Genomic DNA, 84360 nt, shown 5'->3' with positions numbered 1-84360 from the left:
ATCGAGAGCTGGTACAACTTGCACCGACTGCACAGCAGCCTCGGCTACCTCAGCCCTGCCGAATACGAGACCGCACTCGCAGCCTGACCACCACACCAATGGTGTCCGTCAAAGCGGAACAAGCTCAGTCATGCGAACAGATTAGCGAGGCAACTCGTCACGATGCCTTCCGCTCACCCGAGGCATCGACGTACTTGGCCGTGGCCTCGACGAGCGAGTTGAACTTGCCGCGGATCCATGGGCCTGTGGTGGTGCGGGGCTTGTAGTCCAGATGAAAGGACTGCTCGAACGTGGCGTAGGTGCCGCCGGTAACGTGCTCGGCTTTGCGGTCAAGTTCTGGTTGCAGTGCCAGTGCCATGACGAGCTGGATGAGCAGGGCGATGCGGGGGTAGGCCGCAGCTCTCCGGAATCGTTGGACGGGGCCGAATCTGTTCGGGAGGTCGTCCGGGTCCGGACGGTAGATTCGCTCGAAGGTGCTTTCGCTGTCCTTTCGGACGAGCGCCCGGTGGTCTATCTCGCGCCAGAAGCGTTCGCAGAGCTGGTTAACACAGGCCAAAGGGCCGGCCCTTGTATTTCAGCTCCAGTCGGTTGAGGACGATCTGGGCCCGGACGACTTCGGGAGCGTGCGCCAGACTGATCTGCCCTTCGGGGTTCACCTTGCCGCCGCCCAGCCAGCGCCGGTGTCGGATGCAGACGTTGTCGTGGAACCCGCGTATGTGCACGTAGATGGACTCGCCGTCGCTCCCGGACCGCCAACCGCAAAGGTCGCAGGCCCGACGAATGAGGAGCCCGGTGCGTCGCCGGTGCTCCGGCGCGATGTCGGGATCGTAGTGACGAAGTTCTGGGATGGCCCAAAGGAGTGCCCTGCGGGGCTGGCTGCTGAGGAGTTCCAGTTTTCCAACTCGTCGAGCTGGCAGAGCAGCCAGCGTGAAGGCGTGCGGACCGCGCGGAAGTCGGGCAACTGGTTCGCGGCAGCGAGGCGCTGCCGGTAGGAATCCAACGTCTCGTTGGGGAACGGCGTGACCGGGTGTGGCAGTGGCCGCAGCAAGACCGGCTTGAACGGAAGCGACTTGACGACCGCGGGCCCTCTTTGGCCGTTCATCCGGCTTCCCTGTCGCCGCCCCGGAATGCTCGCTCGCTGGCGAAGTCGACGTGGATGGAGTTCAGCTGCCGACGGGTGATGCGTTCGCTTCCGTCGAGGATCGCGGAGATGGCCGCAGCCCGGATCAGGTGCGAGAGGCTGCCGATCATTCCGCTCGTGCGCTGGTGAAGGTATTTGTGCAGGTCCGCCAGTGTCCCGGGAACGTGATGGTGCAGCCGCAGGGTGGACTCCATCGTCGTCACCAGGCCCTCCCACTCGTCGTTGAGCGGGAACGGGCCCGTGTGCAGGAGCGTGCAACGGCCAGCGAGCTGGTCACCGCGGATGCCGGTGAACAGACCCGAGTTCTCGACATCGATTCCCGCATAGGCGAAAGTGGCGGGCAGGTGCTCGGTGAAGTACTTGAGGTGGTCGGACAACTCCTCACCTGCGCTGGTGGCCAGGTTCATCAGGTGGATCTCGTCGACCAGCACGAGGTCGGTCCGGGCCTCGATCAGCACTTGGCAGACGGTGCTGGTGATGTCGACGCTGTTGTGGCGGGGAGAGATCACCGGCAAGCCGAGGAACCGGGCGAACTCGATGGCGAGTTTGCGTGGGGAGCCCCTGGGAGGGGCGGTGACATAGACCACCGGGATCCGTCTGCCCGAGGGATAGCGCTGGCGGGTCCGCAGTTCGTGCGTCCGGCCGAGCTGCCGAAGCGCAGTGGTCTTCCCCGTGGTCCTCTCACCCGAGAGGATCAGGCCCCGGCGGGCTCCGTGCTCGCGCCGGTTCAAGAGGGTCAGCAGCCGTCCCTGGTGGCAGACCTTTTCGACCGTGGAAGTCCGCACGACTTGCAGTTCGGAGTGGTAGTCGATGCGCCGCTCGTCGTCGGTGTCGCGTGCGCTGTCGCTCATCGCCTTCCGGCGTTCCGGGGACACGAGTTGATAGGTGGCGGAGTCCTTCTCGACGAAGCGGCGCCACCCCGCCAGGGTCGTGGGCGGTTCGACTCGCTCGTCGTCGACGACCTGTCCAGGATTGTTGCCGGGCTTCACCTCCACCGTTTCGCCTCCTCGCGTGCGTCGAAGATTCCCAGCGGCACCACCTTGGCCAACTCCACCTCTTCATCGGCTGGTTCGGGCTCGTATTCCGGCTCCGGTGGCTCGTTCGTCGCCGGTGCCGGACGCGGCCAGGACGGGGTGCTGGTGGCATGGGTGCGGGCGACGACCTTGCGGTCCCGACGCTTTGCTGGACCGCCTTTGCGTCGCCGGGGTGCAGGTGGCTCCTCCGGACCGTCGGCCGCCCGGTCCAGCAGTTCGGCCGCGGCTTGGGCGACCTCCTGCTCCTGGGGCTTGCGCTGTGTGCGTTCGCTCAGCACCTGATGGGCCCGGTCGAAGACCAACTCGCCCATCGGGACCGGGGACGTGCGCAGATGGCGCCAGGTCGCGGTGATCCATCCAGTTCCTCGGTGATCCCGTACCCAGACACGGGAGATGTCGTAAGGGTCGTAGTGGACCTCCCAGAGCCGGCCGTCCGGCCCGGCCCCAGAGGGCTGGCGCCGGTAGGGGCCGAAAGCGCGGGAGTCGTAGATGCGGCTGTTGATCCTCACACCGCTGGAACCGATGACCCGCCACTTCCGGGGCAGCAATTGGACGTACTCCTCGGCGCTGAGCGCGACCGGCACGTATCCGGCCGCCGACACCAGCGCGGCGTACTTCTCGTTCGGATTCAATGGCCGTCCGGGCATCAGCGGGTCCCGCAGCCCGTCATGTGGCCTGGTCTGCCAGACGGCGACGACCCATTCCTGAAGAAGCTCCTGGAGTTCGTGGATGGACCAGGCCGCCTGGGCTTCCGGGTCCTTGCCCCGCATCTCGGCGCTGCGGCCCTTGTAGCCGGCGACGTACTGGGCGAACAGGGTCGCCACCGATCCCAGGGTCCGCTCGATGTGCGGTTTGTCGGTCGGGGTGTCCGGGTGTGCGGGCTGGAACGAGATCCCCAAGTGGCGGCAGGCATTGCGGAAGTTGTCGGAGACGAATGCCTTCCCGTGGTCGCTGACCACCATCTCTGGAACGATCACCGGGATGGCCGCGGCCTTGGCCAGCCGCTCGTCCAGCGGCAGCAGTGAGGCGTAGGGCAGCACCGACCGCGACAGGCGCAAGGCATCCGGCCAGCCCGGCCGCATCATCTCCGGCGTCATCGCCCGGGCCAGCAGCAACGCGGCATCCACTGCCTTCGTCGAGGGCCGCAGCACCACCGCTGCCAGCGTCCTCGTGGCCAGGTCCACCAGCCCGGTCAACTCGCAGGTGTCCACCTCTCCGTCGTCGTGGACGACCAGGACGTCCAGCGGAGTCGAGTCGATCTCCATGACCTCGCCCGGCCGCCCCGTCGTCAGCTGCCCGAACATCCTCTTCGGCTGTTTGCCCAGTGAACGGCGGGTGCGGGCCGACCCGAACAGATGACGTCCCGTGGAAACCGCCTCCAGCAGGCGGTAGAACCCGGCCCGGGACGGCATCTTCACCACTCCGGCGCCATGCTCGGCGGCCAAGAGCCGTTCCACCTTCCGCCGCAACACCTGTGCGGAGACCGTCGCCTCCTCCACCCGGCTGTCCGTCACCTTTTCGATCGCGGCCACCACCCTGGGATCGGCCCGGCTGGTGCCGGTGGCGGGCTTGCGTATCCGCCCGTCCACCAGACCTGTCACCCCCTCGTTCTCGAAACGGGTGCGAAGCCTCTGCAGGGTGCTCAAGCCCACGTCCTCGCCGGCCTCCTGCAGCTCGGCCAGCTTGGTCAGCTCCCGCTGCCGCAGCGAGTGCACCGCCGGGTCGTACTCGGCCCGGACCTGAGCATGCGGATCACCGTCTGGGCGGCCCGTGAGCAGCTCGGTCAGGTGCCGCTGCCACCACCAGGCCCGCGTCACTGCCTCCTCGGGCAGGCCCTCCAGCACCCCTTCCTCCGGAAGCGGTGGACGGCCCGGGCCGACGCTGCTGACCACCGTGAAGCCCTCGGAGGCGAGCAGATGCCCCAGCAGGACGACGCTCGGGGCCTGGGCATCGTCGACCAGCCGCACCGAGGTGCCGTGCAGAGCGGCGACGGTGTGCTCACGCCCGTCGTAACGGACCCGGTCACCCAGCGACAGCAGCATCGGACGCGTCGGCATCATCACCCACCTCCCTCGCGAACACGGCCGCGGGCCGCACCAGCGTGGCCGCCGACAGCAGCTCGTCCTCCAGCGCGACGGCGAGTTCCCGGCGCCAGATCAGATGAAAGAGCACGGGCAGCACGGCAATGGGATCACCGACCGCGCGGGCCCCGGCCAGCAGCCCGCACGACTCGGTGAACACCATCGTGAGCGCGGCCACCACCGGCTCCCGCCTCACCCGCGGATGCCGGTAGCCCGACAGCCAGCGCAGATTCGCCGCCAACACCGAATCCAGCACTCCGACACGCTCGTAACCCCAGCCGACCTGAGCACAGGCCACAGCCGTGACCGCGAACTTCTCCGCGTCCTCCGGCGGGATCAGATCGTCCGGACGCACATCCAGCACCACGACGGTGCCGTCCCGATGCCGTACGAAGTAGTCCGGCGTGTGCCTCACCCGCCGGCCCCGCCCGCCATCCCGCCACGACAACCGGAACGGCTGCGAAGCCATCGCTGCCACCGACGGCTCGGAGTCCAGCCGCATCAAGTGGCTCAGCTCGACCCACGACTCGTAACCGACGTCCGTGGCACCGGTCGCCGCCCAGTACCAGCCGGAAAAGTTCCGCAGCCCCCGGCACGACGGGAAAGCCCGCACAGGCCCGGCCACCTCGAAACGGGCCGGCCACATCGCCTCAAGCGACCCCTTCCGCAACTCGCCCCGGGAATCGACGTACTCCAGCTGGAAATCCTCGGCATCCACCCGCCACCCCCACTCGGCGCTGTCCAGGTACGGCGACCGTAGGCGCCAGGGGTGTCCGGTACCTCAGATTGACTGAGACACAGCAGCAGATGCCCGAGATTGAGCGAGACGTACGACCCGATGCCTCACATAGACCGAGACTGCCTCGGCTTCAGCGAGACAGGACAGGCGCGACCAGATGACACCCATCTCGACCAATCACAGTGGCGTAGCGCACTTTTGCAAGCAGGCGCTTGCAATAGTTAGCAAGGGTGTTGCAAGGTAGATGCATGGCAACGCTCAACGTCGGCAATCTTGGTGAGTACCTGCGTGACCAGCGGCGCACCGCGCAGCTGTCCCTCAGGCAGCTCGCCGATGCCGCCGGGGTGTCCAATCCGTATCTGAGCCAGATCGAGCGCGGGCTGCGCAAGCCGAGCGCGGAGGTGTTGCAGCAGGTCGCCAAGGCGCTGCGGATCTCCGCCGAGACGCTGTACGTGCGGGCCGGCATCCTCGATGCCGAGCGGGACCGCGACGAGGTGGAGACGCGTGCCGCCATCCTCGCCGATCCCACCCTCGGTGAACGGCAGAAGCAGGTGCTGCTGCAGATCTACGAGTCCTTCCGCAAGGAGAACGGGTTCGAGATCGCCGGGATCGCAGATCCGGGCAGCGCTCCCGCCTCGACGGACGTCCCTGTGCCGGACGTTCCGGGAGCCGCTCACAGCGACACGGGCAGTGGCACCGACAGTGGCACGCGCAGTGATACAGGCAGAGATACAGACAGAGATACAGACATAGGCACCGGCAGCGACGCCGACCCGCAGCAGACGGCCAGTTGACGCACCAGCTGCTCCGGACGGTCTGGACGCACCGGTCGAGACCAGCCCCACGTTCGCGGAAACCCCAAACCCTCAGTTCGAAGCAACCCGGGAGGACCATCACCATGGCCATCACCGACGACCTCCGCAAGACCTTCAGCGACCCCACGCCGTTCTACTTCGCCGCCGGCACCGCCGACCTCGCCCTTCAGCAGGCCAAGAAGGTGCCCGGCCTGGTCGAGCAGCTGCGTGCCGAGGCGCCGGCCCGGATCGAGGCCGTGCGCGGTACCGACCCGAAGGTGGTTCAGGAGAAGGCCGCCGCTCGCGCCAAGGAGGCGCAGGAGAAGGCCGCCGGCCGTGCCAAGGAGGCACAGGAGACCATCCAGACCAAGGTCGGCGAGTTCATCAACACGCTGGACGGCGACTTCAAGAAGCTCGGCTCCACCATCGACGCCGATCTGAAGAAGCTCGGCGAGAGCGCCACGGACCTGGCCCTGCGCGGTGTCGGCGTTGCCGCCGAGTACGCCGTGAAGGCGCGCGAGACGTACGACAGGGTCGCCGAGCACGGCGAGCAGGCCGTGAAGACCTGGCGTGGCGAGGCCGCCGAGGAGATCGAGGAACTGGCCATCGCCGTCGAGCCGAAGGCCGAGCCGGTCGAGGTCAAGGTGGCGACCGAGGAGAAGGTGTCCGCTCCGGCCCCCACCTCCGCCCCTGTCCCGACTCCCGCCGAGGCCAAGATCGCGTCCGCCCCGGCCGGGAAGCCCGCCGCGAAGAAGGCCCCGGCTCGCAAGCCGGCCGCCAAGAAGACGACTCCGCCCACCAAGTAGGCAGAGCCGAACGGGTGAAACAGCGGGTACGAGGACGGGCCGGGCACTCCATGAGTGCCCGGCCCGTTTGGCGGGTAGCGGGTTTCCGGTTGCGGGTACGTTGACCGCACGTACGAACTGACCGAGCTTGGTGGTGGACGTAGTGCTGATGCAGGGCTTCGACGGGTTCATGTGGCTGTTGAGCACGGCCTTTACCCTTTTCAGCGGCTTCGCGCTCTTCGACGCCGCGGTGCGCCGCGAGGACGCCTATCGGGCGGCGGACAAGAAGACCAAGCCGTTCTGGCTGGTCGTCCTCGGGCTCGCCTTCGTGGTGAGCCTGTTCTTCGAGATCCTGTCGTTCCTGCCGATCATCGGCCTGGTCGCGACGATCGTGTACATGGTCGACGTACGACCGGCCCTGCGCGGTCTCCCGGGCGGCGGACGCAGCCGCAGAGGCGGCGGCTCCAGCAGCGACGGTCCGTACGGCCCCTACAACGGCGGTCGCTGACCCGCCCCGATACTCACGCCAGGCGGTCCAGCAGCAGGACCGCCAGGTCGTCCGTCAGCTCTCCGCCGTTCAGCTCGCGGACCTCGCTCACGGCCGCCCGCAGCAGGTTCTCGCCGCGCAGGCCCTGTGCCAGCTGGCGGCGGATCATCGCCACCATGCCGTCCTGGCCGAGCCGTTCCCGGCCCGCGCCGACATGGCCCTCGATCAGACCGTCCGTGTAGAGCATCAGCGTCCACTCGGCCCCCAGTCGCACCTGCGTACGAGGCCAGCGGGCCCCCGGCAGCAGTCCCAGCGCCGGGCCGTTGTTCTCGTGCGGCAGCAGTTCCGCGACGGCCGGAGAGTCGGAGAGCCCGCAGGACGCGGTCGCCGGGCGGACCAGCAGCGGAGCCGGGTGGCCGGCCAGGCACAGGCCCGCGCTGCGGCCGTCCGGCGAGATGTCGACCGTGCAGAGCGTCGCGAAGATCTCGTCGTTCTCGCGTTCGTGTTCGAGGACCTGCTGAAGCGTGCCCAGCAGGTCGTCGCCGCACAGGCCCGCCAGGGTCAGCGCACGCCACGCGATGCGCAGCTCCACGCCGAGTGCCGCCTCGTCGGGACCGTGTCCGCACACGTCGCCGATCATCGCGTGGACCGTGCCGTCGGGCGTACGGACCGTGTCGTAGAAGTCGCCGCCGAGCAGGGCGCGGGAGCGGCCGGGGCGGTAGCGGGCGGCAAAGCGCAGCGAGGAGCCGTCGAGGAGCGGGGTGGGGAGCAGGCCGCGTTCCAGGCGGGCGTTCTCCTGGGCCCGCAGCCGGGACTCGGTGAGCCGGCGTTCGGCTCGGTCGGAGCGTTTCCTCTCCACCGCGTAGCGGATCGCGCGGCTCAGCAGCCGGCCGTCCAGCTCGTCGCGGAAGAGGTAGTCCTGGGCGCCGACGCGCACCGCCTCCGTACCGCGCTCGACGTCGCCGGAGGCGGTGAGCGCGAGGACGGCGTGCCGGGGCGCGATCCGCAGTACGTGTTTCAGGACCGCCAGCTCGTCGTCGTTGTCGTCCTCGGTGTGGTGGGGCGCGGGCAGGGCGAGGTCCAGCAGGATGCAGTGGACGTCGTCGGTGAGCAGCCGCTCGGCCTCGGTGAGGTTGCGTGCCGTACGGACGCGGATCGGCTTGCCCGACGCGTCGAGCAGTTCGGGCACGACGGGCGAGCCGCCCGGGTCGTCCTGGATCAGCAGCAGGGTCAGATGCGTGCCGGGGGCCGTGACGGGTGCGCTGACAGGCGCGGTGACGGGGAGGGCGTCCGGGCAGGGGGTGCCCGTGGAGGTCGCTGCGGGCATGGCGGGGGCCGGCGCCTGACCGTTCTCCAGGGCCGGGACCGCTCTCTGCCGCGGTACGGGTACGGGCATCGTCGTGGGTTCCTTCCCTCCCCCCGAGGGCACGATGGGCGAGGGGTCTCGATCCACCGACCGGGACCATAGCGGTTGACAGGCCCGCAGCGGAATGGTCGGTGGTGCGTCCACGGGGCGGCGCCGGTGTCATATGCCTTGCCCCGTAACGCACTTGGGCACGAGGTTGCCCACCCGGGGATGACGAACATCACGTCCGCCAGAGGGTTGGGAGGTGCTGGTGGGTGTGTTGCGTCACGTGGAACGGGTCACGGGTCACGGGCGGTGCGTAACGTTCCGTACGGTACGAAAGATGCCTTATCCGGCTGGTTGTCCGAGGTGATCGCCGGGTTCACGCACCCGGCCGGACCACCCCGAGTATCTTCATCGATCCCGCCCCCGCGATTGTCACCGTCCGTCCGGGCCGCGGGGCGTGCACCATCTTGCCGCCGCCCACGTACATCGCGATGTGGCTCGCGTCGTCGAAGTAGACGATCAGGTCGCCGGGGCGCATGTCCTTGACGGCGACGTGCGGCAGCTGGTCCCACTGCTGCTGCGAGGTGCGCGGGATGGTGACCCCGGCCGCCGCCCAGGCCGCCGAGGTCAGGCCCGAGCAGTCGTACGTGCCGGGGCCCTCGGCGCCCCACTCGTACGGTTTGCCCGTCTGTGCCGTCGCGAACGCCACGGCCTTCTTGCCCTGTGCCGTCGCGCTGCCGTCGGTGGCGTCGATGTCGTCGAGGACGCCGGAGCCGAGCCAGGACGTCTGCGCCTTGGCCGCGGCCTCGCGCTCCAGCTCCGCGAGGCGTTCCTTCTCCTCCTTCTGGAGCTGGGACTCCAGGCCCTCGGCCGCCGCGATCTGCTGCTTGATCTGCTTCTGGGCGGCGGCCCTGACCTTCCGGCTCGCCTCCAGCTTCTTCCACTGGGCCGAGGCGTCCCGCGCGTACAGCTCCAGGTCCTGCTGGGTGCGCGTCATTTCGGCGAGCAGGCCGGTGGTCGCCTTCTCACCCTGCCGGATCCGGCTGACCCCCTCCAGCCACGCCTGCGGATCGTCGCTGAGCCACAGCCGCGCCGTCGGCGGCAGGCCCCCCGAGCGGTACTGGGCGCGCGCCGCGGCACCCGCCCGGTCCTTCAACTCGGCCAGCCGCTCCTGCCCCTTGACGATCTCCCGGGCCAGCTCGACCAATTCGGCGGACTGCCGCTCGGTCTGCTCCTCGGCCGCGTTGTAGGCGTCGGTGGCGACCGCCGCGTCGTGGTAGAGCTGCTCCAGCTTCTTGTGTACGGCTTCCAGGTCCTTGTTCGGCGGCAGCGTCACGCTCGGGGTCGGCGCCGGTGTGGCCGTCGGGGTCGGTGCCGGGGTCGCGAACGCGCTGCCCGCGCCGCCGAGGACGGTGACCGCGCAGACCAGTCCCACGGCTGTCGCGACCAGGCTCCGTTTGCCGGCTCCCATTCCCCGCACCCCCGTACTTTCCACCCACTTGATTAACCGTCAGTAACTTACGGACGCCCGGGGGATCGTGCCACGTGGCCGCGGAAAGCGACAGACATCCCGCAGGTGCCTGCCCTTCCCACGTCCCCCGCATGTGTGACGAACGGCGCACAGAGATCGTTGCCCTTGAACCGCGAGCAATTCGAGGCGCCCGGCAACTCGGTGCCGAGCACCGGCCGACTCAGCGCCGAGGCGCCAACGCCCCCCACGCCACGGTCACTTCACCCTGCCGCCACCGCGCGGGCCCGTCCGTCACCGGCCAGTCGGCCGTGAGGTCCCGCACCGCCCGGATCCAGCGCTGGCGGGCCCCGTACGAGGCGTAGGGCGCCGCGGCGGCCCAGGCGCGGTCGAAGTCGCGCAGGAAGGCGTGCACCGGTTCACCGGGGACGTTCCGGTGGATGAGGGCCTTCGGCAGGCGCTCGGCGAGGTCGGAGGGGCGGTCCAGGGAACCCAGCCGGGCCGCGAAGGTGACCGTGCGCGGCCCCTCCCGTCCCAGGGCGACCCACACGTGCCGACGTCCGATCTCGTCGCACGTCCCCTCGACGAGCAGCCCGCCCCCGAAACCGCCCCCAAGAGTGCCCCCGAAGCCACCCCCAGGAGTGCCCGCGAGAGTGCCCCCGAAGGTGCATCGGGAGTCGCCCGTGGCCGGTGCGAGCCGGGCGCACAGCCGCGCCCAGACATCGGCGACCTCGGCCTCGTCGTACTGCCGCAGCACGTTCGCCGCGCGGATCAGCGTCGGCCGTTCCGGCACCGGGACCTCGAAGCCGCCGTGCCGGAAGGTGAGCCCCTCGCGCTCGTACGGTTTCGCCGCCGCGACCCGGGCGGGCTCGATCTCGACGCCCACCACGCGCGTGCGTGGCGCCACGGTACGCAGCCGCGCGAGCAGCTCGACGGCGGTCCAGGGCGCGGCCCCGTACCCGAGGTCGACCGCGACGGGGGAGGGGGCGCGGCGCAGGGCGGCGCCGTGCGTGGCCGCGATCCAGCGGTCCATACGGCGCAGCCGATTGGGGTTGGTCGTCCCGCGCGTCACCGTTCCGAGGGGACGTGTCGATGAGCGGGGAGCAGCCATGCGTACGAGGGTAAGGGGCGCCGCCCTGTCGAACGGTTGAGCGGGAAACGGTAATGATTGGGCAAAGAGGAAATGGGTCGCCCCCTCCGGGCGTTGACCCTTCGGAGCTGCGCGAAAGCGACGCACGAAGAGCGAGCCGCGAACAGCGGCAAGGGTCCGGCCGAGAAGGAGGAACGCCACGTGAGCCAGTACATCGGCCTGCTGGGCCGCCGCCGCAGGCCCCGCCGGGTGGCCATGCTCTCCGTGCACACCTCCCCGCTCCACCAGCCCGGCACGGGCGACGCCGGCGGTATGAACGTCTACATCGTCGAGCTCGCGCAGCGCCTCGCCGCGATCAACATCGAGGTCGAGATCTTCACCCGGGCCACCACGGCCGCCCTCCCCCCGTCCGTCGAGCTGGCCCCCGGCGTCCTCGTGCGCCACATCGACGCGGGCCCCTACGAAGGCCTCCCCAAGGAGGACCTCCCGGCCCAGCTGTGCGCCTTCACGCACGGCGTCATGCAGGCCTGGGCCGGTCACCGCCCCGGTCACTACGACCTCGTGCACTCGCACTACTGGCTCTCCGGCCACGTCGGCTGGCTCGCCGCCCAGCGCTGGGGCACCCCCCTGGTGCACGCCATGCACACCATGGCCAAGGTCAAGAACGCCGCTCTGGCCACCGGCGACAACCCCGAGCCCGCCGCCCGCGTGATCGGCGAGATGCAGGTCGTGGCCGCCGCCGACCGCCTCATCGCCAACACCGCCGAAGAGGCCGACGAACTCGTACGGCACTACGACGCCGACCCCGGCCGGGTCGCCGTCGTCCACCCGGGCGTCAACCTCGACCGCTTCTCCCCGGCTGACGGCCGAGCCGCCGCCCGCGCCCGCCTCGGTCTCCCGCAGGACGCTCTGATCCCCCTCTTCGCCGGCCGCATACAGCCCCTGAAGGCCCCCGACGTGCTGCTCCGCGCGGTCGCCGTCCTCCTGGACGAGCGACCCGAGCTGCGCGCCAACATCGTCGTCCCGATAGTCGGCGGCCCCAGCGGCAGCGGCCTGGCCAAGCCGGAGGGCCTGCAGAAGCTCGCCGCCCGCCTGGGCATCGCCGACGTCGTACGCTTCCGCCCGCCCGTCAACCAGGAACAGCTGGCGGACTGGTTCCGGGCGGCCTCCGTCCTCGTCATGCCGTCCTACAGCGAGTCGTTCGGCCTGGTCGCCATCGAGGCCCAGGCGGCGGGCACGCCGGTGCTGGCGGCAGCGGTGGGCGGCCTCCCGGTGGCGGTCGACGACGGACGTACGGGATTCCTCGTACAAGGGCACGATCCCGCCGCCTACGCGCGCGTGCTGCGCGATTTCGCCGACGACGAGACCCTCACCGCCCGGATGGGCGCGTCGGCGGCCCGGCACGCCCAGCGCTTCGGCTGGGACGCCTCGGCCGCCGCCACGGGGGACGTCTACACGGCAGCGATGCAGGCCCACAGGCGTCGCGTACGCTCGCTGCATGGCTGATTCGGCGTCGATCATCGAGCAGGTCCTCACCGAGGCCGAACTGGACTGGGAGAGCCCGAAGCCCGGCAACTACGTGGTGAAACTCCCGGGCACCCGCAAACTCTCGACGACGGTCTCGCTCCTGGTGGGCAAGCACTCCCTGTCCCTGAACGCGTTCGTGATCCGCCACCCCGACGAGAACGAGCCGGGCGTCCACCGCTGGCTCCTGGAGCGCAACCTCAAGCTGTACGGCGTGAGTTACGCGGTGGACCGCCTGGGCGACGTCTACGTGACGTCCAAGCTCCCCCTGTCCGCGATCACCCCGGAGGAGATCGACCGCCTCCTCGGCTCGGTCCTGGAAGCGGCCGACGGCGGCTTCAACACCCTGCTGGAGCTGGGGTTCGCGTCCGCGATCCGCAAGGAGTACGCCTGGCGGGTGTCCCGGGGCGAGTCGACCCGCAACCTGGACGCGTTCGCCCACCTGACCCAGCGCCCTACGGACTGAATCCCCGGCCGAGCCGATAGCGCCCGGGCGGCACGCCCACCAACTTCCTGAAGTGGCGCGTGAGATGGGCCTGGTCGTAGAACCCGGCAGCCGTCGCGACCTCACCGGGAGCCAGCCCGTCGAGGAGCAGCCGCCGGGCCCGGTCGACGCGACGCGCGGTCAGATACTGGTGCGGCGGCATCCCGAAGGCCGCGCTGAACACCCGTACGAGATGGGCGGGATGGGCGTGCACGAGCCGCGCGGCCTCGTCGAGCGTGATCCCGTCGACGAGCCGCTCGTCGAGCAGTTCGCGCAACTGCCGGGCGAGCGGCGGATCGACACGCGGCGGACGGGGTACTTCCGACATCCGCACCCGTAGCCGCGTACGCAGCCTCTCCGCGACGAGCGCCAGCCGGCTCGCCGCCTCGAACTCCTCCCCGGCCCGCACGAGCGCACCGTGCAACTGCCCGACGCGCAGCCGCAGTTGTGGATCACGCAAATCGGGCCGGTCGACGGCGGCCCCGATCAACTCGTCGCCGAGATGGGTGGAGTCGAGATAGAGGACGCGCTTGCGGAACCCGTCCGGAGTCGCGGGCGACCCGTTGTGCGGCACATGCGGCGGCAACAGGGTCACGGTGTCGTGCGGGGTGCCCCGCTCGTGCCGGTCGAGGTCGTACCGTACGGCGCCGTCGTCGACGATGAGCAGCGTCCAGGAGTCGTGTACGTGCATCGGGTAGGCGTACTCGGTGAAGTGGGCGTGGAAGACCTCGACGACGCCGGTCACGGCCGGGCGCCAGGCGGAGACTTCCTGCCGGGTGGCCATGCAAAGAACGTACAAGACGGGGTCGTACGAGGCTCGGCAGTCTCGAAGCATGAGCACCGAGAGCCCGACGAACACCACCCCGATCCGCTTCGACACGAAGATCGCCGTTCTGCTGCGCGAGGACCTGGAACCCTGGCAGCGCCTGAACGTGACGGCGTTCCTGGTCAGCGGCCTGGGGACGACGGTCCCCGACGTGATCGGCGAGCCGTACGAGGACGCGGACGGCACCCCGTACCTCCCGATGTTCCGTCAGCCGGTCCTCGTTTTCGAGGCCACGAAGGAGACGCTGAAGGCGGCTCACGGACGGGCGGTGTCCCGGTCCCTGCCGTGCTCCGTCTTCACGTCCGACCTGTTCGGCACGGGCAACGACCGCGACAACCGGGCGGCTGTGCGGGCCGTGGGGGCAGGAGAGTTGGACGTGGTGGGGGTGGCGGTGTACGGGCCGAAGAACGCGGTGGACAAGGTGGTGAAGGGGGCGCGGATGCACCCGTGAGCCGCCGCCACGGCAGTAGCCAGCAGTCGGCGCCGGTGTCCACGAGCAGTGGCCGAACACGCCAGAGGCCAAAGGGTGGTCAGGCTCCGGTTCGCCCGATGTGTTCGATGTGGAGGGTGCGCGCGTCCTGGTCGAAACGGTAGAGGATACGCCAGGGCCCGTGATGAAGACGGCGGTGGTGAGTGCCCCAGGCCCGGGATCCTTCAGGCCTGGGATTCTCCGCGAGTTGGTCGGTCGCCTGGAGAAGCGCGTCCACCCCCTGCGGGTCGTCCTTGAGGTAACCAGTGGCCTCGTTGAGCGCTGCGGGTTCCCACTGGACCTGCCAGGTCACGCCTCGCTCCCCCTTCCCGCAGCGTCGAGAAGCGCACGCCGTGCCTCGGCATGCGGGATGGGAGTCTCTGTACGTCCGAGGGCACGGTCACGCTCAAGGCGCGCGAGCGCGAGCGCGTCCTCCAGGTCTTCGAGCTCCGCGGGGGAGATGAGGACCGCGGTCGGAACGCCGTGGTCGGTGAGGGTGATGTGCTCGTGCTGGGCGGCCCGGCGTGCGAGGTCCCCGAGCTTGCCTCTCGCTTCAGCGATCGGATATGTAGCTGACATGAATCTAGTGTACACACAGATGACACTTTCGGCCCGAGGATCACGTGTCGCAATGTGTTCCACCGCTGTGGCGCTCCGGCGGAGGTCGGTGACCTACCGGAGCGCCGCGGCCTTCGGGTGGTCGGTCAACTCCGCAGGATCTGGAGGGAGTTCATAGGCGGATTTCCTTCGCGGGAACCGGAGTCGGCCGATGGCAGGAGCACGTGCACACCAGGTACCGCACGCCGGGGACACCGCTGTCACGGGGCTCGAAGTCCCGGCAACGGGGATGCTGGCCGAGAGTGCACCGGGGTGACCGGTACGGGGGTTCCGGCGTCCAGGCCGGCTCGGGGGAGTGGGTCACTTGGCCGTCCCTCTGCCGGTGTTGGCCGTGCGGTGGAGCGGAATCACGTTCCATGTGCGGCCCCAAGGGGCGCGGTGGTCCCCGTCGTGCCCGTGAGGGAGCACGCACGCGCCCAGCTCGCTGAGGATGGGGGCGTGGTGCAGCAGGGAGGCGCGGGCCGTCCCGCACCGGTCCGTGTGCGTCGTCGGCGGTGTGCTCATCGGGACCCCTCGGCGTAGGCGTGGCGGTAGGCCGCCCACAGGTCCCGCCCGCTCTCGCAGCCGTCCTGCGCCTTGCGTACGTCCTTGCACTCGGCGCATTTACGCGTGTGCTCGAACCACAGGCGGTAGGCGCGCAACATGGGCAACTCGGCCTGCCGCACGGCCGCCCCGACCCTGGCACCGCTCGTGCCGGTCATCGGACGCCGCCCCCGACCGGGACGGCGTGGATGTTGCGCCGGTCGAGGTCGAGGCGGAAGTGAGCCGCCAGCACGAGGACGCGCCGCCGCCTCCAGCGCAGCGCGCGTTCTCGCGCTGTCCAGTAGGGCCGCACACGGGCTGTACGGGGTGACTTGGCCGCCTCGGGAACCCAACATCCCGCGAGGCCGGGCAGATACGGCCGCGACAGACGGGAGGCGGAACCGTCCAGCGCTCCCCGGTCGGTGCTGTACGGCGACTGGCGCTGGGCCGGGACGCGTGCTGCTGTCGGGTGCGCGCGATCTTTTGCGTTTGTGCTGGTGACGACGGTTCGAGTTGGCGCCGGTGTCTTCCGGCGGGTCCCGGTCGCGGGCAGCAGACGGGTGAGTCCCCAGAGAACCAGGGTCACCAGAAGCCAGTGCAGCGCGGTGGCGCTACGCTCGGCCATGTTCATCAACTCCTACTTGGACTTGGTTGGTGGGCCACGCCCCCGGCCGTGACAGCGGCGCGGGGGTCTTCCATCGATGTACCACGGTACGCCACGGTCGCCATTGGTGCACCATGGGCTAGCAAGGCAGATCCCGGTGCACCAGGCAAAGCTGAAGGTATGGCCGAGTACGAGTGGCAGCGGATTGCACGCACCGTTGAAGAAGAGATCAGGTCGGGACGCATCCCGCCGGGTGGAGCGTTGTCCAGCATTACGCGGATGGCGGAGACCTACGGCGTTGCCGACCGGACCATCCGGCGCGCGCTACGGGACCTTCGTGAGCGAGGCCTGATTGAGACGCTGCCCCACAAGGGCTCCTTCGTCGTTGACGTGTTGCCGCCTGTCGACCCGCCAGGGTCTGGAGTTGTTTGAACTGATGGAGCCAGGCGGCGAGGGTCCTCTCAACCCTCCAGTTGCCGCACGCGGCCCTGGCCGCCCTCTGTCGGGTCAGCCGGGGAGGTGTCATCGTCCTTCACCGCAACCCGGTCCATCAGCACCCAGTACCCCGCCCCCGCCACCGTCCCGACGACCGCGCACAGCCCCCACAGCCACTCCGCGCCGAAGCGGTCGATGACGAAGCCGGACATCAGCGGGGCGACCAGGCCGGCCACTGGTTCTGTCGGTAGTTGGTGACGTCAGTTGTTCGTGAAAGCTGACGGAACCAGGTGATGGCCCAGAAAGATGTTCGCGAATTCTGACGTCACCATCGGGGTTGCGGTGTCAAGCTGGATGTGCTCAGTAAAGGAGCACCCCCGATGCCGCCTGGCCAGTCGAAGGTCGAGTTGTACGCCGCGCTGCGGCGCGACTCCCGCGATGGCATGTCGAACCGGGCGTTGCAGTGCAAGTACGGCGTCACCTGGAGCACGGTCAACAAGGCCCTGACCTCGGCTTGGCCGCAGCCACGCACGACAACCGCTTCGGCGCGGCCGTCGAAGCTGGATCCGTTCACGCTGCTGATCGACGAGGTCCTGCTCATTGATCTGGACGCGACCAGGAAACAGCGCCACACCGTCACCTCGGATCTACCGCCTTCTGATCGACGAGCACTCCTCGTCCGAGGCGTTGCGTTGACCACTTGAACCCGCACCGATGAGAGGGCGCAAGCGTCCTGCGAGCAACCGCGCGGTCCGGCCGGGGACTGAGAGTCCGGTGACCCGAACCCGTACCCGGCGAGGAGGGGCGAGGCCACGAGAAGCCGACGGGCGTCCCGGTGCTCGATGAAACGGGTGACGGGGATCTGCAGCACGACCACCAGCACGCCGTTGACGGCGATGACCATCCCGAAGTCCGCCGGGGTGAACCCGGCCGCGCCCATCGCGATCGGCAGCCCGACCGCGCCCTGCGGGTCGCGCGAGGGGACCACTCGATTAGCAGATTCCGTCAACCGTCCGGTTACCGTCCGGTTGCCGGGCGGCCGAGCAGCGGATCGGGACGTTCTATTACGCTCGGGGGCATGGCCGACGCACCGTACAAGCTGATCCTCCTCCGCCACGGCGAGAGCGAATGGAACGCGAAGAACCTGTTCACCGGCTGGGTGGACGTCAACCTCACCGACAAGGGCGAGAAGGAGGCGGTCCGCGGCGGTGAGCTGCTCAAGGACGCCGGTCTGCTCCCCGACGTGCTCCACACGTCCCTCCAGAGGCGCGCGATCCGCACAGCCCAGCTGGCCCTGGAGTCCGCGGACCGCCACTGGATCCCCGTCCACCGCAGCTGGCGCCTGAACGAGCGCCACTACGGCGCCCTCCAGGGCAAGGACAAGGCCCAGACACTCGCCGAGTTCGGCGAGGAGCAGTTCATGCTCTGGCGCCGCTCCTACGACACCCCGCCCCCGCCCCTCGAGGACGGCACGGAGTTCTCCCAGTCGGACGACCCGCGCTACGCGACGATCCCCCCGGAGCTGCGCCCCCGCACGGAGTGCCTGAAGGACGTCGTCGACCGCATGCTCCCGTACTGGTACGACGGCATCGTCCCCGACCTCCTCACCGGCCGTACGGTCCTGGTCGCGGCCCACGGCAACAGCCTCCGCGGCCTGGTCAAGCACCTGGACGGCATCTCCGACGAGGCGATCTCCGGCCTGAACATCCCGACGGGCATCCCCCTCGCCTACGAACTGGACGCCGACTTCAAGCCGGTGAAGCCGGGCGGCACCTACCTCGACCCGGACGCGGCTGCGGCGGCGATCGAGGCGGTCAAGAACCAGGGCAAGAAGAAGTAGCCTTCACGGCAATCTTTGTGATCATGCCCCCGACCTGCGCTCATGGCGCGGGGCGGGGGCAATCTCATGGCCCGTGGCCCTCACCCGGGCCAGATCCGGCCGGGCCGGGGCCGGTCACGTCGAGGCGCTCACGCCGTCAGTGGCACCGCGTGGATCTCGTCCGCCGGGTGACCGGCGCGTTCGTGGATGCGTTGGACCGCGTCCGCCGAGGGGGCCTCCGAGAGGCAGTAGACCGTGCCGGACGCGGGATCCGCCCACGCCTTCTCGAAGTGGACTCCCTCGTCCTTCTCGATGTCCAGGTCGGCCTGGTGGGCCTGGTTCAGCTGGTCGGCGGTGATGCCTTCCATACCGCGGTGGACGTCCATGAACTGGGGCATGGAGTCACACCTCCTATCCCTGATCCGGTCGCACTTCCCGCTCGTACGTTCGCCTGCTCCCCATCCTCCGCCCGCACCACGGTCCCGGCGACCCGGCGGGCGGCCTCCGGCGGCTACGTGAGGCCGATCTCCGCGCACTTCGCCGCGTACTCCGGGGTGCAGATCTCCTTGATGGTGTAGACGCCGTCCTGGATCACGGTGTCCTTGATGTTCTCCCTGGTGAGGGCCACCACCGGGACCAGCTGCGACGGGATCTTCTTCGTCGTCGGGCTGTCGACGCTGTCGCGGGTCAGCGCGTCGAACTCGATCCCGCGGCCCTGGACCCTGGACACCGCGATGGACGCGGCGTTGCTCGCCTCCAGGATGAACGACTTGTAGACGCTCATGTACTGCTCGCCCGAGACGATCCGCTGCACCGCCGCCAGGTCCGCGTCCTGCCCGGTCACCGGCGGGAGCTTCGAGACGCCCGCCTCCTTCAGCGCGTCGATGACCGCGCCGGCCATGCCGTCGTTCGCCGAGTAGACGGCGTCGATGTTGTTCAGCCCGACGGACCTGATCGCCGTCTCCATGTTGGCCTTGGCGACCTCGGGCAGCCAGTCCTTGGTGTTGTACGAGGCCGCGACCTGGACCTTGCCCTGGAGCTCGGTCATCGCGCCGTCCTTGAACAACGCCGCGTTCGGGTCCGTGAGCGAGCCGTTGATCATCACGATCTTGCTGGTCGCGGCCTTGTCACCGAGCGCCTCGACGACCGAGCGGCCCTGCACCTCGCCGACGAGTTCGTTGTCGTGCGAGACGTACGCGTCGATCGGACCCTCCGCGAGCCGGTCGTACGCGATGACCGGTATGTCCGCGTCCTTGGCCTTCTCGATGGCCGGCGCGATGGTCTTGGCGTCGATCGCGTCCACCACGAGGACGTCTACCTTTTCGGCGATCATCTCCTCGAGCTGCCGGTTCTGCTTGGCCTTGTCCGCCTTGGCGTTGGCGTAGAGGACCTTGCCCTTGCCGTTGGTGAGGGCGATGATCTGCTTCTTGAAGAGCGGGTAGTCGAACTTCTCGAAGCGCTTCGTCTTCGTGTCGGGCAGCAGGAGCCCCACGGTGATGTCGTCGCCCTTCTTCGGCGCCGCGGAACCGCTGCTGCCACTGGCGCTGTCGATGACACCGCACGCGGCGAGCGAGAAGGCCGAGGCAGCGGCCGTCACCGCGATGGCGGTACGGCGCACGGCGGTCCGACGGGGGGTACGAGCGTTCACGGCAGGTGCCTTCCAGGCGGGGAACAGCAGGACGAACCCAGATACAGATACGGCAGCCAACGCGGGTGCAGCACGTGACGTCAAGAAGTGCTGGTTAACGAGATGGCAACAGGGTGCCTGTTGTGCATGGACAGCGTTCGGGCGTCAACTGCTGTGAAGAGTATGCCCGTTCAACGACCGTCGAGGTCGTCCTCCACCGCCCCGGACAGGGGTGGACTGCCCCGCAGTACACAAACCTCACACAAAAGGACCCCATCTCCCACAACGGGAGACAGGGTCCTCACGGCCTCAGTGGTGCAGCTGGTGATACGCCGTCAGCCGCACTGGCAGGGGTTGCCCGACTGGCACCCGCACCCGCAGCCGGAGCCGCAGCCGCACGCGCCGAACAGGGGCAGGGTCTTTATCTCGGCGGGCTGCTGCGTCTCGCGTGCCTGCGTCGGGTCGGGCGTGCTGGGGGTCTCGGCCATGGGGCCCTCCTGGAGCCTGGATCCTGGAGACGGGTGCCTTCGCCCCATTGCATGCCCGCCCCGCCGGGCGCATCAACGGCGCACGGAGGCTCGCGGACCCCTCGGCGGCACGAGAGCCGGCCCCGCGCGCCCCCGCCGCGGAGCCGGCCGGAGGCTAGGCCTTACTCAGGCTCCCTCGGCCCCGGTGGGCGGCTGCACGTCCTGCTGCAGCTCGTCCGCGTGCTCGCCCGTCACCAGGAACACCACACGCTTGGCGACCGACACCGCGTGGTCCGCGAAGCGCTCGTAGTAGCGGCCCAGCAGCGTGACGTCGACCGCCGTCTCGATGCCGTGCTTCCAGCGGTCCTCCATCAGGTGCCGGAAGAGCGTGCGGTGCAGCAGGTCCATCTCGTCGTCGTCCGTCTCCAGCTGCATCGCCAGATCGACGTCCTTGGTGATGATGACCTCGGCCGCCTTCGCCATCAGACGCTGCGCGAGCTGGCCCATCTCCAGGATCGTGGCGTGCAGGTCGCTCGGGACCGCACGCTCCGGGAAACGCAGCCGGGCCAGCTTGGCGACGTGCTGGGCGAGGTCGCCCGAGCGCTCCAGGTCGGCGCTCATCCGCAGCGACGTGACAACGATCCGCAGGTCGGTCGCCACCGGCTGCTGGCGGGCCAGCAGCGCTATGGCGCGGCCCTCCAGGTCGTGCTGGAGCTCGTCGACCCTGGCGTCGGCCTCGATGACACTTTCGGCCAGCTTCAGATCGGAGTCGAGTATCGCCGTCGTGGCACGCCCGATCGCCGACCCGACAAGTCGGGCCATCTCGACCAGACTATCGCCGATCGAGTCAAGTTCCTCGTGGTACGCGTCACGCATCAGGTGTCCCTCTCTTGACGTCCGTTCGGGGGCGAACAGCGGGCCCCGTGACCCCCACGCTCCCACGTTCGGCCCCGCACGCGTCCTTTTCCGCCCCGACAAATGAACCAATACTGGCTCCAAGGTGAACTCTGGGCGACGAGTGTTCGAGGTCGCACTCTGTTGGCTGTGGCCAGGACCTGTCCCATGCCTAACCTGGCTGCATGGACGTGAACGCGGCTGTCGCCGCAGCGGCAGCGATCGCCGGGGTGCTCACCGGCGTCATCGCCATGCTGGCGTTCCGCTGGAGCGAGCGCGACCAGAAACGCCCCACCCGCACCTCCCTGCACACCGACCCCGTACTGCCGCCCGGCGTCGACACGGTGCTGTCCGTGCTGCGCTCCTCGGCCGTCGTACTCGACGAGGCCGACGCCGTCGTCAAGGCCAGCTCGGCGGCGTACGCCCTCGGACTGGTCCGCGGCGGAAAGCTCTCGGTGGAGCCGATGCTCCACATGGCCCGCGACACCCGGCGTGACGGCGAGATACGCCAGGTCGAGCTGGACCTCCCCAGGCGCGGCACCGGACGCGGCGAGGCCCTCGCGGTCTCCGCACGCGTCGCCCCGCTCGGCTCCCGGCTCATCCTCCTCCTCGTCGAGGACCTCACCGAGGCCCGCCGCATCGAGGCGGTACGGCGCGACTTCGTCGCGAACGTCAGCCACGAGCTCAAGACCCCCACCGGCGCCCTCTCCCTCCTCTCCGAGGCCGTCATGGGCGCCTCGGACGACCCCGAGGCCGTCGAACGCTTCGCCGGCCGGATGCAGATCGAGGCCACCCGGCTGACCAGCCTCGTCCAGGAACTCATCGACCTCTCCCGGGTGCAGAACGACGACCCGCTGGAGGACGCCGAGCCGGTCCGCGTCGACGAACTCGTCGCCGAGGCCGTCGACCGCTGCCGCCACCAGGCCGGCGCCAAGCAGATCACCATGGCCGCCGGAGGAACCGCCGACCTGCGCGTCTGGGGCAACCGCGGCCAGCTCGCCGCCGCCCTCGGCAACCTCGTCGAGAACGCTGTCAACTACTCGCCCTCCACCACCCGCGTCGGCATAGCGGCCCGCCGGGTGAACTCGCCGGGCGGGGACCTGATCGAGGTCGCCGTGACCGACCAGGGCATAGGCATCTCCGACAAGGACAAGGAGCGCATCTTCGAGCGCTTCTACCGCGTCGACCCCGCCCGCTCCCGCGCCACCGGCGGTACGGGCCTCGGGCTGGCGATCGTCAAGCACGTGGCCGCCTCGCACGGCGGGGAGGTCACGGTGTGGAGCTCCGAGGGCCAGGGCTCCACGTTCACCCTGCGACTCCCCGAGGCGGCCACCGGCCGCCGAGCCCGTGCGAACCGGCCGCACCTGTACGACCATGACTCACACCCCGAGTCACTCCCAGACTCCGACCCCGAAGCCGGGGACGGACCGTCCGACCCCGGCGAAGTGGCCGACCGGACCACCGGTACATCCCCTTACGATCCGCTTCACGCCCCGGAGGTCCATCCGTGACCCGAGTGCTCGTCGTCGAGGATGAGGAATCCTTCTCCGACGCTCTTTCCTACATGCTCCGCAAGGAGGGCTTCGAGGTCGCCATCGCGGCCACCGGCCCCGACGGACTCGACGAGTTCGAGCGCAACGGCGCCGACCTCGTCCTGCTCGACCTGATGCTGCCGGGCCTGCCCGGTACGGAGGTCTGCCGTCAGCTGCGCGTCAAATCGAACGTCCCGGTGATCATGGTCACCGCCAAGGACAGCGAGATCGACAAGGTCGTCGGCCTGGAGATAGGGGCCGACGACTACGTCACCAAGCCCTTCTCCTCCCGCGAACTGGTCGCCCGCATCCGCGCCGTCCTGCGCCGCCGGGGCGAGCCCGAGGAGGTCAGCCCGGCCGCGCTGGAGGCAGGCCCGGTCCGGATGGACGTCGACCGCCACGTGGTCACCGTCTCCGGCGCCAAGATCGACCTCCCGCTCAAGGAGTTCGACCTGCTGGAGATGCTGCTGCGCAACGCCGGCCGCGTACTGACCCGTATGCAGCTCATCGACCGGGTCTGGGGCGCCGACTACGTGGGTGACACCAAGACCCTCGACGTCCACGTCAAGCGCCTGCGCGCCAAGATCGAGCCGGACCCGGGTGCGCCCAGGTACCTGGTGACGGTCCGCGGCCTCGGATACAAGTTCGAGCCGTAAACCGACCCGCACACGCACGCGTGTACGTCGAAGGGCGGGACCTCTTGGAGAGGTCCCGCCCTTCGACGTACACGCGGCTCTTACTGACCGGACGTCGCCGAGGTGCTCGGGGAGGCCCCGTCGGCAGGCGACTCGGCCTCTCCGGACGTGCTCGGGGAAGCGGACGTCGCCGGCTTGCCCGAGGCGGAGGCGGAAGGCGAGGCGGTGTCGGCCGGTGCCGCAGGGGCCTCGGTCGGGCCCCACGAGGCGTAGAAGCCCTCAGCCGGGACGACGAACGCGCGCAGGCTCACGTCACCGGTCTTGCTGAAGGCGAAGGTGATCTTCTGCGCATTGCCGTCCTGGACCGCCTCGCGGCTGCTCGGCAGCACGGCGGAGGCGTTGTTCTTGCCCCCGATGACGAGCGAGCCGCCGGCCGGGATGCTCAGGCTCTTGCCCTCGGCGGGCTTCAACTCGGCGGTCTTGCCGGTGCCGGGGACGGTGATCGACTCCAGCGTCTGAGCGGTGTCGCCGGTGTTGAACACCGTCGCGGAGACGGCGGCCGGGCCGGTCGACTCCAGCTCCGACGGGGTGATGACGACGACGTTCTGCAGCTTGATGTCGCCGACGGTCGTGGCCGCGTTGTCCGGCTTGACCTCCAGCGTCTGGGCGTTGTTTCCGGCTGCGCACCCGGCGAGCGTGGCGACCGAGAACGCGAGGGCGGATGCGGCGAGGGCGCCGCGTCGAAGGCTGCTGCTCACGGCGGCGGCAACTCCTAGGAACGCACGGGCAGCTCCTTATAAAGCCGCCCTAAGTGACTGTCAGCGGCCTTAGGTTACCGAGCCGTTCCCGCGCCGCTGCACCCGACCCGCCTCTAGGGCGGGCGGAGGTGCCGCCTCAGGAGAGGACGGGCGCCTCATGAACCACTTCGACATTCACATAAGTGCCGTCGCGAGGGCTTGCGGATTTCCGGTGAAGGAATGAGCGCGTCCGGAAATTGATCACCGGTGGATCACCTGTAGATCATCCGCTCGGCCGTCTACGGACATCGACCGGACATCGACCGGACATGGATCGAAGATCGACCGCCGTGATCAATTCCGGATTCACCCCGCGCCCGACTCCGCTCACCGAACGGAGTAGCGGAAGTCGCACACCTGGAAGCGGACATAAGTGGATGTTTGGTCGCTCGGCAGGGCCTCCGGGTGCGTGTAACGCCCGGGTTTCACTTCGTTCGGAGAGCTGCTCCGACCTGCGAATACCCCCGGCGCCGTCGCCTCCGAGGCCTTGTCGAAGCACGTTCCTGTTGCAGTTGTCAAGCCCCGAGATATGCCCTGACCTGCGAAAACGCCATTCAGAAGCCGTCGTTTCCGTGTTACCCTGGATAGCCACGGAAGGGGTACCTGTCACATGACGTTCAAGGTTGGCGACACCGTGGTCTATCCCCATCACGGGGCCGCGCTGATCGAGGCTATCGAAGTTCGCCAGATCAAAGGCGTGGACAAGACCTACTTGGTGCTGAAGGTCGCCCAGGGTGATCTGACGGTACGTGTGCCAGCGGACAATGCGGAGTTCGTCGGCGTACGTGATGTGGTTGGTCAGGAAGGGCTGGACCGGGTCTTCGAGGTCCTGCGCGCTCCGTTTGCCGAGGAGCCCACGAACTGGTCGCGACGTTACAAGGCAAATCTCGAGAAGCTCGCCTCCGGCGATGTCATCAAGGTCGCGGAAGTCGTCCGTGACCTGTGGCGTCGTGAGCGTGAGCGCGGACTGTCCGCCGGTGAGAAGCGCATGCTCGCCAAGGCTCGCCAGATCCTGGTGAGCGAGCTCGCGCTGGCGGAGAACACGAACGAGGACAAGGCCGAGGCACTGCTCGACGAGGTGCTCGCGTCCTGACTCTGACTGAACGCAGGCCCTGAGAAGCCGGCTCACTCAGCTCAGTAGCGCAATGAAATGCCGCGGTGCCCGATGACGTATCCAATGTCGCCGGGCGCTGCGGCATGTTCGTGCCCGGATGTCCTGACGCAAATCCGGGACACCACTGGCGCACTGACACCATCAGCGGATTTCCTACGGGCAGCGGATTCTCCGCGGTCGCTGTTTCCCCGCGGTCTGCCAGTAGCACTGAAGTACCGATACTTGGTGTGCCGGGCCCGGAGCAGGCTCGACCGGATGTCACGGAAGGGTCCGATCGGGGCTCGCGCCCGGCACTCCTCCAGGCCATACCCACGAGGGCTCGGCACACAAACCTGACAGGAACCGATGTCTGACGAATCGCGCCCCACACCCCCCGGGGCACGTACGGCCGCCGTGATTCCGGCCGCCGGCCGGGGCGTACGCCTCGGCCCGGGCGCTCCCAAAGCGCTTCGAGCGCTGAACGGCACGCCCATGCTCGTCCACGCGGTGCGCGCGATGGCCGCGTCCCGTGCCGTCTCGCTGGTCGTCGTCGTGGCCCCGCCGGACGGCGCCGCCGAGGTGAAGACCCTCCTCGACGCCCACCCGCTGCCCGAACGCACGGACTTTCTCGTCGTACCCGGCGGAGAGTCCAGGCAGGAGTCGGTGAAGCTCGGCCTGGACGCGCTGCCGCCCGGCATCGACATCGTCCTCGTGCACGACGCCGCCCGCCCGCTGGTACCGGTGGACACCGTCGACGCGGTGATCGAGGCGGTACGCGAGGGTGCGCGGGCCGTGGTCCCCGCGCTGCCGCTCGCGGACACCGTCAAGGAGGTCGAACCGGCCACGACGCCCGGGGAACCGGAACCGGTGGTGGCGACGCCGGAGCGGGCGAGACTGCGGGCGGTCCAGACACCGCAGGGTTTCGCGATCGACACCCTCGTACGAGCCCACGAGACGATCACCGACAACGTCACCGACGACGCGAGCATGGTCGAACAGCTGGGCCTGCGGGTCGTGGTCGTGCCCGGTCACGAGGAGGCCTTCAAGGTGACGAGGCCGCTCGATCTCGTGCTGGCGGAAGCGGTTCTGGCCCGCAGGAGGCTCAACGATGGCTTCTGAGTCTTCCGTGCCTGCCGTGTCTTCCGCGCTGGGGCCGGTGCTACTGCCCCAGGTCGGCATCGGTACCGACATTCACGCTTTCGAGGAGGGCCGGGAGCTGTGGTGCGCCGGCCTGAGGTGGGAGGGCGAGGGGACGGGCCTCGCGGGTCACTCCGACGCGGACGTCGTCGCCCACGCCGCGTGCAACGCGCTGTTCTCGGCGGCCGGCCTCGGCGACCTCGGACAGCACTTCGGCACCGGCCGCCCGGAGTGGTCCGGGGCGTCCGGGGTGACGCTGCTGGCGGAGGCGGCACGGATCGTACGCGCGGCGGGGTTCACCATCGGCAACGTCGCGGTGCAGGTGGTGGGGCCCCGGCCGAAGATCGGGAAGCGGCGCGAGGAAGCGCAGAAGGTGCTGTCGGAGGCGGTGGGCGCGCCCGTGTCGGTCTCCGGCGCGACGACGGACGGGCTCGGTTTTCCGGGGCGGGAGGAAGGGCTGATGGCGGTGGCCACGGCGCTGGTGGCCCGTACGGGCTGAGCCCGAGAAGTTCGCCCCCGCCGCCCCTACCCGTCCCGTCCTTCTGGGGCAGAGCCCCAGGCCCCGCCCGGGGCTCTGCCCCCTGGACCCCCGCTCCTCAAACGCCGGAGAGGCTGGATTGTGGACGGCAATGTCACGAATATGTGGCCCTTGTGGGTAAGGGTCGCAAGGCATCGGGTGCAGGCCACTACCCTGGTCCCGTGACCATTCGCCTGTACGACACCAGCGCCCGGCAGATTCGTGACTTCGCCCCGCTCACGCCGGGTTGTGTCTCGATCTACCTCTGTGGCGCCACCGTGCAGGCCGCCCCGCACATCGGGCATATCCGGTCCGGCCTCAACTTCGACATCCTGCGCCGCTGGTTCACCTACCGCGGGTACGACGTCACGTTCATCCGCAACGTCACCGACATCGACGACAAGATCATCAAGAAGGCCGCCGAGCAGGAGCGCCCCTGGTGGTCCATCGGTTTCGAGAACGAGCGCGCCTTCAACGACGGGTACGCCGCCCTCGGCTGCCTCCCCCCGACCTACGAACCGCGTGCCACCGGGCACGTGACCGAGATGGTCGAGATGATGCGCGGGCTCATCGAGCGCGGACACGCGTACGAGGCCGACGGGAACGTCTACTTCGACGTGCGCTCCTTCCCCGGCTATCTGCAGCTGTCCAACCAGGAACTCGACAACCTGCTCCAGCCCTCCGGCGACGGCGAGACCGGCAAGCGCGACTCCCGTGACTTCGCCATGTGGAAGACCGCCAAGCCCGGCGAGCCCACCTGGGAGACGCCCTGGGGACGGGGACGGCCCGGCTGGCACCTCGAGTGCTCCGCCATGGCCCACAAGTACCTGGGCACCGCCTTCGACATCCACGGCGGCGGCCTCGACCTGATCTTCCCCCACCACGAGAACGAGATCGCCCAGGCCAAGGCCTTCGGCGACGACTTCGCGTCGTACTGGCTGCACAACGCGTGGGTCACCATGAGCGGCGAGAAGATGTCGAAGTCCCTCGGCAACTCCGTCCTCGTCAGCGAGATGGTCAAGGCCTGGCGGCCCATCGTCCTGCGCTACTACCTCGGCACCCCGCACTACCGCTCGATGATCGAGTACAGCGACGACGCCCTGCGCGAGGCCGAGTCGGCGTTCGCCCGGATCGAGGGGTTCGTGCAGCGCGTCGTCGAGAAGGCCGGGGGCGTCGTCGAGCCCGCCGCCGAGGTGCCGCCCGCCTTCGCCGAGGCCATGGACGACGACCTGGGCGTGCCGCAGGCCCTCGCCGTCGTGCACACCACCGTCAGGCAGGGCAACTCCGCCCTCGCCGCCGACGACAAGGAAGCCGCCGTCGCCCGGCTCGCTGAGGTGCGCGCCATGCTCGGCGTCCTCGGCCTCGACCCGCTCGACCCGCACTGGGTCGGGGAGGCCGGTGACCGGGGTGAGGACCTGCACGGCGTCGTCGACAGCCTCGTACGACTCGTCCTCGATCAGCGTGAGGCCGCCCGCGGGCGCAAGGACTGGGGGACCGCGGACGCCATCCGCGATCAGCTCAACCAGTCCGGCCTCGTCATCGAGGACGGCCCGCAGGGGCCGCGCTGGACCCTCGGACCACGCTGAGTATTTCCCCTCATATCCCCATATTTCCTTGATCGATTGTGCCGCTCGGGTTTCCGGGCGGCACACTCATAGACGTACACACGCACGCCTTCACACAGACAGGTAGGTCATGGCCGCTAACAACCGCCGCATGTCCGGCAAGAAGGGCGCGCAGGTCGGCAGTGGCGGCCAGCGGCGCCGGGGGCTCGAGGGCAAGGGCCCGACGCCGCCCGCCGAGGCGCGCAAGAAGCACAAGAAGAACCGTATTGCCAATGCCAAGGCCAAGCAGATCCAGCGGCGGCCCGCATCCAAGGGGCGCGGCGGGAAGGCATCCTCCGAACTCGTCGTCGGGCGCAACTCGGTCGTCGAGGCGCTGCGCGAGGGCGTCCCGGCCACCACGCTCTACGTCCAGCAGTTCATCGACAACGACGAGCGCGTGCGCGAGGCGCTCCAGCTCGTCGCCGAGCGCGGCGGCATCCACCTGATGGAAGCCCCCCGGCCCGAGCTCGACCGCATGACCAACGGCCTCAACCACCAGGGGCTCGTGCTCCAGGTCCCGCCGTATGTGTACGCCCACCCCGAGGACCTCGCCAACGCCGCCTACGACAACGGCGTGGACCCCCTCATCGTCGTCCTCGACGGTGTCACCGACCCGCGCAACCTCGGCGCCGTCGTCCGCTCCGTCTCCGCCTTCGGCGGGCACGGAGTCGTCGTGCCCGAGCGTCGCGCCGCCGGCATGACCGCCGGCGCCTGGAAGACCTCCGCCGGCGCCGCCGCCCGCACGCCCGTCGCCCGCGCCACCAACCTGACGCGCACCCTGGAGGCGTACCAGAAGGCCGGGATCGTCGTCGTCGGGCTCGCCGCCGACGGCAACGCCGAACTCGGCGACCTGCCCGCCCTCGGCGGACCCGTCGTCATCGTCGTCGGCAGCGAGGGCAAGGGCCTGTCCCGGCTGGTCGGGGAGACCTGCGACCACCTCGTGCGGATCCCGATGCCCGGTGGCACCGAGTCCCTCAACGCCGGTGTCGCCGCCGGGATCGTGCTGTACGAAGCGGCCCGCCGACGCGCCTGAACACGCGTGCGCGACGTCACCCGTGCGGGGGAATCCGGGCGGGTGACGTGACCTTGACGCGGCCCGGACACATCCGCCAAGTCAAAGCAGTGTCCTAACCTCACGTCACTCGGTTAGATGAGTGTGGACACCAGAACACCCCGCACACCCACGGGGGACCGCTCGTCGGGATACGACGACGCTCCCGCGCTGAGCATGGTGAAGGTGCCGAGCGATCCGGCGCAGGTCATCGTCAACCATGCGAGTTTCCGCGTGCAGTTGGGGGCCTCGACACGGCGGGCGGCACCGTCCGCCCGCGTCGCCCGGCACCTCGGCGCCTCCGAGGAAACGACGCGCATCCCCGTCGCAGGCGCCGGCGGCGCCACGGCCGTCCGACGCCGGGCACCCGTCGTCTGGAGCGGCAAGTCGGCGCCCGACGACACCGGCGCCCACCGGCTGCTCCAAGCCGTACGAGGCTCCAGCGTGCGCCACGGCGAACAGCCGCCGACCGCCGACGCCGGAGCGACGCAGGTCATCCCCCGCATCGACGACGAGCTCGACTACGCCGGCAGCACCCTCGACCAGACCGTCGAGACGCCCATCGTCGGCAGCCAGCGCACCCACGGCTCCGACCGGCTGCTCCCCAACATGCGCACTACCGGCAGCGCGTACGAGGAGGCCGGATACGGCGACTCCGGGTACGGCCAATCCGGCTACGGCGACGGCGAGTTCGGCTACGAGGGCGACGAAGCCTACGAGCGGGACACCGACGGGCCACGCACCGGCGGCAGACGGCATTCCAACGACCCCGTACGGCACGCCTATTACCCCGGCCGCCGGATGAACCTCGGCGTCGTCCTGCTCCCGCTCCGCATCTTCCTCGGCTTCATCTCCATCTACGCCGGCATGGGCAAGCTCTGCGACCCCGTCTACTTCGACGGCGGCAAACGCGGCTCCATGATGAAGTGGCTCAACACCCTTCACCCCTGGGAAGTCGCCGAGCCACTAAGGCAGTTCGCCCTCCAGCACCCCGTGGGCTCCGGACTCGTCATCGCCTTCCTCCAGGTCATCGTCGGGGTCCTCACGGTCCTCGGCCTGTGGCAGCGGGTCGCCGCGGTCGGCGGCGCCATGCTCTCCGCCGCGCTGCTCGTCACCGTCAGCTGGAAGAGCGTCCCCGTCTACGACGCCCCCGACATCATCTATCTGGCCGCCTGGTCGCCGCTGATCATCGCCGGCGCCCCCGTCTACTCCATCGACGGCCGCCTCGCCGGCAGCGCCTGGCGCCGACTCGGCCCCCGTACGGACATCTGGGAGCTGCGGAGTTACGTCCTGCGCCGCGGCGCCCTCGTCACGGCCGTCGTCATCGGGCTCACGCTTCTCATCGGCTCGCTCCTCGGCGGAGCCGTCCGCGACGCCGACCGTGTGGTCGTCCCCGGCCCCGGTGAAGCCCCGCGCAACGAACTCCCCGGCTCCCCGCTCCCCGAGCAGCCCGGCGAACGCCGCGCCTCGAAGAGCCCCTCGGCGGCCACCAAGTCCCCGACCCAGAGCGCCACTTCGGCCAGCCCCACCACCGGCGACGCCGCGACCACCCCCCAGGAGGCCCGCGAGAGCGGCAGCGTCACCGGAAGCCGGCCCAGCCAGACCCAGGGCAGCGCCGGCCAGGCCCCGCCGCAGCAGACCACCCCGGCCCAGCAGGCGCCGAGCACCACCGCCGGACCGTCCTCGTCGGGCGGCACGGGCATCCCGGGCGGCACCAACGGCGGCTCCACGGGCGGCAGCACAGGCGGCAGCGACAGCAGCACCGGCGGCTCCTCCACGGGCCAGCCAGGGCTGGTGGGCGGCCTTCTGGGCTAGCAACAACCCGCCTGGGTAGGGCGGTTACGTCAGTGGGGTCCCGCACCTTCCCGGTGCGGGACCCCACTGACGTAACCGCCCTACGCGCAAAGACCTTTGGTGAGCCGTCTGCTCAACGGCCCAGCGCGGCCAGCTCCTTCGCGGCCTCCGTGAGGTCCTTCGCCGTGTCGATCGCGCGCCAGTAGGCGCCGTGCGGGATCGTGAAGCCGGCCAGGCGGAGTTCGCGGGCCAGGTGGGGGAACGTGGTGCGCTCGTGGTCACCGCGGTCCGGGAGCAGGGCGGCGAACTCGGCGGAGAAGACGTACACGCCCGCGTTGATCTCGAAGGTCGACGGAGGGGACTCGATGAAGTCCGTGATGCGGCCGAAGCCGTCCGTCTGCACGGCACCCCACGGCAGTCGCGGGCGGGCCAGCGCGAGAGTCGCGACGGCGTCCCGCTCTGCATGGAAGTCGGCCATGTCGCGCAACGAGAAACGCGTCCAGATGTCGCCGTTGGTGGCGTACCAGGGCTGTTCCGGGGCGGGGAGATGCGCGGCGGCGTACTTGAGGCCGCCGCCACGGCCGAGGGGTTCGGTCTCGACGACCGTCGTGACGTTCAGCGGCAGATCCGCGCTCTCCAGCCAATTCTGGAGGACCTCGGCGAGATGGCCACAGCTGACCACGACGTCCGTCACGCCCTCCTCGGCGAGCCAGACGAGCTGATGGCCGATGATCGGCGTCCCCGTGCCGGGGATCTCGACCATCGGCTTGGGCCGGTCGTCGGTGTACGGGCGGAGCCGGGAGCCCTGGCCGCCGGCGAGGACCACGGCCTGGGTGGGGCGCGAGGTGGCGTTCGGATCGGTCATGTCCGAACTGTACGGGGCGCTCCGCGGGTTTCGCGGGGGAGGTGGGGTGGCGCTGTGGGTGGAGCTGTGGTGGGGCTGTGGTGGGGATCTGCGGGTCGGTGGGGGCTGGTCGCGCAGTTCCCCGCGCCCCTGGGAGGCAGCCCCCTGCGGGGGCGCCTCCCAGGGGCGCCTGACGGTTCAGCTGTGGGCCGCGGCCACTCCTGTCGCGAAGGACGTGTCGCAGACCGGGCGGGCGAACGACTGGGCGCGTGACGGGCCGTACATGCGGACCGCTGCACGGCCCAGGGCGCGGGCGATCGAGGTGCAGTGCTTCGCCAGCGACGGGTGGCCGTTCACCGCCTGCTGCAGATGAGTGAGGGCGATGCCGGGGTCCTTCTCCTGGAGCTCCAGGAGAAGCTGGTCCCGCAGGACATCCTGCGGTGCGGGGGCAGCGGCGGCCCGGGCGGCCAAGTCCTCGGAGGAGGCGGTGAGCACCGAGTCCGAGGGATTCCCCGACCAGTTGACTCGGGTGACCGCGAGGGTCCCGGACAGCACCAGGACGACGGGCAGGACAAGGGCGAGGCTACGGCCGATCCGGCGGGCGGGGCCACGGCCACTTCGCGTCAGTTGGTTAGTGGAGTGCTTCACGCGAGTGAGGGTAGCGCTCAGTGCTGAATTGGCGACATTCAGTCACCCAATCGGGGGATGGATTGGTTGCATTTTGTGGGTAGGGCGTTGACGTACGCGATTCGAAACGACCGGTGTGCCGGGGTATCGGGCCTCCGGTGAGCGCACATGCGAAGGGGCCCCACGGCAAGCCGTGGGGCCCCTTCGACGATCAGCGATCAGGCCGAGCCTCAGTCGGTGAGGCGCTCGCCCGTGGAGGTCGAGAACACGTGGATCTCGCCCGGCTGCGGCACGACGTGCAGCGTGGCGCCCTTGTCCGGGACGGCACGGCCGCTGACGCGGACGACCAGGTCCCTGAGCTCGCCGTCGACCTTGGCGCTGCCGTAGACGTAACCGTCGGCGCCCAGCTCCTCGACCACGTTCACCGTGACGGCGAGACCGGCCGGAGCGTCCGCCGTGTCCTTGGTCAGGGCGTCGGCGGCGGCACCGTTGTGCTCGACGATGTCGAAGTGCTCCGGACGCACGCCGACCGTGACGGTGGTGTCACCCTTGTCGGAGGCGGCCTTGAGAGCCTCGCGGTTGACCGGGACGACGCTGTTGCCGAACTTCACGCCACCGTCGGCGATCGGGACCTCGATCAGGTTCATCGCCGGAGAGCCGATGAAGCCGGCCACGAAGAGGTTCTTGGGGCGGTCGTACATGTTGCGCGGCGAGTCGACCTGCTGGAGCAGACCGTCCTTCAGCACGGCCACCCGGTCGCCCATGGTCATGGCCTCGACCTGGTCGTGGGTGACGTAGACGGTGGTGATGCCCAGGCGGCGCTGCAGCGACGCGATCTGCGTACGCGTCGACACGCGGAGCTTGGCGTCGAGGTTCGACAGCGGCTCGTCCATCAGGAACACCTGGGGCTCACGCACGATGGCGCGACCCATGGCGACACGCTGACGCTGACCACCGGAGAGCGCCTTCGGCTTACGGGCCAGGTAGTCCGTGAGGTCGAGGATCTTCGCCGCGTCCTCGACCTTCTGGCGGATCTCGGCCTTGTTGACGCCGGCGATCTTGAGCGCGAAGCCCATGTTGTCGGCGACCGTCATGTGCGGGTACAGCGCGTAGTTCTGGAACACCATTGCGATGTCCCGGTCCTTCGGCGGCAGGTGCGTGACATCGCGGTCACCGATGTGGATCGAGCCGGCGTTGACGTCCTCGAGACCCGCGAGCATGCGCAGGGAGGTGGACTTTCCGCAGCCGGAGGGACCGACGAGGACGAGGAACTCGCCATCCGCGACGTCGAGCTCGAGCTGGTCGACGGCGGGCTTGTCGCCACCCGGGTAGATGCGGGTCGCCTTGTTGAACGAAACAGTGGCCATGGGTACTAGGCCCCCTTCACCGGCAGGAACGTGCCGGACGATCCGTAGTGGAAGGTGGTGTAGTCCACGTACGCGGACTGAATCTGGACGGTACCCGGGGTTTCGACGTCTGTCAGTAGCTGGGGGAGTGTGAACTTCGCGGAAATTTTCGACAGGGGCTCGGCCTCGACCTGGGTACACTGCACGGGCACGCACGCTGGCACAGGCTGTGCACGCGCGTGTGCAGGCCTCCTTAGCTCAGCTGGCCAGAGCAACGCACTTGTAATGCGTAGGTCGTCGGTTCGAATCCGACAGGGGGCTCCAGTACTGCCATACGGGGTCAGCGGTCGCAGGGATCAGCCCCGCAGTCGTCGCACGATCTCCAGGTCCGTTTCCTCCAGCGGATCCCCGTCCTTGATGTTCCACAGGGCGTTCTGCAGCACCCTGGCGAGGGTCCACGCGCGTGCCCGTTCACGGTCCAGGGACAGGGCCTCCGTCAGGGCGTCGAAGCGCCAGCGGATGTCGGCGGGGTCGAAGCGGTTGTTGAGGGCCGGCCAGAGGTCGAAGGCTGGGTCTCCTGCCAGGGGTTTCGGGTCGATCGCCAGCCAGGGGGCGCGGGTGGCGGCGAGGACGTTCTCGTCGTGGAGGTCCCAGTGGAGGAGGCGGTCGCCGGGGTCGGGGGCCACTTCGCGCAGGGCCGCCTCGCAGTCCTTGAGGAGGGTGCGGGCCTCGGGGTCCGGGATCCGGGGGAGGGCATGCGGTGCCCGGTCCAGCATTCGTGCCGCGATGTCGCCCAGGCGGCGGATGCCCGGTGGCGCTGGTAGGGCGGTGAGGTGGGTCAGGAGGTCGGCGATGATCAGGGTGGCTTCGTGGGCGTCGGGGTGGTGGGACAGCATCCGGGTGTGGTCGAGGCGTTCCAGGAGCATCGTGCCGGTGGTGGGTTCGTGGTCCAGGAGGTGTACCGCGTGGTCGCCGTTCCAGAGGCGCAGGGCGGTCGGTTCGCCCTCGCTCTCGGTGTCCATGAGCTGGAGTTTCAGGACGGCCGGGGTGTCGTCGGGGCGGCGGACCGGGAGGACCAGGGCTGTTACGCCGTGCATGGAGGGGCCGTCGACGCGTAGGTTCCAGCGGTCGAGGAAGTCGGCGGCGCGGGCGGGGAGCGCGGTGATGAAGGCGCGGCCCGCCTCGCCGTTGTACTTGAGCTGGGTGGCGGCCAGTTCGTCAGGGACGTGGATGTGGATGCGCGTCACTGGCCGACTTTATGTGCGTGCGTAAATTGAGGCATGCGAATTCCGGTGGGCCCGCGTGGGGTGTGGGCGTACGTCCGTAGTGCTCCGGGCACCTACTTGTGGCTGCTCGTCCTGTTCGTCACGACTGTGGCGGTGCATCACATGTCGGCGGAGTTCCAGGAGGAGTTCCTGCGGCAGCGGTCGACGAACATCAATGAGTTGCGGACCATCGGGTGCGGCTGCTGTTGGCTGATCTCCAGTGCGATTTGACATCCTCTCCCTCTTAAAAGAGGGGGATTCCAACCCGGTTGGGTTGAGGTTCACGGACACTCGACCGCGTTGTGGGCGGTGTCGTCCCTCCGGCACCGGCTGTTCGCCGGGGGCGGGGGATCCCGCCCTGTCCTGCCGCGACGTTGTTCGCTGCGTTGGTGTCCGCGTTGCAGGTGAAGCCGCAGGAGGAGCAACAGAATTCGGCTTGGCTCTTGCGCGAGTTCTTGTCGATCCATCCGCAGGCGCTGCATCGCAGGCTGGTGTGTGGGGCGGGGACGTCTTCGACCCGGCCGGGGGCCTTGTGTTCGGTGCGCCGGCGGAGCATGCCCCAGCCCTGGGCGAGGATGGCCCGGTTGAGTCCGGCCTTCTGACGCACGTTCTTGCCGGGCTGCTCGACGGTCCCCTTCGCCGAGCGGGTCATGTTCTTGATGTTGAGCTTCTCGAACCGCACCAGGTCGTAGGTGCGGGCGAGTGTCGTACTCGTCTTTTCGCACCAGTCCTTGCGCCGGTCCGCCTCTCGTGCCTTGAGCTTGGCAACCTTGGCGTACCCGGCGGTCATGGCCTCGCTGCCCTTGGGCGCTCTGGCGGCTCGCCGCTGGTGCTTGCGCACCTGTGCCCGCTCTTTGACCGTGAGCCGCGGGCAGTTCAGCTTCCGGCCGTCGGACAGCGCGGCCGTGATCGTCACGCCCCGGTCGATGCCGATGACCTCACCTGTACCGGGGGCGCCGATCGGCGCGGGGACGACCGCGAACGCCGCGTGCCACTGTCCGTTGCGCCAGGTGATCCGGAACGTCTTCGCGCTGGGCAGCCCGGTACGGGTAAGGCGGAAGCGGACCCAGCCGCAGCCGGGTACCTTCACCTGCGCCCACCGTCTGTTGAGTTTCTGCACCACCACTGAACGGCCCATGACCTGTTTGCCGGTCTTCGTGTTCACCTTCGGCGAGCCGTTCGTCTCGAACTCCGACACGCGGTCGGTGCCGATGACCCGGAAGCCCTCGTGCCGGTACTTCTTGCGCCAGGTCGGCTCGCCGAACCCGGACGTGAACCGCGCGTTCTTGGCCTGTGCGAAGTCCTTAAGCGCCTGCTGCTGAACGTCCGCGTTCCCGGCACCCAGCCATTCGTTGTCCCGTCGGGCTTCGGTGAGCTGGCGGCACTGTTCGGCGAAACCGGGTGTGGCCTTGCGGCCCTTGTACCAGTGCGAGTGCTGCTCGACGGCCAGGTTCCACACGTACCGGGCGTGCGCGCAGTGCTTACGCATGATCGCCTCCTGGGCGGTCGTCGGGTACATGCGAAACCTGGATATGGTCCCATCTTAGCATCGAGTTGGGTCCGGTGTCAGAATGGGACCATGACGAAGCATGTGAACCTCCGCCTCCCCGATGACGTGCACGAGATGGCCGTGGCCGCCGCGACTGCCGATGACCGCTCCCTCAACTCGTGGCTGATCGCAGTCGTGCGCCGCGCCGCCGAGTCGGGTGAGACGCCGAATCACGCTGGCGGCGATTCCGCGATCCCTGCCCCGCTACGCGGGAGCGACCCTTCACCCCGGCCCTGAAGGGCCGGGCACCCCGCCCGAAAGCAAGGTGGAATCCGAAGGTGCCGCGGGACTGGTGTGCCACGGTGACGCTGGACCGGTCGACGGGGCTGGGGTGGGCGGGCGGTTATGTCGGTTCCGGGGTTGCCACGGCCAATCTCGCGGCGCGGACGTTGCGGGATCTGGTGCAGCTCGACTCGGGGCAGGCGGGGCGTACCGAGCTGATCGATCTGCCGTGGGTGGGGCACCGGGTGCGGAAGTGGGAGCCGGAGCCGTTGCGGTGGCTGGGGGTGCGAGGGATGTACGCCACGTACCGGGCGGCGGATCGGCGGGAGTCGGCCGGGGGTGGTGAGCGGTCGTCGCGGCTGGCTCGGGTCGCGGACCGGGTGGTTGAGCGGTAGGTGGGGCGCTGGTGGTGCAGGGGGCGGCTGGTTACGGCTCCAGTCCCCGTTGCCGCTGCCGGGCGTGGCGCGGTTTCGGAGGACGCGGTGGGAGGCGGCAGGGGCGAGTGGCTGGTCATGGTTCCAGTACGACCTTGCCCGTCGTGGCACGGTTTTCGAGGGCTCGGTGGGCGGTGGCTGCCTCGGTGAGGGGGAAGCGGTGGACGGCCGGGGTCAGGCGGCCGGTGGCGGCTTCCGTGAGGGCGCGGAGTTCGAGGGTGCGGAGGGGGTCGGGGCCGCCTGTTCTCGCCAGCATGGCCGGGCCGAGGACCTGTTCGGAGACGCCCTCGACGAGGTGGGGGCCGCCGGTGTGGATGCCTTCGCCCGACCAGCCGAAGACGAGGTGTTGTCCGGTGGGGGAGAGGAGGGCTGTGGCCTCGCGGGCGATGTCGCCGCCCACGCCGTCGAAGACGACGGTGGCGGGCCGCCCGCCGAGATACGCGCGGACCTTCTCCGGCCATGCGGGATCCGTGTAGTCGACGGCGAGATCGGCGCCGTTCGCCGCGACGAGGGCCGTCTTCGCCGGGCCGCCCGCCAGGCCGATCACGGTGGCGCCGGCGTGCCGGGCGTACTGCACGAGAAGGGTGCCGATGCCGCCTGCGGCGGCCGGGACGACGGCCACGGAGTCGGGGCCGAGGTCGGTGAACTGCAGGATTCCCAGCGCCGTACGCCCTGTGCCGATCATCGCGACGGCCTGGGCGAAGTCGAGGCCGGCCGGGATCTCGTGCAGGCGTTCCATGTCGGTGACGGCGAGTTCGGCGTATCCGCCGGGTTGGAATCCGAGGTGGGCGGTGACGCGCTTGCCGAGCCACAGGTGCGGGGTGCCCTCGCCGAGGGCGTCGACGGTGCCGGCGACCTCGCGGCCGGGGACGGTCGGCAGCGGGGTGGGCGTGGGTGCCGGGCCCTGGATGCCCTCGCGGAGGGCTGTGTCCAGGAGGTGTACGCCGGCTGCGGCGACGGCGATACGGACCTGGCCCGGGCCGGGTGCCGGGTCTTCGACCTGTTCGTAGGTGAGGTTCTCGGCGGGGCCGAAGGTGTGCAGGCGGATGGCGTGCATGAGGTGTCCCCCAGGTGTGTGGCTTTGCGTGCGGGCTGCTGCCACTCTTCAACCTCAGGCTTGCTTGAGGTCAAGGGGGTTGTGGGCATTGTGGGGGTCGAGGGGGTCGAGGGGGTCGTGGGGGCCGCGGGGGTCGTGACGGCCACGGTTTCGTCGGGTGTCCAGTGCCAGTGACACGGCGGTCAGCGCGCTGTTGAACGAGACCTCCGCGAGGACGCCTGGGGCGGCCACCTGGTCGCCCGCGAGGTAGACACCGTCGCCGCGTTCGATCGCGGGCCGGTCGCGCCAGCTCGTACCCGGGAGGTCGACCGCGCCGGTGCGGCCGTTCGCGGTGGCCTCGCGGCGCCAGGTGACGCGGTCGCGCCAGCCGTCGAAGGCCAGGTCGAGCACTTGTTCTGCGCGGGCGATGCCCTCGGCGCGGGAGGCGTGCGGTGCGATCGGGAACTGGCCCTGGAGGAGCTGCTCTCCGGCCGGTGCGAGGGTGCGGTCCTGTGCGGTGAAGCGTTCCAGCCAGCCGGGTGCGTCCAGGTCGGAGACGACGAAGGGGTCGCCGCGCCGGGTGCGTACGGCAAGGTCCAGGAGGACCGTGCGGGCGCCGGGCCAGGTGAGGGTGTCGTCGCGCAGGAGGTGCCGGGCGGCGTCGAGGGAGGTGGCGACGATGACGGGTGTGTCCTCGGGGAGCGTGTCGACGCGGGACAGGGTCTCCACCCGTACGCCCAGGTTCCAGGCGCGGGCGGCCATCCGGTCGATGACGCTGGCCCAGCCGCCGCGCGGGTAGTGGGCCTCGGGCGGGAGGGCGGCGGCGCGGCGCAGCCGCTCCTGTACGAAGGCCGCGGACAGGGTGCCCGGGTCGTGGTGGAAGAGGGCGACGGCGGAGTAGTGCGCGGCGGCCCGCGCGCCCTTCTCGCCCGCCTGCTCGGTGGCCCAGGTCATGAAGTCGACGTCCACGGGAGCCTGTTGGGCGCTGTGGCGAAGCAGTTTGAGCATCGCGAGGGGCGGGGTGCGGCGCAGGGCGCCCTGGTGGCGGAAGTGGAAACGGGCGGCTTCGAGGGGCGGGAGTGGGGCGAGGGGGCCGATCAGGTCGCGTCGGGTGAGCCAGGTCCAGTGCGGGCCGCCGCTGTAGAGGGCGTGCGGGCCCTCGTTCGTACGGTAAGGCTCCTCGGCGGTGCGGCCACGGCCGCCGAGGGTGTGATGGGCCTCGTGCACGGTGACCTTGGCGCCCGCCTCGGCGGCGGCGATGGCGGCGGTGAGACCGGCGAAGCCGCCGCCGATGACGGTGAGGGTGGTGAGCGGGGTGCGGGTGCGGGTGTGAGTACGGACCGGGTGCATGTCTGGGGTCTCCCTGCGGTCGGCGCTTACTGCTTTCCGGCGGTGCTTTCTGCCGGTGTTTTCTGCCGGTACGACCGATCGAGGGGGTCGGAATGTGACATGGGTGTGGGGGAGACGGGTTTGTGCAGGTCAGGGGGATTGTCAGTGGCGGGGTGCAGGATGGGGGCATGGCGAGGCGAGTGGTGGATGGCGTGGGCGGAGCGGGTGGAGTGGGTGGTACGACGGGTTCCCGGGCCGGGGTGAAGGGGGCGCGGCGGCCCGAGGTGCGGTTGCCGGTGCTGGAGCCGTTCGGGGGCGGGCAGTTGGAGGCGGACGGGGACTACGACGGGCTGGAGTTCCGGGAGTCCGACTTCGCCGGGCAGGACGGCGGGGGTGCCCGTTTCATGGACTGCGCGCTGACGGGGTGCGCGCTGGACGAGACACGGCTGCACCACGCCCGGCTGCTCGACTCGGTCCTCACGGGGATACGGGGGGTCGGCACCAACCTCGCCGAGTCGACGCTGCGTGATGTGGAGCTGGTCGACGCCCGGCTGGGCGGGGTGCAGTTGCACGGGGCCGTGCTGGATTGGGTGCTGGTGCGGGGCGGGAAGATCGACTATCTGAACCTGCGCAAGGCGAAGCTGAAGGATGTCGTCTTCGAGGGGTGCGTGCTGGTGGAGCCGGACTTCGGGGGTGCGGTGCTGGAGCGGGTGGAGTTTGTGGACTGTGTGCTGAAGGGGGCGGACTTCAGTGCTGCGCGGCTGAGCGATGTGGATTTCCGGCGGGCTGCGGAGCTGGGGTTCGCGCGGGGGGTGGACCGGTTGGCGGGGGCGGTGATCAGTCCGGTGCAGTTGCTTGATCTGGCGGCGGTGTTCGCGACGGAGCTGGGGGTGCGGGTGGAGGGGGTTGGGTAGTTTGCCTGCCTGCCTGCCTGCCTGCCTGCCTGCCCGTCCGGCCACCAGCCCTGCACTGCTTCGTCAGCCCGGGTCGGCGCCCAGGTCAGGTCACGTGACCCTCGGGAAGCGGGCCTGGAGTGTCCAGATCGCCGGGTTCTCGCCGAGCGCGTCGTGCAGGTCGATCAGGTCGGCCAGTACGTCGTGCAGGAAGTCCCGTGACTCCTTGCGGAGTTCAGTGTGGGAGAAGTTGAGTGGGGGCTCCTCCGCCGGCATCCAGTCGGACTCGATGTCCACCCACCCGAAGCGGCGCTTGAACAGCATGCGGTCGGTGGACTCGGTGAAGTCCAGTTCCGCGTACTGGGGGCGGGAGGCGCGGGAGCCCGCGGGATCCTGGTCCAGCTGCTCCACGATGTCGCACAGCGCCCACGCGAAGTCGAGTACCGGCACCCATCCCCAGGCTGTGGACAGTTCCCGGTCCGCCTTGGTGTCGGCGAGGTAGACGTCTCCGCAGAACAGGTCGTGGCGGAGTGCGTGGACGTCCGCGCGGCGGTAGTCGGTCTGCGGGGGGTCCGGGAAGCGGTTGGAGAGGGCGTAACCGATATCGAGCACGGTGGTGATGGTGTCATGGCGGGATCGACGCCCGTGAACCTGTCTCCGCACGGGTGCGAAGCGCGGGTACGCACCCGCGGGTACTCAGGACTCCGTGGCCGGCCGGGGTCCGCCGAACCCGTGTTCCGAGAGGTCGAACGAGTTGCCCTCCGGATCCATCGCGCGGTACTCGGCGAAGGGGCGGTCGGTGAAGCGCTCCGCCGGCTTGTCCGCGCCCTTCTCGATCAGCGCCGCCGAGGTGGCCGCCGTATCGGCGATGTGGAAGCCGAAGTGGTTCATGCCGAGCGGGGTGTCGCCGTCGAGCCGGTGCTTGATGAGGGCGAGGGAGAGGTAGCCGTCGGAGAGGAAGCAACTGCCGTCGGGGTCGCGGTGGTACAGCTCCATCGAGAAGACGGAGCTGTAGAACTCGGCCAGCCCTTCCGGGTCCCGGGCCACGACGGCGAGGTGCCGCAGCTTCGGGCGGCCGGTCTCGGTGTCGGCCTTCTCGGGCTCGGGCGTGGCTGACACGGCGGGTGCGGTTGCCGGGATCATGTTGTGGAGGGCGACGATCTGCCAGAGGTCCGGGCCGTCGTGCGTGCCCGTCCGCTCGACGACGGCCAGGGCGTGGGCCGAGGCCAGGGTCGTACCGTCGGCGGCGCGGACCGTGGACTCCGCGTCGACCGTGGCGAGGCCCGGGCGCAGGTGTCGTACGGCTGTCACCCGGGCGTCGAGCCGGGTGTCGGCGTACTGGGTGCGGAAGAGGCGGTCGTGGTCGGCCTGGATGCCCGCGCGGCCCGGCGGCTTGTCGCCGCGTACGGTCGTGAAGTCGCAGTCCGTCGCGAAGCTCGCGGCGAACAGGGTGGCGTCGCCCGCCTCCCAGCCGCGGGCCATGGTCTCCCACAGGGCGCGGATCGCGTCGTCGGCGAGGTTGCTGCCGCTGTTTGAACTGCCGTTGGAACTGCCGTTGTGACTGGTGCCGTGACGGGTGTTGTGACGGGTGTTGTGCGTCGTCATCGTGGGTGTACCCCGACCTTGGTTCGTGTGCGGATGCGCAGGGGGAGTTCGGTGCACGCCTTGTCCGGGGCGGCAGTCGGGGGCGGGGACCAGGCGGCCATGGCGTGGTGGAAGACGTCGCGTTCGTGCGGTGGGCCTATCCGTGCCGGTCGGGGTGAAGAGCTGGTACTCGCCGACGGCGGCGGCGAGGAACTCGTCGAGGGCCTGGTTGTCCATCAGGACGGTGGGGGGAGCACTGCCGGGGCTGGTTCCTGGGGGGACAGTGCTCGTCCGACAAGGACGGCATGGGTGACGTGTCTCCGTCTCTCGTAAGCGCTCGCGTGGGCGTTTGCCGTTCGGGGGCTTGAGGGTTCGGAGCGTAGAGGGCCCGTTCTTGAAGTTTCCAGGAGTCTTTCGGAAGCCTGGGGATATCCCTATGCGCGGGAGTTGGGCGGGCAATGTGCCAGCGCCGTGCGGAGGTGTGCGGGCACGCGAAAGCCCCCGGTCCCAACGCCAACAACTCGCGCTCGGCCGGGGGCTTTTCAGCCGCCTTGTGCGGCTCGTTCGTCGAATCAGACGTTGACGCCGAAGTCCTTGGCGATGCCCGTAAGGCCGGAGGCGTAGCCCTGGCCGACGGCGCGGAACTTCCACTCGGCGCCGTTGCGGTACAGCTCGCCGAAGACCATGGCCGTCTCCGTCGCCGCGTCCTCCGAGAGGTCGTAGCGGGCGATCTCGGCGCCGCCGGTCTCGTTCAGGATGCGGATGTAGGCGTTGCGGACCTGGCCGAAGTTCTGCGAGCGGGTCTCCGCGTCGTAGATCGAGACCGGGAAGACGATCTTGTCGATGTCGGCCGGGAGGCCGGCGAGGTTGACCTTGATCGCCTCGTCGTCGCCCGCGCCCTCACCCGTGCGGTTGTCGCCGGTGTGGACGATCGTGCTGTCCGGGGTCTGCTTGTTGTTGAAGAAGATGAAGTGGGCCTCCGAGTAGACCTTGCCCTCTCCGTTGACCGCGATCGCCGAGGCGTCGAGGTCGAATTCCGTGCCGGTCGTGCTGCGGACGTCCCAGCCGAGGCCCACGGTGACGGCGGTCAGGCCCGGAGCCTCCTTGGTGAGCGAGACGTTGCCACCCTTGGACAGGCTTACAGCCATTGTTGGGAGTCCTTCCCTCGTTGACGTACGTGCGTGCGGAGCGGTGCGGTGTCCTGTACGGGACGAAGCTACCGTCACTCCCATGAACGCCGACGGGGGACCCGAAGGTTCCGTGTCTTTACTTTCTTTACCTTCCGTGACGGCTGTCGTAGCGAAAACGGGGTGACGTGGACCGGACAGCCGCGCGACCATGGTGGGCATGTCCGGTCCCTACCTCATCCGCGGCTCCGTCTCGCTCCCCGAGGCCGAGCTCATGTGGCGTTTCTCGCGGTCCGGCGGTCCGGGCGGGCAGCACGTCAACACCAGTGACTCGAAGGTGGAGCTGAGCCTCGACCTCGCGAACACCGAGGTGCTGCCCGAAGTCTGGAAGCAGCGCGCGCTGGAGCGTCTCGCCGGCCGGCTCGTCGACGGAGTCGTCACCGTCCGCTCCTCCGAGCACCGCTCGCAGTGGCGCAACCGCGAGACGGCGGCCGTACGCCTGGCCGCCCTCCTTGCCGAGGCCACCGCGCCTCCGCCCAAGCCCCGCACCCCCACCCGTATCCCGCGCGGAATCAACGAACGCCGGCTGCGGCAGAAGAAGGCACGCGCGGATGTGAAGCGGGGCCGTACGGGACGGGACTGGGGTTAGAGCTGGGGTTGGGGCTCGGGCGGGGTCAGGGCCTGTCCGGTGACCGGTCATTGCCCGGTCACCCAGTGCCCGGTCACCCAGTGCCCGGTCACCCAGTGCCCGGTCACCCAGTGCCCGGTCACCCAGTGCCCGGTCACCCAGTGCCCGGTCACCCAGTGCCCGGTCACCCAGTGCCCGGTCACCCAGTGACCGGTCATTGGCCGGGTGGCGGATGAACGATCGTGAATTTCCGGGCGGGCGGGAAAAAGAACCGCGGAACGGCTCCGGGAATGAATTTCTCGGCGAGCGGTTCGAATCCCACCGAAGTCATCCCCCGAAGTCATCCCCGCGCCGTCACCTACCGAATGCTCGGTTCGGCCCGGGGCCCGGCGCCCGGATCCCGGAGCGAGTCCCGGCATTCACGTTCGTACACGAAAAGGTCGCGTTGATCGACTAGGTGAGTTTCAGCACTCCGACCGTCTGGCCTCCGCTGGTCTCCCCGGTGGGGCTGAAGCCGAGGCCCAGGTAGAAGGGCTCGGGGCCGGTCGGGCCGGGGTGCCAGGTGACGTAGAGGTCGGTGCCCCCGCGGCGGCGGATCTCGGCGGCGACGGACTCGACGGCGAAGCGGCCGTAGCCCTTGCCCTGTTCGTCGGCCGCGATGTTCAGGCGCCACAGGCCCGAGCGCAGGTCGGCGCCCGTGCCGCCCCAGGCGATGTCGAAGAAGGCCATGAGGAAGCCGACGGGCCGCTCACCGTCGAGGATCAGCCGGGGCCAGGCGGTGCGCGGATGGATGTACGCCTCGGCCAGGGACTTCATGACCGGGTCGACCGCGTGTTCCTGGTCCGGGCGGACCCGTACGGCGACGGCCGCGTCGAAGTTGTCGGAGCTGATCCGCTCCAGTCGGAGCGCGTCGTTCGTCATACGGGCCAAGCTAGGCCGCCCGGTACCGGTGTGACCAGCGGGTTTCTCGTCGGCCCAGCCTGAGTCCGGCTTCAACCCGGCTTCATTCGCGCTTCAGTCCAGCTGTCGGTAGCGGCCCCGGAAGTACGCCAGCGGGCCGCCGCCGTCCGTGCTCGGTGCCGTCGCCGTCAGGACGCGGCCGATCACGAGGGTGTGGTCGCCGGCCGTCACCAGTTGCTCCGTACGGCACTCCAGGGTCGCCAGGGCGCCGCCCACCAGGAGGGCGCCGGATGCCTCGCCCCGGACGACGGGGAGGTCCGCGAAGAGGAGACGGTCGCTGATGCGGTTCTTCATCGCGAACCGGCCCGCGATGTGCCGCTGGTTCTCGGAGAGGACGGAGACCGCCCACAGGGGCTGTTCGGCGAGCAGGTCGTCCATCCGGGAGCCCTCGCGCACGCTGACCATGACCAGGGGCGGGTCCAGGGACACCGACAGGAAGGCGGTCGCCGTCATACCGACGTCCTCACCGCCGGGCGCGTGCGGGTCGTCCGGGTCGAGCGGCGGTTCCTGTGCGGTCACCAGGACCACGCCCGAGGCCAGGCGGGACATCGCGGCGCGGAAGTCGTCGTTGCTCACCCCACCAGGATGCCCGGCGGGAGCTGAGACGGTGGCGGCGCCTGGGGTGTGTGAGGTGTGTGGGGTGTGTGGGGCGAGAGTGGAGGGGGTGGCAGGTGTGGTGGACGCGGTGGGTGCTGCGGGGCGAGTGGTCGGCACATGGAAAAGCTATTAGCCGTGCGTGTGCCGCACATCGGACCTGCGCCCGAGCCCGGACCTAGGACTCCCGACCGACACCCAATGATCGGGAACGGCCACGCCGACTTCTCCTCGCCCGTATCCTCGCTCGTAGTGTCCGCACGGATACAAAGTTTGCGTTCAGTAAACGCACAGGGAGAACTCAGAAACTCTACTCAATTGCTCATCTTTCGTTGTGACTTGAGTCACAGGTGACCTTTTTTGTTGACCCTGTGTACCGAGTGGGCAGCGCGCTGTGATTCAGTGGCGGGGAAGGTGAGATAGGCGTAAGGAGGGCGAATGGAGACCGATCAGGAGCCGTACGTCCAACTTGCGACCTTGCGGCAACTGCACCGGGTCATGGCGGACATGAACACCGCGCGCAGTCTGGCGGACACCCTCCAGACCGTCGCCGACGGCGTCGTCAACGGCCTCGGGTACGAGTTGGCCTGCGTCAACCTCGTCCGCCCCGACGGCGATCTCGTCGTCGCCGCCTTCGCCGGGAACTCCGCCGCCGAGGCCCTCATCACCGGCCGGGTCGGCTCGCGCGACTCCTGGGAACGCCGCCTCGCCATGGGCGAGGCCTGGGGCGAACTGGTCTTCATTCCGCACACCGAGGGCTGGGTCCTCGACGACGACGACGTCCCGCAGTGGTACACCGACGGCCCCGCCCCGCGCTTCGAGGACGAGTGGCACCCCTCGGACCGGCTCTTCGCGCCGATGTTCACCCCGAGCGTGCCCGGCGGCACCTGCGGCGAACTGATCGGCGTGCTCTCCGTGGACCGGCCGCGCAACGGCCGCCGACCGGGCGCATGGGGCAAAGAAGCGCTCCAGATGTACGCGTTCCAGGCTGCCATCGCGATCAGCAACGCACGTCTACGCGCGAATATGCAGCGGGCACTGGTCAGACTCGAACGCGAGCAGCAGGCGCTGCGGGCCAGCGAGGAAAGCTTCCGGCAGGCCTTCGAGTACGCCCCCTCCGGCATGGCCATCGCCGAGATGGGCGGCGACCAGCACGGGCGAATACTCCGCACCAACGACGCCCTGTGCCGTCTGCTGGGCCGTCCCGCCTCCGCGATGCGCCGCTACTCCTTCTCCGACCTCGTGCACCCCGAGGACATAGGCACCCTGCTCCGCACCTCCGCCGAGGGCGGGCGCACCGAACTCCGGCTCGCGCGCCGGGACGGCTCGTACCTGTGGGTGTCGCTGCGCAACTCCGTCGTCGCGGACACCACCGATGGCCCGCGCTTCCTGCTCACCCACGTCGAGGACATAGAGGAGCGCAAGCGCCGCGAGCTTCAGCTCGCCCACCGCGCCTCCCACGACTCCCTCACCGGACTGCCCAACTCCGCCGAACTGCGCGCCCGGCTCAGCTCCCGCCTCTGCCAGCGCTCGCAGACGGTGGTGCCCGGCCTGGTCGAGTCGGTCGACGCGGCCTACGGCCACGGCCAGGTGGATCCCTACGGCACGCACGACCAGTACACGACCGCGCCGGTGCCCGTGACGGACGGCGGACTCCAGCCGTACGACGTGAGCGGCCACCAGTTCGACTTCCGCGCGGCTCCCGAGGCATACGGCGCGTACGACCACCACGTCCACACCGTCGCTCCCGAGAGTGAGCAGGACGACGGGACGAAGGGGCTCGCGGTGCTCTTCTGCGACCTCGACGGCTTCAAGTCGATCAACGACCGCTTCGGGCACAACGCCGGCGACGCGGTGCTGATCGAGGTGGCCCGACGGCTCGGCGGGGCCGTGCGCGACGGTGACACGGTGGCCCGGCTCGGCGGCGACGAGTTCGTGGTCCTCGCCGACGGCCTCGGCCGGGCCGACGCCCAGGACCTCGCCGTACGCCTGCGCAACGAGATCATCCAGCCGATCCGGGTCGACGGCCGCGCGATGCGGGTCGGCGCGAGCTTCGGCATCGGGTGGGCACACTGCGGGATGACGGCGGACGAAGTCCTGAAGTCGGCCGACGAGCGGATGTACATCGAGAAACGATCTCGTCCCAAACAGCATCGGCGTGCGGGATGATCACCAGATCAGTGGCCCTGTAGCGATCTTGTAGCCGCTCGTTGCCTCCGGACTCACCCGTTTGGGTCAGCGAGAGCGGGTAGGCTCGTTATTCGCATTGCATCCTTCGCATTGCATGCTTCCCAGGACCTCGCAACATCTCGTGGTCCCGCCCCCGCACCTGTCCCACCCCGCACCTGTTGAGGAGACCCCAAGGGATGACGCCCGGCAACAGCGGCGCGAGCACGCCCGAGGACGACGATCCGTTCGGCTACCTGTACGAGGACGGGCGGGCCAACGGAGCCCAGCCGCCGAGCAGCGGCTACGGCTACCCGAACTCGGTCGGCCGGGTGCGGCCGGTCGGCGAGCGCCAGTACAGCGCGCCGGCGGCCCCGGGGCAGGCCCCCGTCCAGGGCCAGCAGCCCGCGTACGGCCAGACCGCCCCGACCGCCCCGACCGCGCAGTACGGCCAGACGATCCCGCAGCAGCAGGGCGCGTACGGCAGCACCCCGAACACCCAGTACCAGGGGCCCGAGGCCTTCGGCGCCGGCCCCGCGACTCCGCGGCAGCCCACACACGGCGGTGGCGGCGGCAGAGGCGGGCGGGCCTCCGGCCCCAACACCAAGGGACTACTGATCGGCGCCATCGCGGTGGTCGCCGCGGTCGTCATCGGTATCGGCGTGGCCATGATGGGCGGCGACGACGAGAAGGACAAGGGCAACGAGGCCGGTGCGAGCCCGACGACCGGGCAGAGCGCCGAGAAGTCCCCGTCGCCCACCACCTCGGCGGCCTCGGAGGACGAACTCCCGACGATCGACGCGAAGGCCCTGCTGCTCGGCGGCGGCGCCGTCACCACGTCGGACGTCAAAGGCGCGAAGTCGGCCGACGGCGTCTATGTGGGCAACTTCAACAACGTGGGCGCGTCGGTCACCTGGAACGTCAGCGGCATCGCGAAGAAGGGCGAGTACCGGCTGTACGTCAACTACGGCGTACCCGGCAAGGCCGCCACCGCCACGCTGTCGGTCAACGGCACGGCTCAGTCCCGCCCGGTCAACCTGGACAACTTCGCGAAGGCCGCCGAGGGTGACTACGCGAAGGGCTGGACGAGCACCTGGGCGTCCGTCCAGCTGAACAAGGGCACCAACACGCTCAAGATCTCCTGCGAGCAGGGGAATCAGTGTGACGTCAACATCGACCAGCTGTATCTGACGGCTGCCAACGGATAGTGGAGTGACAGGGGTCTGAGCGAGAGCTGACCGGGCCGGAGACCGTCCGCTATGCCGCCGTCGCCTCGCTCGTCACGGTCACCCGGGCCACCAGTTCCTCGTATGCCGCGCGGTCGAACTCGCCTGCCACCGGGGCCAGTACGGTTGCCGTCGACAGGGCCACCGCGCGGATCAGGCGTTCGGGCCAGGGGAGTTGGTCGACCAGGCCCGACAGCAGGCCCGCGACCGCCGAGTCGCCCGCGCCCGTCGGGTTGCCCCGGACGCGGGCTGGTGGGGTTGCCCGCCAGCGGCCCTCCGGGGTCGCCGCGAGCAGGCCGTCCGGGCCCAGTGAGGCGACCACGGCTCGTGCGCCGCGCCTGCGGGCGTTCCGGGTGGCCTGCAACGGCTCGTGGGAGCGCGTGAGTTCGGCGAGTTCACCGGCGTTCGGCTTGACCACGTCGGGGCGGGCCGCGACCCCGCGCCTGAGCGGCTCCCCGCTCGCGTCGAGCAGCACGGGCACCCCCGCTGTCCGCGCTGAGCGGACGAGGTCGGCGTACGCCCCCACCGGCACCCCCGGCGGCAGGCTGCCGCAGAGGGCCACCACGGAGACGGACGGCAGCAGCCCCTCGTAGACGTCCTGGAAGGTGGCCCATTCGGCCGGGGTGATCTGCGGGCCGGGCTCGTTGAGCTGGGTCGTTTCCGGCGTCATGCTCGCGGGCGTGTCCTCGACCAGCGCTATCGTGCGGCGGGTCGGACCCGATACCGGGACCAGGGCGTCCAATATGCCTGTTGTGGCGGTGAGTTGGTGCTGTACGGTCCGTCCGGTCGGGCCGCCTGTGAAGCCGGTGACCGTCACCTCGTGGCCGAGGGCGGCCAGGACGCGGGCCACGTTCAGGCCCTTGCCGCCGGGGCGTTCGGTTACCGAGGTGACCCGGTGGGAGGCGTACGGGCGCAACTCCCTTACGCGGTACGTGATGTCGAGCGCGGTGTTCAGCGTCACCGTGAGGATCATCCCGCCAGCCTCCCTCCTCAGTCAGCTCAAGGTAGTTGGGGCTTGACTACCCAACTCCCCTTGCGCATCACTCCCTTGACCGTGAAGTCCGCGTCCAGCAGGACCAGGTCCGCGTCCTTGCCCGGTTCCAGGGAGCCCACCCGGTCGTGGATGCCCAGCAGCCGGGCCGGGTTGGCGGACAACGCGGCGACCGCGTCCGTGACCGGGAGCCGGTCGACGGTGACCGCCCGCCGGAACGCGCGGTCCAGGGTGAGGGTCGAGCCCGCGATCGAGCCCCCCTCGACCAGCCGCGCCACGCCCTTGCTGACCTCGACCTCCAGCGGGCCGAGCAGATAGAGGCCGTCGCCGAAGCCGGCCGCGTCCATCGCGTCGGTGATGAACGCCACGCGGTCCGCGCCCGCGTGGTGGAACGCGAGCTGGAGGGCCGCCGGGTGCAGGTGCGTGCCGTCGTTGATGAGTTCGACGGTGACGCGCTCGTCCTCCAGGAGGGCGGTGATCGGGCCGGGGGTGCGGTGACCGAGGGCGGGCATCGCGTTGAAGAGGTGCGTGGCGACGGTGGCGCCCGCGTCGATGGCCTCCACCGTCTGCTCGTACGTCGCGTCCGTGTGGCCGATCGCCGCGAGGACGCCGTGCTCGACGAGCAGCCGTACGGAGTCGAGGCCGCCGGGGAGTTCGGTGGCGAGGGTGACCATTTTGGCCCGGCCGCGCGCCGCGTCGATCAGCTTGCGGACCTCCGCCGGGTCCGGGTCGCGCAGCAGCGCCTCGGAGTGGGCGCCTTTGCGGCACGGCGAGATGAAGGGGCCCTCGAAGTGGACGCCGGCGATGTCGCCCTGCTCGGCGAGTTCGGAGAGGAGGCCGGCCTGGGCGGTGAGGGTGTCCATGTCGCCGGTGACGGTGCTGGCGACGAGGGTGGTGGTGCCGTGGGTGCGGTGGGTGTGGACGCCCTTGAGGATGTCTTCCGCGGTGCCCGAGGTGAAGGAGGCTCCGCCTCCGCCGTGGTTGTGGAGGTCGACGAAGCCTGGGATCAGCCAGTGGCCGCGTACGTCGATCTCCTGGGCGTTCTCGTGGGGGTGCTCGGCGATTCGCGTGCCCTCGACGGCTAGTTGGGCGCCGTCGGTGATTCCTGTGGGGAGTACGACTCGGGCACCTTTGAACACCAGGTTGTGTGTGCGCTGCGGGCCGGTGGGGGTTGTTCGCGCCCACGCGGCGGAGCCGCAAATGTCAGGGACCCGCGCCCCTAGGTCGGGTGCCATCAGGGCGTTACCTCCGTGAGGTCGGGGTCGGTGGTGGTGAGGAGATCCCAGGCGAGGAGGCCCGCGCCCAGGCAGCCTGCCGTGTCGCCGAGGGCTGCGGGGGCGATGATCGGGAGCTTCTGGAAGGTGATCCGTTGTTGTACCGCGGTGCGCAGCGGTGTGAACAACGTGTCGCCCGCTTCCGCCAGGCCGCCGCCGATGATCAGGGTGCGGGGGTCGAGGAGGGTGAGGGCGGTGACCAGGCCGTCGGCGAGGGCGTCGATCGCGTGCTGCCAGACCTGGCTGGCGCGCCGGTCGCCGGAGTCGACGGCTTCGGCGCAGTCCGCCGCGTCCGCGCCGGGGACGCCGGAGGCCTCGGCCCAGGCCTCGCTCACCGCCGACGCCGACGCGTACCGTTCCAGACAGCCGCGCTGGCCGCATGGGCACGGGGTCCCGCCGGGCCGTACGACGATGTGGCCGACCTCGCCCGCGAAGCCGTGCGCGCCCGCTTCCACCCGGCCGTCGACGCCGATCGCGCCCGCGATCCCGGTGCCGAGGGCGACGAAGAAGAAACGGTCGGCTCCCTGGCCGGCCCCGATCCGGCCCTCCGCGAGGCCGCCCGTACGGACGTCGTGGCCCAGGGCGACCGGCAGGCCGAGCCGTTCGGTGAGCAGGTCGCGCAGGGGTACGTCACGCCAGCCGAGGTTCGCCGCGTAGACGGCGAGGCCGCGTTCGGCGTCGACGATGCCGGGGACGGAGACTCCGGCGGCGGCGGCGCTCTCGCCGAGGTGGGCGATGCCGTGGGCGCGCAGGTCCGCGGCGAAGCCGAGGATCTCCTCGACCACGGCGTCGGGGCCGCGCTCCCGTCCGGTCGCCCGGCGCGCCTGGTGGAGCAGAGCGCCGTCCGGCCCGATGAGGGCGGCTTTCATCGCGGTGCCGCCCACGTCGAGGGCGATGACATGTCTCACGGGGACAGTGTGGCCCGTCGACCCGGAAGAGGTCTAGTCCACTTACGTGGTGTAGACCTGTACACCTTGTAATGCTAAGAAGTTGAACGTACCAATGAACATGTATGTGAACGCGAATGAATAGTTGGGATTCTGTGGTGCAGCGGCGTAGGACAGGCATGATCGCGGCGGTGTCGGCCCTCGGGATGACGGCGGTACTCGGTGGCTGCGGAGGAGCCGGCTCGGGTGAGGTCACCCTGAAGCTGGTCGCCGCCGACTACGGCGACTCCGGTGCCAACAGCTCCCAGAAGTACTGGGACAAGCTGGTCGAGGAGTACGAGGCCGCCCACCCGGATGTGAAGGTCGACGTCAGCGTCCACTCCTGGACCGAGGTCGACCGCGAGGTCAGTGAGATGGTCGCCGCCGGTGACGCGCCCGACCTGGCGCAGATCGGCGCGTACGCCGACTACGCGGCCAAGGGCGAGCTGTACCAGGCCGACGAACTCCTCTCCATCCCGACGCAGGCCGACTTCGTCGCCCAGCTGGCCGACGCCGGAAAGGTCAGCCGGACCCAGTACGGCATGCCCTTCGCCGCCTCCACCCGCCTCCTCTTCTACAACAAGAAGCTCTTCACCGAGGCCGGCCTCACCCCTCCCACCACCTGGAGCGAGCTGGCCGCCGACGCCGCCGCGCTGAAGGAGAAGGGCGTGAAGTACCCGTACGCCCTCCCGCTCGGGCCCGAGGAGGCGCAGGCCGAGGCCATGCAGTGGCTGCTCAGTGGCGGCGACGGCTACACCAGCGAGGTCGGCACCTACGGCATCGACTCCCCGCAGAACATCCAGACGTTCACCTGGCTCAAGGACGAACTCGTCGACAAGGGGCTCACCGGCCCCGTCGCCCCCGGCAAACTCAACCGGGCCGCCGCCTTCGCCGCCTTCGCGCGCGGGGAGGTCGGCATGCTCAACGGCCATCCCTCGCTGATGAAGATCGCGGCGGCCAGGGGCGTGGACTTCGGGATGGTGCCGATGCCGGGCGAGGAGGGCTCGACGCGCTCCGCGATGGGTGTCGCCGACTGGATGATGGCCTTCAAGAAGAACGGCCACCGGAGTGAGGTCGGCGAATTCCTCGACTTCGTCTACGACGAGAAGAACGTGCTCGCCTTCTCCCGCGAGTACGACCTCCTGCCGGTCACCTCCTCCGCCTCCAGGACGATGTCCACCGCCGCCCGGGACAAGGCCCTCGCCCCCTTCCTGGAGGAGCTCCCGACCGCCCAGCTCTACCCGGTCGGCAAGACGTCCTGGGCGGAGGTCAGCGCGCACATCAAGCAGCGGATCGGCGCGGCCCTCGCCACGGACGGCGACCCGGCGACGGTCCTCACCGGGCTGCAGAAGCAGGCCAACTCGGAGGAGAGCGCCGAGTAGGCCATCGGGGCACGGCCATCCGCGCACGACCATCCGCGTGGGCGTGAGGTGGGACCGGAAATGTTGCACGGCCGAAACGCCCGGGGCATTGGACCGGGCCTCCTGATGCGGGAGGCTCTACGCGCGTGCACAGAGCGTGGCGCGCGTGCCTCCCAGGGGAGCGGTCTGCCGTGCGAGAAGTGTGGGGCGGGTATCGGGGGCTGGTCTTCGCCACCGTGACGATGCTGAGTCTGGGTTCCGTCCTGGCGCTGGGCGGCTGCGGCTCGGGCGATGCCGGTGCGGGGTCAGACGGCGTCACCCTCACCGTGGTCGCCACGAACTACGGCGACGGTGTCGTCAAGAACTCGGAGTCGTACTGGAACGGGGTCAACACGGCCTTCGAGGCCGCCCACCCCGGCATCCGGCTCGACGTCAGCGTGTACGACCCCGGCGAGGCCGAGGCGCAGGTCGCCAAGATGGTCGCCGCCGGCAACCCGCCCGACATCGCCCAGATCAGCGGCTACGCCGACTACGCGGCCAAGGGTGAGCTGTACGCGGCCGACGACCTGCTCTCCATCCGCGTCCAGGGCAACTTCCTGCCCAACCTCGTCGACGCGGGCACCACGGGCCGCACCCAGTACGGCCTGCCGTTCCTCGCCTCGACCCGCCTCCTCTACGTCAACAAGACCCTCTTCGCCGAAGCCGGCCTCCAACCCCCCACCACCTGGGCCGAGTTGAGGAGCGCGGCGAAGGCCCTCGACGAGCGGGGCGTGAAGTACCCGTACGCGCTTCCGCTCGGCCCGGAGGAGGCGCAGGCCGAGACCCTCCAGTGGCTGCTCGGCGGAGGTGGCGGCTACACCGGGGACACCGGCGCGTACGACATCGCCTCCGCCGACAACGTCTCCACGCTCACCTGGCTGCGCGACCGTCTGGTCGGCGAGGGCCTGACCGGGCCGGTGTCCCCGGACCGCCTGAACCGCAAGGCCGCGCTCAAGGCCTTCGTGGACGGCGAGGCGGGCATGGTCAGCGCGCCGGGCGCGCTCGTGCGGGAGATCGCGCGGTCGGTCGAGCCGGTGGCGTACGAGGCCGTCCCGATGCCGGGCCGCACGGCGGGCGTGAAGACGGCGACGGTCGGTACCTCGGACTGGATCGCCGCGTTCAGGCACGGCGGGCATGCCGCGGAGATCGGTACGTATCTCAACTTCCTGTACGAGGACAAGAACACGGTGGATCTGGCGGGCACGTACCAGCTGCTGCCGGTGACGTCGTCGGCCGCCACGTCGATGCGCGCGAACAAGACGTACGAGGCCCTCTGGGACGGCCTGGACGCGCTCGGCACCGCTCAGCTGTTCCCGGTCGGCAAGCCGACGTGGACGGCCGTCAGCCGGAACATCCAGGAGACGGTCGGCGGGGCGGTGCTGAAGCGGGGGAGCCCGGAGGAGGTGCTGGGGGCGATACAGGGGAAGGCCACGGCGGCGGAGGCGGCCTCGGACTGACGCCCTGACGCCTCTACTCCCTCACTCCGGATGTCAGTGTCGGGGGCTACGGTTTCTTCCATGGACGGGGAGCAGCTGGGGCGACGGGAACAGGACATTCTCGCGCTGGAGCGCCGGGGGTTCGCGGGGCCGGGGGCGAAGGAGCGGGCGATCCGGGAGGAGCTGGGGTTGGCGCCGGTGAGGTATTACCAGCTGCTCAACGCGCTGCTGGACGACCGGCGCGCACTGGAGTGTGATCCGGTGACGGTGAACAGGCTGCGGAGGGTGCGGGAGGCTCGGCGGGGGGAGCGGTAGGCGAGGTCGGGTTGTTTCGCCCCCGCCGCCCCTACCCGTCCCATCCTGTACCTGGGGGCTGCGCCCCCAGACCCCCCAACGGCCCTGAACGGGCCTTGTCCTCAAACGCCGGACGGGCTGGAGGTGCCGGTCGGAGCTGAAGGGGTGCCGGATCGCCCGATAGGGTCGAACCCATGGACTCCCTGCCTACGCCCGTGACGTCGGCCGGCCGGGACGGGCTTGACGCCGTCCTCTCCCGGCCCGCCGGTGCCGTCGTCGTTCTCGACTTCGACGGGACCCTCGCTCCGATCGTGGCCGACCCCGAGCAGGCCCGCGCCCACCCCGATGTTGTGTCCGCGCTCTCCGCACTCGCCCCCTCCGTCGCCTCCGTCGCCGTCCTCACCGGACGCCCCGCCGGTGTCGCGGTCCGGTACGGCGGTTTCGCGGGTGTGCCCGGCCTGGAGCACCTCGTCGTCCTGGGCCACTACGGCACCGAACGCTGGGACGCCGTGACCGGCACGGTCAGCGCCCCCGCCCCACACCCCGGCGTCGCCGCCGTCCGTGCCGAACTACCTGGATTCCTCGAACGGTTCGGCGCCTGGCAGGGCACGTGGATCGAGGAGAAGGGCCAGGCCCTCGCCGTCCACACCCGGCGCGCGGCGGACCCGCAGGCCGCGTTCGAGGCCCTGCGCGAGCCCCTCGCCGACCTGGCGACCCGGCACGGACTGATCGTCGAACCGGGCCGTCTCGTGCTGGAGCTGCGCCCGCCAGGCATGGACAAGGGCGTCGCCCTGGAGGAGTACGTCCGCGAGACCGGCGCCACCTCGGTCCTCTACGCCGGTGACGACCTCGGCGACCTCCCGGCGTTCGCGGCGGTGGAGAAGCTCCGCCAGAACGGCGTCCCGGGTCTCCTGGTGTGCAGCGGCAACAGCACCGAGGCCGTGACGGAGCTCGCGGAGCGCGCCGACCTGGTCGTCGACGGCCCGGCAGGCGTCGTACACCTGCTCCACGCCCTCGGGCAGGCCGTCGTCAGCCGTTAGCCATCAGCTGTTCGTCATTGGTCGTTGAGCGCGTTCAGCTGGTCCAGGAACCACTGGGCCGGCGGGAGCGTGGTCGCCGCCGCGGCCAGTCGCTTCGTGCGCTCCGCGCGTTCGCCGGCCCCCATGTTCAGGGCCTCCTCCAGCGCCCGCGCCGTCTGCATCACGTCGTACGGGTTCACCACGATCGCGTCGTCGCCCAGTTCCTCGTACGCCCCCGCCTCCCGCGACAGCACCAGCGCGCACCCCTCGTCGGAGACCACCGGGATCTCCTTGGCGACGAGGTTCATGCCGTCGCGGATGGGGTTGACGAGGGCCACGTCGGCGAGGCGGTAGGCGGCCAGGGAGCGGGCGAAGTCGTCCTTGACGTGGAGGACGACGGGGGTCCAAGTCGCTGTTCCGTAAGCCTTGTTGATGTCGTCCGCCACCCGCTGTACCTCGGCCGTGTAGTCGCGGTAGACCGCCAGATCTTGGCGAGAGGGGTACGCGAACGCCACGTGCACGACCCGCTCCCGCCACTGCGGGCGGTCCTCCAGCAACTGCCGGTACGCCAGCAGGCCCCGCACGATGTTCTTCGACAGCTCGGTACGGTCCACCCGCACGATCGTCTTGCGGTCGGCCCCGCCGATCTCCGCCCGCAGCGCGGTCATCCGCTCCTCGACGTCCGGCTCGTGCGCGCGCCTGCGCAGGAAGTCCGCGTCCGCGCCCAGCCCGTGCACCCCGATCCGTGTTTCGCCGACGCCGCCGACCAGGTCCGTACAGCAGGCGGTGAACGCGTCGGCCCACCGCCGGGTGAGGAAGCCGAGGCGGTCCGCGCCGAGCATGCCGCGCAGGAGCTGCTCGGAGATGTCGTACGGCAGCATCCGGAAGTAGTCCGCCGGTGCCCACGGCGTGTGCGAGAAGTGGCCGATGCGCAGGTCGGGGCGCAGGGCCCGCAGCATGCCCGGGACCAGGCACAGGTGGTAGTCCTGGACCACCACCGACGCGCCCTCGGCCGCCTCCGCCGCCAGTGCCTCGGCGAACGCGCGGTTGTAGGCCTCGTACGACGCCCACTGGCGCCGGAACTCCGCGTCGAAGACCGGCTCCAGCGGGGTCTGGTACAGCATGTGGTTCACGAACCACAGCACCGAGTTGGCGATGCCGTTGTACGCGTCCTCGTGCACGTCCGCCGGGATCGCGAGCATCCGTACGCCCGCCTCGGCCTCCCCGCGCCGCACGGCCTCGCGGTCGCCGTCGCCGAGGGCCGAGCAGACCCACAGGGAGTCCGCGTCCGACCCGATCGCCGACAGACCGGAGACCAGCCCGCCACCGCCGCGCCGGGCGTGCAGCGAGCCGTCCTCTCGGACCTCGTACGTGACCGGGCCGCGGTTGGACGCGACCAGCACTCGATAAGAACCCTGCGTACCTTGCTCACCCTGCGTTGAAGCCATACGCCTCAACCTAGCCCCGCCCGGAAACAATCAAACGTACACATGTACGCCCCGGCCGTATACAAACCCGCACAGAGCCTGGTCAGAACGCGTTCAGAACCCGTACGGAACCTGTGCCGGACTACGCCGCCTTCCTCCTCGCGTACTCCGCGACGTCGGCCATCGGCGGCCGTTCCTCCGTGTCCACCGAGTACGTACGAGGCTCGAAACCGTCCTCTCCGCGCTCGAACTGGGTGATCGAGGGGCGGATCAGATGGCCCCGGGCCAGCCGGAGCTGGGCGGTGCGGTAGATCGCGGCGGACATCCGGCCCAGGGCCCGGCCGTCCTGGTGGCGGTGCTTGCGCACACCCACGTCGACCTGCGCCAACGCGTCCAGGCCCACCAGGTGCAGGGAGTCGATCAGCATGCCCAGCTCCACGCCGTAGCCGACGGGGAACGGGAGCTGTTCGAGGAGCGAGCGGCGGGCCGCGTACTCGCCGCCGAGCGGCTGGACGAATCCGGCCAGCTGCGGCCAGTGCATGTTGAGGAGGGGCCGGGCCATGAGTTCCGTCACTCTGCCGCCCTGGCCGGCCGCCTGGCCGAGCGGGCGGTCGTACATCGCCTTGACGAGGTCGACACCCGGGTCCGTGAGCAGTGGGCCCACGATCCCGGAGACGAAGTCCGACGAGAACTCCTTCAGGTCCGCGTCGATGAAACAGACGATGTCCCCGCTGGTGACCAGGAGCGAGCGCCACAGCACCTCGCCCTTGCCCGGCACAGCCGGGATGCGCGGCAGTATGTCGTCGCGGTGGACGACCCGGGCGCCCGCCGCGGCGGCCACCTCGGAGGTGCGGTCGGTCGATCCCGAGTCGATGACGACGATCTCGTCGACGAGCGGGACCTTCAGCATCAGGTCGCGGCGGATGACAGCCACGATCTCGCCGACCGTCTCCTCCTCGTTGAGCGCGGGCAGTACGACGCTCACCGTGGCGTTCGAGGAACGTTTCGCGGCGACGATCTTCTTCAACGGGCGGTCGTCAACGGACCAGGAGCGGGTGTTCAGCCAGCGCTCGACGTCTTCCAGCACGTTGCGGCTCTCCCTTGCGTTCCATGGGGGGAAGCGCGAGCGATCTTCTATCTCGCGGTTCGGACGGCTCCCACCACCATCCAAGCCTTCGGTTACAGTCTTGAACAACGCGGGTGACCATCGCATGTCAGAGGTCACCGGTGTTCACAACCTCACAACTTCATACCGCTCATCCAGAGGGGCAGAGGGATACGGCCCGATGAAGCCCCGGCAACCCTCCAGCCGATCCTGTCGCATGTCATGCGGCGAGGCTCCCGGCTCGGGAAGGTGCCAAATCCGTCTCATGGCGAAACGCGTCGTGAGGAAGATGAGGAAAGGGCTTCGCCTCCATGGCTGCGCAAACTGTCGAGAGCACCGAGAGCACCACTTCCGGCTCCGTCACCACTGACTCCGTCACCCCTGTTGATCTCGGTCCCGCCGTGGCGCTCTCCTGCCGCGAATGCGGCCACCGAGTCCCCCTCGGTCCGGTGTTCGCCTGCGAGGAGTGTTTCGGCCCGCTGGAGATCGCCTACGACTTCGGCATCCATTCGGCGGCCGACACCGAGGAACTCCGCAAGCGCATCGAAGCGGGACCCGCGAACATCTGGCGCTACGCGCCCCTTCTGCCCGTCCCCGCGAACGTCGCCGAGAAGCCGAACATCAACCCCGGCTGGACCAAGCTCGTCAAGGCCGACAACCTCGCCCGCGAGCTGGGTGTCGACGCCGGCAAGCTCTTCGTCAAGGACGACTCCGGCAACCCGACCCACTCCTTCAAGGACCGGGTCGTCGCGCAGGCCATCGAGGCCGCCCGCGCCTTCAACTTCACCACCCTCTCCTGCTCCTCCACGGGCAACCTGGCCGGTGCCGTCGGCGCCGCCGCCGCCCGGGCCGGTTTCCGCTCCTGCGTGTTCATCCCGCACGACCTGGAGCAGGGCAAGGTCGTCATGGCCGCGGTGTACGGCGGCGAGCTCATCGGCATCGAGGGCAACTACGACGACGTGAACCGCTTCTGCTCCGAGCTGATCGGCGACGCGGCCGGCGAGGGCTGGGGCTTCGTCAACGTCAACCTGCGCCCGTACTACGCGGAGGGAAGCAAGACCCTGGCGTACGAGATCTGCGAGCAGCTCGGCTGGCAGCTGCCCGACCAGCTCGTCGTGCCCATCGCCTCCGGGTCTCAGCTCACGAAGATCGACAAGGGTCTGCAGGAGCTGATCAAGCTCGGGCTGGTCCCCGACAAGCCGTACAAGATCTTCGGTGCCCAGGCGGAGGGCTGCTCGCCGGTGTCCGTGGCCTACAAGGCCGGGCACGACGTCGTGCGGCCGCAGAAGCCCAACACCATCGCCAAGTCGCTGGCGATCGGCAACCCGGCGGACGGGCCGTACGTGCTGGACATCGCGCGGCGGACCGGGGGAGCTGTCGAGGACGTGAACGACGAGCAGGTGGTCGAAGCGATTCGGCTGCTGGCGCGTACGGAGGGGATCTTCGCGGAGACCGCCGGTGGTGTGACCGTGGGTGTGGCGAAGAAGCTGATCGAGAACGGGCTGCTGGACCCGACGCTCACGACCGTCGTACTCAACACCGGTGATGGTCTCAAGACGCTGGACGCGGTGGCCGACATCGGGCTGACCGCGACGATCCGGCCCAGTCTTGAGTCGTTCCGGGAAGCCGGGCTTGGTTAAGAGGTCGTTTTTCGGCTGCGGGTCCGTGGGGGCTGGTCGCGCCCACGCGGCGGTAGCCGCACATGCAGCACAGCCCCGCGCCCCTAGGTATGTCACCCCGACCGGAGGTTCATCGTGAGCGTTTCCGTCCGCATCCCCACCATCCTGCGTACCTACACCGGCGGGCAGGCCGAGGTGGCCGCCGAGGGCGGGACCCTTGCCGAGGTCATCGCCGATCTGGAGAAGAAGCACACCGGGATCGCCGCCCGAGTGCTCGACGATCAGGGCAAGCTGCGGCGCTTCGTCAACGTGTACGTCAACGACGACGACGTCCGCTTCGAGCAGGGGCTGGAGACGGCCACGCCGGACGGTGCGGGTGTGTCGATCATCCCGGCCGTCGCCGGCGGCTGAGACCCGTCGGGACCCGTTGATACCCGCCAGTAGTAACCGTCGGTAACATCGATTACCGAGAGTTCACCTAATTGCCCCCTCCGCGAGAGAAGCGGAGGGGGCAATTCTGTATGGTTGAGCGCGGTACAGTTGGGGAAGCCGCACCACTTCGCTCGTCGCACGCGTATTAATTCCTGCCGCGCACCCAACGAGAAGTAGCCAAAGTGTGCAGGCCTTTTGCGTTTTTTGTTCTCTTTGTGGGGCCTGCCTTGCCCTGAATCTGCGTGAATTCTCCGCATATTTGCTGACCTGGTGTGCCCGGATTTCTCGTCCGATTGACCTGTTGCAGAGGGCAGTTGGACAGATACATTCGGCCGCGGTCGACGCGTTCCGGCGCACACCTCCACCGGTTGGGGGGGTGAGGTCTGACCCGGATCCGCGAAGTGCGGATCCGTGCAAGGGCCAGTAATAGGGGAGTTAGGCATGGCTCAGGGCACCGTCAAGTGGTTCAACGCGGAGAAGGGGTACGGCTTCATCGCGGTCGACGGTGGTGCGGATGTTTTCGTCCACTACAGCGCGATTCAGATGGACGGCTACCGCACCCTCGAGGAAGGTCAGCGGGTCGATTTCGAGATCTCGCAGGGCCAGAAGGGGCCGCAGGCGGACATGGTCCGCCTGGCGACCAGCTGAAGCAACGCGCCGGCGCATCGCAAGCGACGTTCTTCTTCCTTCATTGAAGGATTCGATGGGCTCGTACTCCGTGGGACCTCACGGAGTACGAGCCCATCGGCATGTCCGTGGACAACGTGGGCATGTCCGTCGAGGTGCCTACCGGCCCGTAGGCGCCCCCCTGTTCACCTGCGGATCTTCGAGAGCCGCTTGCACTCGGCAGGGGCGAGTGCTAATCATTGGCGTTAGCACTCTGAAGGTGAGAGTGCTACCGAAGGACCGGGTGGGTGAGGCCCGCAGGCCAGGTGGTGCAAGGAATCACCAAGGCAGGCAGGCCGTCCGTCGCGGGCGCCAGCGCGGTCCGGAGCAATCCACCCCAGTCCGGGAGGACCACTTCACATGGCCAAGATCATCGCGTTCGACGAGGAGGCACGGCGCGGTCTCGAGCGCGGGATGAACCAGCTCGCCGACGCCGTCAAGGTCACCCTCGGCCCCAAGGGCCGAAACGTCGTCCTCGAGAAGAAGTGGGGCGCCCCCACGATCACCAACGATGGTGTTTCCATCGCCAAGGAGATCGAGCTCGAGGACCCGTACGAAAAGATCGGCGCCGAGCTGGTCAAGGAAGTCGCGAAGAAGACGGACGACGTAGCCGGCGACGGCACGACGACCGCGACTGTCCTGGCCCAGGCGCTGGTCCGTGAAGGACTGCGCAACGTGGCCGCGGGTGCGAACCCGATGGCGCTGAAGCGCGGTATCGAGAAGGCCGTCGAGGCCGTCTCCGGTGCCCTGCTCGACCAGGCGAAGGAGGTCGAGACCAAGGAGCAGATCGCTTCGACCGCCTCCATCTCCGCCGCCGACACGCAGATCGGCGAGCTCATCGCCGAGGCGATGGACAAGGTCGGCAAGGAAGGCGTCATCACCGTCGAGGAGTCCCAGACCTTCGGTCTGGAGCTGGAACTCACCGAGGGCATGCGCTTCGACAAGGGCTACATCTCGGCGTACTTCGCGACCGACATGGAGCGCATGGAGTCGTCGCTCGAGGACCCCTACATCCTCATCGCCAACTCCAAGATCTCCTCGGTCAAGGACCTGCTCCCGCTCCTGGAGAAGGTCATGCAGTCGGGCAAGCCGCTGCTGATCATCGCCGAGGACGTGGAGGGCGAGGCGCTCTCGACCCTGGTCGTCAACAAGATCCGCGGGACCTTCAAGTCCGTCGCGGTCAAGGCTCCGGGCTTCGGTGACCGCCGCAAGGCGATGCTGAACGACATCGCGATCCTCACGGGTGGCGAGGTCATCTCCGAGGAGGTCGGTCTCAAGCTCGAGAACACCTCCCTGGACCTCCTGGGCCGTGCGCGCAAGGTCGTCATCACCAAGGACGAGACCACGATCGTCGACGGCGGCGGCTCCGCCGACCAGGTCGCCGGCCGGGTCAACCAGATCCGCGCCGAGATCGAGAACTCGGACAGCGACTACGACCGCGAGAAGCTGCAGGAGCGCCTGGCGAAGCTCGCCGGCGGTGTTGCGGTCATCAAGGCCGGTGCCGCGACCGAGGTCGAGCTCAAGGAGCGCAAGCACCGCATCGAGGACGCCGTTCGCAACGCGAAGGCGGCCGTCGAGGAGGGCATCGTCGCCGGTGGTGGCGTGGCCCTGCTCCAGGCCACCTCGGTCTTCGAGAAGCTCGAGCTGACGGGTGACGAGGCGACCGGCGCCAACATCGTGCGTCTCGCCCTGGAGGCCCCGCTCAAGCAGATCGCCGTCAACGGTGGTCTCGAGGGTGGCGTCATCGTCGAGAAGGTCCGCAACCTTCCCGTCGGCCACGGCCTCAACGCCGCGACCGGTGAGTACGTCGACATGATCGCCGAGGGCATCATCGACCCGGCGAAGGTGACGCGTTCCGCGCTGCAGAACGCCGCGTCGATCGCCGCGCTCTTCCTCACCACCGAGGCTGTCATCGCCGACAAGCCGGAGAAGGCCGGCGCCGGCGCCGGTGGCGGCGGCGGTATGCCGGGCGGTGACATGGACTTCTGATCGACCTCTGGTTGATCACCGTCCTTCGTACCGAGGGCGGCACCCTTCTCCTTACGGGGAGGGTGCCGCCCTCGGGCGTTTGCCGGACCGCCGAGGCCGCGGCGCGCACAGTGGCGGGGATCACAGGAGGCATCCCCGGCGGGCCGGAATGGAGGACCGGAGGAACGTAGTTGATGCACATGCAAGCAATTGCACCCGCACCTCCGCTCATCTCCCGCCCCTCCCAAGGAGCCCCCACGTGACAGCCCCCGCCCAGACCTCCCGCGCGGCCCAGGTCCTCTCCCGCCCCGTCACGCTGAACGGCCTGACCGTGCCGAACCGGATCGTGATGGCGCCGATGACGCGCAAGTTCTCGCCCGGTGGCGTCCCCGGCGAGAACGTTGCCTCGTACTACTCGCGCCGCGCGGGCGCCGGGGTCGGCCTGATCATCACCGAGGGCACCTACGTCGGACACGAATCCGCCGGTGACAGCGACGGCGTCCCCCGTTTCCACGGCGAGGAGCAGCTCGCGGGCTGGGCGAAGGTCGCCGACGCCGTGCACGCGGCCGGCGGGAAGATCGTGCCTCAGCTGTGGCACATCGGCATGGTCAGGGAGGCCGGGCAGCCCCCGTTCGCCGACGCCCCGCCGGTCGGCCCGTCCGGTCTGCGGCTGGACGGCACCGCCGGTGCGGGCAAGGAGATGACGCAGCAGGACCTGGACGACGTCATCAACGCGTTCGTCGAAGCCGCGGTGGCCGCCGAGCGCATCGGCTTCGACGGAGTCGAACTGCACGGCGCCCACGGCTACCTGCTCGACCAGTTCCTGTGGTCCGCCACCAACCGCCGCACGGACGCGTACGGGGGTGACCTGGTCGCCCGTACGAAGTTCGCGGCGGAGATCGTGGCCGCCGTACGCGGGGCGGTGTCCGCGTCGTTCCCGATCCTCTTCCGGTACTCGCAGTGGAAGTCGGGCGCCTTCGACGCGCGCCTCGCCGAGACCCCCGAGGAGCTGGAGTCGGTCCTCACCCCGCTCGCGGCGGCCGGCGTCGACGCCTTCCACGCCTCCACGCGCCGCTACTGGCTTCCGGAGTTCGACGGCTCGGACCTCAACCTGGCCGGCTGGACGAAGAAGCTCACCGGCAAGCCGACGATCACCGTGGGCTCGGTCGGCCTCGACGGCGACTTCATCAACGGCTTCGCGGGCGAGGGCTCCCCGGTCAGGAGCATCGACGACCTCCTGGACCGCCTGGAGAACGAGGAGTTCGACCTCGTCGCCATCGGCCGCGCGCTGCTCCAGGACCCGGAGTGGGCCGCGAAGGTCCTGGAGGACAGGACGGGCGAGCTGAAGGCTTACGAGGCGGCGGCGCTGGGGTCGTTGAGCTAGACGTCCGGCTGAACCGCGTCGCCAACCGGCACTCGGCAACCGGCACTCGCCACCTGGCACCCGCCACTCGGCACCTGGCACCGCAGACACACGCCGAAAGCCCAGACCGTTCCCCGGTCTGGGCTTTCGGCGTACCTGCTTCTGCCCGCAGGGCGGGGGAGCGGAGTCGAACAAGAAGAGTGGGTGGCAGCCGTACAGGGCGCCGTAAAGGGCGCCGAACCGGAGTGCCGTCAGCCCCCGCACCCGACCTGCTCCGGCGCCAACTGCCCACGGCCGCAACCGTGCTGAACGCGTCCGCATCCGTAGGGAGGACCGAATGGGTCACAGCGGACGCACATCACATTGTTCACACGATGTTCGAAAAGCGCTTTCCGGAAGCGCGCACGGCGTCACATAATATCCTGCTGCCGACGAGTGATCGCTGGGCCCGGAGCCCGGGGTTCGGAGTGCTGCGCGGGGGCGTGGGTGTGGGGTGTGCCGCGGCGCATGGGCTGTACACCAGTAAGCCAGCACACCAATAAACCAGTACGCCAGTAATCCAGTAATCCAGTACGCCGTGATGCGGAGGGCCGAGACGCTCGGCGGCAGACAACACATCACTTTTCTGGGGGGCTATTCCTTGAGTTCTCGCACGCGCCGCAATCTCGCGGCGCTCACGTCGGCCGCCTCGCTGGCAGCCGGTCTGCTCGGTGCGGTGGCACCAGGCGCGCAGGCCGCGTCCGTTCCTGTGCCCGGTCAGATCGGTCTGTACGGCGGTAGCACCGGCATCGCGACCATCAACGCGGACGGGACCGGGCTGCGGTCCGTCCCCAACATCCCGAACTACAACTACACCCCGAACTGGGCGCCGGACGGCAGCCGCCTGGTGGCCGGATGGAGCCAGCTGGTCACCGGCCGGGTCACCGGCAGCACCGCGCCCATCACCTTGCCGTGGGCGACCGGGATGCGCTCCAGCGCGTCCTACGAGGACCCGACGTTCTGGCTGGACGGCCGGTACGTGGTGTTCAGCACGGGCGGCCAGCTCGCCTACGGGCCCTCGGACGGCTCATGGGCGCCGGAACCGTTGCTGACGGACGCCCAGGAACCGTCGACGGTCTGCGACCTGCACCCGACGGCAAGCCCCGCGGGCACACTGGCTTTCGAGCGGCGCAACAACTACGGCTGCTACGACAGTCTGGGCATCTGGACGTTCAACCCCGCCACCAAAGCGCTGAAGAAGATCATCGCGTCGGGTTCCGCACCGGTGTTCTCGGCGGACGGCAGCAAGCTGGCCTTCACGCGCGTGGTGGACGACTGGACGCAGCTGTTCACGGCCGAAGCCGACGGCACCAACGTCCAGCAGGTGACCACCGGCGAGTCCGACCACCTGGCCCCGAGCTGGGACCCCGCAGGCGGGCGGATCGCCTACGAGGCGCACAGCTCGCACGCCGGCTGGTCCAGCGATGTACAGACGGTGCGCATCCTCGACCTGGGCAGCGGGACGTCCGTACAGCTCACCGGGGCGGGCAAGGGCAGCAAGCCCGCGTGGCAGCCGCTGCGGAAGAACACCCTGGCCCGGATCTACGGCACCGGCTCCGTCGGTATCGACGGGGCCGCGTCCCGCTGGACGTTCGACAAGTCTGGCGGAACGCATGAGGCCGGCCTGATCACCGCCCGGTCCGCGGTTCTGGTCAACAAGGGCAACGCCACGTACTCGGCCCCGGCGATCGCGCTGGCCGCCGAGAAGCAGGGTCCGGTCCTGATGACCTCCGGGAGCTCGCTCGACTCCGCCGCCGCCACCGAACTGAAGCGCTCGCTTCCCAGGGGCAGCTCCGTCTACCTCAACGGCGGCACCCGCATCCTCAACTCCAGGGTGGCCAGCCAGGTGCAGGCACTCGGCTACAAGCCGGTGCGCCTCGACGGCGGGGACCTCTCCGGGTTGTCGGTCAGGGTCGCCAAGCAGATCACGCCGGCCCCGAGCTGGATCTTCGTCGCCGACGGCAAGGAGTACCACGACCCGATCGCCGCCGCCTCCGCAGCCGGGTCGCTGGGCTACCGCGGCAAGGGCGTGGTCCTGCTGACGAACGGGCAGAGCGTTTCCGCCTCGGTCAGGAACTACCTGAACTCCCTGAACCCGAACGCCACGAACCTGGTGACGGTCGGCTACAACGCCGGCAAGGCGATCGAGAACCTGACCCTCAACAACATCTGGAACTTCTGGAAGATCGGCGGCAGGACCCACGAGGACGTCGCCGTCAGCCTGGCCCGCTTCTGGTGGACCTCGCCGACGTGGGCGACCGTCCAGGACACCTGGTCCTGGCAGAACGCCGTCGCCGGCGCGGGCGTCTCGGCCGCCTACGGCCCGATGCTCTGGTCCGCTCGGGGCACGCTCTCGGCGCCGACCGCGTACTACCTGAGCCAGCGGTCCGCGAGCATCTCCGTGGTGCAGACCTTCGGCGGCAGTACGTCGTACCCGCCGGCCAACCGCACCGGCATCGGTTCCGCGATCGCGGCCAGCAGCGCCTGGACGTCCACCGTGTGGGCGCCGGGCGGTGTGTCGCCGACGGCGGCTGCCACGGCGCGCTCCTCCAGGGCCTCGACCCTGCCCGCCGCCGACAGCGACCGCCCGACGGCCGCCCTCGCGGTGGTCCCCGGTCAGCACCTGCCGTCGCCGGACGCGCACAGCGCCCGCTAGTCAGGACGAAGACTGCCCCGACACGAACGCCCAGGAGCCCTACGGCTCCTGGGCGTTCGGCGGTTCGGGGGGCCTCGGTCCTGACTCCTGACTCATGACTCATGGGTCAGTCGGCATAGTCCTTGAGCTTCTCGGTGTCGAGGGTGACGTTCACTGGGGCGGGCAGCTCGACCACGGCTCCGTACGGGTACGAGGGGTTCTGCTGGTAGGTGCCGTTCTTCGGCTCGCTGTACACGACCAGGGTGTCGTTGTCCCGGTCGATCAGCAGGTAGACAGGGATGCCTGCCTCCGCGTAACCGCGCACCTTGTCGATGCGGTCGCGTCGGTCCGTGTCGCGGTCGTGGGAGGTGACTTCGACGACCATGAGGACACCTTCGGAATCGGCCCACTCGCCGTCCTGGGCGATGAAGTGATCCAACGGCGCCAGTGCGGCGTCCGCGTTGGCGTGTCCCTTGCGGTAGGTGCCGATCTTGAGGCCCTGCTCAGGGTAGAGGGCCAGCTCAGGGCGCAGTCGCACGAACAACCGAATGAGCCACATGACGACAGCCCCGTGACGCTGGTCCGGCAACGGCTTGACCTCTAGCTTTCCGTCGATGAGTTCGAGCTTGACGCCCTCGGGCGCCCTGCGGGCAAGCTCTTCGAAGTCCTTGACCTCGATCTGATCGCCCTTGACGTACAGCCGGCCGTCGACGAGTTCGAGCTGTACGTTTGCGGGGGCCTTACCGGCCAGCTCTTCGAAGTCCTCGCGGGACATCTGCGGGCGCCTGGTGCCAAAGGTCATGGTGGGCTCGCCTCCTTCCCACCATGGTGCCCCGGAGCGGTGTCTGCGCACTGTTGGAGCGTTCATACGCGTGGCCTTTCTCGGCGTCGGTCGATCAGAGCCGCCCGGGTCGCGGCGGCATAGGCGTGGACTGCCGAGGCGTCGACGGGTGCGGAGGGTGCCCGAGGCGGAACGGTCTCGCCCCGGCACTCCCCGCACACGCCCCCCGCCAACGCCTCCGCCCGCCCCGGCACCCCGCACTTCGCGCACTCCAGCATCCGCAACGGTGGCCGTACGGCAGGCGGCTCCGGCGGGAGCTTGCTGGTCAGGCGCCTGCGGATCAGACCGGCCGGGTGTTGGACCGGCGTCGGCAGGCCGGCGGTCAGGGCATTCCGTACGGACTCCTCGTTCACCCCGCGCTCGAACCACTCCGCGACCAGCGGAGCCAGCGCCGCGCAGTCCGCCTCGGAGAGGGACAGGACGGGGGTGCTACGGCCGAGAGCGGCGAGCAGGATGAACGCGCGGGAACGGGTCGGGCGGCTCCGCTGCTCCTCCGGGGACTCCGCCTCGGGCTCCGCCGGTGACTCCTGCGGTACGTCGCCCCGCGTGAACGTCGCCCACCAGTCGTCGCCTCGTGCCGTGCGCGTGAACCACGTTCGGGTGATCCAGAGTTGGCCGGCGGTGCCGGTCAGGTGTTCGCGGCCCCGGCGCAGGTGGCCCGCCCGGTGAAGGTTGTTGAGGGTCGTCCGGAGAGCCCACTGGCCGTACGGGAGGTGCTTGGCCAGCGTCTTTACGGAGATGTCGGCCCCGCCGGGCAACCGGTCGATGTACGCGGCGACCGCTGCCTCGCGCGGTGGCAGATGCGCGAAGTCGTGGTTCGTGCGAGGGCGTTGGTCCGGGGCGTCGCGCTTGCCGTAACCCGGATTGGCCATCGGGTGAGGCGGAGGCGGCGGGGAAGGGTGCGCGGGCAGGACGGCAGCACTAAAGTTGGCTTCAGCCACGGGATCGGTCTCCACGATCTCTGAGGTCAGACCCCCGCAGGTGTTCCAGCACCTGGCGGGGGTTGTTCGTTATCTGGGCACGCTAGCTCCTCGTGACTCTGCGTGGCAAGCCGAACGCGTCAAGTCAACACGCAGGGAGGGTGGGTGGGTTGAGACCCACCTCCCGTTCCTCAGAAAGAGGGCTCGGAGCTGGCCGCTTGAGCTTCGGGGCGCGCGGCGGGGGCAGTTGCCCTACGGCCGCTTGAGGTCATCGACGAACGCTCCCCACACCTCCGCCCGGAACGCGAGCTTCGGGCCGTGGGGGTTCTTGGAGTCGCGGACGGGGACGAGGGCGGGGTGGCCGTCGGCCACCTCCAGGCAGTCGCCGCCGTCGCCGCCGCTGTACGTCGACTTGCGCCAGCGGGCGACTTCCAGGCAGTCCCCGCCCTGGCCGCCGCTGTACGACGACTTGTGCCAGGTGGCCGTGCTCAGGGCGTGCTCAAGAGTGTTCTTCTCCATGTTCGTAATCGTGCGCCACCGACTCGATCAGGGCCAGTGAATCTTGAGGCGAAAGCGCCGTGGCCTGGAGGAGGTTGAACAACAGGGTGTGGCGGCTGACCGTGGCCGGGTCGTCCAGCAGTTTCCCCATGTCCGGTGCCTCGACGAAGGAGAGTGGCGGGGCGTCCTCGAACTCCATGATTTTCAGGGGGCCGTCCATCGCCGCGTGCGCCCCGGCGCCGAACGGCAGCACCTGCACGATGATCCGGTGCTGCCGGATCAGTGCTGCCACGTGCCGCAACGCCTCCGCCATCACTGCCGGGCCGCCGACCACCCGCCGGAGCACCGCCTCGTCCAGAACCGACCACAACAAAGGGGTTGTTGGGTCGTCGAGGAGGCGGGCTCGGTCAAGACGGTTCGCCACGTCCTTGTCGATCTCGGCGGCCTGCGCCAGGGGTTTGTAGGCGCGGAACACGGCCTCCGCGTACCCCTTGGTCTGCAACAGCCCCGGGATGAGGAGTTGGGCGTACTGCCTGATGGCCGTGGCCACCGCTTCCGCCTCCGCTGCCTCGGCGAAGTGGTCGGGGTACTTCGACTTGGCCAGCGCGGCGCAGTTGCGCTCGAAGAAGTCCTTCGTGCCCAGGATCTGGTCTATCTGCACGGCGTACTCGTGCATCATCCGCCGTGTACCGGCTTCCATCTGCCCGATGAACGAACCGCTGACGAAGAGCGGTCGGCCCAGTTCGTCCTGGCTCAGGCCCGCCGCCTCGCGGGCGTGGCGCAGTTCGGCGCCGAGGAAGGCCCGGGGTGAGGAGGAGGGGTCGAGGTCCTTCGAACCTGCCATGGCGGCAACTCCCTGTCCGACACATGAGGTTGTTGGGATGTCGTCTCTGGTCAGGTTAGACACCCGACCGCCACGCTGTGTGGAGAAAGCGAACACTCAGAGTGGAGAGGGATGGGCGCGATGGAGCTGATGTCGGACGGGCGGCTGCTGACGACCGAGGAGATCGTGGCGCGGTTGCGGGCGGCACTGAAGGGGGTCGGGGTGGCCCTGCCGTCGCTGGGAGTGGACCCCGTGAGCGGGGCGAGCAGTGAGCCGTTCGCGCTGGTGGCCCTCGGGCGCTGCAATGTCCGTACGGCGACGCGGCTGGCCGCCGTGCTGGAGGGCGTGGCCGCCGGTGGCGACGAGGGTGCGTGAGGTGGCGTACGCCCTCGATGTGCGCGACGGGCGGATCGGCGAGGTCATGGGGCGCGAGGGCGGATACGTGCAGTTGCGGCCCGTGGGCGGTGGGTGCGAGTGGGACTGTCCGCCGGAGGCGTTGGGGGAGGCGGCGCCGGAGGATGTGCTGCGGGCGCGGGTGCGGCGGGTGAACCTGGAGGGGCGGCTGCCTTGAGGCGGGCGGGTGATCCGGCCCCGATGGGGTCGGGCCGGATCAGGTGCGCTGAGGCCAGAGCAGATCAGGTCAGCAGAGGCGGCCGGTGTAGAAGGCGCCGTCGATCTTGCCGCTGCTGCCGAGCCAGGTCTGGCCGGGGGCCACACACCTCTCGTAGTTCGGGCCCCACACCTCGACCTCGATGATGATGCGCGAGCCGTCGCTCGTGCAGTGGTTGTAGAACGCGTCGCTGCCCGTCTCGTAGAACCCGCAGGGGTTCGCGGCGGCGGTGGCCGCCGGGGTGGCGACGGCGAGCACCAGGGCGCTGGTCAGGGGGCCGACGACGGCGAGGGCGGTGGTCAGGAAGCGGCGGACGTTCAAGGAGGGTCTCCCGGCGAAGTACTGATGCGGACACCGGCAGCATTGATGATCACCGGCCGTCGGTCCGGCCACTTTGCATCGGACGAGGGAACTGGTTCACCCGGTCGTGTGGATCAAGGTTTGCGGTGCCCCTGGTTGACTCGGTAGCGCAGGTGCAGCACCCGGTCGCCCTGGATCACCGTGTGCGGGTCGTCGAGCAGGTGGCGCGCGTCCGTCACCCCGAAGTACCGCTTGCCCGAGCCGAAGACGACGGGTACGACGTCCATCGCCACCTCGTCCACCAGGCCGAGGGCGAAGGCCTGCCCGCCTACATCGCCCGCCGCCACGGCGACCGTGCGGTCTCCGGCGAGTTCCCTGGCCTTCGCGATAGCCCGCGTCACGTCGTCGACGAAGTGGTACGACGCCTCGGGGTGCCACCCGTCGGGCCGGGGCCGGTGCGAGACGACGACCACGTGCTCGCCGGCCGGTGGCCTCCCGTCCCAGCCGTTGGTGGTGTCGAACAGGTGGCGGCCGATCACCGTCGCCCCGATGCCCGCCCACATCGGTTTGACGTACGCGGCCGAGGCCTGCGAGATCTTGAAGGTCGTGTTCTCCGCGTCGAGCGGGACGTCGCCGTTGCCATACCAGTCGAACAGGGGGCCGACCTGGTCTTCCGCGCCGGCGATGAAACCGTCCACGGAAACGGCGGCGTGCATGATCACGGTGCTCATCACAGCTCCTATGCGCTATGTCCTACGGGTGTCCGGGGGCTCGCGGACTCCTCGTACCCATAGACCGGGCACGCCCCGGAAACTCATCGCCTGGGCGGGCTACAGGTTCCCCATCGGCTCGATGTCCACCTTCATCGGTGTGCCCCAGATGCGCAGGACCTCGTAGTCGGTGTACTCGTGGATCAGGCGGTAGGCGATGCCGGGGCGGGGGGCGCGGCGCTCGGCCGAGAGGTAGCGCTCGGCCTCCTGGCGGTCGCGGCGCGGGGTGCCGCAGAGCTGCCAGTTCTGGCCGGTCCAGACCTCGGGGATCCAGCGCTGCTGGGACTCGGGGCGGTCCGCGCTTACGCCGTAGCGGGACATCGTGCGCTCGGGGGGCGCCGTGTCCGGGTCGGTGTGGCGGGCCTGCGGGTAGGTGCCGTTCTGCTGGGAGCGGCGGGCGCTGCGGCGGCGCGTCTCGCAGAGCAGGCAGAGGTCGTTGGCGCTCTCGTCGACCGGGCCGTTGGGGTGCTCGGCGCAGCGGGTCGTGGGCGCCGCCCCGGCCACCGTGTCGTCCAGGATCGCCAGGGCCCGTTTCAGGTCGGCCTTGATCTCGTGCAGTTTCGTGTCGGAGGTGTCTCCGCTGAGCGCGTCCCCGTGCTCGCCGAGGACGCGCAGGGCTCGCCCGAGGGCGGTCAGCTGGGCGTGGTTCACGGTGGTCGTCCCTTCGGCGTGCGGTGTGCTGAGCAGTCAGCGGTCTCAACCGTCGCACACGCCACTGACAACCACCGGTGCCCCGGACCATCCGGGAGACGGTTCAGGCCTCGAACTCCGTAAGGTCGATCGCGTGCACGAGCAGCTGGTGGCCGTACACGGGGTGGGTCGTGTCCCGCTCCTCCGTCAGGCCCAGCTTTCGGATGATGTTCTCGGAGGCGTCGTCGCCACCTCGGCTGATGCTGATCACGCGGTCGAGGCCGCGGTCCTGGAGGGCGAACTCCAGGGTGGCGTGGGCGGCCTCGGAGGCGTAACCCTGGCCCCAGAACTGGGAGCCGAGCAGCCAGCTGATCGCGACGTCGTGCGCCACCTCCGGCAGGAACTCGGGCACGGACAGGCCGACAGCGCCGATCACTTCACCCGAGGCGAGCAGTTCGACGGCGAAGAGGCCGAAGCCCTCCTCGTCCCACTCCTCCTCCCACCGCTCGATGGCCTCCGCCGTGTACTCCAGGTCGCGCACCGAACCGTCGTCGATCCAGCGCATGACCTGGGAGTCCGCGAGGATCTCCGACAGGGGCACGAGGTCGTCGTCGGTCCAGCGGCGGAGGAGGAGGCGGGGGGTGTGGATCTCGGTCATGGCGCCCATCCTGCCCGACCCGCGAACGGGTGAGTGAATCAGTGGGGAGTCAGTGGGGAGTCAGTGGGGTGCCGCCGCCAGTGCTGCCCGCAGGTGGCCGTCGTTCTCCGCTAGGAGGCGGGCGGCCGTCGGGCCGTCGACCGAGCCGAGGACGACGAGGATCGCGTCCTTCGTCTCCCCGTCCGTCGCCGCGAGCGCCGCCTCGATCTCCTCGTCGCCCGCGCCGGTCGCCAGGGCCACGATCCGGCGGGAGCGGGCCCGGAGCTTCTCGTTCGACGCCCGTACGTCGACCATCAGGTTCCCGTACGTCTTGCCGAGCCGGATCATCGTGATCGTCGACAGCATGTTGAGGACCAGCTTCTGGGCCGTGCCCGCCTTGAGGCGCGTCGACCCGGTCAGCAGCTCGGGCCCGACGACGACCTCGATGCCGTGCTCGGCCGCCGCCGCGAGCGCGCTGTGCGCGTTGCAGGACAGGCCGATCGTCAACGCGCCCAGCGCGCGGGCGTGTTCGACGGCGCCGATCGCGTACGGCGTACGGCCGGACGCCGAGACGCCGACCACCGTGTCCAGGGCGGTGATGCGGAGGGCGTCGAGGTCACCGGCCGCCAGCTCCCTGGAGTCCTCGGCGCCCTCCACGGAGGTGACCATGGCCTCGGGGCCGCCCGCGATGACGCCCGTGACCTGCGCGGGGTCGGTGTTGAAGGTGGGCGGGCACTCGGAGGCGTCCAGCACGCCGAGCCGGCCCGGCGTACCCGCGCCCGCGTAGACCAGTCGGCCCCCGCGTGCCATCCGGGCGGCCAGGGCGTCGATCGCGGCGGCGATCTCCGGGAGCCGTGCGGCGACGGCGGCCGGGACGGTCGTGTCCTCGGCGTTCATCAGCCTGGCGATGTCGAGGGTGGGAAGCTGGTCGATGTCGGCCAGCTCCGGGCGGAACGCCTCCGTCGTCAGCGACTCCAACTCCTCTTTCAGGGCGCGGTGGTTGGAGGAGGCGTCAGCGGTTGAGGTCATGGCGTGCGGCTCTTTCGGATCTCCCGGTAGGCCGCTGTGACGGTGCGGCTACCGGTGTTGTGGCTGTCGGTGTGCGGCCCGGACGGGGAAGCGCCCGGGTGCGGGCGGGCCTAGGGCCTATCGTCACATTCCCGCCTGCCGGGCGGCGCCATGCACGCACTCTCGCCGCACCGGACACAGACCCACGTACAACCAGTACGAGGGCCTGCGCCCGGCACGCCGAGAGCACGCACCTGACGCCGCCCGGCCCGCCCTCCGGGCGGACGACGGGAATGTGACGACAGGCCCTAGCGGCGTGATGTCGTGCCGCCGCTGCGCGGGGTGTGGCGGTGGGCGAGGGCCTCGTAGGAGGCGGAGAGCGCGGGGGCCGCCGTCTCGTACGTTCGCTGCGCCACGCCTATGAACAGGCAGTCCACGACCAGGAGTTGACTGGTGCGCGACGACATCGCCGCCGGGCGCAGTTCGCTCTCGCGGGCCGTGGAGGTGGTGAGGATGTGGTCGGCGTACTGGGTGACCGGCCCGTCGGGGCGTCCGGTGATCGCGACGGTCGTGGCCCCGCGCTCGAAGGCGACGCGCAGCGGCTCGATGACGTCCCCGGTCGATCCGGAGTGCGTGATCGCGACGGCGACGTCCTTCGCGCGCAGTTGCACGGCGTTGGTGACGGCGAGGTGCGGGTCGCTGTGGGCGTGCGCTATCAGCCCTATGCGCAGCAGCTTCTGGGTGAGGTCCTGGGCGACCAGACCGGAGGCGCCGACACCGTAGATGTCGATGCGACGGGCGGCGGCCAGCGCGGCGACGGCGGCGGACAGCTGGGCCATGTCCAGCCCGGCGGCCGTGTCGGCGAGGGTCTGCTGCTCGTCGTACGCCAGTTTCGCCACGACGTCCGCGATCGGGTCGTCGACCGCGATGTCGGCGGTCACGGCGGGGGAGCGCCCCGACTGCTGCTGGGCGGCCAGGCCCGCGAGGGCGAGACGCAGGTCGCGGTAGCCGGGGTAGCCGAGCAACCGGGCCGTACGGACGACCGTGGCCTCGCTGGTGCCGGTGAGTTCGGCGAGGCCGGTGACCGTGAGGGCCGCGCAGCCGGCCGGGTCCGCGGCGACCGCCTCGGCGACGCGCTGCATGGAGCGGGTCATCGTGGGCGCCAGCGTCCGCACCTTGGCGGCGAGGGCGGCGGGCGCGGGCGGGGTGACAGCCGGTCCACCAGCACCACCGGCTCCACGAGCTGCACCGGCTGTGCCCGCCGCTGCTCCGAAAATTTCCTTCACGTCTCGGGTCACATGTTGAAAGATATTTTCCATTCGGACGTACGGTCAAGAGTGCGCACAATGGGTGCATGACTCCCACCGGCGATCCGGACGCCCCCATCACCCGCCTGGAGCAGGCGTTGCACGCGGCACGCGCCCTCGTCCTCGCCGACCTGGCCGCGCGCGAGGTCGCCGAGGCGGATGTCGTCTCGATGGTCGAGGAGTCGGTCGTACAGCGCCGCTGGTGGGTCGAACAGTGGCCGGACGGCGCGGGGTACGTGGCCGGGCTGGTGGCCCAGGACGTACAGGACGCGCTGCTGGAGACGTACGGCCGCTGGCCCCTGTGCCCGGTCTGCGGTGGCGGCGATCCGCACGCCCTTGAGGTGGAACCGGAGTTGGGCCCCGATCCGCAGTGGGTGTGCCACAAGGCAGGGGTGCGCGTCGCGGCGATCGGGCGGCTGGACTCCGCCTCGGGCGGGACGGCGTCGTCGTGACGATCTACATAGATCCGCCGGTCTGGCCCGGCCACGGCCGCTTGTGGTCACACCTCGTGAGCGATGTCTCGTACGAGGAACTGCACGTGTTCGCAGGGGAGTTGGGGGTGCCTTCGCGGGCATTCGAGCGCGACCACTACGACATTCCGTCGCATCGGTACGGGGATGTGGTGGCCGCCGGGGCGGTCGAGGTCAGCAGCCGCGAGGTGGTGCGGCTGCTGCACGGGGCGGGACTGCGCAGGCGGAAGAAGGCAGCCCGCTAGGACCGGCCCGCTAGGACCGGCCGGTTCGGTCCGGCCGGTCTGGTTGGCCTGGTCGGATTGGTCGTCAGCCGCGCAACTCGTAGGCCTGGAGGCCTTCTTCGTCGACTTTCTCGCTCACCCTCACGAATCCGGCGCGGGCTATCACCGCCTGGGACGGGGCGTTGCTCGGCTTGATGGTCGCGAACAGGGACCGTACGTCGTCCCGGGCCAGCGCCCGTTCCGTCAGCGCGCGCAGCGCCTCCGTGGCGTAGCCGTTGCCACGGGCGGGTTCCGCGAGGTCGTAGCCGACCTCGGCCTTTCCCTCTTCGTCGGGGGCGCCGTGGAAGCCGACACCGCCGACCGCGCGGTCGTCCTCGCGGCGTACGAGGACGAACAGACCGAACTCCGGGCGGTGTACGCCCGCTTCGTAGGACTTGATCAGCATCCCGGCGGCCTCGCGAGTGCCGTAGAAGGGGCCGTCCTCGATCCAGTCGAAGCCGCCGGTGCCGCCCGCGCTCAGATCGGCGGCGGCGGCCGGGGTGACGCCCTCCAGGCGGAGGCGTTCGGTGTCGAGGACGAGGTTGTTGCTCCAGCGCCACTCGGTGAGTCGGGCGCGGCCGGGGAGGTCGGCGCGGCCGGTCGCCCAGAGCAGGGTCTGCCAGCGGTCGGGGCCCGGCCGGACCGCCGGGAAGATTCGGGTGAGGACGAACTCCGCCAGGTGCGGGGGCGGTTCGTACGGCAGTCCCAGGCCCTCGGCCATGTCGTGGGTGTGCAGCAGCACTTCGGCGATACCCATCGCGGCGAAGCCCTCACGGTTCGCGCTGCGGAAGGGGTACGGGTGGAAGCCGCGCGCGTCACGGGGGGCGGTGCGGATCGCGGCGGTGAGCAGGGCGCCGGTCGTCGTGATGACGTCGAGGATGCCCGCGTTGTCGGCGGCGTCCAGACCGTCCTCGCGACCGTCGATGGTGATGCTGAAGGGCGTGTAGGCGCTCTGCGCCCGCCCCGCCAACTGTCCCGCGTACGCGATGAGGTCGCTGGCGACGTGCTCGGCCGTCTGCCGGCAACTCCACTCCAGCGGCCCGGCGTTGATCTCCGCCCAGTCGCGGTCCAACGCCTGTCGCAGCAGCGCCACCGTGCTCGCTACAGCCTCGTCCACTTCGTTCCCGCCCGTGCTCAGCATGCGGCGAGGATAGGGGGTGGGGTGCGGTGACGGACACGCATTAAATCGGCCCCGAGTCGGCTCGGCCCAACTGCTTCAGCTCCGCCGTGATGTTGGCGCGCGCCGGCTCCTCCCAGTGCCGCGTGCCGTACGGCGTCCGGAACAGCTCTGGCAGGGCGAGGAGTTGACGCAGTACCGCTGCCCGGCCTTCCCGGAAGGCGTCCTCCGGGACGAAGGCGTACTCCTCGCGTACTGCGGCTGCGTAGGCGGCGTACGTGCTCTGAGGTGCGGCCAGGATCGCGAGGTCCGCGTCGCACAGGACCTCGCCGTTGCGGTCTCCGGGCGCGGGGGCGTGGGTGACGGTGAGGCGGACCAGACGGGCCACCTCGGCAGTACCTGCCGGGGAGACTCCGGCCTCGGGGAGGGCGCGCTCGGCGAGACGGGCGGAGCGCTCCTCGTTCTCGGAGCGGTCCGGGGCGTACACGGCGTCGTGGAACCAGGCGGCGAGGCGGACCAGGGCGAGGTCGTCCGCGTACCCGGCCTCGGCCTCTGCCAGTACGTCGATGTGGTCCAGGACCGCGGTGAGGTGGGTGAGGGTGTGGTAGCGGCGCTGGGGCTCCTGGTAGCGGGTGAGGAGATTGTCGGCGTAGGGGGTGGGGTCGGGAAGCTCCTTGGCGTCCCGGGGGCGGGCTGCCTCCAGGGTGTGGGTCCAGCGGGCGCGGAGGGCGTCGAGGGCGTCGAGGGCGTCGGGGGTGGCGGGGGTGGCGAGGGCGTCGAGGTCGGCTTGATCTGGCATGCGGGCATTCTGCCGTCCGGGTGGGTCGGGGCGGGTCCGGGCGAGGGTGGTGCGGTGGGGGACTGGGCCTGGGGCTGGGCTCGGGCGTACTCTTGGATTGGACTAGACCTGTAGTCGCTCCGATGTGAACCCAAGGGAATCCACGGAAACCAAGGAAAGGGGTCCGATGAGCCGGCGCGCAGTGCTGGAGGTGATCGCCCTCGGTGTCGAGGACGCCGTCGCCGCCCGGGACGGAGGTGCGGACCGGCTGGAGCTGGTCGCCGACATGGCCTCCGACGGGCTCACCCCGACGGTCGCGGCCTTCGCCGGGATCCGGGCCGCCGTCGACATTCCGCTGCGGGTGATGCTGCGGCTGACGGACGGGTTCGGTGCGGGGGATGTCGACCGGCTGGCCGGGGTCGCCGGGGAGTTGCGGGGGGCGGGTGCGGAGGAGTTCGTGCTCGGGTTCCTGGGGGCGGACGGTGGTGTCGATCTCGCTGCCGTCGAGCGGGTCGTGGGGGAGATCGAGGGGTGCCGGTGGACGTTCCACCGGGCGATCGACCATGCCGTCGACCGGGATGCGTTGCGCAAGCAGCTCGACGGGCTTCCCGGTCTGGACACCTACCTCACCGCGGGCTCGGCGGCGGGCGTCGATGCCGGGCTTCCTACGCTGCTCGCGGAGGCGGCGCGGGGTGGGGAGCCGGGGTATGAGCAGCGACTGCTTGTGGGGGGTGGGTTGCGGCTGGAGCATGTGGCGGGGCTGCGTGCGGCTGGGGTGGACGCGTTTCATATCGGGGGGGCGGCTCGGCCGGAGGGGTGGGGGGTGCCGGTGTCGGCGGGGGCGGTTGCGGAGTGGCGGGGGGTGCTGGACGGAGGGTGAGGGGGTTTTCTCGCCCCCGCCGCCCCTACCCGTCCCATCCTGTTCCTGGGGCTGCGCCCCCCCAGACCCCCCTTTCGCGCTGAACGCGCTCGTCCTCAAACTCCCCCAGAGGGGGGACCCCCAGACGGGCTGGAGATGCCTAGGTCAGTTCGTCCGGTAGTGGTGCCGCGTGCACCACGATCAGGCCCGATACCGCTCGGGTCAGGGACACGTACAGGCGTCGCAGGCCCGTGCGTTCGTCGGGTTCGCCGTCCACCACGGCCTGGGGTTCGTCCAGGACCACGTAGTCGTACTCCAGGCCCTTCGCGAGGGACGCCGGGACCAGGGTCAGCCGGGTCTCGTGCGTCGTCTCCTCGCCCGGGGAGAGGTGGCCGAGGCCCGCCGCCGTCAGGGCCTCCGCGAGGGCTGGGATGCGGGCGTCCGCCGCGATCAGGCCCGTCGAGCCCTCGTTGCGCAGCAACTCCTCGCAGGCGGCCACCACTTCACCCACGTCGTCGCTGATGGGCCGCACGTCGAAGAACCCCGGGTTCTCGCGCACCGACGCCACCGGCGTCAGCCCGGGCGCGATGTGCGGGAGCAGCCGGGAGGCGTACGTGATGACGTCCGTCGGGACGCGGAAACCGGCCGTCAGTTCCTCGATCACGGCATCCGGCTTGCCCAGGTGAGTGAGAGCCTCGTCCCAACTCCTCGTCGCCCAGGGCGTCGTGCCCTGCGCGAGGTCGCCGAGGACGGTCGCCGAGCCGGTCGTGCAGCGCCGGCCCACCGCCCGGTACTGCATCGGCGAGAGGTCCTGCGCCTCGTCCAGAACGACATGCCCGAGCGAGTGCGTGCGCTGGACCAGGTCGATCGTCTCGTCGATCAACACGGCATCCGCGGCAGACCACTTGGCCGACTTCACCGACCGTACGGGCTTCGCCCAAAGGATCTCCTTCTGCTCGTCCTCGTCGAGGATTCCGGCCGCGTGCGCGGCGAGGAAGTCGGCGTCGGTGAGCAGGCGCAGGACGAGTTTCGCGGGGTCGACGGGCGGCCAGACGGCCTTCACGGCCGCCTTCACCGCAGTGTTGCGGGCGACGGAGTCCTGCACACGGTCGTCCGGTGCCTCGCCCGACCGCTCCATCTGCACCAGCACCATGTGCGCGATGCGCTGAGGCAGTGCCTCGCGGGCGGCGCCGTAACGAATCCCACGGTCCAGCAACTCCCGGACGATCTGCTCCAGTTCGTACGCCGGGACGCGCCAGCGCCTGGACCCCCGTACGACCATTACGGGCTCGGTGGGCAGGGTCACGTGGGAGTAGACGGCATTGCGGAGGACGTCCGCCATCCTCGCGTCGCCCTTGACGATCGCCGCCGCCGCGTCGTCCGAGCCGCGCACCTCGACATGGGCGACCAGGTCGTCGACGGTGGCCTGCTTGACCTCCAACTCGCCCAGCGCGGGAAGTACTTGCTCGATGTAGTGGAGGAAGGAGCTGTTCGGCCCGATGACGAGGGTGCCGGTGCGGGCCAGTCGATCGCGGTGGGCGTAGAGGAGGTAGGCGACCCGGTGCAGACCGACCGCCGTCTTCCCGGTGCCGGGACCACCCTGCACGCACACCGAGCCGCCCAGCCCGCTGCGTACGATCTCGTCCTGCTCGGGCTGGATGGTGGCCACGATGTCGCGCATCGGGCCCACGCGCGGGCGCTCGATCTCCTGCTGGAGCAGCTTGCTGGTGGTGGCTGCCTTCGACGGATCAGTGGGGTCGGAGAGGTGCTCGTCCTCGTACGCCGTGAGGTCCCCGCCGGTGTACCCGAACCGGCGGCGCAGGGCGACGTCCATCGGGTCGGTCTTCGAGGCCCGGTAGAACGGCTGGGACACCGGCGCGCGCCAGTCGATGACCATGGGGTCGCCGTCGGCGTCGTGGACGTGCCGGCGCCCGATGTAGAACTGCTCGCCCTCCGCGCCCTCGGCCTGCTCGGCGCCGGGAGCGTGCAGATAGTCGAGGCGGCCGAAGAACAGCGGGGTGTGACTGAGGTCGGCGAGGGCCTTGATCCGCTCCTCGATCTGGCGGGAGAGGACCGCCGCGTTGACCCAGTTCGCGGTGACGTCCTTGATGTCGAGGGACTCGGCGTCCTCACGCATGGCACGTAGGGCTGCTCGGGAGTCGCTGAGATGGGAGCGTTCGCGGCCGAGGGGGCCGTCGGCAACGGGGTCGGAAACGAGGTCGGGATTGGGGCTGGACAAGGGGGTGCCTCCGGATACCTGCTGCGTACGGGTGCGTACCTGCTGCTGGGTGTGACGTCGAGAAGCCGACCGGTTTCCGTCCGGGCAGCGGCACTCCACGACGGGAGGCGGGCAAGAGCGGAGAGCCTAGGGGATGGAAGGAGGCTGAGGCCAATCAATATCCGGTGTACGGCGTCCGCCGTCCCCTAGGGGACGGACTCCACCTCCCTGTCGGGGAGACGTCCACCCGGAGGCGTACAGGGAGACGACGGAGGTTCGACCCGCAGGCCGATGGCACCGGCGCCCCCGGAAGCAACCATGGACACATGAGCGCAGCAACCTTCACCCCGGCCACTGTCCACCCCGGTGCCACCCCCGTGCGGGGCGGCCACCGGCACCCCCTCGGCGACGCCCTGCGCGCCGTCAGGGTGTTCGCGGGCGTCACCCTGAGCGTCGTACTCCTCGGTGAGTACGGGGAGGAGGCGGGAGTGCGCCGCAGGTGAGCGGCGTATCCCTCAGCTCGCAGCTCCCTCGGAGCCCTCGGCGCCTCCGGCGTCCCCCGCAAGCAGCTCGTCCGCGTCCATGATCCGGTACGCGTATCCCTGTTCCGCCAGGAACCGCTGGCGATGCGCGGCGAAGTCCTGGTCGAGGGTGTCCCGGGCGACCACCGAGTAGAAGTGGGCCTTGTGCCCGTCGGCCTTCGGCCGCAGTACGCGCCCCAGCCGCTGAGCCTCCTCCTGACGTGACCCGAAGGTCCCGGAGACCTGGATGGCCACAGTGGCCTCCGGCAGGTCGATCGAGAAGTTCGCGACCTTGGACACCACCAGCACGCTGATCTCACCCTGGCGGAACGCGTCGAAGAGCTTCTCGCGCTGCGAGTTCGGCGTCTCGCCCTTGATGACGGGCGCGTTCAGGTGCTCGCCGAGTTCGTCGAGCTGGTCGATGTACTGGCCGATGACGAGGATCTGCTGCCCGGCGAAGCGCCGCACGATCGCCTCCGTGACCTTGCGCTTGGTCACGGTGGTCGCGCAGAAGCGGTACTTCTCCTCGGTCTCGGCGGTGGCGTACGCGAGCCGCTCCGACTCCGTCAGGTTGACCCTGACCTCCACACAGTCGGCGGGCGCGATGTAGCCCTGCGCCTCGATCTCCTTCCAGGGCGCGTCGAACCGCTTCGGCCCGATGAGCGAGAAGACGTCCGACTCGCGCCCGTCCTCCCGCACGAGGGTCGCGGTCAGCCCGAGCCGCCGCCTGGCCTGCAGATCGGCGGTGAACTTGAAGACGGGCGCGGGCAGCAGATGCACCTCGTCGTAGATGATGAGACCCCAGTCGCGGGAGTCGAACAGCTCCAGGTGCGGATAGACGCCCTTACGCCGGGTCGTGAGCACCTGGTAGGTCGCGATGGTGACCGGCCGGATCTCCTTGCGCGTCCCGCTGTACTCGCCGATCTCCTCCTCGGTCAGCGACGTCCGCTTCACCAGCTCGTGCTTCCACTGGCGGGCCGAGACGGTGTTCGTGACGAGGATGAGCGTGGTGGCCTTCGCCTGGGCCATGGACCCGGCCCCGACCAGCGTCTTCCCCGCCCCGCAGGGGAGGACGACCACTCCGCTGCCGCCGTGCCAGAAGTTCTCCACGGCCTGCTGCTGGTAGGGGCGCAGCGCCCACCCGTCCTCGGCCAGCGCGATCTCGTGCGCCTCGCCGTCGACGTACCCGGCGAGGTCCTCGGCCGGCCAGCCCAGCTTCAGCAGCACCTGCTTGATCTGCCCGCGCTCGGAGGGGTGCACGGCCACGGTGTCGGGGTCGAGCCGGGCACCGACGAGGGGGATGATCCGCTTGGAGCGGAGAATCTCTTCGAGAATCGGACGGTCGGTGGTCGTGAGGACCAGCCCGTGCGCCGGGTGCTTGGAGAGGGTCAGCCTGCCGTAGCGGTCCATCGTCTCGGCGATGTCGACGAGCAGCGCGTGCGGCACGGGGTAGCGGCTGTACTGCACGAGCGCGTCGACGACCTGCTCGGCGTCGTGCCCGGCGGCCCGCGCGTTCCACAGGCCCAGCGGGGTCACCCGGTAGGTGTGGATGTGCTCCGGCGCCCGCTCCAGCTCGGCGAACGGCGCGATGGCCCGACGGCATTCGCCGGCCTGCTCGTGGTCGACCTCCAGGAGCAGGGTTTTGTCCGACTGGACGATGAGTGGACCATTCACGTACGTGCACATCCCTTCCGTACGGCCTACGGCCAAACGTCCAGTGTGCCCTACCGGCCGACGGTCACGGTGGGGTGCGAATCACAGTGGATCGGCAGCGGATCACGGTCGACGTGACCTTACGGGCAACCCCGGGGCCGGGACGGATGTCTGGTACGGCGGGAGCGGCGCGAGGGCGCGGCCCGGGAGGAGCTCGCGGTGCGGTCGGTGGGCAGATGGGCGACGGGACTGGGAGCCGTGACGGTGCTGATGGCGACGGGCGCGTGGGTGCTG

Annotated in this window: 90 protein-coding genes, 1 tRNA gene, 4 pseudogenes and 1 riboswitch (1 of these 96 cut by a window edge); of the genes and pseudogenes, 42 read left to right on the top strand and 53 right to left on the bottom strand. The window is 69.7% G+C overall.

Annotation, left to right across the window (positions count from 1 at the left end; genetic code table 11):
- Positions 1-157: 157 nt before the first annotated feature.
- From G3I56_RS32485 to G3I56_RS32470, 4 genes are all read right to left on the bottom strand, one after another.
- Entirely contained in the window at positions 158-358 is a 201-nt protein-coding gene (locus tag G3I56_RS32485; protein ID WP_164415252.1) for a hypothetical protein, read from the bottom strand.
- 740 nt (positions 359-1098) lie between these two features.
- Complete coding sequence (locus tag G3I56_RS32480; protein ID WP_164415250.1) at positions 1099-2136, bottom strand: ATP-binding protein; 1038 nt, start codon at positions 2134-2136, stop codon at positions 1099-1101.
- Entirely contained in the window at positions 2127-4235 is a 2109-nt protein-coding gene (locus G3I56_RS32475; RefSeq protein WP_343240110.1) for a Mu transposase C-terminal domain-containing protein, read from the bottom strand. The genes G3I56_RS32480 and G3I56_RS32475 overlap by 10 nt, the downstream gene beginning before the upstream one ends.
- The gene (locus tag G3I56_RS32470; protein WP_164415248.1) at positions 4198-4974 is read right to left on the bottom strand and encodes a TnsA-like heteromeric transposase endonuclease subunit; all 777 of its coding nucleotides are present in this window, start codon (positions 4972-4974) and stop codon (positions 4198-4200) included. The genes G3I56_RS32475 and G3I56_RS32470 overlap by 38 nt, the downstream gene beginning before the upstream one ends.
- Before the next feature lie 269 nt (positions 4975-5243).
- On the opposite strand from G3I56_RS32470, the gene G3I56_RS32465 reads away from it, so the two are divergent.
- The 3 genes from G3I56_RS32465 (at position 5244) to G3I56_RS32455 (ending at position 7082) form a co-directional block, all read left to right on the top strand.
- Positions 5244-5789: a helix-turn-helix transcriptional regulator gene (locus G3I56_RS32465; RefSeq protein WP_164415246.1), complete on the top strand. Its 546-nt coding sequence runs from the start codon at positions 5244-5246 to the stop codon at positions 5787-5789.
- Positions 5790-5893: 104 nt separating this feature from the next.
- Positions 5894-6595, top strand: a complete 702-nt coding sequence (locus G3I56_RS32460) for a hypothetical protein (RefSeq protein WP_164415244.1) — start codon at positions 5894-5896, stop codon at positions 6593-6595.
- Positions 6596-6743: 148 nt separating this feature from the next.
- Positions 6744-7082 carry a DUF2516 family protein gene (locus G3I56_RS32455; RefSeq protein WP_164415288.1) on the top strand — a complete coding sequence of 113 codons (339 nt, stop codon included), beginning with the start codon at positions 6744-6746 and terminating at the stop codon, positions 7080-7082.
- Between the two features lie 13 nt (positions 7083-7095).
- Here G3I56_RS32455 and G3I56_RS32450 read toward each other — a convergent pair whose 3' ends face one another.
- From G3I56_RS32450 to G3I56_RS32440, 3 genes are all read right to left on the bottom strand, one after another.
- Positions 7096-8457, bottom strand: a complete 1362-nt coding sequence (locus G3I56_RS32450; protein ID WP_164415242.1) for a response regulator — start codon at positions 8455-8457, stop codon at positions 7096-7098.
- 331 nt (positions 8458-8788) lie between these two features.
- Positions 8789-9883 (bottom strand): C40 family peptidase, encoded by a 1095-nt coding sequence (locus tag G3I56_RS32445; RefSeq protein WP_164415240.1) that lies wholly within the window; start codon positions 9881-9883, stop codon positions 8789-8791.
- A 220-nt stretch (positions 9884-10103) separates the two neighbouring features.
- Positions 10104-10991 (bottom strand): class I SAM-dependent methyltransferase, encoded by an 888-nt coding sequence (locus tag G3I56_RS32440; protein WP_164415238.1) that lies wholly within the window; start codon positions 10989-10991, stop codon positions 10104-10106.
- Between the two features lie 234 nt (positions 10992-11225).
- On the opposite strand from G3I56_RS32440, the gene mshA reads away from it, so the two are divergent.
- Together mshA and G3I56_RS32430 are read left to right on the top strand one after the other, a co-directional pair.
- Positions 11226-12476 carry a D-inositol-3-phosphate glycosyltransferase gene (gene mshA / locus G3I56_RS32435; RefSeq protein ID WP_203691171.1) on the top strand — a complete coding sequence of 417 codons (1251 nt, stop codon included), beginning with the start codon at positions 11226-11228 and terminating at the stop codon, positions 12474-12476.
- Entirely contained in the window at positions 12469-12960 is a 492-nt protein-coding gene (locus tag G3I56_RS32430) for a YbjN domain-containing protein (RefSeq protein ID WP_164415234.1), read from the top strand. The genes mshA and G3I56_RS32430 overlap by 8 nt, the downstream gene beginning before the upstream one ends.
- On the opposite strand, the gene G3I56_RS32425 is transcribed toward G3I56_RS32430, so the two are convergent.
- Complete coding sequence (locus G3I56_RS32425; protein ID WP_164415232.1) at positions 12950-13762, bottom strand: AraC family transcriptional regulator; 813 nt, start codon at positions 13760-13762, stop codon at positions 12950-12952. The two genes, G3I56_RS32430 and G3I56_RS32425, sit on opposite strands and share 11 nt — an antisense overlap.
- A 49-nt stretch (positions 13763-13811) precedes the next feature.
- On the opposite strand from G3I56_RS32425, the gene G3I56_RS32420 reads away from it, so the two are divergent.
- A complete protein-coding gene (locus tag G3I56_RS32420; protein WP_164415230.1) occupies positions 13812-14255 on the top strand; it encodes a DUF2000 domain-containing protein in 444 nt (147 codons plus the stop codon).
- Between the two features lie 79 nt (positions 14256-14334).
- Here G3I56_RS32420 and G3I56_RS32415 read toward each other — a convergent pair whose 3' ends face one another.
- From G3I56_RS32415 to G3I56_RS32395, 5 genes are all read right to left on the bottom strand, one after another.
- Positions 14335-14586, bottom strand: coding sequence for a type II toxin-antitoxin system RelE/ParE family toxin (locus G3I56_RS32415; protein WP_164415228.1), 252 nt, complete (start codon positions 14584-14586; stop codon positions 14335-14337).
- Entirely contained in the window at positions 14583-14852 is a 270-nt protein-coding gene (locus G3I56_RS32410; RefSeq protein WP_164415226.1) for a type II toxin-antitoxin system prevent-host-death family antitoxin, read from the bottom strand. Before G3I56_RS32410 ends, G3I56_RS32415 begins: the two co-directional genes overlap by 4 nt.
- Positions 14853-15191: 339 nt before the next feature.
- Complete coding sequence (locus tag G3I56_RS32405; protein ID WP_164415224.1) at positions 15192-15395, bottom strand: hypothetical protein; 204 nt, start codon at positions 15393-15395, stop codon at positions 15192-15194.
- Positions 15392-15592, bottom strand: coding sequence for a hypothetical protein (locus G3I56_RS32400; RefSeq protein ID WP_164415222.1), 201 nt, complete (start codon positions 15590-15592; stop codon positions 15392-15394). Before G3I56_RS32400 ends, G3I56_RS32405 begins: the two co-directional genes overlap by 4 nt.
- Entirely contained in the window at positions 15589-16038 is a 450-nt protein-coding gene (locus G3I56_RS32395) for a hypothetical protein (protein WP_239135233.1), read from the bottom strand. Before G3I56_RS32395 ends, G3I56_RS32400 begins: the two co-directional genes overlap by 4 nt.
- A 159-nt stretch (positions 16039-16197) precedes the next feature.
- Between G3I56_RS32395 and G3I56_RS32390 the strand changes: the two genes are divergently transcribed.
- Positions 16198-16449 (top strand): winged helix-turn-helix domain-containing protein, encoded by a 252-nt coding sequence (locus G3I56_RS32390; RefSeq protein WP_164415220.1) that lies wholly within the window; start codon positions 16198-16200, stop codon positions 16447-16449.
- Positions 16450-16478: 29 nt separating this feature from the next.
- On the opposite strand, the pseudogene G3I56_RS32385 reads toward G3I56_RS32390, so the two are convergent.
- Positions 16479-16688, bottom strand: a pseudogene (locus tag G3I56_RS32385) (MFS transporter); the annotation flags it as partial.
- Between the two features lie 144 nt (positions 16689-16832).
- On the opposite strand from G3I56_RS32385, the gene G3I56_RS32380 reads away from it, so the two are divergent.
- Entirely contained in the window at positions 16833-17156 is a 324-nt protein-coding gene (locus tag G3I56_RS32380) for a hypothetical protein (RefSeq protein ID WP_164415034.1), read from the top strand.
- Positions 17157-17230: 74 nt separating this feature from the next.
- Here the strand turns inward: G3I56_RS32380 and G3I56_RS44250 are convergent.
- Positions 17231-17419, bottom strand: a pseudogene (locus tag G3I56_RS44250) (MFS transporter); the annotation flags it as partial.
- A 111-nt stretch (positions 17420-17530) separates the two neighbouring features.
- Here G3I56_RS44250 and G3I56_RS32370 point away from each other — a divergent pair.
- Entirely contained in the window at positions 17531-18292 is a 762-nt protein-coding gene (locus G3I56_RS32370; RefSeq protein ID WP_164415218.1) for a phosphoglyceromutase, read from the top strand.
- Between the two features lie 128 nt (positions 18293-18420).
- Here G3I56_RS32370 and G3I56_RS32365 read toward each other — a convergent pair whose 3' ends face one another.
- From G3I56_RS32365 to phoU, 4 genes are all read right to left on the bottom strand, one after another.
- Positions 18421-18669: an SCO4226 family nickel-binding protein gene (locus G3I56_RS32365; RefSeq protein WP_164415216.1), complete on the bottom strand. Its 249-nt coding sequence runs from the start codon at positions 18667-18669 to the stop codon at positions 18421-18423.
- Positions 18670-18782: 113 nt separating this feature from the next.
- Positions 18783-19919 carry a substrate-binding domain-containing protein gene (locus G3I56_RS32360; protein WP_343240109.1) on the bottom strand — a complete coding sequence of 379 codons (1137 nt, stop codon included), beginning with the start codon at positions 19917-19919 and terminating at the stop codon, positions 18783-18785.
- A 314-nt stretch (positions 19920-20233) separates the two neighbouring features.
- Positions 20234-20386, bottom strand: coding sequence for a hypothetical protein (locus G3I56_RS43370; protein WP_203691130.1), 153 nt, complete (start codon positions 20384-20386; stop codon positions 20234-20236).
- Between the two features lie 165 nt (positions 20387-20551).
- A complete protein-coding gene (phoU, locus tag G3I56_RS32355; RefSeq protein ID WP_164317614.1) occupies positions 20552-21241 on the bottom strand; it encodes a phosphate signaling complex protein PhoU in 690 nt (229 codons plus the stop codon).
- 203 nt (positions 21242-21444) lie between these two features.
- Here phoU and G3I56_RS32350 point away from each other — a divergent pair, with 203 nt between their 5' ends.
- Together G3I56_RS32350 and G3I56_RS32345 are read left to right on the top strand one after the other, a co-directional pair.
- Complete coding sequence (locus tag G3I56_RS32350; RefSeq protein WP_164415214.1) at positions 21445-22770, top strand: ATP-binding protein; 1326 nt, start codon at positions 21445-21447, stop codon at positions 22768-22770.
- Positions 22767-23447: a response regulator transcription factor gene (locus G3I56_RS32345; protein ID WP_164317610.1), complete on the top strand. Its 681-nt coding sequence runs from the start codon at positions 22767-22769 to the stop codon at positions 23445-23447. The genes G3I56_RS32350 and G3I56_RS32345 overlap by 4 nt, the downstream gene beginning before the upstream one ends.
- An 80-nt stretch (positions 23448-23527) precedes the next feature.
- Here the strand turns inward: G3I56_RS32345 and G3I56_RS32340 are convergent, their stop codons facing one another.
- Entirely contained in the window at positions 23528-24184 is a 657-nt protein-coding gene (locus G3I56_RS32340; protein ID WP_164415212.1) for a DUF461 domain-containing protein, read from the bottom strand.
- Between the two features lie 649 nt (positions 24185-24833).
- On the opposite strand from G3I56_RS32340, the gene G3I56_RS32330 reads away from it, so the two are divergent.
- From G3I56_RS32330 to G3I56_RS32305, 6 genes are all read left to right on the top strand, one after another.
- Positions 24834-25316, top strand: a complete 483-nt coding sequence (locus G3I56_RS32330) for a CarD family transcriptional regulator (protein WP_164415210.1) — start codon at positions 24834-24836, stop codon at positions 25314-25316.
- A 366-nt stretch (positions 25317-25682) separates the two neighbouring features.
- Positions 25683-26435, top strand: a complete 753-nt coding sequence (gene ispD, locus G3I56_RS32325) for a 2-C-methyl-D-erythritol 4-phosphate cytidylyltransferase (protein WP_164415208.1) — start codon at positions 25683-25685, stop codon at positions 26433-26435.
- Positions 26425-26952, top strand: coding sequence for a 2-C-methyl-D-erythritol 2,4-cyclodiphosphate synthase (gene ispF / locus G3I56_RS32320; RefSeq protein ID WP_203691128.1), 528 nt, complete (start codon positions 26425-26427; stop codon positions 26950-26952). Before ispD ends, ispF begins: the two co-directional genes overlap by 11 nt.
- Positions 26953-27152: 200 nt before the next feature.
- Positions 27153-28556 (top strand): cysteine--tRNA ligase, encoded by a 1404-nt coding sequence (gene cysS, locus G3I56_RS32315; protein ID WP_164415206.1) that lies wholly within the window; start codon positions 27153-27155, stop codon positions 28554-28556.
- A 109-nt stretch (positions 28557-28665) separates the two neighbouring features.
- Positions 28666-29607 carry a 23S rRNA (guanosine(2251)-2'-O)-methyltransferase RlmB gene (gene rlmB, locus G3I56_RS32310; RefSeq protein WP_164415204.1) on the top strand — a complete coding sequence of 314 codons (942 nt, stop codon included), beginning with the start codon at positions 28666-28668 and terminating at the stop codon, positions 29605-29607.
- Between the two features lie 117 nt (positions 29608-29724).
- On the top strand, positions 29725-31440 hold the full coding sequence (locus G3I56_RS32305; RefSeq protein WP_203691126.1) for a DoxX family protein: 1716 nt from the start codon (positions 29725-29727) through the stop codon (positions 31438-31440).
- A gap of 112 nt (positions 31441-31552) precedes the next feature.
- Here the strand turns inward: G3I56_RS32305 and G3I56_RS32300 are convergent, their stop codons facing one another.
- The 4 genes from G3I56_RS32300 to G3I56_RS32285 all read right to left on the bottom strand — a co-directional run bounded on the left by G3I56_RS32300 (position 31553) and on the right by G3I56_RS32285 (position 34442).
- Entirely contained in the window at positions 31553-32284 is a 732-nt protein-coding gene (locus G3I56_RS32300) for a nucleotidyltransferase family protein (protein ID WP_164415202.1), read from the bottom strand.
- 177 nt (positions 32285-32461) lie between these two features.
- Positions 32462-32911, bottom strand: coding sequence for a hypothetical protein (locus tag G3I56_RS32295; RefSeq protein WP_164415200.1), 450 nt, complete (start codon positions 32909-32911; stop codon positions 32462-32464).
- Between the two features lie 209 nt (positions 32912-33120).
- Positions 33121-34257, bottom strand: a complete 1137-nt coding sequence (ugpC, locus tag G3I56_RS32290; RefSeq protein ID WP_164415198.1) for a sn-glycerol-3-phosphate ABC transporter ATP-binding protein UgpC — start codon at positions 34255-34257, stop codon at positions 33121-33123.
- 5 nt (positions 34258-34262) lie between these two features.
- Positions 34263-34442 carry a hypothetical protein gene (locus tag G3I56_RS32285; protein ID WP_164415196.1) on the bottom strand — a complete coding sequence of 60 codons (180 nt, stop codon included), beginning with the start codon at positions 34440-34442 and terminating at the stop codon, positions 34263-34265.
- A gap of 41 nt (positions 34443-34483) precedes the next feature.
- Between G3I56_RS32285 and G3I56_RS32280 the strand changes: the two genes are divergently transcribed.
- Positions 34484-34560 (top strand) — tRNA-Thr (locus G3I56_RS32280).
- Positions 34561-34592: 32 nt separating this feature from the next.
- Here the strand turns inward: G3I56_RS32280 and G3I56_RS32275 are convergent.
- On the bottom strand, positions 34593-35483 hold the full coding sequence (locus G3I56_RS32275) for an aminoglycoside phosphotransferase family protein (protein ID WP_164415193.1): 891 nt from the start codon (positions 35481-35483) through the stop codon (positions 34593-34595).
- A 33-nt stretch (positions 35484-35516) separates the two neighbouring features.
- Here G3I56_RS32275 and G3I56_RS32270 point away from each other — a divergent pair.
- Positions 35517-35684: pseudogene (locus G3I56_RS32270) on the top strand (rhomboid-like protein); the annotation flags it as partial.
- 61 nt (positions 35685-35745) lie between these two features.
- On the opposite strand, the gene G3I56_RS32265 reads toward G3I56_RS32270, so the two are convergent.
- Complete coding sequence (locus G3I56_RS32265; protein ID WP_164415191.1) at positions 35746-37020, bottom strand: RNA-guided endonuclease TnpB family protein; 1275 nt, start codon at positions 37018-37020, stop codon at positions 35746-35748.
- 60 nt (positions 37021-37080) lie between these two features.
- Here G3I56_RS32265 and G3I56_RS32260 point away from each other — a divergent pair, with 60 nt between their 5' ends.
- Both G3I56_RS32260 and G3I56_RS32255 read left to right on the top strand, forming a co-directional pair.
- Positions 37081-37287 carry a toxin-antitoxin system HicB family antitoxin gene (locus G3I56_RS32260; RefSeq protein ID WP_203691124.1) on the top strand — a complete coding sequence of 69 codons (207 nt, stop codon included), beginning with the start codon at positions 37081-37083 and terminating at the stop codon, positions 37285-37287.
- A gap of 41 nt (positions 37288-37328) precedes the next feature.
- Positions 37329-37667, top strand: a pseudogene (locus G3I56_RS32255) (FAD-dependent oxidoreductase); the annotation flags it as partial.
- A gap of 115 nt (positions 37668-37782) precedes the next feature.
- On the opposite strand, the gene G3I56_RS32250 reads toward G3I56_RS32255, so the two are convergent.
- On the bottom strand, positions 37783-38763 hold the full coding sequence (locus G3I56_RS32250; protein ID WP_164415189.1) for a zinc-binding dehydrogenase: 981 nt from the start codon (positions 38761-38763) through the stop codon (positions 37783-37785).
- Positions 38764-38817: 54 nt separating this feature from the next.
- Positions 38818-40092, bottom strand: a complete 1275-nt coding sequence (locus tag G3I56_RS32245) for an NAD(P)-binding protein (protein ID WP_239135232.1) — start codon at positions 40090-40092, stop codon at positions 38818-38820.
- 239 nt (positions 40093-40331) lie between these two features.
- Here G3I56_RS32245 and G3I56_RS32240 point away from each other — a divergent pair, with 239 nt between their 5' ends.
- The gene (locus G3I56_RS32240; RefSeq protein WP_164415277.1) at positions 40332-40985 is read left to right on the top strand and encodes a pentapeptide repeat-containing protein; all 654 of its coding nucleotides are present in this window, start codon (positions 40332-40334) and stop codon (positions 40983-40985) included.
- 90 nt (positions 40986-41075) lie between these two features.
- Here G3I56_RS32240 and G3I56_RS32235 read toward each other — a convergent pair whose 3' ends face one another.
- From G3I56_RS32235 to G3I56_RS32225, 3 genes are all read right to left on the bottom strand, one after another.
- A complete protein-coding gene (locus tag G3I56_RS32235) occupies positions 41076-41576 on the bottom strand; it encodes a hypothetical protein (protein ID WP_164415187.1) in 501 nt (166 codons plus the stop codon).
- Between the two features lie 84 nt (positions 41577-41660).
- The gene (locus G3I56_RS32230) at positions 41661-42569 is read right to left on the bottom strand and encodes an SgcJ/EcaC family oxidoreductase (protein WP_164415185.1); all 909 of its coding nucleotides are present in this window, start codon (positions 42567-42569) and stop codon (positions 41661-41663) included.
- A gap of 551 nt (positions 42570-43120) precedes the next feature.
- Complete coding sequence (locus G3I56_RS32225; RefSeq protein ID WP_164415183.1) at positions 43121-43696, bottom strand: TerD family protein; 576 nt, start codon at positions 43694-43696, stop codon at positions 43121-43123.
- Positions 43697-43886: 190 nt separating this feature from the next.
- Here G3I56_RS32225 and arfB point away from each other — a divergent pair, with 190 nt between their 5' ends.
- On the top strand, positions 43887-44324 hold the full coding sequence (arfB, locus tag G3I56_RS32220; protein ID WP_164415181.1) for an alternative ribosome rescue aminoacyl-tRNA hydrolase ArfB: 438 nt from the start codon (positions 43887-43889) through the stop codon (positions 44322-44324).
- Between the two features lie 47 nt (positions 44325-44371).
- Here the strand turns inward: arfB and G3I56_RS32215 are convergent, their stop codons facing one another.
- The 3 genes from G3I56_RS32215 to G3I56_RS32205 all read right to left on the bottom strand — a co-directional run bounded on the left by G3I56_RS32215 (position 44372) and on the right by G3I56_RS32205 (position 45839).
- On the bottom strand, positions 44372-44521 hold the full coding sequence (locus G3I56_RS32215) for a hypothetical protein (RefSeq protein ID WP_164415179.1): 150 nt from the start codon (positions 44519-44521) through the stop codon (positions 44372-44374).
- 235 nt (positions 44522-44756) lie between these two features.
- Complete coding sequence (locus tag G3I56_RS32210; protein WP_164415177.1) at positions 44757-45224, bottom strand: GNAT family N-acetyltransferase; 468 nt, start codon at positions 45222-45224, stop codon at positions 44757-44759.
- Between the two features lie 93 nt (positions 45225-45317).
- Complete coding sequence (locus G3I56_RS32205) at positions 45318-45839, bottom strand: flavin reductase family protein (protein WP_164415175.1); 522 nt, start codon at positions 45837-45839, stop codon at positions 45318-45320.
- Between the two features lie 456 nt (positions 45840-46295).
- On the opposite strand from G3I56_RS32205, the gene cdgB reads away from it, so the two are divergent.
- Both cdgB and G3I56_RS32195 read left to right on the top strand, forming a co-directional pair.
- Entirely contained in the window at positions 46296-48026 is a 1731-nt protein-coding gene (gene cdgB, locus G3I56_RS32200) for a diguanylate cyclase CdgB (protein WP_164415173.1), read from the top strand.
- A gap of 197 nt (positions 48027-48223) precedes the next feature.
- A complete protein-coding gene (locus G3I56_RS32195; protein ID WP_164415171.1) occupies positions 48224-49231 on the top strand; it encodes a CBM35 domain-containing protein in 1008 nt (335 codons plus the stop codon).
- Positions 49232-49280: 49 nt separating this feature from the next.
- Here G3I56_RS32195 and G3I56_RS32190 read toward each other — a convergent pair whose 3' ends face one another.
- The 3 genes from G3I56_RS32190 to G3I56_RS32180 form a co-directional block, all read right to left on the bottom strand.
- On the bottom strand, positions 49281-50222 hold the full coding sequence (locus G3I56_RS32190) for a 1-phosphofructokinase family hexose kinase (protein WP_164415169.1): 942 nt from the start codon (positions 50220-50222) through the stop codon (positions 49281-49283).
- Positions 50223-50248: 26 nt separating this feature from the next.
- The gene (gene nagA / locus G3I56_RS32185; RefSeq protein WP_164415167.1) at positions 50249-51379 is read right to left on the bottom strand and encodes an N-acetylglucosamine-6-phosphate deacetylase; all 1131 of its coding nucleotides are present in this window, start codon (positions 51377-51379) and stop codon (positions 50249-50251) included.
- 95 nt (positions 51380-51474) lie between these two features.
- Positions 51475-52422: an ROK family protein gene (locus G3I56_RS32180; RefSeq protein WP_164415165.1), complete on the bottom strand. Its 948-nt coding sequence runs from the start codon at positions 52420-52422 to the stop codon at positions 51475-51477.
- A 158-nt stretch (positions 52423-52580) separates the two neighbouring features.
- Here G3I56_RS32180 and G3I56_RS32175 point away from each other — a divergent pair, with 158 nt between their 5' ends.
- From G3I56_RS32175 to otsB, 4 genes are all read left to right on the top strand, one after another.
- Entirely contained in the window at positions 52581-53822 is a 1242-nt protein-coding gene (locus G3I56_RS32175; protein WP_164415275.1) for an extracellular solute-binding protein, read from the top strand.
- A gap of 221 nt (positions 53823-54043) precedes the next feature.
- On the top strand, positions 54044-55297 hold the full coding sequence (locus tag G3I56_RS32170) for an extracellular solute-binding protein (RefSeq protein ID WP_164415272.1): 1254 nt from the start codon (positions 54044-54046) through the stop codon (positions 55295-55297).
- A 60-nt stretch (positions 55298-55357) separates the two neighbouring features.
- A complete protein-coding gene (locus G3I56_RS32165; RefSeq protein WP_164415162.1) occupies positions 55358-55591 on the top strand; it encodes a DUF3263 domain-containing protein in 234 nt (77 codons plus the stop codon).
- A 173-nt stretch (positions 55592-55764) separates the two neighbouring features.
- Positions 55765-56610: a trehalose-phosphatase gene (gene otsB, locus G3I56_RS32160; RefSeq protein ID WP_164415161.1), complete on the top strand. Its 846-nt coding sequence runs from the start codon at positions 55765-55767 to the stop codon at positions 56608-56610.
- A gap of 14 nt (positions 56611-56624) precedes the next feature.
- Here otsB and G3I56_RS32155 read toward each other — a convergent pair whose 3' ends face one another.
- Positions 56625-58037, bottom strand: a complete 1413-nt coding sequence (locus G3I56_RS32155; RefSeq protein WP_164415159.1) for a trehalose-6-phosphate synthase — start codon at positions 58035-58037, stop codon at positions 56625-56627.
- Positions 58038-58158: 121 nt separating this feature from the next.
- The gene (locus G3I56_RS32150; RefSeq protein ID WP_164415156.1) at positions 58159-59103 is read right to left on the bottom strand and encodes a glucosyl-3-phosphoglycerate synthase; all 945 of its coding nucleotides are present in this window, start codon (positions 59101-59103) and stop codon (positions 58159-58161) included.
- Between the two features lie 166 nt (positions 59104-59269).
- A riboswitch (SAM riboswitch) is annotated at positions 59270-59417 on the top strand.
- A gap of 15 nt (positions 59418-59432) precedes the next feature.
- Here G3I56_RS32150 and thrC point away from each other — a divergent pair.
- The 6 genes from thrC (at position 59433) to G3I56_RS32120 (ending at position 67864) form a co-directional block, all read left to right on the top strand.
- Positions 59433-60761: a threonine synthase gene (gene thrC / locus G3I56_RS32145; RefSeq protein ID WP_164415154.1), complete on the top strand. Its 1329-nt coding sequence runs from the start codon at positions 59433-59435 to the stop codon at positions 60759-60761.
- 114 nt (positions 60762-60875) lie between these two features.
- On the top strand, positions 60876-61151 hold the full coding sequence (locus tag G3I56_RS32140) for a MoaD/ThiS family protein (RefSeq protein ID WP_164415152.1): 276 nt from the start codon (positions 60876-60878) through the stop codon (positions 61149-61151).
- Between the two features lie 462 nt (positions 61152-61613).
- A complete protein-coding gene (locus G3I56_RS32135; RefSeq protein WP_019057200.1) occupies positions 61614-61820 on the top strand; it encodes a cold-shock protein in 207 nt (68 codons plus the stop codon).
- A gap of 378 nt (positions 61821-62198) precedes the next feature.
- Positions 62199-63827, top strand: coding sequence for a chaperonin GroEL (gene groL / locus G3I56_RS32130; RefSeq protein ID WP_164317554.1), 1629 nt, complete (start codon positions 62199-62201; stop codon positions 63825-63827).
- A gap of 238 nt (positions 63828-64065) precedes the next feature.
- Positions 64066-65190: an NADH:flavin oxidoreductase gene (locus tag G3I56_RS32125; protein ID WP_164415150.1), complete on the top strand. Its 1125-nt coding sequence runs from the start codon at positions 64066-64068 to the stop codon at positions 65188-65190.
- Between the two features lie 619 nt (positions 65191-65809).
- Positions 65810-67864 (top strand): PD40 domain-containing protein, encoded by a 2055-nt coding sequence (locus G3I56_RS32120; protein WP_164415148.1) that lies wholly within the window; start codon positions 65810-65812, stop codon positions 67862-67864.
- A gap of 106 nt (positions 67865-67970) precedes the next feature.
- On the opposite strand, the gene G3I56_RS32115 is transcribed toward G3I56_RS32120, so the two are convergent.
- The 4 genes from G3I56_RS32115 to G3I56_RS32100 all read right to left on the bottom strand — a co-directional run bounded on the left by G3I56_RS32115 (position 67971) and on the right by G3I56_RS32100 (position 70946).
- Complete coding sequence (locus G3I56_RS32115) at positions 67971-68645, bottom strand: Uma2 family endonuclease (RefSeq protein WP_164415146.1); 675 nt, start codon at positions 68643-68645, stop codon at positions 67971-67973.
- A 62-nt stretch (positions 68646-68707) separates the two neighbouring features.
- On the bottom strand, positions 68708-69556 hold the full coding sequence (locus G3I56_RS32110) for a hypothetical protein (RefSeq protein ID WP_164415144.1): 849 nt from the start codon (positions 69554-69556) through the stop codon (positions 68708-68710).
- Positions 69557-69856: 300 nt separating this feature from the next.
- Entirely contained in the window at positions 69857-70123 is a 267-nt protein-coding gene (locus G3I56_RS32105) for a DUF397 domain-containing protein (RefSeq protein WP_164415142.1), read from the bottom strand.
- The gene (locus G3I56_RS32100; RefSeq protein ID WP_164415140.1) at positions 70104-70946 is read right to left on the bottom strand and encodes a helix-turn-helix transcriptional regulator; all 843 of its coding nucleotides are present in this window, start codon (positions 70944-70946) and stop codon (positions 70104-70106) included. Before G3I56_RS32100 ends, G3I56_RS32105 begins: the two co-directional genes overlap by 20 nt.
- A gap of 120 nt (positions 70947-71066) precedes the next feature.
- Between G3I56_RS32100 and G3I56_RS32095 the strand changes: the two genes are divergently transcribed.
- Together G3I56_RS32095 and G3I56_RS32090 are read left to right on the top strand one after the other, a co-directional pair.
- Positions 71067-71300, top strand: coding sequence for a hypothetical protein (locus tag G3I56_RS32095; protein ID WP_239135230.1), 234 nt, complete (start codon positions 71067-71069; stop codon positions 71298-71300).
- Entirely contained in the window at positions 71281-71496 is a 216-nt protein-coding gene (locus tag G3I56_RS32090) for a hypothetical protein (protein WP_164415030.1), read from the top strand. The genes G3I56_RS32095 and G3I56_RS32090 overlap by 20 nt, the downstream gene beginning before the upstream one ends.
- A 69-nt stretch (positions 71497-71565) precedes the next feature.
- Here G3I56_RS32090 and G3I56_RS32085 read toward each other — a convergent pair whose 3' ends face one another.
- The 6 genes from G3I56_RS32085 to G3I56_RS32060 all read right to left on the bottom strand — a co-directional run bounded on the left by G3I56_RS32085 (position 71566) and on the right by G3I56_RS32060 (position 76178).
- The gene (locus tag G3I56_RS32085; protein ID WP_164415135.1) at positions 71566-71856 is read right to left on the bottom strand and encodes a DUF6355 family natural product biosynthesis protein; all 291 of its coding nucleotides are present in this window, start codon (positions 71854-71856) and stop codon (positions 71566-71568) included.
- Between the two features lie 113 nt (positions 71857-71969).
- Positions 71970-72566: a dihydrofolate reductase family protein gene (locus G3I56_RS32080; RefSeq protein WP_164415134.1), complete on the bottom strand. Its 597-nt coding sequence runs from the start codon at positions 72564-72566 to the stop codon at positions 71970-71972.
- 99 nt (positions 72567-72665) lie between these two features.
- Entirely contained in the window at positions 72666-73256 is a 591-nt protein-coding gene (locus tag G3I56_RS32075) for a hypothetical protein (RefSeq protein WP_164415132.1), read from the bottom strand.
- A 103-nt stretch (positions 73257-73359) separates the two neighbouring features.
- Entirely contained in the window at positions 73360-73893 is a 534-nt protein-coding gene (locus tag G3I56_RS32070; RefSeq protein ID WP_164415130.1) for a GNAT family N-acetyltransferase, read from the bottom strand.
- Positions 73894-73953: 60 nt separating this feature from the next.
- On the bottom strand, positions 73954-74901 hold the full coding sequence (gene murQ / locus G3I56_RS32065; RefSeq protein ID WP_164415128.1) for an N-acetylmuramic acid 6-phosphate etherase: 948 nt from the start codon (positions 74899-74901) through the stop codon (positions 73954-73956).
- Positions 74902-75188: 287 nt separating this feature from the next.
- Positions 75189-76178, bottom strand: a complete 990-nt coding sequence (locus G3I56_RS32060) for a MurR/RpiR family transcriptional regulator (RefSeq protein ID WP_164415126.1) — start codon at positions 76176-76178, stop codon at positions 75189-75191.
- Positions 76179-76234: 56 nt separating this feature from the next.
- On the opposite strand from G3I56_RS32060, the gene G3I56_RS32055 reads away from it, so the two are divergent.
- Positions 76235-76639: a hypothetical protein gene (locus tag G3I56_RS32055; RefSeq protein WP_164415124.1), complete on the top strand. Its 405-nt coding sequence runs from the start codon at positions 76235-76237 to the stop codon at positions 76637-76639.
- Complete coding sequence (locus tag G3I56_RS32050) at positions 76636-76902, top strand: DUF4031 domain-containing protein (protein WP_164415122.1); 267 nt, start codon at positions 76636-76638, stop codon at positions 76900-76902. Before G3I56_RS32055 ends, G3I56_RS32050 begins: the two co-directional genes overlap by 4 nt.
- A 64-nt stretch (positions 76903-76966) precedes the next feature.
- Here the strand turns inward: G3I56_RS32050 and G3I56_RS32045 are convergent, their stop codons facing one another.
- Positions 76967-78061 carry a GNAT family N-acetyltransferase gene (locus tag G3I56_RS32045; RefSeq protein ID WP_203691117.1) on the bottom strand — a complete coding sequence of 365 codons (1095 nt, stop codon included), beginning with the start codon at positions 78059-78061 and terminating at the stop codon, positions 76967-76969.
- Positions 78062-78101: 40 nt separating this feature from the next.
- A complete protein-coding gene (locus G3I56_RS32040) occupies positions 78102-78836 on the bottom strand; it encodes a hypothetical protein (protein WP_164415120.1) in 735 nt (244 codons plus the stop codon).
- Positions 78837-79002: 166 nt separating this feature from the next.
- On the opposite strand from G3I56_RS32040, the gene G3I56_RS32035 reads away from it, so the two are divergent.
- Complete coding sequence (locus G3I56_RS32035; protein ID WP_164415118.1) at positions 79003-79695, top strand: copper homeostasis protein CutC; 693 nt, start codon at positions 79003-79005, stop codon at positions 79693-79695.
- Positions 79696-79834: 139 nt separating this feature from the next.
- On the opposite strand, the gene G3I56_RS32030 is transcribed toward G3I56_RS32035, so the two are convergent.
- Entirely contained in the window at positions 79835-81913 is a 2079-nt protein-coding gene (locus G3I56_RS32030; RefSeq protein WP_164415117.1) for an AAA family ATPase, read from the bottom strand.
- A 305-nt stretch (positions 81914-82218) separates the two neighbouring features.
- On the opposite strand from G3I56_RS32030, the gene G3I56_RS43365 reads away from it, so the two are divergent.
- Positions 82219-82395, top strand: a complete 177-nt coding sequence (locus G3I56_RS43365; RefSeq protein WP_203691116.1) for a hypothetical protein — start codon at positions 82219-82221, stop codon at positions 82393-82395.
- A gap of 12 nt (positions 82396-82407) precedes the next feature.
- Here G3I56_RS43365 and G3I56_RS32025 read toward each other — a convergent pair whose 3' ends face one another.
- On the bottom strand, positions 82408-84087 hold the full coding sequence (locus tag G3I56_RS32025) for a DNA repair helicase XPB (RefSeq protein ID WP_164415115.1): 1680 nt from the start codon (positions 84085-84087) through the stop codon (positions 82408-82410).
- A 198-nt stretch (positions 84088-84285) separates the two neighbouring features.
- Here G3I56_RS32025 and G3I56_RS32020 point away from each other — a divergent pair, with 198 nt between their 5' ends.
- Positions 84286-84360 carry the 5' portion of a hypothetical protein gene (locus tag G3I56_RS32020; RefSeq protein ID WP_343240108.1) on the top strand. 471 nt of this gene lie beyond the right edge of the window, so 75 of the gene's 546 nt are visible here — the first part of the coding sequence; it begins with the start codon at positions 84286-84288; the stop codon falls past the right edge of the window.

This window comes from Streptomyces sp. SID12488 (assembly GCF_010548275.1).
GTDB lineage: Bacteria > Actinomycetota > Actinomycetes > Streptomycetales > Streptomycetaceae > Streptomyces.
The sequence above is the reverse complement of the archived record's forward strand: the minus strand, read 5'-3'. Positions and strand labels throughout refer to the sequence as shown.

Bases quoted from the DNA above. Each gene is read 5' to 3' on its own strand.
- phoU (WP_164317614.1), bottom strand. From the start codon at position 21,241: ATGCGTGACGCGTACCACGAGGAACTTGACTCGATCGGCGATAGTCTG.
- G3I56_RS32260 (WP_203691124.1), top strand. From the start codon at position 37,081: ATGACGAAGCATGTGAACCTCCGCCTCCCCGATGACGTGCACGAGATG.
- G3I56_RS32230 (WP_164415185.1), bottom strand. From the start codon at position 42,569: ATGACGACGCACAACACCCGTCACAACACCCGTCACGGCACCAGTCAC.
- G3I56_RS32095 (WP_239135230.1), top strand. From the start codon at position 71,067: ATGGAGCTGATGTCGGACGGGCGGCTGCTGACGACCGAGGAGATCGTG.
- G3I56_RS32105 (WP_164415142.1), bottom strand. From the start codon at position 70,123: ATGGAGAAGAACACTCTTGAGCACGCCCTGAGCACGGCCACCTGGCAC.
- G3I56_RS32135 (WP_019057200.1), top strand. From the start codon at position 61,614: ATGGCTCAGGGCACCGTCAAGTGGTTCAACGCGGAGAAGGGGTACGGC.
- G3I56_RS32350 (WP_164415214.1), top strand. From the start codon at position 21,445: ATGGACGTGAACGCGGCTGTCGCCGCAGCGGCAGCGATCGCCGGGGTG.
- G3I56_RS32250 (WP_164415189.1), bottom strand. From the start codon at position 38,763: ATGCACGCCATCCGCCTGCACACCTTCGGCCCCGCCGAGAACCTCACC.
- G3I56_RS32190 (WP_164415169.1), bottom strand. From the start codon at position 50,222: ATGATCCTCACGGTGACGCTGAACACCGCGCTCGACATCACGTACCGC.
- thrC (WP_164415154.1), top strand. From the start codon at position 59,433: ATGGCTGCGCAAACTGTCGAGAGCACCGAGAGCACCACTTCCGGCTCC.
- G3I56_RS32330 (WP_164415210.1), top strand. From the start codon at position 24,834: ATGACGTTCAAGGTTGGCGACACCGTGGTCTATCCCCATCACGGGGCC.
- G3I56_RS43370 (WP_203691130.1), bottom strand. From the start codon at position 20,386: ATGGCCGAGACCCCCAGCACGCCCGACCCGACGCAGGCACGCGAGACG.
- arfB (WP_164415181.1), top strand. From the start codon at position 43,887: ATGGTGGGCATGTCCGGTCCCTACCTCATCCGCGGCTCCGTCTCGCTC.
- G3I56_RS32475 (WP_343240110.1), bottom strand. From the start codon at position 4,235: ATGATGCCGACGCGTCCGATGCTGCTGTCGCTGGGTGACCGGGTCCGT.
- G3I56_RS32465 (WP_164415246.1), top strand. From the start codon at position 5,244: ATGGCAACGCTCAACGTCGGCAATCTTGGTGAGTACCTGCGTGACCAG.
- G3I56_RS32155 (WP_164415159.1), bottom strand. From the start codon at position 58,037: ATGGCTTCAACGCAGGGTGAGCAAGGTACGCAGGGTTCTTATCGAGTG.
- G3I56_RS32430 (WP_164415234.1), top strand. From the start codon at position 12,469: ATGGCTGATTCGGCGTCGATCATCGAGCAGGTCCTCACCGAGGCCGAA.
- G3I56_RS32390 (WP_164415220.1), top strand. From the start codon at position 16,198: ATGGCCGAGTACGAGTGGCAGCGGATTGCACGCACCGTTGAAGAAGAG.
- G3I56_RS32420 (WP_164415230.1), top strand. From the start codon at position 13,812: ATGAGCACCGAGAGCCCGACGAACACCACCCCGATCCGCTTCGACACG.
- G3I56_RS32405 (WP_164415224.1), bottom strand. From the start codon at position 15,395: ATGAGCACACCGCCGACGACGCACACGGACCGGTGCGGGACGGCCCGC.
- G3I56_RS32165 (WP_164415162.1), top strand. From the start codon at position 55,358: ATGGACGGGGAGCAGCTGGGGCGACGGGAACAGGACATTCTCGCGCTG.
- G3I56_RS32265 (WP_164415191.1), bottom strand. From the start codon at position 37,020: ATGTACCCGACGACCGCCCAGGAGGCGATCATGCGTAAGCACTGCGCG.
- G3I56_RS32300 (WP_164415202.1), bottom strand. From the start codon at position 32,284: ATGACCGATCCGAACGCCACCTCGCGCCCCACCCAGGCCGTGGTCCTC.
- G3I56_RS32110 (WP_164415144.1), bottom strand. From the start codon at position 69,556: ATGGCCAATCCGGGTTACGGCAAGCGCGACGCCCCGGACCAACGCCCT.
- G3I56_RS32450 (WP_164415242.1), bottom strand. From the start codon at position 8,457: ATGCCCGTACCCGTACCGCGGCAGAGAGCGGTCCCGGCCCTGGAGAAC.
- G3I56_RS32410 (WP_164415226.1), bottom strand. From the start codon at position 14,852: ATGTCAGCTACATATCCGATCGCTGAAGCGAGAGGCAAGCTCGGGGAC.
- G3I56_RS32380 (WP_164415034.1), top strand. From the start codon at position 16,833: ATGCCGCCTGGCCAGTCGAAGGTCGAGTTGTACGCCGCGCTGCGGCGC.
- G3I56_RS32400 (WP_164415222.1), bottom strand. From the start codon at position 15,592: ATGACCGGCACGAGCGGTGCCAGGGTCGGGGCGGCCGTGCGGCAGGCC.
- ispD (WP_164415208.1), top strand. From the start codon at position 25,683: ATGTCTGACGAATCGCGCCCCACACCCCCCGGGGCACGTACGGCCGCC.
- G3I56_RS32425 (WP_164415232.1), bottom strand. From the start codon at position 13,762: ATGGCCACCCGGCAGGAAGTCTCCGCCTGGCGCCCGGCCGTGACCGGC.
- G3I56_RS32460 (WP_164415244.1), top strand. From the start codon at position 5,894: ATGGCCATCACCGACGACCTCCGCAAGACCTTCAGCGACCCCACGCCG.
- G3I56_RS32395 (WP_239135233.1), bottom strand. From the start codon at position 16,038: ATGGCCGAGCGTAGCGCCACCGCGCTGCACTGGCTTCTGGTGACCCTG.
- groL (WP_164317554.1), top strand. From the start codon at position 62,199: ATGGCCAAGATCATCGCGTTCGACGAGGAGGCACGGCGCGGTCTCGAG.
- G3I56_RS32445 (WP_164415240.1), bottom strand. From the start codon at position 9,883: ATGGGAGCCGGCAAACGGAGCCTGGTCGCGACAGCCGTGGGACTGGTC.
- murQ (WP_164415128.1), bottom strand. From the start codon at position 74,901: ATGACCTCAACCGCTGACGCCTCCTCCAACCACCGCGCCCTGAAAGAG.
- G3I56_RS32485 (WP_164415252.1), bottom strand. From the start codon at position 358: ATGGCACTGGCACTGCAACCAGAACTTGACCGCAAAGCCGAGCACGTT.
- G3I56_RS43365 (WP_203691116.1), top strand. From the start codon at position 82,219: ATGAGCGCAGCAACCTTCACCCCGGCCACTGTCCACCCCGGTGCCACC.
- G3I56_RS32215 (WP_164415179.1), bottom strand. From the start codon at position 44,521: ATGACCGGTCACTGGGTGACCGGGCACTGGGTGACCGGGCACTGGGTG.
- G3I56_RS32245 (WP_239135232.1), bottom strand. From the start codon at position 40,092: ATGCACCCGGTCCGTACTCACACCCGCACCCGCACCCCGCTCACCACC.
- rlmB (WP_164415204.1), top strand. From the start codon at position 28,666: ATGGCCGCTAACAACCGCCGCATGTCCGGCAAGAAGGGCGCGCAGGTC.
- G3I56_RS32195 (WP_164415171.1), top strand. From the start codon at position 48,224: ATGACGCCCGGCAACAGCGGCGCGAGCACGCCCGAGGACGACGATCCG.
- G3I56_RS32035 (WP_164415118.1), top strand. From the start codon at position 79,003: ATGAGCCGGCGCGCAGTGCTGGAGGTGATCGCCCTCGGTGTCGAGGAC.
- G3I56_RS32175 (WP_164415275.1), top strand. From the start codon at position 52,581: ATGATCGCGGCGGTGTCGGCCCTCGGGATGACGGCGGTACTCGGTGGC.
- G3I56_RS32055 (WP_164415124.1), top strand. From the start codon at position 76,235: ATGACTCCCACCGGCGATCCGGACGCCCCCATCACCCGCCTGGAGCAG.
- G3I56_RS32455 (WP_164415288.1), top strand. From the start codon at position 6,744: ATGCAGGGCTTCGACGGGTTCATGTGGCTGTTGAGCACGGCCTTTACC.
- G3I56_RS32170 (WP_164415272.1), top strand. From the start codon at position 54,044: ATGCTGAGTCTGGGTTCCGTCCTGGCGCTGGGCGGCTGCGGCTCGGGC.
- G3I56_RS32225 (WP_164415183.1), bottom strand. From the start codon at position 43,696: ATGGCTGTAAGCCTGTCCAAGGGTGGCAACGTCTCGCTCACCAAGGAG.
- mshA (WP_203691171.1), top strand. From the start codon at position 11,226: ATGCTCTCCGTGCACACCTCCCCGCTCCACCAGCCCGGCACGGGCGAC.
- G3I56_RS32040 (WP_164415120.1), bottom strand. From the start codon at position 78,836: ATGCCAGATCAAGCCGACCTCGACGCCCTCGCCACCCCCGCCACCCCC.
- otsB (WP_164415161.1), top strand. From the start codon at position 55,765: ATGGACTCCCTGCCTACGCCCGTGACGTCGGCCGGCCGGGACGGGCTT.
- G3I56_RS32080 (WP_164415134.1), bottom strand. From the start codon at position 72,566: ATGAGCACCGTGATCATGCACGCCGCCGTTTCCGTGGACGGTTTCATC.
- G3I56_RS32100 (WP_164415140.1), bottom strand. From the start codon at position 70,946: ATGGCAGGTTCGAAGGACCTCGACCCCTCCTCCTCACCCCGGGCCTTC.
- G3I56_RS32045 (WP_203691117.1), bottom strand. From the start codon at position 78,061: ATGCTGAGCACGGGCGGGAACGAAGTGGACGAGGCTGTAGCGAGCACG.
- G3I56_RS32210 (WP_164415177.1), bottom strand. From the start codon at position 45,224: ATGACGAACGACGCGCTCCGACTGGAGCGGATCAGCTCCGACAACTTC.
- ispF (WP_203691128.1), top strand. From the start codon at position 26,425: ATGGCTTCTGAGTCTTCCGTGCCTGCCGTGTCTTCCGCGCTGGGGCCG.
- G3I56_RS32440 (WP_164415238.1), bottom strand. From the start codon at position 10,991: ATGGCTGCTCCCCGCTCATCGACACGTCCCCTCGGAACGGTGACGCGC.
- G3I56_RS32305 (WP_203691126.1), top strand. From the start codon at position 29,725: ATGAGTGTGGACACCAGAACACCCCGCACACCCACGGGGGACCGCTCG.
- G3I56_RS32115 (WP_164415146.1), bottom strand. From the start codon at position 68,645: ATGACCTTTGGCACCAGGCGCCCGCAGATGTCCCGCGAGGACTTCGAA.
- G3I56_RS32365 (WP_164415216.1), bottom strand. From the start codon at position 18,669: ATGCCCCAGTTCATGGACGTCCACCGCGGTATGGAAGGCATCACCGCC.
- G3I56_RS32370 (WP_164415218.1), top strand. From the start codon at position 17,531: ATGGCCGACGCACCGTACAAGCTGATCCTCCTCCGCCACGGCGAGAGC.
- cdgB (WP_164415173.1), top strand. From the start codon at position 46,296: ATGGAGACCGATCAGGAGCCGTACGTCCAACTTGCGACCTTGCGGCAA.
- G3I56_RS32070 (WP_164415130.1), bottom strand. From the start codon at position 73,893: ATGACCGAGATCCACACCCCCCGCCTCCTCCTCCGCCGCTGGACCGAC.
- ugpC (WP_164415198.1), bottom strand. From the start codon at position 34,257: ATGGCCACTGTTTCGTTCAACAAGGCGACCCGCATCTACCCGGGTGGC.